Consider the following 115,343-nt stretch of genomic DNA (forward strand, 5'->3'; position numbering starts at 1 on the left):
CCAGACCACTGGGTTGATAGGCCGGATGTGGAAGCAGGGACCAAAGACCTGTGAAGCTGACCGGTACTAATAAGCCGATAACTTACACCACACACCACCCCCGCCCGGGCAACCAGGCACCAGGGGCACGGTGAAGATCACATGCCACGCGTCCACTATGCGGTTCCCAACCAACAACAGGAACCACCCCCCACCAGGGGAGAACCACAACACAATACAGTCACGTCCAGCACGAACGACGGACCCCCAGACTTACCACCCCCACACCCCGGCACACCCGGACCAGGGGGAACGGTACACAGGGTTACGGCGGTCATAGCGTGGGGGAAACGCCCGGTCCCATTCCGAACCCGGAAGCTAAGACCCACAGCGCCGATGGTACTGCACCCGAGAGAGTGTGGGAGAGTAGGACACCGCCGGACAACCATTACAAGTGAAGCCCTGACGGAAACGTCAGGGCTTCACCTGCTTAACCCCCCAACCACCCCCACCCACCCACCGGCCCGGCAACACCGGCGGCCGACAGGTGATTGCGGTGAAACGGATATTCCATAGAACAATAGAGGACAGCACCCGCGGCACGCGGTTGCTGGAAACGAGAGGAACCCGCCAACATGGCCGCACAGGATCGCAAGCATGAGGGCAGCCAGGACGATACGTCCGCTGACGGGGGAGTCTCGGATTCCAGCGGGGGCGTCAAGCGCGAAGCGGGCCAGCGCCACTCGTGGGGTTCCAAGGGCGCAGCTTCCCGGCCGGCTGCTGCGGAGGGGGACCCCGCCCGCGAATCCCAGGAACATGGCGGTGACCGCGAGGAACGCGGAGATACCCGCGGCGGCAAGCCGCTGCGGGGCAGTTCAGCGGGATCGGCCGCGGGGTCGGCAAACCGCTTCGCCGGGCGAAACCGCGACAGCGCTGCCGGAGGCGCAACCGACCGCGGGAAACGCGGATCCGGGTCCCGCTTCGGCAATGATGGTTCCCGTGACGCGCGCTCCGGGGAACGCAGTGGAACCGGCCCATCTTGGGAGCGGTCCGACGATCGGCGTGGTGCTGGTCCCCGAGAGGGTGACCGTCGTGGTGCTGGCCCCCGCGAGGGCGACCGTCGCAGCGGCGGCGACTCCCGGGGCGCCCAACTGAGGGGTGCTGCCTCACGTGGCGGATCCGCTGCCGGGCGTGCCGGAGACCGTCCCTACTCGGCCGGAGCCGGCCGCGGGGGAGCACCAGCCGGCGGCCGGCCCGATGACCGCCGCGGCGGCGAGGACCGCCGGTCAGGCAGGCCCGCGGAGCGCCGCCCCGATACGAACCGGAGGTCGGGATACGGCTCCGGTGACGGCACAGGCGCCGAGCACACGGCGTCGCCGCGGACTCACAATGCCCGCGACCTGCGCAGCGCCAACCGCCCCGACCGCGAGCGGTCCCCCGAAATTGACGAGGATGTGAAGGGCGACGAGCTCGATCGCGTCACGCGCGCCCAGGTCCGTAACCTTGAAGAGCGCAGCGCGCTCTGGGTTGCCCGCCATCTCGTCATGGCCGGACGGTTGATCGACGACGATCCCGAGCTCGCATTCCAGCACGCCCTCGCGGCAAGCAGGCGCGGCGGCCGGCTTGCAGCTGTCCGTGAGGCAGTTGGCCTTACCGCGTATGCCGCGGGCCATTACGGAGAGGCACTGCGGGAGTTCCGCACCTTCCGCCGGATCAGCGGCTCCAACGTTCACCTGCCCGTGATGGCGGACTGTGAACGTGGGCTCGGACGCCCGGACCGGGCCCTCGACCTTGGCCGCTCAGAGGAAGCCCAGAGCCTCGATGCAGCAGGCAAGGCAGAACTGGCCATGGTCCTTTCGGGCGCAAGGTCGGACCTCGGCCAATTCGATGCAGCCGTGGCAGCACTGGAGATCCCGCAACTGGACATCCACCGTGCGTTCTCCTTCAGCCCGCGGCTCTTCCGCGCCTACGCCGATGCGCTCGATGCAGCCGGCCGCACGGGTGAGTCGGAGCGGTGGCGGAAGCAGGCCCGGGTCGCCGAAAGTGCCTTGGGGCTCGATGACTCAGCCGAACCTGACATCGTCGACCTCCTCGATGATGATGAGGAGCCCACGGTCCCCGTTCCCAGCGTCGCCGAGGTCCTGGGCCGGGCAGTCGCGCCGGAGAGCGGTTCCCCCGCCGAGCCGGCCGGAGCCAGCGGCGCCGCAGCGGTCGCAGAACCAGAACCAGGCGCAGAACCAGAACCAGCCGCAGAATCAGCTGTGGCAGATGCCGAAGCGCTGACGCCGGCGGAGACCTCCGGTGAGGCAGAATCCGCGGATGCTGACCCCGCTGACCCCGCTGACGCGCCAACCGACGTATCCGCAGCGGCCCCCACAGCCTCTCAGCCGGACTCTGACCCGGACGACTCTACGCCGGCACCTGCCGAGGACTCCGTGAAGGTCGCGGGCGAGGACCCCGCGAAGGCCACCGCCGAGGACACTGTCGGTGGGTGATCGTCTGATCGACGCCTACGACGCGGTCCTCGCGGATCTCGACGGCGTTGTTTACGCGGGCGCCCACGCCATCGAGGGTGCCGTTGAGGCACTCGAGGGGCTCGAAGATGCCGGGGTGCAGTTTGCCTACATCACCAACAACGCCTCCCGGTCCGCGGACGACGTCGCCGAGCACCTGCGCAGCCTCGGCGCTCCGGCGACCCCCGCTCAGGTTTTCGGTTCGGCCCTGGCGGGGGCTGAACTGCTCGCCGGACTCGTTCCCCCCGGAGCCAAGGTCCTTGTGACCGGCAGCAGCACCCTTGCCGACGCGGTGCGCGGCGTGGGGCTCGTTCCTGTCGCCTCGGCCGATGACCAGCCGGACGCAGTCATCCAGGGGTTCTCCCCGGACCTGGGCTGGAAAGACCTGGCGGAGGCTGCATACGCGGTGACCGCCGGTGCGGTGTGGGTTGCCACGAACACCGACCTGTCGATTCCGCAGGCCCGTGGGATTGCCCCCGGCAACGGCACCCTCGTGGCGGCGGTGGCCGCGGCGACCGGCCGGAAGCCGGAGGTCGCGGGGAAACCCGAGGCGCAGCTTTTTCTCACCGCGGCGCGGCACGTCGAAGCTTCCGCGCCGCTGGTGGTGGGGGACCGGCTCGATACGGACATCCTCGGCGGCAATCGGGCAGGCATGGACACGGCCCTGGTGCTCACCGGAGTCGATACCGTGCGGACGGCCCTTGCCGCCGCGTCGCCCGAGCGGCCTGACTACCTCCTGCCCCATCTCGGGGCAATGTACGAGCAGTACCCAGCGGTGACTGCCGAGGCCGGCGTTCACTCAAGCGGGTCGGCTTCGGCGTGGGTGGAGGCAGGCGCAGTCGTAGTCAGGGGAGCAGAGGAAAGCCTCGATGCCTGGCGCGCGGCCTGTGCGGCGTGGTGGGCCGCCCATCCCGACACCGAAACCCCACTGCATCCCGAGGTCCGGTTCACCACCTAGGCCCGGCCCGGGATATGTTCGAGGAACCACAACTTGTGCCGCAGGGAGGCCGACGGTAGTGATCGAAGAGCACGCAGCCCAGGGGGTGCAGGTGCCGGACGCGGCGCGCTGGCCCAGTGCGGAGCCCGGGTCCGGTGATCCCGCGGTCGATGGGGCGCTGGAAGGGCTTGCGGGGATCCCGGCCGCCCCCGTGGAGGAGCATCCGGGGTTGTACTCGGCGATCCACGATGCGCTCCTGGCTGAGCTGGACAAGGCATGAACCGCCATGGCAAGGGTTGATCAGGAGCTTGTGGCCAGGGGACTGGCGCGGTCGAGGTCGCACGCTGCCCAGTTGATCGTTGCCGGTTCGGTGCTGCGCGACGGCGAAACTGTTACGAAGGCCTCGGTGTCTGTCACCGAGGACCAGGACCTGGCCGTTGTTGGCGATGGAAAGAATTTCGTGAGCAGGGCGGGCAGTAAGCTCGACGGCGCATTTGCCGCTTTTCCCTCGGTGGCCGTCGCCGGAAGGCGCTGCCTCGACGCCGGGGCTTCAACCGGAGGTTTCACCGACGTCCTGCTGCGCGCAGGTGCCCGTGAGGTTGCCGCCGTCGACGTCGGGCACGGCCAGCTCGTCGAGTCGCTTCGGAATGATCCCCGCGTGCAGGTCTTCGAGGGTGTCAACGTCCGCTACCTTGACGCCGGGGACATCGGCGGGCGCGCTGACCTGACCGTGGCGGATCTGTCCTTCATCTCCCTGCGGCTGGTGATGCTGCCGCTTGCCAAGGCGACACGCCCCGGCGGTGACATGGTGCTGATGATCAAGCCCCAGTTCGAGGTGGGCCGCGCCGGGCTCAACGGCCAGGGCGTTGTGAAATCGGCGGCACACCGGCGTCGGGGCGTTCATGGTGTTGTCGCTGCGGCCTTCGCCTTCGGGCTCGAGGTCCGCGGGCTCGCCCTGAGCCAACTGCCGGGCCAGGACGGAAATCTTGAGTACTTCGTGTGGATAAGGGTGCCCGAGACGCCGTTGGTGCCTAGGATCGAAGAGGACTCGAATCACCTGGCGGGCTCCGTGCTTGAATCGAGCGCCGTGTTTGCCGGAGATCCGGCCATACGAATATGACGGAGTTGAATGACTAGACGAATCCTGGTGCTGGCGCATACCGGCCGGCACGACGCAATGGCGGCCGCCCAGCAGGCCTGCACCCGGCTGCATGCACTGGGCCTGACCCCGGTGATGCGCCCCGAGGAGCTGGCCGATATCCGCGCCGAATACGGGGAGCTCACCGCACCGACCGAGATCCTCGAACGCGATGTCTTCCTCAACCAGGTCGAGCTCGTCATGGTCCTGGGCGGGGATGGAACCATCCTGCGCGGAGCCGAGCTTGTGCGTGAGGCTGAAGTGCCGCTGCTGGGCGTGAACCTCGGGCATGTAGGTTTCCTCGCCGAAAGCGAAAGGGCCGATCTCGACGAGGCGGTGCGGTGGGTGGCCGAGAGGGATTACACCGTCGAGGAGCGTATGACCATCGAAGTCGCCGTGTGGGCCGGGGACTCCCTTGTCGCCACCGGATGGGCGCTGAACGAGGCTGCCATCGAGAAAGCCAACCGCGAACGCATGATCGAGGTGGTGATGGAGGTCGACGGGCGGCCCGTGAGCTCCTTCGGTTGCGACGGCGTGGTCCTTGCGACGCCCACCGGCTCCACCGCGTACGCCTTCTCCGCCGGCGGACCGGTGGTCTGGCCTGAAGTCGAAGCCCTTCTCATGGCACCGATCAGTGCGCATGCCCTGTTCGCCAAGCCGCTCGTTGTCGCGCCGACGTCGGTGCTCGCCGTCGAGGTGCTGACACGCACCGACGCATGGGGTGTCCTGTGGTGCGACGGGCGGCGCAGCGTCGACCTTCCGCCGGGATCGAGGGTGGAGGTGCAGCGCTCCGACCGGCCGGTGCGGCTGGCCCGCACCCACCAGACGCCTTTCTCGGAACGGCTTGTGCGCAAGTTCGAGCTGCCCATCACGGGCTGGCGCGGACCAGTCACCCATCCCGGCGGTGTTGCACGATGATCGAGGAGATGCGGATCCGGGACCTCGGCGTCATCACCGAGGCGACACTGACCCTCGGACCCGGCCTGACCGTCGTCACGGGTGAGACGGGCGCCGGAAAGACAATGGTCATCACCGCCCTCGGTCTTCTCCTCGGGGCGCGGTCCGACGCCGGGGCGGTGCGCCTCGGAGCGAAATCCGCCTCCGCGGAGGCACGCGTCCGGCTTGCCCCGTCCAGCCCCGCAGCGGTGCGGGCTGCCGAGGCCGGCGCCGACCTTGAGGAGTACGACGGCGCCGCGGAACTCATCCTCGCCCGCACCGTCACGAGCGAGGGCCGCAGCCGCGCCTACGTGGGCGGCAGGGCCGCTCCGGTAGGCGTGCTTGCCGAACTGGGAGAGAACCTCGTTGTGGTCCATGGGCAGTCGGACCAACTGCGCCTTCGGAGCGCCGCCGCCCAGCGCGGAGCGCTCGACAAGTTCGGCGGCGCGAAGCTTGCAGCGGAACTGAGCGCCTACGAACGCACCTTTAGGGCCTGGCGTGACGCCGTCGCCGAACGCAGCCGCCTGCAGAGCGAGGCCCGGGAGCGGGTGAGGGAAGCCGAAACGCTCGAGGCGGCCCTTACGGAAATCGACGAGGTCGACCCGCAGCCGGGGGAGGATGCCGCGCTCAAGGCCGACTCAATGCGGCTCGGGAACGTCGAAGAGCTGCGCACCGCAGCGCTTCAGGCGCACGCCGCGATCGTTTCGGAGGATTTCGGCGCCGCAGCCGACGCCGTCTCCCTTGTTGACGAAGCCAAGCGCCAGTTGGAAGCGGTCGCCGAGCACGATCCTGCCCTTGAAACCCTGGCGGAACGGCTCGCCGAAGTCGGCTACCTGCTTGCCGACATCTCGGCCGAACTCGCCGGTTACGGCGCAGCCCTGGAGGGGGAAGGCCCCGGCCGGCTGGCTGAGGTCGAGTCGCGCCGCGCGGAACTCGCGGTTCTCGTGCGCAAATACGCCCCGAGCATCGACGAAGTGCTTGCCTGGCGCGAGGAGAGCGCCCGCCGCCTCGACGAACTGGCAGGCGATTCAACCCGCCTCGACGAACTCGAAACGGAAATCCAGCAGCTCGACGAAGCAGTCCATGCCGCGGCCGCAACCGTTTCCGAACTGCGCCGCGAAGCGGCACAGGAGCTCGCCGGGCGGGTCAGCGACGAGCTCAGCGCCCTGGCCATGCCCGATGCGCGCCTGCGGATCGACGTGACCCCCGCTGAGTCGCTGAGCGCGCATGGGGGCGACGACATCACGTTCCTCCTCCAGCCCCACCCCGGTTCCGCCCCGCGGCCGCTCGGCAAGGGAGCCTCGGGCGGCGAACTATCCCGCGTCATGCTCGCCATCGAGGTGGTGCTTGCCGCCGTCGACCCGGTTCCTACCTTCATCTTCGACGAGGTCGATGCGGGAGTGGGTGGGAAGGCGGCCGTGGAAATCGGCCGGCGCCTCGCCATGCTCGCCGAGCACGTCCAGGTCATCGTCGTGACCCACCTGCCCCAGGTCGCCGCCTTCGCGGCGCGTCATATACGCGTCCAGAAGAACGTTACGGGGACCATTGACGGGGACGACGCGAGCGGCTTCACCGCGAGCGATGTCCTTGTGCTACCAGAAGCCGAACGTGTCCGCGAGCTCGCCCGCATGCTCGCCGGGCAGGAGGACTCCGCGTCCGCCCGGGCGCATGCCGAAGAGCTGCTCGCGGATGCGGCGCGGACCGCTACCAAGTGATAGGCTCGAACTCCGTGGTGCAGCAAACAAATTCCCGGTTCCTTAAGTCCGCAAAGACGACCAAGCACATCTTCGTGACTGGTGGCGTGGCCTCCTCCCTCGGCAAGGGACTGACGGCTTCGAGCCTCGGTCACCTGCTCAGGGCGCGGGGACTCTCGGTCACCATGCAGAAGCTTGATCCCTACCTCAATGTCGATCCCGGCACAATGAATCCTTTCCAGCACGGTGAGGTATTCGTTACCGAGGACGGTGCCGAAACCGACCTCGACATCGGCCATTACGAGCGGTTCCTCGACGAGAACCTCGACGGCTCGGCGAACGTGACGACCGGGCAGGTTTATTCAAGCGTCATCGCCAAGGAGCGCCGCGGCGAGTACCTCGGCGACACCGTCCAGGTCATTCCGCACATCACCGACGAGATCAAGCGCCGCATGCGCCTTCCCGCGGAGCCCGTCGCCTCGAAGCGGGTTCCGGATGTGATCATTACCGAAATCGGTGGAACCGTTGGCGACATCGAGTCCCAGCCCTTCCTCGAATCCGCACGCCAGGTGCGCCAGGACATCGGCCGCAACAACGTCTTCTTCCTCCACGTGTCGCTCGTGCCGTACATCGGCCCGTCCCAGGAACTCAAGACCAAGCCCACCCAGCACTCCGTGGCGATGCTGCGCTCGATCGGCATCCAGCCCGACGCGATTGTCATCCGGTCCGACCGGGAAGTGCCGCTGGCCATGCGCGAGAAGATCGGGCGCATGTGCGACGTCGACATCGACGCCGTCGTGAACGCCGCCGATGCTCCAAGCATCTACGACATCCCCAAGACGCTGCACCATCAGGGCCTCGACGCGTACATCGTGCAGTCGCTCGACCTGAAGTTCAAGGACGTCAACTGGACCAAGTGGAACAAGCTCCTCGACGCCGTCCACAACCCCAAGCACCACGTGGAAGTTGCGCTGGTCGGCAAGTACATCGACCTGCCCGACGCCTACCTCTCGGTCACCGAGGCGCTCCGCGCAGGCGGGTTCGCCAATAAGGCAAAGGTCAACATCCGCTGGGTACCCTCCGACGAGTGCGACACCCCGGAGGGCGCCGCGAAGGCCCTCGCCGGCGTCGACGCGATCTGCGTGCCCGGAGGCTTCGGCATCCGCGGCCTCGAAGGGAAACTCGGCGCGCTGCTCTTCGCCCGAGAAAACAAGATTCCCACCCTGGGCCTATGCCTGGGCCTCCAGTGCATGGTGATCGAATACGCCCGGAACGTGGTGGGCTTGGAGAACGCGTCATCAAGCGAGTTCGAGCCGGACACCAAATACCCGGTCATCGCCACAATGGCCGAGCAGCTTGAGATCGTCGCAGGCGAGGGCGACATGGGCGGCACGATGCGCCTCGGCCTGTGGGAGGCGCGCCTCGACGAGGACTCGGTTGTCGCTGCCACCTACGGCAAGACGACCGTCAACGAGCGCCACCGCCACCGCTACGAGGTGAACAACGAATACCGCGACCAGATCGCCGAGGCCGGTCTGGTGTTCTCAGGGACCTCCCCGGACGGACGGCTCGTGGAGTTCGCTGAACTTCCCCGCGATGTCCACCCGTACTACGTTTCGACGCAGGCGCACCCGGAGCTGAGCTCGCGTCCCACCCGCCCGCACCCGCTGTTCGCAGGCCTGGTGAAGGCGGCGCTCGACCGCCGCGGAGCCAAGGCCTAGTCATGGCCGAGGTGCCCGGGGAAAACGGCTTCGCCGATGAAAAGAGCCCGCGCAGGCTCCACAGCTCACGAGTGGTCTATCCCGGGTACATCTGGGACGTCGTCAGCGACACGTTCAGCCTGAGCGCCGACGCCGACCAGATCACGCGCGAGTACATCGACCACCCGGGCGCCGTCGCCGTGCTGGCAATGAACGAACACGACCAGGTTCTGTTCATCCGGCAGTACCGCCACCCTGCGCGGATGCTCCTGTGGGAGATCCCCGCCGGCCTGCTCGACGAGCCGGGGGAGGATTTCCTCGCCGCGGCAGCCCGCGAGCTCGCCGAGGAGGCGGACCTCACCGCGGCGCGCTGGAACGTGCTCATCGATCTGTTCCTCTCTCCGGGATCCTCAAGCGAGGCGCTGAGGATCTACCTTGCCCGCGACATCGGCGAGGTCCCCGAAGCCGAACTTCACACCCGCCTGCACGAGGAAGCCGAGATCGAGCTGCTGTGGGTCAACCTCGACGACGCCGTGGCAGCGGTGCTTGAAGGCCGGGTGCACAGCCCGTCGGCCGCTGCGGCCGTTCTCGCCGCCCACGCCGCACGGGCGGACGGCTATGCGCGGCTCCGCCCGCCCTCCGCGTCCTGGCCCGAGCACCCCAGCCAGCACGGCACCTGGCCCGGCGGCGCCGTCCTGCGGGACTGAGCGTGCCGGCATCAGCGGAGAAGACCGCGGGAGATGAGCTGCTGGCCACCGCGCCCGGCCGGATGATCAGCGAGTACCTGCAGCACATCGCGGTGGAGCGGGGCCTCTCGGCAAACACGCTCGCCGCCTACCGCCGGGACCTCCTCCGGTACCACCGCTTCCTGATCGCACGCGGTGTCGTTGAGGTCGGGCGGATCGCCCGTTCGGATGTAACGGCTTTCGCCCAAGCCGTCTCAACGGGGGCCGACGGGAGGGCTCCGCTGAGCCCGCGCTCGGCTGCCCGGACCATCGTCGCCGTCCGCGGGCTTCACCGTTTCTGGGCCCTGGAGGGGATGAGCGCGGCTGACCCGGCCCGCGACGTCCACCCACCGCTGGCGGGGCAGCGGTTGCCCAAGGCCATCTCCGTCGACGAAGTTGTGCGCATCCTCGAAGCTGTTGACACCTCGACGCCGGCCGGACAGCGCGACCGGGCCCTGCTTGAATTCCTCTACTCCACCGGCGCCCGCATCAGCGAGGCCGTCGGACTCGACGTCGACGACGTGTCCGTCGACGAGGCCCTCAGCGGGCCCGCCGTAGTGCGCCTTTTCGGAAAGGGCTCGAAGGAGCGCCTCGTCCCGCTGGGCTCCTACGCCGCCAAGGCCGTCGACTCCTACCTGGTGCGGGGAAGGCCGTCGCTTGCGGGAAACGGCCGCGGCAACCCCGCGCTGTTCCTCAACCGGCGCGGCGGACGGCTGAGCCGCCAGAGCGCTTGGACGATCCTGAAGATCGCCGCCGAGCGGGCGTCGGTCACCCGCGACGTCTCGCCCCACACGCTGAGGCACTCCTTCGCCACCCATCTCCTTGAGGGCGGAGCCGACGTGCGCGTTGTTCAGGAACTGCTTGGCCATGCGTCGGTGACAACAACCCAGGTTTACACGCTCGTGACAGCCGATACGCTGCGCGAAGTCTATGCCGCGGCCCATCCCCGCGCCCTTGGCTGACGGGCGCACGCCCGCTGCCCCCGCCCGGTTCTTCCGCCCGGTGGCCCTGTGCTTCCTGTTCCGGACCTCCTCGGGGCGGGCCGAAGTGCTCCTCGGGCTCAAGAAGCGCGGCTTCGGCACTGGGCGGATTGTCGCCCTCGGCGGCAAGCTTGAGCCCGGCGAGAGCCCGGCCCAGGCAGCGGCCCGGGAAGTGATGGAGGAATCGGGGATCCTCGTGGAGGAGAGCAGCCTCACCCTGCTGGGCGAGGTCAGCTGGGACTTCCCTTCGAACCCGGAGTGGAACATGCGCGCAACCGTCTTCACGGCCGACACCTTCTCCGGCGCCGCCGCGCCAAGCGACGAGGTGGACCCGGAGTGGTTCCCCGAAGACGCCCTGCCCTGGAAAGGGATGTGGGACGACGCTGCCCACTGGCTTCCCCGGGTGCTGGCGAGGTCCCCGTTCACTGCCGCCATCACGCTCGATGGCGGCAGCGAGGGCGTGGCCGCGGCGGTCGTCGAGCCGGCGCTTCCGCCCGAACCCCGGCCTCAGGGCACGTGGCGTTCCTCGGGTCCGTTGTAGGCGCTGAGCGGCCGGATCAGCGAATTCGATTCGAGCTGCTCCATGATGTGCGCCGTCCACCCCGTGATCCGGGCGGCAATGAAAAGGGGCGTGAACATCTCGGTGTCGAACCCCATGAGGTGGTACGTGGGACCGGCCGGGTAGTCGAGGTTCGGCTTGATGTTCTTGGCCTCCTGCATCGCCTTTTCAAGCCCGGAGTAGAGCCCGAGTATCTCATCGCGGCCGTAGTAGGCGATCATGGAATCGAGCGCGGCCTTCATCGTGGGAACCCGCGAATCGCCGTTCTTGTACACGCGGTGGCCGAAGCCCATCACCTTCTTTTTCTGGGCGAGCGCGTCCTCCATCCACGCCTTGGCGCGGGCCGCGGCGTCCGCCTCGGATTCGTCCTCGCGGATGCCGATCTCCTCGAACGTGTGCATCACGGCCTCGTTTGCTCCGCCGTGCAGCGGACCTTTGAGGGCGCCGATCGCGCCGGTGACAGCCGAGTGGAGGTCCGAGAGGGTGGAGGTGATGACCCGCGCGGCGAACGTGGAGGCGTTGAAGGAGTGCTCGGCGTACAGCACCATCGACACGTTGAACGCGCTGACGACTTCGGGAGGGGCTTCCTCGCCGAAGGTCATCCACAGGAAGTTCGCCGCGTATCCGAGATCCTCCCGAGGCTCGACCAGCTCCTGGCCACGCCGGCGGCGCTGGTCGTACGCGACGACGGCGGGGAAGGCGGCAAAGAGTTCCGCCGCCTTCTCGAGGTTCGCATCCCGCGAGTTGTCGGCGGCGCGGGGATGCCCGGCGCCGATGGCGGAGACCGCCGTCCGGCCCACGTCCATCGGATGCGCGGTGACCGGCAGGAGGTCGATGACGGCCCGAACGGTGTCGCTCAGCGCGCGGCTGCCGCGTTCGACGGCCGTGAACTGCGACAGCTGGGCGGCGTCCGGCAGCTCACCGTGCCACAGGAGGTAGGCGACCTCCTCGAAAGAGCACTTCGCCGCCAGCTCCTGTACCGGATACCCCCGGTACAGGAGCGAATTGGATTCGGGATTGACCTTGGAGACGGCGGTGTAGTCGACCGTTACTCCTGCAAGGCCCTTGGAAATCTGTACTTCTGTCAATGCGGACTCCTTCGTGGAGGACAGAGCGGCGGAACCTGCGGCTATCGGCCGTCGGGCACGTGGAAATTGAACACAGATGAATCAAAGCGGTTGTACCCCTCGTAGTCCACCAGTTCGTAAAGGCGGGCACGGGTCTGCATCTCGGGCACGGCGTGCTGCTGGGTGCCGTGGGCCCGGATTGAGTCAAGGGTACGCTCGGCGGCGCCCATGGCGCTGCGCAGCAGGGTGACAGGGTAGATAACGATGTTCACCCCGGCGTCCTCGAGCTGCGCCGTGGTGAACAGCTCGCTCTTGCCGAATTCGGTCATGTTGGCGAGGATCGGCACGTCGACGGCGTCCCGGATGGCACGGAACTCGGCGAGGTCGCGCATCGCTTCGGGGAAGATGGCGTCGGCGCCCGCCTCCACAAGCGCCTGCGCGCGTTCCTTGGCGGCTTCGAGCGAGTCGGTCCCGCGGATATCGGTGCGCGCCATGATGAGGAAGTTCGGGTCGCGCCGGGCGTCGGCGGCGGCCCGGATCCGTTTCGCCGCGGTGTCGAGGTCGACGACGTTCTTGCCGTCGAGGTGGCCGCAGCGCTTCGGGTTGAACTGGTCCTCGATGTGGCATCCGGCCAGGCCTGCATTCTCAAGTTCCTGGACGGTGCGTGCCACGTTCATCGGCTCGCCGAAGCCGGTGTCGACGTCGACGATCGCGGGGAGGTCCGTCATGCGCGCGATCTGTTCCGCCCGCTGCGCCACCTCGGTCAGGGTGGTCAACCCGATGTCGGGAAGCCCGAGGTCGTTGGCGAGCACCGCACCGGAGATGTATACGCCGTCGAACCCCTTGTCTTCGATGAGGCGTGCCGAAAGCGGGTTGAAGGCGCCGGGCAGCTGCAGGAGCCTTCCCGAGGCCAGGGCCTCGCGGAACGCTTCGCGCTTCTCGGCCGGAGTCGTTGTTGCGTAGAGCATGGATCTGCCTTTCCTAGAAGAGACCCAGGGGAGCCGGAACGCCCTCGATCAGGCCGCCGCGGGCGCGGAGGTTCAGGTCGCCAAGGGAGCCGGCGGGAAGCTCCTCAAGCCGCTGGACGGCACCGAGGAACCGGTCGAGCTCGGAGTCCTCGACCACCCCTGCCGCAAGGGTGCGCAGCTTCGCCACGTACTGCTCCCGGCCGAAGGGCCGGGCACCGAGCGGGTGGGCGTCGGCGACGGCGATCTCGTCACTGACCACCCGGCCGTCGGCGAGCGTGATGTCGACCCGGCCCCCGAAAGCCTTTTCGCGGATGTCGAGCGAGTGGTAGCGCCGGGTCCATTCGGGGTCTTCCGTCGTCTCGACCTTCCGCCACAGGTCGACGGTGTCGGGGCGGGAGGCGCGCTGCGGAGCGTAGGAAGCCTCGTGGTGCCAGGAGCCGTCCTGCAGCGCTACGGCGAAAATGTAGGGGATCGAGTGGTCGAGGGTTTCGCGCGAGGCGCTGGGATCATACTTCTGCGGGTCGTTCGCGCCCGATCCGATCACGTTGTGGGTGTGGTGCGACGTGGAGATCAGGATCCGGCTGACGTTCCGGGGATCCGTGGTTTCGGGGTGGGAGTGGTGCAGCCGGCGGGCGAGGTCGATCAGGGCCTGGGCCTGGTACTCCGCCGAGTGTTCCTTGGTGTAGGTGTCGAGGATGGCTCGTTTGGGCTCCCCGGCGGCCGGCAAGGGAACCTCGTAGCGGGCCTCCGGCCCGTCGAGGAGCCACGCTATGACGCCGTCTTCACCTTCGTAGATCGGGGCCGGTGAAGTCTGCCCGCGCATTGCCCGGTCCACCGCCTCGATCGCCATCTTGCCAGCGAAGGCCGGCGCGTAGGCTTTCCAGGTCGAGATCTCGCCCTTGCGCGACTGCCGGGTGGCGGTGGTGGTGTGCAGGGCCTGCCCGACGGCGTGGAAGATCGTTTCGGCGTCGAGGTGCAGCAGGGTGCCGAGCCCCGCCGCCGCGGAAGGGCCCAGATGGGCAACATGGTCGATCTTGTGCCGGTGGAGGCTGATGGCCTTGACGAGGTCGACCTGGATTTCGTAGCCGGTGGCGACCGCGCGCAGGAGGTCGTGCCCGGAGGCGCCGGTGTGCTGGGCGACGGCGAGGAGCGGCGGAATGTTGTCGCCGGGGTGGGAGTAGTCGGCGGCCAGGAACGTGTCGTGATAATCGAGTTCACGCACGGCCACCCCATTGGCCCAAGCGGCCCATTCCGGGGAGGCTGGCGCGTCGATGCCGAAGACCGCAGCGCCGTTGCCGTTGCGGGATGCCGGGTGGCTTCCAGCCTGGGCGCGGGCGGCGACGACGGGAGCCCGGAGGAGGGAGGCGAGCGCGACCGAGGCGTTGTCGATGATGCGGTTGACGATCATTTCCGAGACCTCCGGCTCCACCTCGACCGGATCGGTTGCCACCTCGGCGATACGCCACGCGAGCTGCTCGCGCGCCGGCAGGTTTTCCTCGCTGCGGTGGACTCGGACTTTGTGGTACTCAACCATTGCGGAGTTCCTCTCGGGGGTCGGTTGTGCTGTGGGCCGTTGTGGCCAGCATGTGGTGGAGGCTGTTGTGCAGGTGCACGGCCGTTGCCGCGGAGGCGAGGTCGGCGTTCCCCAGGCTCACCGCCCGGGCAATCTGTGCGTGCTCGGCTGCCGAGGCGCGGAGCCGGGCGGCATTGTCGCGGGCAAGGCGACGGACACGGACGAGATGTGTTCGAAGCTGGCGCTGCGCGGCGAGCAGGTAGTCATTGCCCACGGCGTCGTCGACCGCCGCGTCAAGCCGGGCCACCAGCTCGTAGTAGGCGCGCTGGGCGTCGCCTCCGGCGTCGATCAGGGAATCGGCACTGTCGAAGCTGTCAGCGAGAGCCGCGAAGACCGAAGGATCCCCGCGCTGGGCGGCGAGCCGGGCGGCAGCGCATTCGAGGGGGAGCCGTACGTCGAACAGCTCGGTGAGCCGTTCCACCGGGACACCGGTGACAACGACGCCGCGGCCCTGGTGCGGGGCGGTAAGGCCCTCGGCCGTCAGCCGCGCCAACGCTTCGCGCAGGGGGGTGCGCGAGATGCCAAGGCGCTCGGCCTGGTCCACCTCGGCGAGCACTGTTCCTGGAGTCAGGCGGCCCTCGAGGATGTCCTGGCGCAGCGATGCGTAGGCCCTGTCGCTTGCCCGCATGCCGCGCCTCCCGATCGTCCGGTAGTGGAGCTCCACTTTACCCCCGTGTATACAGTGAGGGCCCGTATCGTCAGTCTAGCCCCATTTATGGGCCACCGGCTGGCCTGCCTGTATACACTTGGGTTCAGCGTGCCCAGCTGTACTCGTGTTCGGGCCGCCCGCGGGTCCCGTACCGCGGCGTGCGCTCGACCGACCGGTGTTCCGCGAGGAACTCCAGGTAGCGCCGCGCCGTCACCCGGGACAGGGCGAGGCGTTCGGCGACCTCGGTTGACGAAATGGGCGCCTGCAGTGACTTCAGCAGGGCACTCACCGCCTGCAGGGTCCCTTCCGAAAGGCCCTTGGGAAGGTTGGGGGACTGCGGGGGCCGCAGGGCCGCATAGGCCGAGTCGACCTCCGCCTGCGTGGTGGATGCCGCCTGGTCGGTGAGGTTCTGCCGGAAGCCGCGGTAGGCCGTGAGCTTGTCGCTGAACGCCGAGAAGGTGAACGGCTTGATGAGGTACTGGACGATCCCCGAGGAGATCGCCGATTTCACGACCTGCAGGTCGCGCACCGCCGTTATTGCGATTACGTCGGTGGGAAGACCCAACCCGCGCACCCGCCGCAGCAGATCCAGGCCATGGGCATCGGGGAGGTTCATGTCGAGCAGGATCAGGTCGATCCCTTCACGCCGGGCCGCGTCCGGCCCGGTCCCTGTCCGGGCGCCCGCGGCACCGGGGGAGAGGAGTGCCATTGCCTCGGCCCCGGACCGCGCAACGCCTGCAAGGTCAAACCCCTCAAGCCGCCGGATGTATTCGGCGTGGGCGTCGGCGGCGATGGGGTCGTCTTCAACAACGAGCACGCGGATGGCGGGCATCACGGCAGTGCCCCCTTCGGTTCGGCAGCGTCAACGCGGCCCGCGGCGGGCAGGAAGACGTCGAAGCGCGCCCCGCCGTCGTTGACGACGTCGAGTGTTCCGTGCCGGCGCAGCACCGCCTGGCGCACCAGGGCGAGCCCGATTCCCCGGCCGTTCACACCCGGATCCTTGGTGCTGAATCCCAGTTCGAAGATCCGGCTCCGGTCGGTCTCGGAGACTCCCCGGCCGCTGTCACGGACCACGATGCGCACCCCGGGATTACCACCGGCCGTGCCTTCGAGCGCGAGTGACACCCTGCGCCGCTCCGAGGCCGCCGCGGCATCAAGGGCATTGTCGAGGAGATTGCCGATGATGGTGATGAGGTCTCCTGGATCAACACCGGTGAAATCCACGCCGTCCTCCACCGCGATGTCCAGTTCGATGCCGCGCTCGTTCGCCTGGGCAGCCTTGCCGACGAGGAGCGCGGCAAGAAAAGGCTCGTCCACCGCTCCCACCACCTTGTCGGTGAGCTGCTGGGACTGTTGCAGGTCCCGCGTCGCGAACTCAAGGGCCTCGGCTCGCCGATCCAGTTCGATGAGGGACACGATTGTGTGAAGCCGGTTGGCGTGCTCATGGGTCTGCGCCCGCAGGGCGTCGGTGAGGGTGCGCATCGTCTGGAGCTCACCCGTCAGCGCTTCGATGTCTGTGTGGTCCCGCAGCGTGGTGACGGTGCCGAGGGAACGCGCCGCTGGAGCGTTCCCGCTGCGGGGAGGAAGCGCCGGTTCCTGGTTCACGACAAGTACCCTGCTTTCGGTCACATGCACTTCGTCGATTGCCTGGCGGCCGCTTCCGAGCAGTTCGCGCAGTGATGCGGAGAGGGCGAGGTCGGCCGCCTGCACGGGCTGCGAAGGAGCCCGGTACGGAAGGTGGAGCAGGCGGGCGGCCTCGTCGTTGTAGAGCACGAGGTGACCGCCCGGGTCTGTCAGCAGGAGCCCCTCGCGGACCGAGTGGAGCACGGAGTCGTAGAAGACGAACATCCTCGACAGCGCTTCGGTGCCCAGGCCGAGGGTGGCCTTGCGAAGCCGCCGGCTCAGGCCCCAGGAGGCGAGGGTTCCGAACACCAGCGATCCGAGGGCGATGAGGAACACCAGGGGCAGCTGGGCGTTCCGCGCCACCGCGACCCTGTCCACCGTCATGCCCGCGGCGACCATGGCGACCACCGCGCCGCTGGCGTCCTGCACCGGTGCGATCGCCCGTACCGACGGACCGAGGGTTCCGGTGAATGTTTCGATGTGCGTTCGCCCGGCCAGTGCCTCGTTCACCGATCCGATGTAGGCCTTGCCGATCTGCTCCGGGTTGCGGTGCGTGTAACGGGTGCGGTCCCGCCCCATGATCGTGATGAAGTCAATGCGCAGTTCGTCCATTACCGAGGCGGCGTACGGCTGGAGGGTCCGCTCGGGGTTGGCCGCCGTTACGGCTTCGAGCACGGCGGGATCGTTTGCGAGAGTCGTGGCGACGGCGAGCATCCGCTGCCCCGAGGCCTCGTAGGTGTTCCGTTCCGCGTCAACGTAAAGGATCAAGGACAGGCAGGCGGTCAGCGCAAGGACGAAGACCAGTTGGCCTACGAAGAACTGCCGGGCGAGACTCCATTGTTTCACGCAGTGACCAGGGTCCTTTCGGGCATCCGTCCAGTCTAGCTTCGCTGCCACGACCATTATGACCGGAATGGTGACGCCGGTCACGACCGGGCTGACGATGGAGCAGTCAGAATTGCACGCCCGGCCGCCCGGCCGCCCGGCCTTCGGTCCCATCGATGTTGAGGGACCACCGGGTGCCCGCTGTGTCGGACCCGACCCAGGAGCAGATCATGGCTATGGCGCCACCCCGATCAAGCGACGAGCAGGCAGCACCCCGCAAGACGGTCGACAAGACCCATTTCCTCTACATCGCGGTGATCGCCGCGGTGATCCTTGGCGCGATCCTCGGCCTCGCGGCACCCGAGTTCGCGCAGAGCCTCAAACCCCTTGGCACGGGATTTATTGCCCTGATCAAGATGATGATCGCCCCCATCATCTTCTGCACGATCGTGCTCGGTATCGGTTCGATCGCCAAGGCCGCCACCGTCGGCAAGGTCGGAGGCCTCGCCCTCGGCTACTTCCTGCTGATGTCAACCTTCGCCCTTGCCATCGGCCTTGTGGTGGGCAACCTGATCGACCCCGGTGAGGGCCTCGACATTTCCAACAGCACCTACGAACCGCCGGCCGGAGGCGAGGAGTCGGAGGGAACCGTCGGCTTCCTGTTGGGCATCATTCCCCCCACGCTCCTTGCATCACTCACCGGCGAAAGCATCCTGCAGACCCTCTTCGTGGCACTGCTGGTGGGGTTTGCGCTGCAGAAGATGGGCCGGGCCGGCAAGCCGGTGCTGCGCGGCATCGGACACATCCAGGCGCTCGTGTTCCGCATCCTGATCATGATCATGTGGCTTGCCCCGATCGGTGCGTTCGGCGCCATCGCGGCTGTGGTCGGCGAGACCGGTGTCCAGGCGATCATCAGCATGTTCACCCTGATGATTGCCTTCTACATCACCTGCATCCTGTTCATCGTCGTCATTCTCGGCGGCCTGCTGAAGCTCGCCACGGGAGTCAACATCTTCAAGCTCATGAGGTACCTCGGACGGGAGTACCTGCTGATCTTCTCCACCTCGTCATCGGAGGCAGCCCTTCCCCGCCTCATCGCCAAGATGGAACACCTTGGCATCTCCAAGCCGGTGGTCGGAGTCACCGTGCCGACCGGCTACTCCTTCAACCTGGACGGCACGGCGATCTATCTCACCATGGCGGCGCTGTTCGTTGCCGAGGCCCTCGGCAAGCCCCTTGCGCTCGGCGAGCAAATCTCCCTGCTGATCTTCATGATCATCGCCTCCAAGGGTGCTGCAGGCGTCACCGGAGCGGGCCTTGCAACGCTGGCCGGCGGCCTCCAGTCCCACCGGCCCGACCTTGTCGAGGGCGTTGGACTGATCGTGGGAATCGACCGGTTCATGTCGGAGGCGCGGGCGCTAACCAACTTCACCGGCAACGCCGTTGCAACAGTGCTGATCGGCACCTGGACGCGGGAAATCGACCGTGCCCGGGTCGACGAGGTGCTCGACAAGCACCTGCCGTTCGATGAGGCGACAATGAACGCCGGCCACGGCCACTTCGAAGACGACGACGTCGAAGACGGCGTCGAAGCCGTGACGGCGCAGGCCACCGAGGGCGATCCCGCCGCGCGCGTCGGGCGGTAGTTCCGGCCAACCATCCGGTCAAAAGTCCGGCCAGACGTGAGGGCCCGCCCCGTTCGGGGGGTGGGCCCTTTGCCGTGCGCGGGTGGCTGCAGCAACCGGATCCTGCGCGGGATCCACACCCGGGAGCAGGGTTCGACCTCAGGTTGAACGTCAAGGCTCGCGGCATGTGCCCAGCCTGCCTCCATGGACGATGCCGGGCCCCACTGTAACGTTGAGACGGGGAAGAGCATCGAACAACCTTCAAAGATACAAACGGAAGCGTGGAGAGATACGTGAGTAGCGAACAGGGTTCCACAACTCTGCAGAACGCAGCCGAAGCTGAAATTGGGCCAACCGGGCGGCCTGTGACGGAGTTCCCCGAGCCTCCCGTACTCGACTCCCACGGCCCGGCCCGAATCATTGCGATGGTCAACCAAAAGGGCGGGGTGGGTAAAACCACGTCCACGATCAATCTTGGTGCGGCCCTTGCCGAGGCGGGCCGGCGGGTGCTGCTCGTTGATTTCGATCCGCAGGGCGCGCTCTCCGCGGGGCTCGGCACCAACCCCCACGAGCTCGACGTCACCGTCTACAACGTGCTCATGGACCGCAAGGTCGATATCCGGGAAGCCATCCACACCACGGCCTTCGACAACGTGGACCTGCTGCCCGCCAATATCGACCTCTCCGCCGCGGAAGTCCAACTGGTCAATGAGGTGGCCCGCGAGCAGGTTCTCGACCGTGCCCTGCGCAAGGTTTCCGACGACTATGACGTGATCCTCATCGACTGCCAGCCATCCCTCGGGCTGCTCACGGTCAACGCCCTCACCGCCGCGCACGGTGTGATCATTCCGCTGATCTGCGAGTTCTTCGCCCTGCGCGCCGTGGCGCTCCTCGTCGAAACCATCGAGAAGGTCCAGGACCGGCTCAACCCGCGGCTGCAGGTGGACGGCGTGCTCGCCACGATGTACGACGCCCGCACCCTGCACAGCCGCGAGGTGATCGCCCGGCTCGTCGAGGCGTTCGGCGAGAAGGTGTTCGAAACGGTCATCAAGCGCACCATCAAGTTCGCCGACGCGACGGTCGCGGCGGAGCCGATCACCACCTATGCAGGCAACCACGCGGGGGCCGACGCCTACCGCCGCCTGGCCAAGGAACTGATCGCCAGGGGCGGCGCGCCCTAAGGATGCCGAAGCATGGATCGCGCAGCTGACGGAATGTCTCCTTCATTCCCGGCGGTGCCCGGCCCGCAGGTCCTCGACGCGGCGGGACCGGCGGTGCCTCCCGCGAAGGCGGTCTTTGAGCTGCACCTAGCCAATTTTTCGGGACCTTTCGACCTCCTTCTTGGACTGATCTCCAAGCGGGAACTGGACATCACCGAAATCGCCCTCGCCGAAGTCACCGACGAATTCATCTCGCACATCCGCCGACTCCAGGCGGAGCGGGGCCGGTGGGCGCTCGATGAGGCGAGCGAGTTCCTCGTCGTCGCAGCAACCCTCCTTGACCTCAAGGCCGCCCGCCTGCTGCCCTCGGGCGAGGTGGAGGACGCTGAAGACGTCGCCCTTCTCGAAGCCCGGGACCTGCTGTTCGCCCGGCTGCTCCAATACAAGGCATTCAAGGAGATCTCGCACCAACTCGGCGCCCGCCTCGAGGAAGAGGCGCAACGGTACCCCCGCTCCGCCCCGCTTGAACCCCAGTTCGCCGCGATGCTCCCGGAACTCATCTGGCGCACCTCCCTTGCCGAATTCACGGCAATCGCGGCGAAAGCCCTCCAGCCCCGCGAGCCTGCCACAACGGAGGTGGGGATCGGACACCTTCACGGTACGGCCGTGAGCGTCAAGGAGCAGGCCGCCCTCATCGAAGCCCGGCTGCGGGAGTCCGTCTCGCTGTCCTTCCGCGAACTCACTGACGACGCATCCTCCACCCTCGTTGTCGTAGTGCGGTTCCTTGCCCTGCTCGAAATGTTCCGTGACGCGGTGATCTCGTTCGAGCAGGCGGCGCCGCTCGGCGAACTCCGGGTGCGCTGGTCCGCGGGCGACACCCGGTGGTCGGCGGAGAACATCCGCGCTGATTACGACGGCCTCGACTCTGATGCAGCGGATGCCGGTGCCGCCGCGCCGGCCGAAGACCTGCCCTTCGCGGCAGCCGACGCAAACGCCGAATTCAGCATGACAGGGGCAGGAGGCCCGGATGACTGACCCCACCCCGCACGCCTCTCCAGACCCGGGCGGGCCGGAAGCTCCGCAGGACGGGGAGGGCTACCAGGCCGCCGACCAGCCTGGCGGGCTCCGCGGCGCCCTCGAGGCGATCCTGATGGTGGTCGAGAAGCCCGTTGCTGAAAACGAACTCGCCGCAGCGCTCTCGGTGCCGCCGGAAACGGTGCACCGGCTGCTGGTGGAACTCCAGCGCGAGTACGACGGCTATACTGGTCAAGGCCCGCAGAGCATCGACGATCGGCAACCCCGTGGTTTCGAACTACGCAATGTTGCCGGCGGATGGCGTATTTTCTCCCGAAACTGGTTCGCTCCGGTGGTCGCAGAATTTGTTCTGGAAGGCCAGACGGCCCGGCTCTCCTCGGCCGCACTTGAGACACTGGCGGTGATTGCGTACCGCCAGCCCGTATCCCGTTCCAGGGTTTCCGCAATCCGCGGGGTGAATGTCGATTCAGTGGTCCGCACGCTGGTTCAACGCGAGCTGGTGGCCGAGGTGGAAACGGATCCGGAAACCGGGGCGGTCCTGTATGGGACGACCCCCTATTTTCTGGAAAGATTGGGACTTGGCAGCGTCGCCGAGCTGCCGCGGCTTTCGCCCCACCTGCCCGGCCTCGAAAACCTTGGGGACTATGAAGACACAACGTACTGAGCACGTTTACCAAAAGGACATTGAATGACACAGGCGCCAGGATCCGGCTCCAATCGGAACGACCCTCGCCGTGGTGGCAAGTCGAGCGGCAGGCCCGCCAGCAGCGCGGGCCGAGGCGGCAGGGCCGCCGGCGGACGCCCCGCCAGCGGCGGGCGCAGCGGATTGAACCGTTCCGACAACGCCGCCGGCCGCCCGCAGCGCGACGACCGGCCGCAGCGCTCCTTCGGAGACGCCGGCCAGGGCCGTCCCTCCGGCGAGCGTTCGGGCCGTCCCACGGGTGAGCGTTCGGGTCGTCCCACGGGTGAGCGTTCGGGCCGGCCCACGGGTGAGCGTTCGGGCCGGCCCACGGGTGAGCGTTCGGGCCGTCCCACGGGTGAGCGTTCGGGCCGTCCCACGGGTGAGCGTTCGGGTGAGCGTCGGTTCGGTGCGGGAGAGGGCCGTCCAACGGGCGAGCGTTCGGGTGAGCGCCGTCCGGAGTCGAGCCAGCAGGGCTACGGCCGACCGGCCGCCGGGCGTCCCCGCGGCGCTTCATCGGGCGCATTCGGAACGGGTGCCGGCCGAAGCGGTGCCCCGAAGGGTGCCGCAGGCAGAACGGGTGCCGGAAAAACCGGTGCGGGCAGGCCCGCCCGGCAGCGGCCCGCCGGTCCCAAGGCATTCGGCAGGGAACGGTTCGGCAGCGATCTCGGCCCGGTGCGCCGGCCGAAGACACAGCGGCCCGCCCGTACCCAAGCCGACGTGGATATGCACAACCCCGACGGGATACGCCTGCAGAAGGTCATGGCCTCGGCCGGCGTGGCTTCCCGCCGCGTCTGCGAGGAAATGATCCTCGCCGGTCGGGTGGAGGTCGACGGCGAGATCGTCACGGAACTCGGACTCAGGGTTGATCCCGAAGCGGTGTCAATCCATGTCGATGGAATGCGGCTGCAGCTCAATGACACGCTGAAGTACTACGTGTTCAACAAGCCGCGCGGCGTCGTCTCCACCATGGAGGATCCCGAGGGGCGTCCCAGCATCGGCGACTACCTGAAGAACAAGAACAAGGGGGAGCGGCTGTTCCACGTCGGCCGGCTCGACGCCGAGACCGAGGGCCTGCTGCTGCTGACCAACGACGGCGAGCTGACGAACCGGCTCACCCACCCGTCCTACGAAGTGCCCAAGACCTACTACGTCCAGGTCCGCGGACCCATGGCGCCGGGGATCGGCGCCCAAATGAAGGCCGGAATCGAACTCGAAGATGGCATTGCCAGCGTCGACTCCTTCAAGCTCGTCGATTCGACCCCGGGCCACCTGCTGGTCGAGGTGGTGCTCCACTCCGGACGCAACCGCGTTGTCCGCAGGCTCTTCGATGCGGTGGGCCACCCTGTGGAGCGCCTCGTGCGCACCCAGATCGGTCCGATCCGTCTCAATGACCAGCGCCAGGGCAGCATCCGCGTGCTCGGACGCCAGGAAGTGGGACATCTGCTCGCGGCGGTGGGTCTCTAAGGAATGACCGAATCTGCAAGGGACACCGGAACCCACCTCGTCGGTCCGGTGCTCGTGATTGGCTCCGGCCTGCTGGGCGCCAGCATCGGGCTCGGGCTGCGCGTGCGCGGCATCGACGTCGTGCTCTCTGACATCTCACCCTCCACGCAGGCAGTGGCCCAGGACATCGGCGCGGGCCGGCCGCTCGGCGCAGCCGAGGCGGCAGGGGAATTTTCCCCGGAACTCGTTGTTGTGGCAGCGCCGCCGGATGTTGCGGGGTCCCTCGCCGCCAAGGCCCTGGCGGACTACCCCCGGGCAGTTGTCATCGACATCGCGAGCGTGAAGTCCGCCGTGCTCAGCGAGGTGACGGCGTTGGTGGCAGATGCCGCCCAGCTGTCCCGGTATGTCGGTACCCACCCCATGGCCGGGCGGGAAAAGTCGGGACCGGTCGCGGCAAGCGCCGACCTTTTCACCGGCATGCCCTGGGTGCTCTGCCCGGCGGAGTCGAGTTCCCCGGAGGCGGTGCGGTGCGCCGAGGCCCTCGCCGTCGACCTAGGCGCCGTTCCTGCCCGGATGTCCGCTGAGGAGCACGACGAAACCGTTGCGCTCATCTCGCACCTGCCCCAGGTACTTTCCTCACTCGTGGCGAGCAGGCTCCAGGAAACCCCTTCAAGGTCGCTGTCCCTCGCGGGAAACGGGCTGCGCGACGTCACACGGATCGCAGCAAGCGATCCCGGCCTGTGGGTCCAGATCCTTTCAGCCAACGCCGACCGTCTCGTCCAAATCCTTTACGGTGTGCGCGAGGACCTCAACCGCCTGATCGGAACGCTCGAGAATCCGGTGGCCGACGGTGCCCGCCTCGACATGGCACAGCTGATGGCCGAAGGCAACGCCGGCCAGGCGCGGATCCCCGGAAAGCACGGCACCCCGCCCGGGTCGTTCGCCAAGCTCACGGTGCTCGTCGACGACGTTCCGGGCCAGATCGCGCGCCTGCTCACGGAGATCGGCGACATCGGCATCAACGTCGAGGACCTGCGGCTCGAACATTCCCCCGGACGGCAGGTCGGCATGGCCGAGGTATCGGTGGTTCCCGGACGCCGGCACGAACTGGCGGCGTCCCTTGCCTCGCGGGGCTGGAAGGTTGTGCAATGAGCGATCCCAATTTCCATCGGCATTTCCGGCTCGGAAAGTCCCTCGTCGTCGCCATTGACGGGCCGTCCGGTTCGGGCAAATCGAGCGTCAGCAGGGAAGCGGCACGGCGGCTCCGCGCGGCCTACCTCGACACCGGCGCCATGTACCGGGCGGTGACCCTCGCCTGCCTCGAAGCCGGCACCGACCTCGAAGACGCGGCCGCCGTCGAACACGCCGCCCGGGCACTGGAGCTGTACATCAGCACCAACCCCGACCGGGAGTTCGTCACGGTCGGCGGCGTCGACGTCACGGCCGCCATCCGCGAACCCCGGGTCTCGGCGGCGGTCAGCGCCGTCGCGACAACACTGGGCGCCCGCGCCGAACTTATCCGCCGCCAGCGCGCGATCATCGCCGGCGCTGGCCACCGCATCGTTGCCGAGGGCCGCGACATCACCACCGTCGTCGCCCCTGACGCCGAGGTGCGGATCCTGCTGACCGCAAGCGAAGCCGCCCGGCTCCGCCGGCGCGGGGACCAGCTCGGCGGCACCCAGACCCAGGCGCAGCTCCACCAGCAGGTGCTGGTCCGCGACGCCAAGGATTCAACGGTCGTGAACTTCAAACAGGCCGCCGACGGTGTGGTTACCGTTGACTCATCAGAGCTCGACTTCGACCAGACGGTCGCAGCGGTTCTCGATGTCGTCCACTCCGTCGCCCATTAGCAGTGAAGAACAACAAAGGAATGCAATCATGAGCGAGAACCTCTCGCCGCAGGACACCAGCGGGCCAGACGCCGAATTCGAACCCACGGGTGAGGACCAGGTCGCCGAGCGCCTTGACGCCCTTGACGATGCCGAAGCGGAGGTCCGTGCCGCGTCCCTGCGCGCCGGACTTGCCGAGTACGAGCTCGATGAGGAAGACGCGGCCCTGCTCGCCCGGCAGGACGAGGACTTCGAAGACGACGCCGAGCAGCGGCTGAATCCGGTCCTTGCCATCGTTGGGCGGCCCAACGTGGGCAAATCGACGCTCGTGAACCGGATCCTGGGCCGCCGCGAGGCCGTTGTCGAAGACACCCCCGGGGTCACCCGCGACCGGGTGTCCTATCCCGCGCAGTGGAACGGGCGCAATTTCACGCTCGTCGATACCGGCGGGTGGGAATACGACGCCAAGGGCATCCACGCCCGCGTCGCGGACCAGGCCGAGATCGCCGTCGACATGGCCGACGCCGTCCTGCTCGTGGTCGACGCCACCGTTGGTGCGACGGCCACCGACGAGGCAGTGGTGAAGATGCTCCGGCGCAAGAAGAAACCGGTGATCCTCGTCGCCAACAAGGTCGACGATATCCAGAACGAGGCGGACGCCTCCTTCCTGTGGGGACTCGGATTCGGCCAGCCCTGGCCGGTCTCAGCGCTGCACGGCAGGGGAACGGGCGACATGCTCGACCGTGTCCTCGAGGTTCTTCCCGAATTCTCCGAACACGGCGGCATCGAGCGCACCGGAGGACCGCGCCGGGTTGCCCTGATCGGCCGCCCGAACGTCGGAAAGTCCTCCCTGCTCAATAAGCTGGCCGGAACCGACCGCGTCGTTGTCGACCCGCTGGCCGGAACCACCCGCGATCCCGTCGACGAGATGCTCGAACTGGGCGGCCGCACCTGGCGCTTCGTCGACACCGCCGGCATCCGCCGCCGCGTGCACATGCAGCAGGGCGCCGACTTCTATGCATCGCTCCGCACCCAGTCCGCCTTGGAGAAGGCCGAAGTCGCAGTCGTGCTGCTTGCCGTTGACGAGGTGCTCAGCGAGCAGGACGTGCGGGTCCTCAACATGGCGATCGAATCGGGACGCGCGCTGGTCCTGGCCTTCAACAAGTGGGACCTGCTCGACGACGAACGCCGGCGTTACCTGGAGCGCGAGATCGAACAGGACCTCGCGCACGTCGACTGGGCCCCGCGTGTGAACATCTCGGCCCTGACCGGATGGCACAAGGACCGCCTTGTGCCGGCCCTGGACACCGCCCTGGAGTCCTGGGACCGGCGCATCCCCACCGGCCGGCTCAACGCGTTCCTCGGCGAGCTCGTGGCCGCGCACCCGCATCCGGTGCGTGGAGGCAAGCAGCCCCGCATCCTCTTCGGCACGCAGGCCTCAAGCCGGCCGCCGAAGTTCGTACTGTTCACGACCGGCTTCCTCGATCCCGGATACCGGCGCTTCATCACGCGCCGGCTGCGTGAAACATTCGGCTTCGAAGGCACCCCGATCGAAGTGAGCATGCGGGTGAGGGAAAAACGCGGCCGCAAACGCTGAGCGTTGTCCGGATGACCCCGGAAAATGCTGTACAGTAATTGAGGTGGTTTGACCGCTTGGTTGAACCGATCGGGATGTGGCGCAGCTTGGTAGCGCACTTGACTGGGGGTCAAGGGGTCGCAGGTTCAAATCCTGTCATCCCGACCAGCGGAAGCCCGCCATTTCAGGCCTTGAAGGCCTGGGATGGCGGGCTTTCTTGGTTTCCGGGACGGTCCGGAATCCGCCGGCGTTCGCCGCTCGAAACGCCGGTGGCGGGCGGTACGGACCCTCGGTCCATCTTTCGCCCCGGACCACCGAGCCGGTAGCCGGTGTTGGGTTCGGTGGGCGGTGCCGGTGTGCTTTTGCTCCCTTCACACTCCCCGGCGTTACTACCCCAGTGCGTGCCCCCGGGGATACCGTAGATCGAACCAGCACAGGATCGTCGGTCAGGAAACTCTGGATGCGCGCGGGCGGTATCCCTCGAGGCGGAAGCCCGGGGGAGGCGGTAACGATGTCGAGACACGAACCGGGCCCGCAGCTGCGGGGCCGGCGAAGCGAATGCGCCGTGCTGGATGGGCTGCTGACTGACGTCCGCGCGGGCCACAGCAGGGTGCTGGTGCTCCGCGGGGAGGCCGGGGTCGGCAAGAGCGCCCTCCTCCACTATCTCCTCCAACAGGCCCACGGGTGCGCCGTGGCCCATGCATCCGGCGTCGCGTCGGAGACGGAGCTGCCCTATGCGGGCCTTCACCAGCTGTGCGCGCCCTGCCTTGACGATATCGGGCTTCTGCCGGAACCTCAGCGCCTTGCACTCAGCACCGTCTTCGGATCGCGGAGTGGTGAACCACCGGATCGGTTCCTCGTCGGGCTGGCCGTGATGAGCCTGCTTGGCCATGCTGCCGGAGGTGGACCCCTGATCTGCGTTATCGACGACGCGCAGCTGCTCGATCCCGTCTCGGCCCAGACGCTGGCCTTCGTCGCGCGCCGCCTCGGCGCGGAGTCGCTCGCGCTGGTCTTCGGCGTGCGTTCATCCGACGAGCCGGAGCCCGCGGCCGAGGCGCTCGACGGGCTGCCCGACCTCGCGGTCCAAGGACTCGCTGACCCCGAGGCGATGGCGCTGCTGGAGTCGGTGGTGATGGGCCCGCTCGACGGCCGGGTACGCGACCGGATCATTTCCGAGGTCCGCGGGAACCCCTTGACGCTGCTTGAGCTGGCACGCGGTCTGAGCCCGGCCGAGCTCTCGTTCGGATTTGGACCGTCGACGACGTCCGGACCGCCCGGACGCATCGAGCAGGGGTTCATGAAACGGCTCAATTCCCTTCCGGAAAGCACGCGGCTGCTGCTGCTCACCGCTGCCGCCGAACCCACGGGTGATGTGCCGCTCCTGTGGCGTGCCGCTGCGGAGCTCGGCCTCGCGGCGGGCGACGCGGTCCCGGCGCAGGAGGCAGGGCTGATCGAACTGGGGGCACAGGTCCGGTTCCGTCACCCCTTGATGCGGTCCGCTGTCTACCGCGCTGCCGCCGGCGGAGACCGGAGGCGGGTGCATTTGGTGCTGGCGGCGGCCACCGATGCGGCATTCGACCCCGACCGCCGCGCATGGCACCTCGCCGATGCCACCGCGGGGGTTGGTGAGGACGTCGCCGCGCAGCTTGAGGCTGCGGCGGGCCGGGCGCGGGCGCGCGGCGGCTGGGCGGCGGGCGCGGCCTTCCTCGCCCGTGCCACCGAACTCACCCCCGGTGCCGGCCAGCGCGCGGTGCGCGCCCTTGCCGCGGCACACGCGGAGCTGCAGGCGGGAGCGGCACGGGCGGCACACGCGCTGCTCGCCATCGCCCAGGCGGGACCCCTGGGCGAGGTCGACGCGGCGCGGGCGCAGCTGCTGTCTGCGCAGATAGAGTTCGCCGCGACGCGCGGTCGGGACGCGCCGTCAATGCTGCTCTCCGCGGCGAGGCGGCTGGAGTCCCTCGACGCGGCCCTGGCCAAGGAAACCTACCTCGACGCCTTCACCGCGGCGCTGTTCACGGGACGCCTCGCAACGGCGGGCAGTATCGACGAGGTGGCACAAGCCGTTCTGAGAGCCGACTGGGGGAGGACCGGGCGGACATTGCCGCCCGCCTGCGACCTGCTCCTGACCGGGCTTGCACGGCTTCTCAGCCAGGGGCACAGTGCCAGCACGGCGCCAGTGCTTTCGGCGGTTGAGGCGTTCCGGAATGAAAGCCCCGACGATGATGCCTCGCTTCGGTGGCTCTGGCTCGCCGCGCGGGTGGCACGCGCCGTTGGCGACGACGCAGGATGGGACCACCTGACCCGGCGGCAGGTGGCGCTCGCCCGCCGCACCGGCGCACTGTCCGTCCTGCAGCTCGCGCTCGCCGAACGGTGCAGCCTGGAGCTCTTCGCCGGGCGCTATGTCGAGGCCTTGGCCCTCGCCGCCGAAGCCGACGCCGTGAGCACGGCGGCGGGCAGTGATCTCAACCCGCACATCCATCTCCTGCTCGCTGCCTGGCAGGGTGAGGAGGCCGAAGTGCTCGCGCTGATCGATACGGGCCACCGGGAGCGCGGCGAAGGACTGTGGCTCATGGGTGCCGAATGGACCTGCGCCGTCTTCCTGAACGGGCGTGGACGATACGAGGAGGCGCTCGAGGCGGCCGAACGGGCGGCGGACCATCCCCACGCGCTCGGACTGTCCACCTGGGTCTATCCGGAGCTGATCGAAGCCGCAGTCCGTGCGCAGCAGCCCGAACGCGGGCTCGCGGCCCTGGAGAGGCTGGGAGGGATAGCACGGGCCTGCGGGACCGAGTGGACACTGGGCGTCGAGGCCGCGTCCCGGGCGCTGCTGACCGACGGCGAGGCAGCCGATGCTCTCTACCGCGATGCAGTCGCGCGCCTCGGGCGTACCGGCGTCCCCGTTGCGCTCGCGCGTGCCCGGTTGCTCTATGGAGAATGGCTGCGCAGGCAGGGAAGGCGGCTGGCGGCCCGGGAATCCCTGCGGTCCGCGCACGAATTCTTCCTCGACGCGGGAATGGACAGTTTCGCGGAGCGCGCCCGGCGGGAGCTCATCGCGACGGGCGAGACTGTTCGTGCCCGCACCCTCGACGCCGCGAGCGAGCTCACAGCCCAGGAAGCGCTGATCGCACGTCTGGCAACCGAGGGCCGCAGCAACCCAGAGATCGCCGCGCAGCTGTTCATCAGCCCGCGGACCGTCGAATGGCACCTGCGGAAGGTATTCCGGAAGCTTGGGGTCACCTCGCGGAAAGGTCTGCAGGTTGCCCTTCCCTCCACCGCGCCCAGCGCCTCGGCGTAAACGGCGCGGCAGGCCGAGCACCGCAGGCCCGGTTCTTGCCCGGCGGGATTGACACTTCGACGGCCTACCCGAAGGTAAAGCAGTAAAGTCCGACGCCGGGGTCAATGAATTCAATCTCTGCGGTGCTCTCGGCAACGTGACCGCCGCGCCGCAGGAGCTGGTGCAGGCCGGGTTCGGTGATCACCCCGTGTCCTGCGGCGTCGGTGTCGATGCCGTGGTCCCCGCCGGGTTCCTGCCCGTCGAGCAGCACACGGAAGCGCACCGCCGGCCCCTGCCCTCCGGGACCCGGAGCCGCGACAAGGTGGAGGTCACGGCTGTGGAAGCGGCAGGACAGTCGACCCCCGGCCTCCTGAAGGGTTGTCGCCTCGCGGCCGGCCGTCCAGGTGCCCGAGACGGCCCATTGGCCGCGGCGCAGCCGTGGAGGTTCGGCGTAAAGGTGCGGCTGGTCTGCCAGAAGGCCTCCGGGGGAGGCGAACCCGGAAGTCCGGCCATAGCCAAGGTAGGTCTCCGCCGAACGAAGCGTGTCCCAGTCGGCCGGCACCTCGATGCCGCGCGCCTCGACCGGCACCGTGCGAGCGCGCAGGTCGACCGATCCCGCCTCGGTGAGCAGCTGCCGCAGCACCTTCTCGGTCTCCTCATAACCACCCTCGCCGAAATTGGTGTGGCGCAGGCGGCCGCCGGCATCCACCAGGTATACGGCGGGCCAGTAGTGGTTGTCGAAGGACCGCCACACGGCGAAATGGTTGTCGACCGCAACGGGATAGGAAACCCCAAGACCGCGCACGGCACGGCGCACATTGTCGAGGTCGTGCTCGAAGGAGAACTCGGGGGAGTGGACGCCGACCACAACCAGTCCGTCGGTGCGGTAGGAGTCCTCCCAGGCACGAACATAGGGAAGGGTCCGGAGCCAGTTGATGCACGTGTAGGTCCAGAAGTTGACCAGTACCACCTGCCCGCGCATGCCCGCGCCGGTGAGCGGCGGCGAGTTGAGCCAGTCCGTGGCTCCGGCAAGGGAGAAGCCCGATTCGTCCGCAGGTTCGGCTTCGGTGTCTGCCGGCCCGCGGTCCTCGACAGTGCGGGGATCCTGCTGGAAGCGCTGCCAAAGGCGCCGGGCCGTGGAGGGAAGGGAATTCTCTGACGCCATCATTAGCTCCTTCGGTCGAACGCCGCAGGCTGCGGCGACACCAGTGTCGGCCGTCCGGCCGGTGCCTCGCGCCCGTCAGGAACCCCGGTGCTGTACTGGTGGTTGCAATTTATGCAGGTCGGGCGCACCGGAATGCCTTGAATTTTCCGGTGGACCCGGTTATCGGATCCCTCACCGAGCAGCTAAATAACCGAAGGCGGAAAGAAATTGGGACGGCAATTAAGTCGGTGCCGCCGGGTTTCTTTACGCGGCCCCGCAGGCGGTGTATGCGAAGCCGTGCGACGCCCAGCGGTCGATCACCGGCCCGGATGTATGCCTATACTCGATCAATATCCGGACGGGCAGCGCTGCCCCATATTCCCCCAAGCGTGACGTCAGACGAAAGGCAATCATGAGCAACGTCCCCGAAGGCCTCTACTACACCGCCGAACACGAGTGGGTCACCGAACCCAACGCCGCCGGAGTCGTTCGGGTCGGGATCACAGACTTCGCCCAGGACGCACTGGGGGATGTCGTGTACGTGCAGATGCCCGATGTCGGCCAGGCGGTGACCGGCGCCGATGTTGTCGGCGAGGTCGAATCGACGAAGAGCGTCAGCGACATCTATGCCCCCGTCACCGGCGAGGTCGTTGCGCGAAACGAGGCCCTTGACGACGATCCGGCGCTCATCAACTCCGACCCGTACGGGGAAGGTTGGCTCCTCGAGATCCGCGTGGAAAGCCCCTCCGTTGTCGAATCGCTCTTGAGTTCGACTGAATACACACAGCAGGTAGGCTAGACATACCGGCTCTGGCAATCTTCTTACGGCCAACCGGCACCGTCCGGTTGGCCGCCGATTTTGGGAGGGAACACCAATGGTTGGTGACGACAATTCAGCCGTGAATGGAGGAGAGCAGCATATGCAATCTCCGGAGACAACGACGATCGGCCTGCCCCCGCAGGTCGCGTTCACCGAAGTCGACCGCAATCTGACGAAGGAAGAGCAGGCCTCGGTTGCCGCGCTTCCTGCCGGTTCCGCGCTGCTCGTTGCCCACTCCGGCCCCAACGCCGGCGCACGCTTCCTGCTCGACGAAGATGTAACAAAGGCGGGGCGTCATCCCAACGCCGACATCTTCCTCGACGACGTCACGGTCTCCCGCCAGCACGCAGAGTTCCGCCGCACCGAAAACGGCTTCATGGTTGTCGACACGCGCAGCCTCAACGGAACCTATGTCAACAACGACAGGGTGGACAGCGTGCTGCTGCGCAGCGGCAACGAAGTGCAGATCGGCAAGTTCCGCCTGACGTTCTACGCCGCCCGGAGCAATGCCTCCGGCCAGGCACCGTCGCAGCCCGCGGCACAGGCCTAGTCCGCTTTCATGCCAACACCCCAGCCCGGCCGGCGGAACGTCGGCATTGCTCCGGCCCATGCCAACGCCGGAGTATTGAACATCGGCGAGGTCCTGCGGGAACTCGCCGAGGACTTCCCGCAGGTCACCGCCTCAAAGATCCGTTTCCTTGAGGAGAAGGGGCTCATCACGCCCCAGAGGACCCGGGCCGGGTACCGGAAGTACGCACCACACGATGTTGAGCGCCTCCGGTTTGTCCTCGCGCTGCAGCGGGACCAGTACCTGCCCCTGAAGGTCATCAAGGACTACGTCGACGCAATCGACCGCGGGGAACGCCCCGAATCCCTGCCGGGCGGCATGAGCCTTTCCCCACGGATGGTCTCGGACCAACTGGCACGGGAACTGAGCTCCCACTCCCGGCGCCTGACTGCCGAAACCCTCGCAGCCGAGGCGAAAGCGCCCCGCCGCCTCGTCGACGACCTCATCAGTTTCGGGCTGATCGGGCCGGTCGACGGTCGCTTCGACGAGCACGCCCTGAAGATCACGAAGGCGTGCGTGCAGCTCGAAAGCCACGGCATTGAACCCCGGCACCTGCGCCCCTTCCGTGCGGCGGCTGACCGCGAACTGGGCCTCGTCGAACGGGTCGTGGCTCCGGTGGCTTCCCGCCGCGACGTCGCCTCCAAGGCGCGCGCCGCAGAAACGGCGCGTGAGATCAGCGAACTTTGCCTCAATCTGCACAGCGCCCTGGTGTACAGTCAGATCGCCAGAATGGACAGTTAGGCGGGCTCATGATTGAAGTCGAAGTTGTCGGGGTAAGAATCGAACTTCCCTCCAACCAGCCCCTTGTCCTTTTGAAGGAAATGACGGGTGAACGCCACCTGCCGATTTGGATCGGAGCACCGGAAGCAAGCGCGATCGCGTTCGTCCAGCAGGGGATCGTTCCGCCCCGGCCCATGACCCACGACCTGCTGGTGAACGTCGTCGCAGCCCTTGGCCGAACGATCACCGAGGTGCGGATCGTCTCGGTCATCGATACCGTCTACCATGCCGAACTGGTGTTCGATGACGGCATGACCGTCAGCTCGCGGGCCTCCGACGCCCTCGCCGTGGCCCTGCGGGTTCCCTGCAGCATTTATTGCGCCGACGCCGTCCTCGATGCCGCCGGCGTGGAAATCGCCGACGCCGAGCCGGAAGACGAAACCGGGGACCAGCAGGAAACTGCGGAAAAAGAATTGAAGCAGTTCCGGGAGTTCCTCGCCGACGTTGAACCGGAAGACTTTGAGCCCTGAGCTTTCGACACGCCAATCTTCGAACGGCAGCATCTTTGACCTTGTGTCCCCGGCGATCTAACGTCGAAGAATACAGTTCCCATTGCAACGGAGTGGAACTCGGGGCAGACTAGGAATCGAGCCCTGAGAACCGGCCTCCGGAGGCTACATTCCCCGGGAACCCAACGAGGAGGCACGCGTGAGTCCGAAGGGTGACGCCGGTAAGCTGAAAAGCCCGGCAGCGGGCGGCACTGGCCTACCTGCCAGCGCACAGGGCCTGCTCTTTACCGAAGACCTCCCCGTCCTTGACGAAGACGCCGGATACCGGGGACCAACCGCCTGCAAGGCCGCAGGAATCACCTACCGGCAGCTTGATTACTGGGCCCGCACGGGTCTTGTTGAACCCGCCGTCCGCGGTGCTTCCGGCTCGGGAACACAGCGCCTTTACGGCTTCCGCGACATCCTGGTGCTCAAGGTCGTCAAACGGCTCCTCGACACGGGTGTCTCTCTTCAGCAGATCCGCTCGGCCGTCGAGCACCTCCGGGAACGCGGTGTTGAGGACCTCGCCCAGATCACCCTGATGAGCGACGGCGCCAGCGTCTATGAATGCACCTCTGCCGACGAGGTCATCGACCTTGTCCAGGGCGGCCAGGGCGTCTTCGGCATTGCCGTCGGCAGGGTCTGGCGTGAGGTCGAGGGAAGCCTCGCGGCCCTCCCCAGCGAACACGCCTCCGACCAGGACTTCCCCGACGACGAACTGAGCAAGCGCCGCACGGCGCGGCGCATCAGCTGACCTCACCGGCCGGGCAGTCTGCCTAGGCAGGCAGGACCGGCACTTCCACTCCAGTACCTTCCCAGCCGAGCCCTCGGCGTCCCGCTCCCGGCGGGACCGCAGTGCAGCCCGGCTGGGTTTTTTAGTTTCCCGTTGCGTCAGGGCCGGCGCGGACCGGTGCGCTGTCGGATCGCCGCCGGGAGGGTGGCCGCTGGCCTAGCGCCGGGCGACGCGGCTGCGCAGCCGCCCGGAGTCAACGAGGGTCCGCAGCAGTTCGTCGAAATACTCCGACGCCTGCCGGGCCGACTCGCCGGGCCAGTGGTGCACCGCGTGCGCTGCGCCCTGGATCTGCTGCCAGTTCGCCTGTTCCGAGATGGTCGGGCTCAGCAGCAGTTCATCGAACATCTGCTTCATCTCGGCCAGCCGGAACGTATGTTCGTTCGAGGTCGAGCGTACCCGGTTCGCGACGATTCCCGCTGTCTGCAGGTGGGGGGCGAATTCGGCCTTGAAGAGTTCGATCGCACGCATCGTGCGTTCGGTTCCCGCGACGGAGAAGAGGCCGGGCTCGGCGACGAGCAGCACACGGTTGCTCGCGGTCCACGCCATGCGGGTCAGTCCGTTGAGGGAGGGCGGGCAGTCGATCAGCACCAGCCCGTAACCACTCACCCTCGACAGCAGGGTCGACAGCCGGCGCAGGTCCCGCCGGCCCAGGTCCGGCCGGTCGTAGATGCCGGAGTAAGCCGAACCCATCGCCACATCGAGGACCGGGTCGGTTCCGGACGGCGGCGGAAACTGCCGCACCGCGGTGTCGACCCACCCACTTGGGACAGTATTGGCCTTGAGGTCGCCGCGCCGCGCGTTCTTGAGCAGCCTGCCGATGTCGAGCTGGTCGCCCGCACGGACGCCCAGGCCGGTTGTCGCATCTGCGTGCGGATCGAGGTCGATCACGAGGGTGGGAATGCCAGCCGAGAGTGCCGCAGACGCGAGCCCCAGGGTCACCGACGTTTTTCCCACGCCGCCTTTGAGGCTACTGATACTCACTACTTGCACGTTGTTGAACCCTTACCTAACACGTCGCGGTTTTCGGCGGGCGCGAAGATGCGCCCCCTCATTGTATGGGCCGCCCGCACCGATTCGACGCTGGCGGGCCGCGTGGCGGGCCACAGCCATAATGCGGACAATATTTGATCGCTGGCCGCAGCTGAACTGTAGGCTCATGCTTAAACTGACGCACCGCAATGCAAAGCCGCTATGGGCAACATGTCGGCAGATCACCTTCAGCAATTCGGCCCGCAAAGGACGCAGGAGAGCCATGTTCTCGAAGATTCTGGTAGCAAACCGCGGAGAGATTGCCATTCGGGCCTTTCGGGCCGGACACGAGGCGGGGGCAAAGACGGTTGCCGTTTTCCCCTACGAAGACCGAAATTCAATTCACCGGCAGAAAGCCGACGAGGCCTACCTGATCGGGGAGCAGGGCCACCCGGTCCGCGCGTACCTCGACGTCGCCGAGGTGGTGCGCGTCGCGAAGGAATCCGGGTGCGACGCCATCTACCCCGGGTACGGTTTCCTCTCCGAGAACCCGGACCTCGCGCGGGCGGCAGCTGAGGCGGGAATCACCTTCGTCGGCCCGCCTGCCGACGTGCTCGAGCTTGCAGGCAACAAGGTCAAGGCACTCGACGCAGCCCGCGAAGCCGGCATCCCCGTGCTGAAGTCTTCCCGGCCCAGCGCCGACATCAACGAGCTCATCGCCGCCGCCGAGGAGATCGGCTTCCCCGTCTTCGCGAAGGCCGTTGCGGGCGGCGGCGGCCGGGGGATGCGCCGGGTCGACACCCGTGAAGCCCTGCAGGAGGCCCTTGAGTCGGCGATGCGCGAGGCGGAGTCGGCCTTCGGGGACCCAACGATGTTCCTCGAGCAGGCGGTCCTTCGCCCCCGGCACATCGAAGTGCAGATCCTGGCTGACGCCGAGGGCAACGTCATGCACCTGTTCGAGCGTGACTGCTCCCTGCAGCGCCGCCACCAGAAGGTCATCGAGATAGCCCCGGCGCCCAACCTTGACGATTCGATCCGCCAGGCGCTGTACCGCGACGCCGTGGCGTTCGCGAAGGCGCTGAAGTACGTGAACGCGGGAACCGTCGAATTTCTCGTGGACACGGTCGGGGAGCGCGCCGGCCAGCACGTGTTCATCGAGATGAATCCCCGCATCCAGGTCGAGCACACGGTCACCGAAGAGGTCACCGATGTGGACCTCGTGCAGTCCCAGCTGCGCATCGCCTCGGGGGAGACCCTTGCCGATCTCGGGCTCAGCCAGGACACCGTGCAGCTGCGCGGCGCCGCGCTGCAGAGCCGGATCACCACCGAGGACCCGGCGAACGGCTTCCGCCCCGACGTCGGCAGGATCACTGCGTACCGTTCCGCAGGCGGCGCCGGGGTCAGGCTCGACGGCGGAACGGTGTACGCCGGCGCCGAGATCAGCCCCCACTTCGACTCAATGCTCGTCAAACTGACCTGCCGGGGCCGGGACTACCCGACGGCAGTCACCCGCGCCCGGCGGGCCCTTGCCGAGTTCCGTGTGCGCGGCGTGTCAACGAACATCTCCTTCCTTCAGGCGGTCCTCGACGACCCCGACTTCATCGCCGGGAACGTCGCCACCTCCTTCATCGACGAACGCCCCGAACTGCTCACCGCCCGGATCCCCGCCGACCGCGGCACCAAGCTGCTGACATGGCTCGCCGACGTCACCGTCAACAAGCCCCATGGCGAGCGGCCGGCCCACCTCGATCCCATGGAGAAGCTTCCGCGGGTCCCGGAGGGGGAAGACGGGAAGGCGCAGCCAGGATCCCGCCAGCTCCTGCAGGAGCTCGGCCCGGAAGGTTTCGCCGCGCGCCTGCGCGAACAGCAGGCGGTTGCCGTCACCGACACGACCTTCCGCGACGCCCACCAGTCCCTGCTCGCGACCCGGGTGCGGACCCGGGACCTTGCGGCGGCGGGTGCCTCCGTGTCGAGGCTGACCCCGCAGCTGCTGTCGGTTGAAGCCTGGGGCGGGGCGACCTACGACGTCGGCCTGCGCTTCCTCGGTGAAGACCCGTGGGACAGGCTCGACACCCTGCGCCGCGAGATGCCCAACATCTGTTTGCAGATGCTGGTGCGCGGGCGCAACACCGTCGGGTACACGCCCTACCCAGAGGCGGTGACCGAGGCCTTCGTCAAGGAGGCCGCAGCCTCGGGCATCGACATCTTCCGCATCTTCGATGCGCTCAATGACGTCTCCCAGATGGAGCCGGCGATCCGGGCCGTGCGGGCCACCGGAACAGCGGTGGCCGAGGTCGCCCTGTGCTACACCGCCGACATGCTCGATCCCAAGGAGACGCTCTACACGCTTGAGTACTACCTCGGGCTGGCGCAGCGGATGGTCGACGCCGGGGCGCACATCCTCGCCATCAAGGACATGGCGGGGCTGCTGCGTCCTGCCGCCGCGGCACGGCTTGTGGCGGCCCTTCGGGAGCGCTTCGACCTGCCGGTCCACCTCCACACGCACGATACGGCCGGCGGCCAGCTCGCGACGCTCCTTGCCGCGATCGACGTCGGCGTGGACGCCGTGGACGTCGCGAGCGCTCCGCTGGCGGGCACCACCAGCCAGCCCTCCGCCTCGGCCCTTGTCGCCGCGCTCGCGCACACCCCCCGGGACACAGGGATCGACCTCGACGCGGTCAGCTCGCTTGAGCCGTATTGGGAAGCGGTTCGACGGACCTACTCGCCCTTTGAGTCAGGGCTTCCCGGGCCGACGGGCAGGGTCTACCGGCATGAAATCCCCGGCGGGCAGCTGTCCAACCTGAAGCAACAGGCAATCGCCCTGGGGCTCGGTGAGCGTTTCGAGGCGATCGAGGACATGTACACGGCCGCGGACAGGATCCTCGGCCGGCTCGTGAAGGTCACCCCCTCCTCCAAGGTCGTCGGGGACCTGGCGCTTCAGCTTGTCGGCTCGAATGCCGATCCGGCGGACTTCCGGGAAAACCCCCAGAACTACGACATCCCCGACTCCGTCATCGGGTTCCTCAACGGCGAGCTCGGGGACCCGCCCGGGGGCTGGCCCGAGCCGTTCCGGACCAAGGCCCTTCAGGGGCGTGTGATGAAGCCGCGCGTCGTCGACCTTGATTCCGCCGATGAGGAGAGCCTGGCAGGTGAGTCGCGGCAGCGCCGCGCAACCCTTAACCGCCTCCTGTTCGCCGGACCCGCCGCGGATTTCACCCGTACCCGGGAAACCTACGGGGACGTCTCGGTGCTGAGCACTGCCGACTACCTGTACGGACTGCAGCAGGGCGGTGAGCACGTCATTGAGCTCGAAAAGGGCGTCCGGCTGATCGCCACCCTCGAAGCAGTCTCGGATGCCGACGAAAAGGGAATGCGGACGGTGATGTGCACCCTTAACGGGCAGATGCGTCCCGTATCCGTCCGCGACCGGAGCGTCCGCAGCGAGGTCAAGACGGCGGAGAAGGCGGACCCGTCAAAGCCCGGCCACGTTGCCGCGCCTTTCGCCGGAGCCGTGACGGTCACGGTCAAGGAGGGGGCCGTGGTTGCGGCCGGCGACACCGTTGCGACTATCGAAGCAATGAAAATGGAAGCGAACATCACAACCAGCGTGGGCGGCACTGTGGAACGCGTCACCTCGGACACGGCCCAGCAGGTCGAGGGCGGAGACCTGCTCCTTGTCATAACGGTCGGCTGACCGGCGGCGACGGCGTCCTCAGGGGGCCCGGCATTCCAACCGCCGGACGCCCTTGACGCCGTCGGCGCCCTTCCACGGTGGGTTAGAGTTCTTCGATGACGGTCCGCGCCCTCATGCGCGGCCGGTAGGCACTTCGATTGGAAGGAATCATGGTCGCAGCTACGCCCCGTTCCGGCGCCGCCAAACCCCGCCCCAAGGGAGGACGCCAGCCGCAAGCCGTCGAAGGATCAGCTTCGGACTCCACGAAAGAACCCGCAGCCCCCGTCAATCAGCCCGAGGCCGCCGAGCAGCCCGATACGGCCCCCGCCGGGGAGCAGGCGGAGACGGCCCCCGCCGGGGAGCAGGCCGAACCCATCTCAACACCCACTCCAACGGGTGCCGAGGCTGCGCCGGTCGCCAAGCCTCCCGCCGTCGACGAGCCGCGGCCCGATACAGCGGAGCAGCAGTCCGAACCCGCCGCCGTGAACCCTGCGGCAGGACCGCAGCTGGGACACGCTCCCGTCGTCGTTGCCGCCGGGACCGACCCCGCCGCGGTCCATCTGGGCAGCGGGAGCGCCGCCCTGCCGGTCGGGCCCGTTCCCGTCATCGAGGCACCCCTCCCTCCGACTGTTTTCCCCGAAATCGGCGCCGCGGCCTCCGACCCGCTTCCCGCCCCTGACGCGGGCGACGGACTGGGCTGGACACCCAGCGGTTCCCTCCCGCACGTCCCATCGGCGCCCGCGCAGCCTGACTCCGATGCGGCACCCGACTCATCCGCCGGCGAGATCCGAAGCAGCCGGAGGGACAAGGAAGACGGTCCCGAGCCGGCCTCGGCGCTTACCGCCGACCGGCTCCTCGTGGGTGCCGAACGGCCACCGGCCAATGGCTGGCGCCGATGGATTTACAAGGCAACGCTGGGTTACGTCAACCTCGGCGACTCCGACGCGGTGCGGATCCGCAGGGCAACCGAACACCGCATCGGTGTCCGCCTCGGCGGACATACCCGCTACGTTCCAGTGCTCTCACGCAAGGGCGGCGTGGGCAAGACAACCGTGACGACCCTGCTGGGAATGGCCCTTGCGGATATGCGCGAAGACCGCATCATCGCCATGGATGCGAACCCCGACCGGGGGACGCTCTCGGACCGGTCTCCGGGACGAGCCGACTTCACGGCGCGGCACCTCGTCCAGAACCGCTTCATGGTCGACTCCTTCGCGCAGCTCGCAAACTACGTCACCCGCGACGGCTCGCGCCTTCACGTCCTCGCCTCGGACACCGACCCGGCCGTAGCCCAGGCCTTCGACGACGCCGACTACCGCGCCGTCACCGACATCCTGGGCCGGTACTACTCGATCGTCCTCACCGATTCGGGCACGGGAATGGTCCACTCGGTCATGAAGGGCACCCTCGAAAAGGCCGACACCGTTGTCCTCGTCTCAGGAGGCAGCGTCGACGAGGCACGGCTCGCCTCCGAGACGCTTTCCTGGCTCGAAGCGCACGGACGCCACGACCTCGTTGAGAAAGCCGTGGTCGTCATCAACCTTTCCTCAGGGAACGGCACCCAGGTCAATGTCGCCGAGATCGAAGAGCATTTCCTGTCCCGCGTGCGCACCGTCGTGCGCATCCCCTACGACCGGCACCTCGCCGAGGGGTCGCGCATCGACCTCGCACGGCTGCAGCCGGCCACCCGCGACGCTGTGCTCGAACTTGCCGCCCTCGTCGTCGACGAGCTCCACGGGTAGCCGATGATGGACTGCTCCGCGTGACTCACTACGATCTTGCCGTCGTCGGCTCCGGTTCGGGCAACACGATCATCACCTCCGCCTGGCGGGGCAGGAAAGTCGCGCTGATCGATGGTGGAACGTTCGGGGGAACCTGCCTGAACGTGGGCTGCATTCCCACGAAGATGCTCGTCTACCCCGCGCAGCTCGCCGCAGGCACAGCCGAGGCTGCCCGCCTCGGTGTCGACCTGACACTGGAGGGCGCGCGCTGGCGCGACATCCGCGACCGCATCTTTTCCCGCACTGACTCCGTCTCGACGGAGGCCAGGGACAAGCGCACCGACTCCCACGGGGTCGCTTACTACGCCGAGACGGCCCGGCTCACCGGCCTGCGCGCCCTGGAGACGGCGTCGGGACGGGTGATCACGGCCGACCAGGTGGTACTTGCCGCAGGTTCACGGCCCAGGATCCCGGACGTGCCCGGAACCGGACTCCCTCAAGTCCATACCTCCGACACGATCATGAGGATCGACGCGCAGCCCCGCCGCCTGCTCATCATCGGCGGAGGATACATCGCAGCCGAGTTCGCCAACATCTTCGGCTCGCTCGGAACCCACGTCACCGTTGCCCTCCGCTCCGGAAAATTCCTCAGGGACCTCGACGCAACCGTCTCCAACGCCTTCACTGAGGAGGCCCGGCGGCAGTGGGACGTGCGCCCGAACGCCGAGGTCACCTCGCTCGAACAGAATCCGGACGGCTCGGTCCGGGCGGTGCTCGACCAGCCGGGGAGTCCCTCCGCCGTCGATGTCGACCTCGTCCTTGTCGCAACCGGGCGGATCCCCAACGGGGACCTGCTCGGCGCCGCGGACGCGGGCCTTGATCAGCACGAGGACGGGCGGATCAGTGTTGACGGCCACCAGCGGGTCCTGCGGAACGGACGCCCGGTCGACGGGCTCTGGGCGCTGGGGGACGTCAGCAGCAGGCACCAGCTCAAACATGTTGCCAACGCTGAGGCCCGGACCGTCGCCCACAACCTGCTCCACCCGGAGGACCTGCGCAGCGGCGATCACCGGTATGTGCCGGCGGCCGTCTTCACCCGCCCCCAGATCGCCACCGTTGGCCTCACGGAGGAGGAAGCGCTCCGGCATGCCGCGGACACCGGTGCCGAGATCACCACAGCGGTCCAACCGTACAGCTCAACCGCCTACGGGTGGGCAATGGAAGACACAACGGGCCTGGTGAAGCTGATCGCCGAAAAGGAGTCAGGGAAGATCCTCGGCGCGCACCTGCTCGGACACGAGGCGTCAATGCTCATCCAGCCGCTGGTCCAGGCCATGTCCTTCGGGATTCCGGCCCACGCAATGGCCCGCGGCCAGTACTGGATCCACCCGGCCCTGACCGAAGTCGTGGAGAACGCGCTGCTCTCCCTCAAGACCGGGAAGCCTGACTCACCCCGAAGCCCCGGCTGCACAGCGAGGCGGCCGCCCCCTGAAGGGAGCGGCCGCCGCGCGGGCTGATTACCGGAGAACCCGGAGGGTGTCCTTAGACCCGGGGGGACGCGTAGATGTCCTCAACGACGTCCGAGTAATCCGCGAGCACCTGGGTGCGCTTGATCTTCAGCGAAGGCGTGAGGTGTCCGCTGGACTCGGTGAAGTCCCTCGGGACGATCCGGAAGACCTTGATCGCTTCGGCCTGCGAGACGGTTAGGTTCGCGTCGTCGACGAGCTGCTGGATCTCGGCAAGGACGGCCGGGTGTTCCGCGGCCTCCTCGACCGTGGTGGTCGCAGGCAACTGGTGGCGTTCGAGCCACCCCGGCAGCGCCTCCTCGTCAAGGGTGATCAGCGCGGAGATGAACGGGCGCTGGTCCCCGAGGACAACGCACTGTGAGACAAGCGCATTCGCCCGGATGGTGTCCTCAAGCATCGCCGGAACCACGTTCTTGCCGCTGGCCGTGACAATGATTTCCTTCTTCCTGCCGGTGATCCGCAGGAACCCGTCGTTGTCGAGCTCGCCGATGTCCCCGGTGCGGAACCAGCCGTCCTGGAAGGCTTCGGACGTGAGGTCCGGCCGGTTGAAATAGCCCTTGAGGACGCACACGCCCTTGGCCAGGATTTCCCCGTCGTCGGCAATCTTCACCGCATTGCCGGGCAAGGGCGCGCCCACCGTGCCGATCTTGATCTTCTGCGGGGTGTTCACGGAGATCGGGGCCGTTGTCTCGGTCAGCCCGTAGCCTTCAAGGACCATGAGTCCGATGCCGTGGAAGAAGTGGCCCAGCCTGTCCCCGAGCGGTGCGCCGCCCGAGACTGCGTGCTGGACCTGCCCGCCCATGGCCGCCCTGATCTTCCCGTAGAGGAGGCGGTCGAACAGCGAGTGCTTGAGCTGGAGCAGCAGGGGCACCTTGCCGGCCTGGTCCGCCTTGGACCAGGCGATGGCGACGTCGGCGCCGGCGTGGAAGATCTTCCCCTTGCCGCCGTCCTCGGCCTTGAGCATCGAGTTGTTGTAGACCTTTTCGAACACCCGCGGAACCGCGAGGATGAAGCTGGGCCGGTAGCTCTGAAGGTCGGGGAGGAGGTTCTTCACGTCCGCCGTGTGGGCAACCGTCGCACCCGACGCGACGCACAGCACCGAAATGAAACGCGCAAACACGTGGGCCATCGGCAGGAACATGATTGTCCGCGCACCCTCGTGCGCAACCTCCGGCAGTGCAGCCGCGGCGTTCTCCGAAAGTTCAACGAAGTTCCCGTGGGTCAGTTCGCAGCCCTTCGGCCGTCCCGTGGTTCCCGAGGTGTAGATGATCGTTGCCAGGTCGTCGAGCCCGGCGATCGACCTCCGCTCCGCGAGGACCTGCGGGTCGACAGAGGCACCGGCCGTACGCAGCGTTTCGATGCCGTTGCCGTCGAACTGCCAGACATGCTGCAAGGAGATGGCGGGATCCGAGGCGGCGGCCTCGCGCACGACGTTCTCGTGGCGGGCCGATTCGACGAACGCGCCAACCGCGCCGGAGTCGCTGAGGATCCACGCCACCTGGGCGGGGGAGGAGGTTTCGTATACGGGAACGGAAACCCCACCGGCGAACCAGACGGCGAAATCGACAAGGGCCCACTCATACCGCGTCCGCGCCATGATCGCGATCCGGTCTCCGGCGTTGACGCCCGAAGCGATGAGCCCCTTTGCTACAGCCTCGACCTGATCCCGGAATTCCGTGGCCCGGATGTCCCGCCATTCCCCCGACGTGCCCTGGACCGAGAACAGTGCCGGATTGGACGGCTTGTCCGCCTGCTTCAGCACGAGCCGGGTCGTGTTGCTGTCGCTGGGTGCCTCAACGAGGACGGGAACGCTTATTTCGCGCACAATAGCTCCTTTGATATCGCCGATGCCTTAGGGCATTTCCATAGCCTATAGGTTTCCGACGTTTCGTTACCGTCCAGTAATGTACGAATTGATAACGGTGTGAAAAGCACCGGCGGGCTGTCCGGCGGCGTGGTGGAGGGATATTCGATGGCGCGACAGCAGGACCCGGACGGTGGTTTCCCCCGGCGGCCCAAACCCCGCGCCGCCGGATGGCCGAACCGGTCGCCGCTGCTTCCCCGCTCCGCCCGTGCGGGCCTGCCCAATCCAGCCCGCCGCGGGCTCGCCGTCGGGATCGACGTCGGAGGCACCAAGGTCGCCGCCGGCGTCGTCGATGTCTCCGGCCGCCTGCTCGCCGAAGGCCGCCGCTCCACCCCGAGCGGCAACGCCGGCGACGTCGAGGCGGTCATCGCCGACCTTGTCCGCGAGCTCTCGAGGGACTACCGCATCCGCTCGGTGGGCATCGGAGCGGCCGGCTGGATGGACCTGAGCAATTCGACGGTCCTGTTCAGCCCCCACCTCGCCTGGCGCAACGAACCCCTGCGGCGCAACCTCGAGGCACTGCTCCGGCGCAGGGTAACCGTGGTCAACGACGCCGACGCCGCAGGCTGGGCCGAATGGCGCTTCGGCGCCGGCCGCGGTGAACCGAGGCTGGTGTGCGTGACGCTCGGGACCGGCATCGGCGGGGCGATGATCCTCGACGGGAGGGTGGAGCGGGGCAGACACGGGGTGGCCGGCGAGTTCGGGCACCAGATCCTGGTACCCAACGGCCACCGCTGTGAATGCGGCAACCGGGGCTGCTGGGAGCAGTACGCCTCGGGGAACGCCCTTGGGCGCGATGCGCGGGAACTGGCGGCCGCCAATTCGCCCGTGGCCCAGACGCTGCTCGAGGCGGCGGACGGCGACCCGAACCGGATCACCGGCGCCCTTGTCACCCGCCTCGCCATGGAGGGGGACCCGGCTTCCCGTGAGCTTGTCGATGACGCCGGGCAGTGGCTCGGCATTGGCCTGGCCAACCTGGCCGCCGCGCTTGACCCGGGAACGTTCGTCGTCGGCGGCGGGCTCAGCGCCGCGGGGGACCTGCTTCTCGAGCCTGCCCGGCGGGCATTCGGCCGGAACCTGACCGGGCGCGGGTTCCGGCCGGCGGCGGGGATCCGGGCCGCCGGGCTCGGGCCCGACGCCGGGCTGATCGGCGCGGCTGATCTCTCCCGTTACACTTTCCGCAGCGCCGCGTGAACCCGGCGCGGGAGCGCAGTGGGTAATGACAGCCGCGGGGCGGGTCTAGATTTCGGCGCCGTCGTCGTTGAAATCGCGGTGGCGGGGGAGGCGGAAGAGCAGGAAACCCGCTCCGGCAAGGAACATTGCAAGCACGCCGAGGGTGGCCGCGACAGGGGCGTCGCGCCAGAACATTGCGAAGAGCACAAGCAGGACGGGCCCGCCGGCGGCGCCGAGCCAGGACAGGACGAGCAGCGGATCGCCGGTGCCCAGCGGGGGCGGTTCCGGCGGGATGTATCCGTCGTCCTCCTGCTCGGCGTCGACCACCTCGGGCTCTTCGTAGTCCCGGGGGCCGGAGGGCCGCAGATGCTGGTTGCGGAAGATCGCTTCGACGCGCTCGCGGTCGGTGGGCTGGTCCTCCGCCTCCTGCTCTCCGGGATCGTCGCCGGGAGTGTTTTGAAGCCGGGAAACGATGTCCTGCCAGACGGCGTCGTCGGTGGATTCGTTGGGTTCCTGCCCTCGGGGGCTCATACGCTTGTACCTGCTGTCACGTGCCGGATGAATTCCGCCGAGCGGTCGAAAATCAGTGGTGCATCATGATCCATCGTGGCCACATGGTAGCTGTTCGTCAACCGGACAATTTCAAGGTCGCGGCTGCCCAGCCGCTGCTGCAGCACCGAGATGCTCGTCTCCGGAACCACCGGATCGTTGCCGGACCGGAAGACGAGCGTTGGCGCGTTCACCTGCGGCAGCCGTGCCACGGTGTCCTTGAACAGCCCGCGGAGCTGGTGCACCGCCGCAACCGGGGTCCGGGCGTAGGCACCCTCGTCCTGGCCCTCGAGCTTGATGCTGTTGCCGATCGGGGGCACGGAGCGTAGCACGTACTTCAACACTCCCGCGTAGCGCGCCCTCGGGTCGGCGAAGGTCAGTCCGGGGTTGACGACGACCACGCCGGACACCGAACGCAGGGATGCGAGCCGCAGGGCAAGCGCGCCCCCCATCGACAGGCCCGCGGCGACGATCCGGTCGGTCGATTCACTCAGCTCGTCGTAGGCGATCTCATACGCCTTGTACCAGGCGCGCCACGGCACCCGGGCCAGTTCCTGCCAGCTCGTGCCGTGCCCAGGCAACAGCGGCAGCCTCACCGAAAAGCCCTCGGCGGCCAGATGGTCGGCCCAGCCGCGCACGCTCGCGGGGGAGCCGGTGAAGCCGTGGCTGAGCAGCACTCCCGTCCGCGCGGCCGGGCCCCGGCCGGGAGAGGAGAACGCAGCACCCGAGGGAATAGTCATTTGTCTATGCTCGCACCGGGTCGCGCACCGTACCAGCGGAGCGGATCCTTAGAGTAGTGTCTCAAAGGGAAATAGCGAGCCGGGGACAAGGTTGCCGAAGGCCGCACGGTCCATGCAGGGAGGCTGGCAGCGTGTTTTATTGGGTCATGAAGCGGATCATCGTCGGTCCGATCCTGAGGCTGCTCTTCCGGCCTTGGGTGAAGGGTCTCGACAACATACCCGCCGACGGACCCGCAGTGCTTGTGAGCAACCACCTTTCCTTCTCGGATTCGATCTTCCTCCCCGTCGCCGTGCCGCGGCCCGTCGTCTTCCTCGCGAAGTCGGAGTATTTCAACGGGAAGGGCCTCAAGGGCAGGCTGACGGCCATGTTCTTCCGCCTCTCCAACCAGCTGCCCATGGACCGCTCCGGCGGGGCCGCGTCGTCGTCCTCGCTCACGGCCGGAATGGAGATCCTCAATGGGGGAGGGCTGCTCGGGATCTACCCGGAAGGAACCCGCAGCCCCGACGGGCGCCTCTACCGCGGCAAGACCGGGGTCGCGAAGCTCGTCCTTGCTACCCGCGTGCCGGTGATCCCCGTGGCCATGATCGGCACTGACAAGGTCCAGCCCATCGGCCGGCGCATCCCCAACATCCGGCGCGTGGGAATCATCATTGGCGAGCCGCTCGACTTCAGCCGCTACGAGGGCCTTGCCGACGACCGGTTCGTCCAGCGCTCCGTGACCGACGAAATCATGTATGAACTGATGCGCCTGTCCGGGCAGGAATACGTCGACGCGTACGCCAGCACCGTCAAGGAGAAACTCGCCGCCCAGAAGGCTGCACAGCGGAAGCCGCGGCCCGGGGCCGACACCCGGCGCGCAGCGGTGCGGATCACCCCCCACGACGCCGTGCCCGGCCCGGTCCCCGGCACCGTCACCGAAATCGGCGGGGCCCCCAAGGCGCCGGAACAGGAACGCGGGAACACGGCCTCCTGAGCGGGGTTCAACCGGCGGACACTCCCTGGACTGCCCTGTTAAGGTGCCGCCTGCCGTGTGACGAAGGCGAATCCGCGGATTGGGTACAACCCAGTAGGCTTAACGGGTGAGTGAATCAACAGCATCCGCCGTCCTCGCCGCCGCGCCGCCCCTGTCGACAGTGGCCGGCGGGCTTGACCACTGGCGCACCCTTGCCATTTCGCAGCAGCCGTCATGGCAGGACGCCGCGGTCCACGCGTCCTCGATGAAGGAACTGGCGTCCCTGCCGCCGCTGGTTTTTGCCGGCGAAGTCGACGTCCTCCGGGAGCGGCTTGCCGCCGCAGCGCAGGGCAAGGCTTTCCTGCTCCAGGGAGGCGACTGCGCCGAGACGTTCGAGGGCGCCACCGCCGACCGGATCAGCGCACGGGTGAAGACCATCCTCCAGATGGCCGTGGTGCTCACATACGGCGCGTCCCTTCCCGTCATCAAGATGGGCAGGATGGCCGGGCAGTTCGCCAAGCCGCGTTCATCGAACGACGAGACCCGCGACGGCGTCACACTGCCGGCCTACCGCGGCGACATGGTCAACGGCTACGACTTCACGCCTGAAACCCGCGGCCACGATGCCTCCCGGATGGTGAAGGCGTACCACACCTCGGCCTCGACCCTGAACCTGATCCGCGCCTTCACCCAAGGCGGGTTCGCCGACCTGCGCCTTGTCCATCACTGGAACAAGGGGTTCACTGCCAACCCGGCGCACTCCCGCTACGAGTCGCTCGCCCGCGAGATTGACAGGGCGGTCCGCTTCATGGACGCCTGCGGCGCCGACTTCGAAGCGTTGAAGCGGGTTGAATTCTTCGCGAGCCACGAGGCGCTACTGCTCGATTACGAGCGGGCGCTCACCCGCACGGACTCCCGGACGAACCTGCCGTACGACACCTCGGCGCACTTCCTCTGGATCGGGGAGCGCACGCGCGACATCGACGGCGCCCACGTGGACTTCCTGTCCCGGGTCCGCAACCCCATCGGAGTGAAGCTCGGCCCGAACACGTCGGGTGACGACGCGCTAGCCCTCATCGACAAGCTCGACCCGAACCGCGAGCCCGGCCGCCTGACCTTCATCACCCGGATGGGTGCCCCCAACATCCGGGAGAAGCTGCCGCAGCTCGTTGAGAAGGTCACCGGCTCCGGTGCCCAGGTCCTCTGGGTCACCGACCCCATGCACGGCAACACCGTGACCTCGCCCAACGGGTACAAGACCCGGAACTTCGACGACGTCATCGACGAAGTCCGCGGTTTCTTCGAAGTCCACAACTCGCTCGGGACCTTCCCCGGCGGACTCCACGTGGAGATGACCGGCGATGACGTGGCCGAGTGCCTCGGCGGCGCCGACCCGGTTGACCAGGAGTCCTTCATCGAGCGCTATGAGTCGGTCTGCGACCCCCGCCTCAACCACATGCAGTCCCTCGAGATGGCCTTCCTCGTCGCCGGAGCCCTCTCGAAGCGCTGACGGATTCCGTTACCGCTCAACTCACCGGGCTTCCGCAGATTCAGGCCCGCCCGGTGCCGTTGCGGCGTGCGGTGCAGCGGCGGGCAGGGGCGCGGCGCCGGTTCCCAGCAACCAGCCCGCGGCGGCTGCAAGCACGGCCAGCAGGATCAGCAGCACCACCACCATGGCCTGGCGGTATCCGGCGTGCGGGCCGCGCAGTGTCCTCAGCGGACGCTGCGCTGCGCGGGCCTGCTGCCGTTGCAGGGACCGGTTGCTGCGCTTGCGCTGCGGACGGGCGGTGACCGGGCGGGCCGGTCCGTCGTCCTCCCACCGGTGCGCACCGGCATGTGCCGGGGCAGGCACGGAATCCTGCAGCGGCGGGGCATCGAAGACCCGGGTGTGCTGATCCGCGCCGCCGATCACCGTTGTGGCATCGGATGCGGGGGAGAACCTCCCATTGGGAAGCCCCTCGGCGGAGAACGCCTCGGTGGGATAGGTCCCGGCGGGGAAGGACTCGGCCGTGCGGCGTCCCAGGACCTCGGTTGCCCCTCCGGGCCGACCGCCGGCTTCCTCAGTTCCGGCTTCCTCAGTTCCGGCGGGCGGGCCATAGTCGAGCTCTTCATCGCTGAGGGTGGTGCGGATGTGCCGGAGTTCTCCGAGGAGGGCGGTGCCGTCGACCGGTCGTTCCTCGGGATCGGGCGCGGTGCACCACAGCACCAGTTCATCGACGTCAACGGCCAGGCCCGGCAGGGCGGTCGAGGGGGCCGGCACCCGCTCGTACGCGTGCCGGAAGGCGACCTGGAGGGGAGTGTCCCCGGAAAACGGCTGCCGCCCGGTGAGCAGTTCGAAGAGGACGATGCCGGCGGAGTAGATGTCGCTTCGGGCGTCGGCCCCGGCGCCGGTCACGAGTTCGGGGGAGATGTAGGCCGCTGTTCCCACGAGGGTGGCTGTGCCGGTGCTCGCGGAGACCGCCCGGGCAAGGCCGAAGTCGGCGATCTTGATGGAGCCGCTGCTGGCGAGGAGCACGTTCTCGGGCTTGATGTCGCGGTGGGCGAGCCCGGCCTCATGCGCCGCGGCAAGCCCCTCGATCACCGGGTCCATGAGGGCCAGGGCCTGGCGGGGAGACAGCCGGCCGTGCTCGGTGAGCAGGTCGCGCAGGGTCTTCCCGGGAACGTATTCCATGACGAGGTAGGCCGTCGTGTGCCCGCCGGAGTCCTCGACGCCCTGGTCAAGGACGCCCACGACGTTCGGATGGGAGAGCCGGGCGGCGGACTTCGCCTCCTGCTCGAAGCGTTCGAGGAAGCTCTTGTCTTCGGCGAGGTGGGGGTAGAGCACCTTCAGTGCCACCCTGCGCTCGAGCCGGCGGTCCAGGGCAAGGTAGACGGTGGACATGCCGCCCCTGGCGACGCGCGACTCGACGAGGTAACGCCCGTCGATGAGGGCGCCGATCAGTGAGTCGTTTCTTGGTTCCTGCACCTATCGATCCTAAACGCACGGCGGGCGGAGGGCAGGATTCCTGTGAACCCCGCCCTCCGCCCGCCGTGCGTTCAAAGCCGGTTTACCGGAAGTTCTTCTGATGCGCCTTGATCGCCGCGACGTAGTTCTTGGTGTCGGCGAACATTCCGTGGGTCTTCACCGAATACTGCCCCTGGTAGTACGAGGCGATGGCGATGTCCACCGACGGGCTGGTCCGCAGCAGTGCGCGGATGATCGCGACGCCGGCCGTCGCGTTGTCCTGCGGGTTGAGCAGGTTCAGCTTGCGGCCGACGAGTTCGCTCGCCCACTCCCCGGACATCGGAATGACCTGCATGGCGCCGATGGCATTGGCGGGAGAGACTGCGCGCTGGTTGAAGCCGGACTCCTGGTAGGAGAACGCGAGTGCGAGGCTTGGGTCAACGCCCATCGAGCGGGCGGTGTTCGCGACGATGACCTTCATTTCCGCGGGGGTGGGAGCAGGCAGCGAGTTGAGGATCTGCTTGTTCCGGTTCGCGTCGGCAACGACCGCCTGCGGGTAGGTGACCCCGAGGAAGGTCGAGGGAACGAGGTCCGTGGGTGCCGGTGCCGCAGGCGTCGTACCCGTCCGGCCCGGGATGGTGAGCTTCTTTCCCGGGTAGATAACGGTGTTCATGGACAGTCCGTTGGCCTGGAGCAGTGCGCTGAGGCTGACCTTGTGGGACGCGGCAATTGCACCGAGGGTGTCTCCGGGCTTGATGACGTAGGTTCCGCCTGCGGCCGGGGCGGGCGCTGGTGCGGCCGGTGCCGAGGGCGCGGTTGGCTTGGCCGGTGCCGCGGCGGGTCCGCCGAGGGTGATCTTCTGTCCCGGGTAGATGATCGAGTTCATCGACAGGCCGTTTGCTGCAAGGAGGCTGCTCAGGCTGACGCCATGGCGGGCGGCGATGGCTCCGAGGGTGTCCCCGGGCTTCACGGTGTAGGACGCCGAGGCGGAGGAACGGGGGGCCGCGGGGGCGGAGGGCTTGGAAGGCGCCGCGGCGGCAACGCCGCGGATCTTGATCTTCTGGCCGGGGTAGATGACTGTCGAGACGTTCATGCCGTTGAGCTTCAGGACCGCGTGCATGTCGACACCGTGCTTGCGTGCGATGGCACTGATTGTGTCGCCCGGCTTCACCGTATGGCTGGTCGACGCCGTAACGGCCGGAATCCTCACTGCGGGGACCTGGGCGGCGATTTCCGAGGCCGGAACCAGGGCGGCCGGAGCGGGAAGCTTCACCGAGGGGAGGTGCTGGCGGACCGTGGGTGCGGCAACGGTCTGCACCGCTGCTGCCGGTTGGGCCAGGGCCACCGACGAGAAAATGACCGCGGGGATCGCTGCGGTCGAAACGGCCAGGTTCCGCCGCCGGGGAATTGGGCGCAGCGAAGAGGGCTTCGAAGCTGCGCTCGGTAGTGCAGACGGGGGCTGGGCAGTCATTGGCATTTCCTCATCTTTTGGCGGTTGGGCAACCGCACGTCTGGTCAGTGCCGGGAGTACTTCTCCTGAACCCGGCACTGCAAGGGTGCGAAGGTAGTGCAGTGGGTCACATGTTGTTACTGTTACTCGTGTGACTTATGTGAATGTACACGATTTTCGCTTAGCACAACAGACGTGCATCCGCCGGTAGGTTGGAGCCAGCGTGTCGGGCCGCACAGCGGCCGGCGCGGAACCGATGTGGAGAGCACCACCGCCGCGTGGCACCCTTAGAGGGTGACTGAACTAGAAACACTCGTGCCAGCCTGGATGAACCTTCCCGAGGTCGCGGACCTGCTTGGTGTCCCGATCACCAAGGTCCACGGGCTCCTCGACGAACGCGCACTGGTTTCGGTGCGCATCACCGAACGCAACATCCGCAGCATTCCCGCCGATTTCTTCATGGACGGCGCGGTACTGGACAGCCTCAAGGGAACCTTGGTGGTGCTCGGCGACGCAGGGTTCAAGGACGACGAGATCATCCGGTGGCTGTTCACCCCCGATGATTCGCTCCCGGGCCGGCCGATCGATGCCCTCCGCGAGGGCCGCAAGACCGAGATCCGCAGGCGCGCGCAGGCAGCAGCCTGGTAGCAGGACGGAGCTGGCATCGCCGGACCTTCCGGCGGCGGCTGCCTAGAAGGTGCGGCTGACCGCGGCTTCGCCGAGGGAGCGGAGCGCGGCGGCCGGCACGCTGTCGATCTCGAGCCGGTCGAGGGCGGCGAACGCCTCCGACGTCCGTTCTTGGATGAGCTGTTCAGTGGTGGCCAGAGCGCCGCTGGCGCTGATCAGCGAACGCAGTTGGGCGACGCCGGCGTCGTCGAGGTCGTTGCTGCCCAGCAGCGCGTTGATCGTGCTCTGCTCCTTGGCGGTGGTGCGCGCCAGGGTGCGGGCGATCAGGTAGGTGCGCTTGCCCTCCCGGAGGTCGTCCCCGGCAGGCTTTCCGGTGACGGCCGGGTCGCCGAAGACCCCAAGGACGTCGTCGCGCAGCTGAAACGCCTCACCCAGTGGGAGCGCGAAGGCGGAAAACCCCTCAAGCAGGCCGGTTGCCGCTCCCGCAAGGGCTCCGCCAAGCATCACCGGGCGTTCGATCGAGTACTTCGCGGACTTGTAGCGCAGGATGTTCAGCGCCCGCTGCGCCGCGGCGTCCGGGTGTTGGTCCGGCCCCACCGCCTCCTCAAGGAGGTCAAGGTACTGCCCGGCCATGACCTCGGTACGCATCCGGTTGAAGATGAAGCGCGCCGCCGGGGCTCGCAGCTCGTCACAGGCGGTGGTGAATACCTCTTCGCTGAACGCCAGGCACAGGTCTCCGGCGAGGATCGCCGACGACACCCCGAAGCGGTCGGGGTCGAGGTGCCACTCGGCATCGAGGTGCAGCTGGCTGAACCGCCGGTGCACGCTCGGAGCGCCGCGCCTTGTCTCGGAGCGGTCAATGATGTCGTCGTGCATCAATGCCGCGGCCTGGAAGAACTCAAGGGCCGTGCCCGCCTTCGCAACCGACCGTGAACCCTCGGCGCCGCCCGCCGCGCGCCACCCCCAGTAACAGAGCAGGGCGCGGATCCGCTTCCCGCCGCGTGTCAGCTGCCGGATTGCGTCAAGCAGGGCGAGGGACTCGACGGAGATTTCCGAAAGGGTCGCCTCCTGTTCGCCAAGGAAGGCCGCTGTCTCCTCCGACATGACGGAAAGGAAGCCCGACTGCTCGTCGCGGATCTGCTTCATCATGCCGTCCTCCTGGTCGGCGGTGCGGATGGCGGACTGCATGAATCTCCCCGGCGGACTAGGCAAGCGTTATCGAACCCAACTCTAATCGCACCTGTTGCCCCGCAGAGCCGGATCCCGGCGACGCCGTCGGTGGGCGTGGGTACGATGATCAGGTGTTGTCCGAACCTGAGAGCCAGCGCGCCCCAGGCGGCGAAAGCGCCATCCTGCATATCGACATGGACGCCTTCTATGTATCAGTCGAGCTGTTGAGCCGCCCCGAGCTCCGCGGAAAGCCGGTGATCGTCGGCTCGCCATCCGGGCGTTCGGTTGTGCTGTCGGCCTCCTATGAGGCTCGCAGGTTCGGGGTGAGGTCCGCGATGCCCATGGCCGTCGCGATGCGGCGGTGCCCGGCCGCCGTCGTGGTCGAGCCGCACCATCGGCACTACGCCGAGGTCTCGGCGGGGGTCATGGAGATCTTCCGGCAGGTTACGCCCGAAGTCGAGCAGTTGAGTGTCGACGAAGCGTTCCTCGATGTCTCGGGATCGCTGCGCCGGCTCGGCGGGCCCCGGGTGATCGGGGAGCAGGTGCGTGAAGAGATTCACCGCTCACTCGGAATCACGGCCAGCGTGGGGGCTGCGACAACCAAGTTCGTTGCGAAGATCGCCTCAACCCGGGCCAAGCCCGATGGACTGCTGCTGATCCCTGAATCAGAGACCGTCGCCTTCCTCCACTCCCTTCCCGTCTCCGCCCTGTGGGGCGTCGGTGCCACAACCCAGGAGACGCTCGGCCGGCTGGGGATCCGGACGGTCGAGGACCTTGCGCACACCCCCGTCTCGGCCCTGCGGCGCCTTCTCGGCAGCACGGGCCAGCATGTCCATGACCTCGCCTGGGGGAGGGACCCGCGGAAGGTTGTTGTGTCGCGCAGGGAGAAGAGCATCGGTGCTGAGGAGACCTTCGCCGAGGACATTTCCGACACCGCCGTACTGAAGACTGAACTGCTGCGCCTTGCACACCGCACCGCCGTGCGGCTGCGCGCCTCAGGGGCCTCGGCCGGAGGGATAGCCCTGAAGGTGAGGTACGCCGACTTCTCGACGATCACCCGCTCCAAGAAGCTTGAGCAGCCGGTTGACAACGCCCACGCACTCTACGGTGCCGCAACATCGCTGCTCGTCGCCCTCGGCACCCGCCCCATGGCTGTCCGCCTGATCGGGCTTCGGGCCGAACACCTCACGGAAGGCTCCGGCGCGCACCAGTTGACGATCGACCGCCAGGACGATAACTGGCGGACCGCCGAGGCGGCCCTTGATGAGGTCAACCGGAAATTCGGCGCAGCAAGCGTTCGGCCCGCCGGGCTGCTTCAGCCCCCGGACCGGCGGAAGGGTGTGCCTAACCGCACACCGGAGAAGCCCGTATTGTGACTTTCAAGTTGCTGCGCGGAGAACTACTCTTTATATAGGTCACTCAAGCGCGACGGTGCACCTGCCTTGACGACCGCCCTGATCCCCGTGCCCGGGGACGGTGCAAGGCGGAGTGTCCGGAGGGATGGGCGTGGCGCGGCGAAATGGTGGGTAACGGGAACCACCAGGGCGCCGGGCTCGTTTGTTGGGTGAAGGAACGTTGGTACCCATTTCAAGGAGGCGGTCATGGCTCTCTCGGAACACGAGCAGAGGTTGCTTGATCAGCTTGAACAGCAGTTACACGCCGACGATCCCAAGTTCGCTCATTCGATGGCATCAAGTACCCGCCGATCAATGTCCACGCGCAGGCTGGTCATTGGGTCGCTCGTTACAATTGCCGGAATATTAGTGCTTCTTGCCGGAATCGGATATCAAATCATTGCTCTTGGTGTTGCGGGGTTCCTGATAATGGGCGCGGGAGTATATTTCGCAACCACCAAAGCTAAATCTTCAGAAAAAGGAACTGCGGCCGGCGCTCCCTCCAAACCGGCCTCCGCAGGCAAGAGTGGCTTCATGAGCAGCCTCGAAGACAAGTGGGACGAACGCAAGCGCGATCAGCCCTAGGGCGGCCAGTCCCACCTCGAGCAGCCTAGCCTTAAACTCTGGCGAAAGACCCGCATCTGCGGGTCTTTCGCCATTTAACGCGGTTTTTCCCGCGTGGGCCCGTCCCTGCGGTTCCCCAAACCATCCCCTCGCACGTTCCGCCTGCCGGCCGGCTGCAGCCCGGCGGCGGGGTCCGCGGCCGCCCCTGGTCTCCGCCGGAGAGGGCGACACGGCCGAAGTGGAGCGCGCTCCGGGCGTGGTGGATTGACTGTGGGGGGTTGTGGAGTAAAGTGGAGCGCATAAGAGCGAATCGGTAACGAACCGGCCTTCGCCCAATTCAGAACAGGCGGTGGGGGATGTTCCTCGGAACTCACACTCCCCGTTTGGATGAAAAGGGCAGGTTGATCCTTCCGGCCAAGTTCCGCGAGGAACTTTCCGCCGGACTGGTGCTGACCAGGGGGCAGGAACGGTGCATTTACGTTTTTAGTGCCAGCGAATTCGAGAAGGTCCACGAGCAAATGAGGACGGCCCCGATTTCCTCCCGGCAGGCACGGGACTACATCAGGGTTTTCCTTTCCGGTGCGTCGGATGAGGTGCCGGATAAGCAGGGGCGGATCACCATCCCGCCGGCTCTGCGCTCGTATGCCGGGCTCGACCGGGAACTCGCGGTGATCGGAGCGGGAAGCCGCGCCGAGATCTGGGATGCGGGTGCCTGGAACAGCTACCTGGAGGAGAAGGAAACAGCCTTCTCCGAAACGGACGAAGACGCACTGCCCGGCATCTTCTAGGAGGTGCCGGTGAACACCGGCATCAGCCCAGGGGTTCCACAGCACAAACAAGAAACAGAACAACAGAGATACAGCACAACAGAGGAACGGCGCCAAGAACTCCTGAGATGAGATCTCCAGCCGCCGGACGCGCTGATCCACCTGGCTCCACTTCCCCGGAGCCAGGCGGTGGTACGGACGGCCGGATGGGGATCTGATTTCAGGATCTCCTCCAGCGTCAGCTCAACAGAACCGGAAAACAGCACGAATACCCCCTCGTTCGGTGGCGGGTAGGCAGACCCACGCAGGAAGGAGACCGTGCATGAGTGATGAGCGCCCGACCGGCGAACGGCACGTCCCGGTCCTGCGTGAACGCTCTGTTGCACTCCTTGCCCCGGCAGTCCTCTCCGCCCAGGACGCCGGCCGCCGTCCCGTTGTCATCGACGCCACCCTGGGCATGGGCGGACATTCCGAAACGATGCTCGAAGCCTTCCCGTCCCTCCACCTTGTCGGGATTGACCGCGATCCGCAGGCGCTGCGCCTTGCCGGTGCACGGCTCCAGCCCTTCGACGAGCGCCTCGACCTTGTGCACGCCGTGTACGACGAAATCGAGGACGTGCTCGAAGACCTCGGCGTTGATGCGGTCGACGGCGTCCTCTTCGACCTCGGTGTATCCTCCCTGCAGCTTGACGAACGTGAGCGGGGATTCGCCTACTCCTACGACGCGCCCCTTGACATGCGCATGGACACCAGCCGCGGGGTGACCGCGGCGCACGTGGTCAACACCTACTCCGAGGAAGACCTGGTGCGGATCATCCGTGCCTGGGGTGAGGAAAAGTTCGCCGGCCGCATCTCCTCGGCGATCGTCGAAGCGCGCCGCAGCTCCCCAATCACCACAACCGGCGAGCTCGTCGAGGTCATCCGCGGCGTCGTCCCGGCGGGTGCGGCACGCACCGGGGGACACCCGGCCAAACGCACCTTCCAGGCGCTGCGCATCGAAGTGAATGAGGAGCTGACCGTCCTCACGCGCGCCGTGCCGGCCGCCATCGACGCCCTGGCCGTCGGAGGGCGGATCGTTGCGCTGTCCTACCACTCGCTTGAGGACAAGATCGTCAAGGCCGCTTTTGCGCGCGGCACCAAGTCCTCGGCGCCGCTCGGGTTCCCAGTGGAACTCGAGGAACACAAGCCTTACCTGCGATCCCTGACCAAAGGCACCGAGGCGCCAACGGAGCAGGAAATCCAGGAAAACCCCCGGGCGGCCTCCGCCAAGCTGCGGGCAGTCGAAAAAATCCAGGCAATCCCAACGAACAGGAAAGCACAATGAGCCAGGCACTGAGCGCGGATACTCTGTCCTTCGACGCGACCTCCGGCAGCAGTGCCCTCAGTATTTCCCCCGTCAGGCGTGCCCAGCCGCAACGCGGCCCCGGTGAGCGGACCCGCACCCCGCTCTCGGTCGTACCCGCAAGGGCGGCCCGGCGCCGGGTTCCCTTCGTTGTCTTCAGCTTCGTCGTCCTGGTCGCGGCGCTGGTGACGGTCCTGATCCTGAACATCTCCGTCTCAAGCGCACAGTACGAACTTGTCCAGCTGCGCGGCAAGCAGGTCGCCCTGACCCAGGAAAACGAAGCACTGGTTCAGCGGCTCGAGGACGTCGCCGCGCCGCAGAACCTCGCCGCCGAGGCGACGAAACTCGGCATGGTGGCGTCCCCGACTTTCGGAACGATTGACGTAGATTCTTTGAAGGTCACGGGGAGCCCCGAAGCTGCGAAGGAGGGAAGCAAGCCACTGGCTCTGATCGCGGCTCCGGAGGTAGTGACGGCGGAAGACGTGCAGGCCCTCCAGCCGGCGCCGCCCGCCGCACCTGCCCCCGCCCCGGAGGCACCAGCCGAGGCCGCAGCTGATGCTCCGGCGGCCGCCGCAGCGGAACCCGCCGAGGCAGCCGAGCCGCGCGACCGGCCGGCGGCTGCCGCACCGGATGCCGGTGCACCAGCGCGCAAGGCGCAGGAGGCCGCCGCACGCGGGGCTGCCGACAAGCCGGTGCAGGGCCTTGCGGGCGGAACCATCCCGGGTCCGCAGCAGATTCAGACGAACCGGTAGGCCGGGGCAGTCTGGCTGCCTTCCGCTTTCTACCGTTCGATCTGACTGACAAGGAATTCCAGTGTCCCACCCCACCGCCGGAAGCCAGGATGCCAGAAGAGTCGCCCTCGGATCCCGGCGCCTGCGCGTAGGCCTCGCCTTCGTCCTGGTGCTCCTGATGGTCCTCGGAGTGCGCCTGTTCCAGCTGCAGGCCCTCGACCTCGACGGGCTGGCTCAGGCCGGGCTCTCCAAACGGCTCACGACCATCCCGGTCCAGCCGGTGCGCGGCTCGATCCTCGACACGAACGGCAAGTACTTCGCCCGCAGCGTCGAGCGGTTCGACATCGTCGTGGACCAGCGCCTGAGCGGCGGGGAGACCTTCGACCGCTACAACGAGGAGCTGGGGGAGCGGGAGTTCGACATCCCGGTCGACAAGGGTTTCCAGGAGCTCTCCGCGGTGCTCGGCATCGACGCCGAGACGCTGAAATCCTCGATCCTCGGCGACAAGAGTTTCAACTATGTGGCGCGCACCGTCACGCCCGATGTGAAGAACCGGGCCCTCGCGGTGGGCCTCCCGGGCGTCTACGCCGACGCGACAAGCGTCCGCACCTACCCGGCAGGCCCGGTGGCCGGGTCGATCATCGGCTATGTCGGGCCCGACGGCGTGGCACGCGAAGGCCTCGAGCTGTCCCTCATGGACGAGCTGACCGGAACCGCCGGCAGCAAGACCTATGAAATCGGCGGCGACGGAATCCGCATCCCCTACGCGACAAACGAGGACGTTCCCGCGGTCGACGGCCAGTCAGTGCGCCTGACGATCGACCAGGACCTGCAGTGGTTCGCCCAGCAGACGATCGCCTCCCAGATGAAGGAATACAACGCCGAGTGGGGGAACATCGTTGTCGTCGAAGCCAAGACCGGCAACATCCGGGCCCTGGCCGAGTCGACGACACCGGACCCGAACAACCCCGGCCAGACGGCGCCGAAGTTCCGCAGCCCGCTGTCGGTCACGGCCTCCTTCGAGCCCGGATCGACGACCAAGCTCATCACCATGGCCGCGGCGCTCGAGCAGGGGCTGATCGAACCCACATCGCGGTTCGAGATACCTCCGCTGTACACGATTGACAACCAGACCTTCAAGGACGCCTTCGACCACGGAACCGAACACCGGACGGCGGCGGGAATCTTTGCCCGGTCCATGAACACCGGAACCGTGAAGATCGGCGAAAAGCTCACCAAGCAGGAGCGCTACGACTGGCTCCGGAAGTTCGGGATCGGCGAAGTGCCGGGGACCGGGATCAGCGGGGAGTCCCCGGGCATCCTCGCCAAACCCGAAACCTGGGACGAGCGGCAGCAGTACACGGTGCTCTTCGGGCAGGGCCTGGCCCAGACCGCCCTCCACACGGCGATGGTCTACCAGACCGTCGCCAACAACGGGGTGCGCCTGCAGCCGCGGCTCATCGACGCGTTCATCGACCCCGACGGCACCGAGCACAAGGTCCCGGCCGGCAAGGCCACCAAGGTGGTCTCCGAGCCGACGGCCAAGAAGCTCCAGAAACTGCTTGAGACGACCGCCGTGGAGGGGTCCGGCAAGTCCGGCGCCCTCGAGCAGTACCGCGTCGGATCGAAGACCGGCACGGCCGAGGCGCCCGGCGCGAACGGCGGCTACGACGGATACACTCTGTCCTACGCCGGAATCGCGCCGATCGAGGATCCCGAATACGTTGTGGTTGTGACGCTGCAGCGCCCGAAGGGGGACCTCTACTACCTGATTCCGGGGGAGTCGTTCCAAAAAGTCATGAAGCAGGTCCTGAACTCCAACAACGTTCCACCCTCTACAGGTAAGCCAGAAACTTACCCGGTTGAGTACTGAATCCGGGAGAAAACCGAAGTGTCAATCAACATGGCCTCAAGCGCCGCCGGCCTTGAGATGAGGCCCACGCGCGTTGCGCCGGTCTCCCTCCGCGATGCCATCCTCCGCCTCGGCGCGGACCTGCAGGACATCACCCTCGACGGGGCCCCCGCGGCAACCGCGGCGAAGACCGGCATCGCCCTCACCGGGGTTGCCGTCGACTCGCGCACGGTACTGCCCGGCGACCTCTACATCGCCGTCCCCGGCGCCCAGCGCCACGGAGCCGACTTCGCAGCGCAGGCCGTTGCCCGCGGTGCGGTCGCAGTGCTGACCGACGCCGAGGGCGCGGCCCTGCTGGAAGGGGCGCGGGCCGCCGTCAGCGTTCCGGTGTTCAAGGCGCACTCGGCGCGGCGCCTCGTCGGCCCGCTGTCCGCGGCCGTGTTCGACAGCCAGCCGGTGCAGTCGGAGCGGCCCGTGCTGTTCGGGGTGACCGGCACGAACGGCAAGACCACCACCACCTACTTCATCAACTCCCTCCTGCGCGCCCTTGACCGCTCGACCGGGCTGATCGGCACCATCGAAATCCTCGCCGGCGCCGAGGCGATTCCCAGCACGCTGACCACCCCCGAATCCCCGCAGGTCCACTCCCTGCTCGCCCTGATGCGCGAACGGGGGCTATCCGCCGCCGCAATGGAGGTCTCCTCCCACGCACTTGAGTTCGGCAGGGTGGACGGGGTCCGCTTCGACGTCGCGGGATTCACCAACCTCACCCAGGACCATCTCGACCTTCACGGCGACATGGACTCCTACTTCGCAGTCAAGGCAGGGCTGTTCTCCGGCGACCGGACCGGCACCAGCGTCATCACAGTCGACGACGCGTGGGGCCGGCGCATGGCGGCCGCCGCGACCGGGCGCGTCCTGACCCTGAGCACCGAAACGGAGGCAGCCGGCGGGCAGCCCGCCGCCGACTGGCGGGTCAGCCGCGTGCAGGCCGAAGGGCTCGGCCACCGGTTCGCGCTGTCCGGGCCGAACGGGCAGGAGCTTTTCCTTTCCACTGGACTTCCGGGAACCTTCAACGTGTCCAATGCCGCGCTGGCCGCGGTGATGGTCCTGGCTTCGGGAGTTTCCGTCGAAGCCGTGCAGCGCGCAGCCGACGCCTCGAATCCGTTCACCGTCAACGTGCCCGGCAGGATGCAGCTGATCAGCGAGCGCCCGACCTCGATCGTCGATTTCGCCCACAACCCCGATGCCCTCATCCGTACCCTGCAGGCGGTCCGTCGTCCGGAGCCGGGCTCGCGGGTCATCGTGGTGTTCGGGGCGACGGGCCAGCGCGATGAGACAAAGCGCCCGATCATGGGGGCTGTGGCCGCCCGGCTCGCCGACGTCGTCATTGTCACCGATGACGATCCGCACGACGAGGACGAGGCTGTGATCCGCCGTGGCGTCCTGGATGGCGCCCTGGCCGCCGTGCGTGCCGAGAACCTGAAAAGCGAGATACTCGAGGTCCATCCCCGCGCCGAAGCGATCGACCACGCCGTCGCCATCGCCGCGCCCCAGGACACTGTGCTCGTGGCCGGACGCGGCCATGAGGTGTGGCAGGAGGTCAAGGGGGTCAACCTTGCCCTGGATGACCGGGTGGAGCTCGCCGCCGCTTTGACAAGGCACGGATTCTCTGTGCCCGGCGTTGCCGCGATAGAGTCCTAGACCGTCATGATTGAATTCAGCGCAGCCGAAATCGCGGCAATAACGGGTGGCCAGCTTTCGAGCGGTGCCCGGGACACTCCGGACCTGACCGTCACCTCGGCCGCCACGGATTCCCGGGAGTCGGTTCCAGGGGGTCTCTTCATCGCCAAGCCCGGCGAGGTCTCGGACGGGCACCTCTTCGTCGGCCAGGCCTTCGCCAACGGGGCCGTCCTCGCCCTCACCGAACGCCCCGTCGACGACTCCGGCTCCGGCGGGCCCGGGAAGGACTTCCCGGCCGTGATCGTCCCCGACGCCGTGCTGGCCATGGGCCTGCTCGCCGCGGAGGCCGTGCGGCGCCTGCGCGCCAACGGCCCGCTGACGGTCATCGGGATCACCGGGTCGGCCGGAAAGACAACAACCAAGGACCTGCTCGCCGGACTGCTCGGTCCGGTTGGGCCAACCGTCGCGCCCACCGGCTCCTACAACGGCGAAGTGGGTGTTCCGCTCACCGTCTTCAAGGCCGGTTACGGCACCCGCTACCTCGTCATCGAAATGGGCGCCACAAAACCGGGCCACATCCGCTACTTGGCGGACATGGTGAAACCGGACATCGGGGTGGTGCTCGGCGTCGGATCGGCCCACGCCGGCGAATTCGGCGGCGTCGAAAACATCGCCAAGGCCAAGGGGGAACTGCTCGAAGCCCTCGCCCCCGAGGGCACAGCGGTCATCAACGCCGACGACGAACGGGTGCTTGCGATGCGCGCCCGCACCGGCGCACGGAAGCTCTACTTCACCTCCTCCACTGACTTCTCCGCATCGGACGGGGCCGCCCTCGCGGCACGCAACGGCACCACAACGGCGGAGGGACACCCTGAGTTCACGCTCGAACTGCCCGACGGCAGCCAGTATCCGATCGTCTCGCCGCTGATCGGGCTCCACCACATCACGAACCTGCTCGCCGCCGCCGCGGTGGGCTGGGCGGTCGGGGTTCCGGGGGAGCGCATTGCCGAGGCCCTGCGCAGCCAGAAGGCCCAGAGCCGGTGGCGCATGGAACGCACCGAGCGCCCCGACGGGGTCACCGTCATCAACGATGCCTACAACGCGAATCCGGAATCCATGCGCGCAGCGCTGCGAACCCTCGCCGAACTGGGGGCCGGACACCGCAGGACCTGGGCGGTGCTCGGCGAAATGCTCGAACTGGGGGAGTCGTCGATCGACGAGCACGACCTCTTGGGCCGCGTCGTCGTCCGGCTGAACATCTCCAAACTGATCGTGGTCGGCGACAACACCCGCGCCCTCTACAACGGTGCCGTGCTCGAGGGCTCGTGGGGCAACGAAGTCGTGCACGTCCCCGACGCCGAGGCTGCCGAGCGCATCCTGCGGGCGGAGCTCGCCCCGGGGGACATCGTGCTGTTCAAGTCCTCGAACGGGGCGGGGCTGCGCCACCTGGGGGATCGGATAGCATTGCTCCCTGACGCCCACCCGTCACCGGGCGGAACGCCCCCGCAGCCAGCGGACCAAGCTCAGCCTGCGGCACCCAGCCAGGGCGATTCAACTCTCCGAAGGGGCCCGCAGCCGTGATCGCTCTCCTGATCGGTTCTGCCTCAGCGCTGTTTTTCGCGCTGGTGGGCACTCCGGTCTTCATCAAGTTCCTCGTGCACAAGGGCTACGGCCAGTTCATCCGCGACGACGGTCCCACGGCGCACCACACCAAGCGCGGCACCCCCACCATGGGCGGCGCGGTCATCGTGGGCTCGGTCCTGCTCTCCTATTTCCTGACCCACCTGATCATGGGGATGCTCGACGGCACCGGCGGGCCGACCGTCTCGGGTCTTCTCCTGCTGCTCCTGATGGCGGGAATGGGCCTTGTCGGATTCTTCGACGACTACATCAAGATCTCCAAGCAGCGCAGCCTCGGCCTGAGCGCCGCCGCCAAGATCACCGGGCAGTCCCTTGTCGGCATCCTGTTCGCCGTGCTCGCGCTGCAGTTCCCCAACAGCCAGGGGCGCACGCCGGCGTCGACAGCCATTTCGTTCATCCGCGACACCTCCCTCGACTTCGCCTTCGCGGGCACCCTCGTCGGCGCGATCCTCTTTGTCCTGTGGTCGAACCTGATCATCACCGCCGCAACCAACGGGGTGAACCTCACCGACGGGCTCGACGGCCTTGCCGCCGGTGCCTCGATCCTCATCTTCGCCGCCTACATGCTCATGGGCATCTGGCAGTCGAACCAGAGCTGCGGATCGCTCGCGGTGCCCGGGAACGTCTGCTACGAGGTCCGGGACCCGCTGGACCTCGCCCTGATTGCGGGCGCCATGTGCGGGGCCCTGGTCGGGTTCCTCTGGTGGAACACCTCCCCGGCGAAGATCTTCATGGGCGACACCGGCTCCCTTGCCATCGGCGGCGCCATCGCCGGGTTCGCCATCCTCTCCCGGACCCAGCTGCTGCTGGTCATCATGGCGGGCCTGTTTGTGCTGATCACCCTCTCGGTCATCATCCAGGTGGGGTACTTCAAGGCGACCGGCGGCAAGCGGGTCTTCAAGATGGCCCCGCTGCAGCACCACTTCGAACTCACGGGCTGGGCGGAGGTCACGGTTGTGGTGCGCTTCTGGATCCTCGGCGGGCTCTTCGTGGCCGTTGCGCTCGGAATCTTCTACGCGGAATGGGTGGTGGGCTGATGGCCGGCATGCACCGGGCACCGTCCCGGCTTGACACCCTCACCACCTGGGACGCCGACTGGAGCGGGCTGCGCGTTGCCGTTGCGGGCCTTGGCTCCACCGGCTTCTCCGCGGCGGACACCCTCGTGGAGCTCGGCGCCGACGTCGTCGTCGTCGACGCCTCCGACTCCGAGGCGAACCGCGCGAAGGCTGACACGCTGCGCATCGTGGGCGTCCGCGATGTGCTGCTCGGCGAAGCAGCCGCGGCCGCGGTGCCCCACATCGGCGGAGCCCGCCCGGAACTGATCATCGCCTCCCCGGGCTGGAGCCCCTCCCAGCCGCTGCTGGCGGCCGCCGCCGCGGCGGACATCCCCATCTGGGGCGACGTCGAACTGGCCTGGCGGGTGCGGGTCCGCGAGGGCCGCCCCACCGCGGAATGGCTGACGATCACCGGCACCAACGGCAAGACGACAACCGTCGGCCTGACCGAATCGATGCTGCTTGCGGCGGGCAAGCGGGCAGTGGCCGCAGGGAACGTCGGCACCCCGATCCTCGACGTGATCCGCGATCCGCAGGGCTTCGACTTCCTCGCGGTGGAGCTCTCCAGCTTCCAGCTGCACTGGACCGAATCGCTCTCACCCCTGGCAAGCGTCTGCCTCAACATCGCCGAGGACCACGTCGACTGGCACGGCAGCTACGAGGCGTACGCGGCGGCGAAGGCCAAGGTGTACGAGGGAACCAGGATCGCCTGCGTCTACAACGCCGAGCAGCCCGAGACGGAGCGGATGGTCGAAGAAGCCGACGTCGTCGAAGGGTGCAGGGCCATCGGATTCACCACCGGAACACCCGCGGTGAGCATGATGGGCGTCGTCGAGGACCTCCTTGTCGACCGCGCGTTCATCGAGCAGCGCAAGGACTCGGCAGCCGAGCTCGCATCGGTGCGCGAACTGGGCGACGTCGTTCCCCGCCACCTCGTGGCGAACGCCCTGGCGGCCGCGGCCCTCGTGCGTGCCGCCGGGATTCCCGCGTCGGCCGTCCGCGAAGGGATCCGCACCTACCAGCCCGGCGCGCACCGCATCCAGGCCGTCACCTCGCGCGGCGGTGTCCTCTGGGTCAACGACTCCAAGGCAACGAACCCGCACGCCGCGGCCGCCTCGCTGTCCGCCTTCAAGTCAGTCATCTGGATCGCCGGAGGGCTGTCGAAGGGCGTCAGCTACGACGAACTCGTGCGCGGGCACGCCGGCCGGCTGAAGGCGGTGGTGCTCCTCGGCGAGGACACAGCGCCCCTCGCCGACGCGCTGCGCCGACACGCTCCCAATGTGCCGGTGATCCTTCCGGCCACCGGTCACACTGGAACAGGGCAGCCAGCAGGCGGCTCCGCCGATCCCAGCGGTGACGCCGTCATGGCGCGGGCCGTCGCCGAAGCGGCGCGGCTGGCCAGCGACGGAGACACCGTCCTCATGGCACCGGCGGCCGCCTCAATGGATCAGTTTTCCTCATACGCCCACCGGGGTGACTCCTTCATCGAGGCAGTCCGCGCGGTCGTGGAGGGGCAGGCGAAGACCGCGAAGGAGTTCTAGATGGCGACAACGCCAACCCGCCCCACCGGGCGGAAGCCGGCCCGGCCGCGGGCAGCCGGCGGCGGAAGGCCAACGCCGGCCGGCGGGCAGGCCGTCCTCGAGGGTGAAGCAGTCCCGGCGCCGGCCGGCGGCGCAAATGGAGCCGACCGCCGCGAACCCGAGCACCACGGAGTGCTCGGTACGGCCCGGCGCGGCTGGAAGTTCCTCGAGGGCACCGGGCGCATGCCGACCGGTGCCACTTACTACCTGATCCTCGGTTCCGCCCTTGCCCTGACCGCCATCGGCCTGCTTATGGTGCTCTCCGCCTCCTCCGTCGAGGCGATCTCCGAGGGCAAGGAGGAGTTCGACCTCTTCCTCAAGCAGTCGGTCTGGGCCGCCGGCGGGCTGGTGCTGATGTTCCTCCTTTCAAGGTTTGGCCCCCGCGTCTACAAGATGCTTGCCTGGCCGGGACTTGCCACTGCTGTGGTGCTCCTGGTGCTGGTGCTGGTGATCGGCGTGAACATCAACGGCAACCAGAACTGGATCATGATCGGCAACCAGTCGTTCCAGCCCTCGGAGCCGGCGAAGCTCGCACTGGCGCTGTGGTTCGCCACAGTCCTCGAGCGCAAGAAGGGCCTGATCCGGAACTGGAAGCACGCGCTCATTCCGGTGGTGCCGCTGGGCGGCCTTCCCATCCTGCTCGTGCTCCTCGGAGGCGACCTCGGCACCGGCATGATCCTGATGATGGTCATGGCCGCGGCCCTGTTCTTCGCCGGGGCGCCGCTGAAGATGTTCACGCTCGCCGGTGTTGTCGGAACCCTTGTCGCCGTCCTGATGGTCTTTACCAGTTCCAACCGCGGCGGGCGCATCAGCGCCTGGCTGCGGCTGAACTGCGACGACGGCGCCGACCTGTGCCTCCAGTCCGATAACGGCCTGTTCGCGATGGCCTCCGGCGGCCTGTTCGGCGTCGGGATCGGCCAGAGCCGCCAGAAATGGAACTGGATCCCCGAAGCGCACAACGACTTCATCTTCGCGATCATCGGCGAGGAGTTCGGCCTCATCGGGGCCGGCGTCGTGGTCGCCCTGTTCGGCATCCTCGCCGTGGCAACCATCCAGGTCGCGATGCGCTACAGCGATCCCTTCGTGCGCATCCTGATGGGCTCGATCCTTGTCTGGATCATCGGGCAGGCGTTCGTGAACATCGGCATGGTCACCGGACTGCTGCCCGTCATCGGGGTTCCGCTGCCGTTCATCTCCTACGGAGGTTCGGCGCTGACGTTCACCCTCGGGGCCATCGGTGTCCTCCTGTCCTTCGCCCGCAAAACGCCAATGATCCCCGACAAGCCCGAAAGAGACCCAGCAGCTCCATGAAATCGCCCTCACCGCTTTCCGCCGTCCTGGCCGGCGGAGGCACGGCCGGACACATCAGTCCGCTGCTGGCCATCGCCAACGCCATCACCGAGCGGGACCCCTCCGCAACCATCCTCGCGGTGGGCACCGAAGCGGGAATGGAGACCCGCCTCGTCCCGGCGGCCGGCTACAAACTTGCGACAATCGACAGGGTCCCCATGCCCCGCAGGCCCTCAACCGACGCCATCAAGCTGCCCTACAGGCTCCTGCGGGCCATCCGCCAGGCCCTCGGGATCCTTGCATCGGCACGGCCCGACGTCGTGGTCGGTGTTGGCGGCTACGTCTCGACGCCGCTCTACCTCGCGGCGTGGCTGCGCCGGGTGCCCGTCGTGATCCACGAGGCAAACGCCCGCCCCGGGCTGGCGAACCGGCTCGGCGCGCGGATCGCCCACACCGTGGCCGTCGCCTTCCAGGGAACCCCCCTGCGCAAGGCCCAGTGGGTCGGCATGCCGATGCGGCGGGAGATCTCCGGCCTCGACCGGGCTGCGGCGCGCGAGGCGGCCCGGCGCGCCCTGGGACTTCACCCGGAGCGCCCCACGCTCATCGTCACCGGCGGATCCTCCGGCGCGGCAAGCATCAACCGTGCGACCGCCGACGCCGCCCCCGCCCTCTGCGCCGGCGGCGTCCAGATCCTCCACATCACCGGGCGCGGGAAGTCCGTCAAGGACGGCGACGGCGCGAGCCTGAGTGTTCCCGGCTACCACCAGGTGGAATTCGTCGACGGCATGGAAAACGTCTACGCAGCGGCCGACCTGCTGCTCGCGCGCGCCGGTGCGGCGACCGTCTGCGAGGTCAGCGCCGTGGGCCTTCCGTCAATCCTGGTGCCCCTGCCCCACGGCAACGGCGAGCAGCGGCTCAACGCCGAAGGCCTCGTGGCGGCCGGGGGAGCGCTGCTCGTTGACGACGCGGCGCTGAACGGGCAATGGCTCAGCACCGAGGTGCCGCGTCTGCTGCTCGCCCCCGAGGCCCTTGAGGCGATGGGCCGCGCCGCGGCGCAGCAGGGCGTGCGCGATGCGGATCAGCGCATGGCGGCACTGGTGATCGAGGCGGCGGGACGCACAGCATGACGGCACAGAACGAAGCACCGGGCGGCACCGGGGCACCCTCGGCGGGTGGCGCCGGACGGGTGCACTTCATCGGACTCGGCGGGGCGGGAATGTCGGCCGTGGCGCGGATCCTTCTCGGCCAGGGCATCCCCGTGTCCGGTTCCGACGCCGCCGACTCCAAGGCGCTCCGCGCCCTGGCCGCGCTCGGAGCCACCGTCTCCGTGGGGCACAGCGCCAGCAATGTCGAGGGTGCCGGCACGGTGGTGATCTCCTCGGCGATCCGTCCCGAGAACCCGGAGCTGCTCGAGGCACGCCGGCGTTCACTGACGATCTCGCACCGGTCCGAGGCGCTTGCGGCGGCGATGGCCGGCCAGACCGTCATCGCTGTGGCGGGCACCCACGGCAAGACCACCACCACCGCGATGATCACCGTGATGCTCTCGGCTGCCGGACGCGACCCGTCCTTCGCCATCGGCGGGGATGTCGCAGCCCTCGGCGTGAACGCCCGCTGGTCCGGAGGAGACGTGTTCGTTGCGGAGGCCGACGAGTCGGACGGCTCGTTCCTGAACTACAGCCCGCAGATCGCGGTCGTCACCAACGTCGAAGCCGACCACCTCGACCACTACGGGACGGCCGCGGCGGTCACCGCCGTCTTCGAGCAGTTCGCGGGGCTCCTTCCCGACGACGGCGTCCTCGTCGCCTGCGCCGACGACCCCGGCGCCGCAGCGCTCGTTGCAGCCGCCGGCGAAGGCCGGCGGGTGCGCACCTACGGGTATTCGGAAACAGCCGACATCCACATCGGCTCAACCCGGGCCGTGGGCAGCACCTCGAACAGCGTCCTGTCCTTCGCCGTCGACGGGCTCGACGCCCAGCAGGAACTGCAGCTCAGTGTTCCGGGCCGGTACAACATCCTCAACGCCGCCGCGGCATTCGCCGTCGGCCTCGAACTCGGCGTCGACCCCGCCGTTGCCGCCGAAGGGCTTGCCTCCTTCTCCGGTGCGGCGCGCCGCTTCGAGACCCGGGGGACCGGAGACGGCGTGAGGGTCTTCGACGACTACGCGCACCATCCCACCGAAGTCCACGCGGCGCTGACCGCTGCCCGGACTGTCGCAAGCGGGAACGCCGTCCACGTCCTTTTCCAGCCACACCTCTTCTCCCGCACCCGCGAGTTCGCCGAGGGCTTCGCCGCGGCGCTCGACCTCGCCGACTCGGCGACCGTCCTGCCGATCTACGCCGCCCGCGAAGACCCGGTTCCGGGCGTGACGAGCGCGCTGATCACAGACCGGCTGAACCGACCCGGCGGCTACGTCGAGGACCGGGAGGCCGCCGTGCGCTCGGTGGCCGGGCGGGCCCGGCCCGGCGACATCATCCTGACCGTCGGCGCCGGGGACGTCACCGCGCTCGCCACCGACCTGGTCAACCTGCTTTCGGCCCGCGCCGGGGAGGAACGGGACAGCCGTGACAGCTAAGACTCCCGGCGGGCACGGGGGCGGTCCCGTCCCGGGCATCCGGGCCACATCGGAGAAGGTCACCCTGCTGGCAGGCCCGGCCCACGACACCGCATCCGCAACGGTCCTCGAGTTCCCCGAGCCGCCGCGCAGGCGCAGACGCCGGATTTTCCTTCTGACGGCAGCCGGGTTGCTGCTGCTTGTCGGCGGGCTCCTTGCCTACCTCGTCTTCTCGCCGGCCCTGGCGCTGAAGGAACTGAGGGTCCAGGGGAACTCACTCGTGTCCACCGCTACCGTCACCGGCGCGCTGGAGCCCCTGCATGGCCAGTCCCTGACCTCGATCTCCGACGACGACGCACGGCAACTCCTGTCCGGGCAGACGGCCGTGGAGGACGTATCGGTTGCGGCCGAGCCGCCGTCGACGCTTGTGGTGACAGTCAAGGAGCGGGTGCCCGTGGCGGTCCTGCAGAACGGCAAGGGGTTTGTGCTCATCGACTCCGAAGGGCGCGCGCTGAAGAAGGTCAAGGACCGCAAGACCGTCAAGCTTCCCCTCATCGACGGCGGGTCCGAAGCGGTCAACTCCGAGGTCTTCTCATCGATCACGGCGGTCCTGGCGGACCTGCCGCCCAGCATCCTCGCACGGCTCAACCACGCCTCCGCCAAGAGCGTCGACTCGGTCAGGCTCTCGCTGACCGGGAACCAGAAGATTTTCTGGGGGAGCGCGGACAGCAATGCCGCGAAGGCACGGGTGCTCGAGGCGCTGCTCCGGGCGCCGGCCACCACCCCGCCGGTCAAGGAGTTCGACGTGAGCGCGCCGGACCGTCCGGTCACGCGGTGAGCGGGGCAGGGCGAAGCACCAATAAGGCTTTAACGAAAGAAACAAGGCGACACGCGGCACCGGTCATTGCAGTTGGCTTCCGGTGCCCATAGCGTCTCAAGTAGGAGTTACTTGACATAACATTAACTCTCAACCAGAGGGTTAACGTTTGCCGGGTGAAGGTTGACACCGGTTTCGGCCGGATGGACCCAAGACAGTGCACAGATTCGAACAAGGGACACAGGACGTGGCAGCACCGCAGAATTACTTGGCCGTCATCAAGGTCGTCGGCATCGGCGGGGGCGGCGTAAACGCCATCAACCGGATGATCGAGGTGGGACTCCGCGGCGTGGAGTTCATCGCTATCAACACCGACGCGCAGGCGCTGCTGATGAGCGACGCCGATGTGAAGCTCGACGTCGGCCGGGAACTTACCCGCGGCCTTGGCGCCGGCGCCGATCCGGAGGTCGGCCGCAGGGCCGCAGAGGACCACTCCGAGGAGATCGAAGAGGTGCTGCGCGGCGCTGACATGGTCTTCGTAACCGCAGGCGAGGGCGGCGGCACCGGCACCGGCGGCGCGCCCGTCGTTGCCCGCATCGCGCGGTCCCTCGGCGCGCTGACCATCGGCGTCGTCACCAGGCCGTTCACCTTCGAAGGCCGCCGCAGGTCCAACCAGGCCGAATCCGGCATCGATACGCTGCGCGACGAAGTCGACACCCTCATCGTGATCCCCAACGACCGGCTGCTGTCGATCAGCGACCGCAACGTGTCGATGCTCGACGCGTTCCGCTCCGCCGACCAGGTGCTGCTCTCCGGTGTCCAGGGCATCACCGACCTGATCACCACCCCCGGCCTGATCAACCTCGACTTCGCCGACGTCAAGTCCGTCATGCAGGGTGCCGGCTCGGCCCTCATGGGCATCGGTTCGGCGCGCGGCGAAGACCGCGCCGTCAAGGCCGCCGAACTCGCCATTGCCTCGCCGCTGCTTGAAGCCTCGATCGACGGCGCCCACGGCGTTCTGCTCTCCATCCAGGGCGGATCCGACCTCGGCCTCTTCGAGATCAACGAAGCCGCGCGCCTGGTCCAGGAAGTGGCACACCCCGAAGCGAACATCATCTTCGGTGCGGTCATCGACGACGCCCTCGGCGACGAGGCGCGGGTCACGGTCATCGCCGCCGGCTTCGACCAGGTCGATGCAACAAGCCAGCCGGCGGTTCCCGCGGTCAAGCCCGCCGCGGCGCCGACCGTCGGAAGCGACTCCGGACGCCCTGTACAGTCAGCGCCGGCCTCCGCCGGGCTCGGCACCTGGTCGCAGCAGCGCTACCAGCAGTCGAACGCTGTGCCCGCCGACGCCGGATTCGACGTCGACCTCCCCGCGGTGGTCGAGCCCGATCTCTCAAGCGGGCGCTCCGACGACCTCGACGTGCCGGACTTCCTGAAGTAGCGGAACCGCCGGCGCGAAGAATGTTCTTGTGGCGCGGCGACGTGCGGCCCGGGCTGCACGTCGCCTTCACTGATGTCGGGGCGGGAAACCTCTCACTCTCCGTGGGCGACCGGGCGACGGCCGCGGCCAGCCGCGAGCGGCTTGAACGCTTCATCGGCGTGCCCGAGGGCGGCCTGAGGTTCATGAGCCAGATCCATTCGAGTATCGTTGCCGAAACCGGCGGCTCCGCGGGACCCGGCCGTGCCGGTGGGCCCCCTGAAGCGGACGCCCTGGTGAGCCCGGACGGAACGGAACCCCTTGCCGTGCTCGTCGCCGACTGCGTGCCGGTGGTCCTTGCCGATCCGAACGGGCGGGCTACCGCCGTCGTCCATGCCGGACGAAAGGGCGTACAGCTCGGGATTGTCGCCAACGCGGTTGGGCGCCTCCGTGCCCGCGGGGCCGGGGACCTCGCGGCGTGGATCGGCCCCGCCGTCTGCGGAGCCTGCTATGAGGTGCCCCAGGACATGGCCGACGAAGTTTCGGCCCTTGTGCCGGCGGCACGCTCCACGACCCGGAGGGGAACCGCGGGCCTCGACCTTCCCGCCGCGGTACGGGCGCAGCTGCAGGCGGAGGGCGTCGTCGTGGAGAGCCCGATCCCGACCGCCGCAGACTGCACCGTCGAGAACGCCAAGCTCTACTCACACCGGCGCGAGCCCGGCGCCGGCCGCATCGCAGGGCTGGTGTGGCGCTCGTGAGCGGTGCCGATCCCGCAACCGCCCGGGCCGCCGTCCTCGCCGAGCGCCTTGCAGCGGTGCGCACGCGGATCACCGAAGCGTGCGCCGCCGCCGGACGGCGGACGCAGCCCGAGCTGATCGTTGTCACCAAGTTCTTCCCGGCTTCCGACGTCCGCGCCCTCTATGAGCTTGGGGTCCGGGACGTCGGGGAGAACCGCGACCAGGAGGCGGCGGCGAAGGCCGCTGAAACCGCCGACCTTCCCCTCAACTGGCATTTCATCGGCCAGCTCCAGAAGAACAAGGCCAAGTCGGTCATCCGTTACGCCGCGGCGGTCCACTCGGTGGACAGGGAACAGCTCGTTACGGCGCTGGCCAACGCTGTGGCAGCCGACGCGGCCCGGCGGGCCGACGCCGGGGAGCCTCCCCGGGTGCCGCTTGGCTGTTTCCTCCAGGTGGACCTCGACTCCCCGGCGGCCGGAACCTCCGGCAGGGGCGGCGCGGCACCCGCGGACATCCCGGGCCTGGCCGCGGCCGTCGACGCCGCCGAGGGCCTTGAACTGAAAGGGGTGATGGCCGTGGCTCCCCTCTGCGGGGACCCGCACGAGGCCTTCGCCCGGCTCGCGCTCATCTCGGAACGGGTACGTGCAGCCCACCCCTCGGCTGCGGCGGTTTCCGCGGGGATGAGCGGTGACCTCGAGGCGGCCATTGCGGCCGGCGCGACACACCTGCGGATTGGTTCTGATGTACTCGGTCCACGTCCGGCGTTGCGGTAGCGTCTCAGCTGGAACGGTAGTGCGACCCGCGCCGCGGATGCGGGTTTCGGCTCCAGGTCTGACCACAGTTGTCCACTCTCTCAATGACAGGAGTTACCATGGCTGGCGCACTGCGCAAGACAATGATTTACCTTGGGCTCGCCGATGGTGACGAGCACTACGAGCCAGAGCCGAAAAGCTTGAACAGGAACGAGGATTACTCAGTGGATTATGACCGTGACGAGCGCCGCCCCGATCCCGCACCGGCCGCCAAGAGCGTACCCAGCGAGGAATACCGCGCCCCGGTCACCCCGATCAAGCGGGTACAGTCTCCTCGCGAGGACGCCGCAGTCCTGCGACAGATCACCACGGTCCACCCCCGCTCGTACAACGACGCCAAGGTGATCGGTGAAAGCTTCCGCGACGGCATCCCGGTGATCATGAACGTCACCGACATGGGGGAATCCGACGCCAAGCGCCTCGTCGATTTCTCCGCCGGCCTCGTGTTCGGGCTCCACGGCAGCATCGAAAGGGTCACCAATAAGGTGTTCCTGCTGTCGCCGTCGTATATTGAAGTCCTGGGCGAAGACCAGAAGGCCAGCGAGGCGCAGACAAGTTTCTTCAACCAAAGCTGACACTGTCTGCCCGTCCGAGCCAGCCGAATCGATATAAGGCCCTAAGGACTGGAACGTGAGTTTGGTATTTGCCTTGATTTACCTGGTGTTAATGCTGTTTCAGGTGGCATTGATCATCAGGATTGTGTACGACGCCGTTCAGATTTTCGCCAGGGAGTGGCGACCGCGGAAGCTCGCCCTCGTTGCGGCCACCGGCGTCTACGCCGTCACCGACCCGCCCATTCGTGCCCTGCGCCGGTTCATCCCGCCGTTGCGCATCGGCGGGGTGTCGCTTGACCTGGCCTTCCTCGTTTTGTTCATCGCCGTCGTGATCCTCATGGCGGTCTCCCAGGGCCTCGCAACACCGTAGCCCGACACCGTTTAGTCTTCGAGTCCTAAAAGATATACGCTGAATCACATATTGATGTGAATCACGTGGTTCATTTCCCAATTCGGTACCGCAGGCTTGGCTGCCTCACGGCAGGCCAGTCCTTTATCCACTATGAGGTGACCAGATGGCCCTGACGCCAGAAGATGTTGTCAACAAAAGGTTTCAGCCCACTAAGTTTCGTGAAGGCTACGACCAGGACGAGGTAGATGATTTCCTCGACGAGATCGTCGTCGAACTGCGCCGTCTGAACCAAGAAAACGAGGAACTGCGCCGCAAGCTCGCCGAGGCGCCCTCGGGCATGTCGCAGAACACTGCGGTTCCCGCCCCTGTGGCGGCCAGCACCAAGACCGAAGAGGTCCGGGAAGAAGAGAAGCCCGAGCCCGTCAAGGTCGAGACCAAGGCCGACGACGCCGCTTCAGTGCCTGCAACCGTTGTTTCCCCGGCACCGGCCGGCGCCGGATCCGCGGAATCCGCAGCGGGTGTCCTCGCCATGGCGCAGCGCCTTCACGACGAATACGTCAATGCGGGCGTGGAGCAGCGCGACAAGATCATCGCCGAAGCGCAGATCGAGGCAAGCAGCCTCGTCAACGACGCCCAGAACAAGAGCCGCAAGGTCCTCGGCGCCCTGGAGCAGCAGAAGACAGTGCTCGAGCGCAAGGTTGAGCAGCTCCGCAGCTTCGAGCGGGACTACCGCTCACGCCTTAAGGCCTACATCGAGGGCCAGCTGCGCGACCTCGATTCGCGCGGTTCGGTGGCTTCCGAAACCGCCGACGCCTAAGCGGAGCTGACTGGCCCGCCGGCGGGGTTCCCCGACGGCGGAGCGGAAACGGTACCGGATGAAGGCCGGCCGACGGGGGAACCCGGCGGCCGGCCTTTGCCGTAACGTTGGAATCGATAAATCAACATCCACCGCGTACATGCCGCCGCCGTGCGGAAGCATATGCACCAGGCACGAAAGCACTATGAGCGAGCACATCCCGGCAGACGGAACCCAGGCGGGGCAGAAGCGGCCAGACCGCAGCGCAGCCACGCACAGCAAGCGGCTCAGGGCCCGCTACGCGGTCCTGCTGTGCCTGTGCACCCTCACCGCATACATCTTTGACCAGCTGACCAAGGCATGGGTTGTCGCAACCATGACCGAGGGCCAGGTGACGGAGGTGCTGCCGCCGCTGCTCAACTGGCACTTCATCCGCAACCCCGGCGCCGCGTTCTCCATCGGCACCAACGTCACCTGGCTGTTCACGATCGTCATGGTGCTTGTCTCGGCAGCGATCATCTCGCAGATCCGCAAGGTCGCCTCCTGGGGCTGGGCCGTCGCGCTCGGTCTTGTCCTCGGGGGAGCGCTGGGCAACCTGACCGACAGGATCTTCCGCGAACCGTCCTTCGGGCAGGGCCACGTTGTCGACTTCATCGCCCTGCCCAACTTCGCCATCTTCAACATCGCCGACTCCGCCGTCGTCAGCGGCGTAATCCTGATCTGCCTGCTGACCCTCCGCGGCATCGGCATGGACGGCCGGCGCAGCAATGACCAGGCCGAAGCGGCCGACGGCACCGCGACGGGCACAGCCACCGGCCCCGTGACAGGCGCAACGGCGGAGGACCCGGATGAGCGCTGACGCCAAACAGGGCAAGCCCGCAGTGTTCACCGTCCCCGACGACCTCGCCGGTTCCCGCACCGACGCCGCGCTTGCCCGGCTCGCCGGCGTGTCCCGGTCCGTGGCCGCCGCCTGGGCCGCCGACGGGAGGGTGAGCCGCAGCGGTGAAACCCTGGCCAAGGCCGACCGCGTGAGCGCCGGCGCCGAACTCTCGGTCGTCGTCCCCGACCCGACCGACCCGCTGCGGGTGATTCCGGAAGCGGTCGAAGGCATGGGCATCCTCCTCGACGACGACGACTTCGTTGTCGTCGACAAGCCCGTAGGTGTTGCCGCTCATCCCTCTCCGGGCTGGGTGGGCCCCACCGTCGTCGGCGCACTGGCCGCTGCCGGCTTCCGGATCTCAACCTCCGGCGCACCGGAGCGCGCGGGCATCGTCCACCGGCTCGACGTCGGCACCTCCGGCGCAATGGTCGTCGCGAAGACAGAACCCGCCTACACCGCCCTGAAGCGCGCCTTCAAGGAGCGCACTGTGGGCAAGGTGTACCACGCCGTCGTGCAGGGCCTGCCCGACCCGCTCGAAGGCACGATCGACGCCCCCATTGGACGGCACCCGGCGCACGACTGGCGCTTCGCCGTTCTGGAGGACGGGCGTCCCTCGATCACCCACTACCAGGTGCTTGAGGCGTTCGGCCGGGCGAGCCTCGTCGAGGTCCACCTCGAAACCGGCAGGACCCACCAGATCCGCGTCCACTTCTCCGCCCTGCGCCACCCCTGCGTGGGCGATCTCACCTACGGTGCCGACCCGCGCCTCGCCGCGGAACTCGGTCTGACCCGGCAGTGGCTGCACGCCCACCGGCTCAGCTTCGAGCACCCGCGCACCGGGGAGCCCGTGGTGTGTGAGAGCCCCTACCCGCTCGACCTCGCCTATGCGCTCGGGGCGCTTTCCGACGGCCGCGGCTAACACGCCAGGGACGGCCGTGGGACTCCGGGGAACCCGGCTGGCCTAGAATGGAACGGTGGGTTCAACAGCTGCAGCAGATCCGTCCTTCGTCCACCTTCACAATCACACCGAGTACTCGATGCTCGACGGAGCGGCGAGGCTGACCGACCTTTTCAGCCACACCGAAGAGCTCGGAATGAGCGCGCTGGCCACCACCGACCACGGTTTCGTGTTCGGGGCGTTCGACTTCTGGAGCAAGGCGCGCAGCGCCGGCATCAAACCCATCATCGGCGTCGAGGCGTACCTCACCCCGGGCACCGCCCGCACCGACCGCACCCGCGTGCAGTGGGGCGGGGGAGGGCGCGACGACGTCTCCGGTGCCGGTGCCTACACGCACATGACCCTGTGGTCGGAGTCGACCGAGGGAATGCACAACCTGTTCCGGATGTCCTCGCTGGCCTCCCTCGAGGGCTACCTCTACAAGCCCCGCATGGACCGCGACCTGCTGCAGACTTACGGCAAGGGCCTCATCGCCAGCACGGGCTGCCCCTCGGGCGAGGTCCAGACGAAGCTGCGCCTCGGCCTGTACCGGGAGGCCATGCAGGCCGCCTCCGACTTCCGCGACATCTTCGGCGCCGAGAATTACTTCTGCGAACTGATGGACCACGGGCTCGACATCGAGCGCAACGTCCAGGCCGACCTCATTAAGCTCGCCCGCGAACTGGGCCTGCCGCTTGTCGCAACGAACGATCTCCACTACACCCACGCGGAGGATTCCAAGGCGCACGCGGCGCTTTTGTGCGTCCAGTCCGGCTCCACGCTCGCCGATCCCAAGCGCTTCAAGTTCGACGCCGACGAGTTCTACCTCAAGTCGCCCGCCGAGATGCGGGCCATCTTCCGCGACTACCCCGAGGCCTGCGACAACACGCTGCTCATCGCCGAGCGCTGCGACGTCGAATTCAACACCAAGGCCAACTACATGCCCCGGTTCCCCGTGCCCGAGGGTGAAAACGAGCAGTCCTGGTTCGTCAAGGAGGTCGAGACGGGCCTCGCGTACAGGTACCCGGCGGGCATCCCGGACGACGTGCGCAAGCAGGCCGAGTTCGAGGTGGGCGTCATCACCCAGATGGGATTCCCCGGCTACTTCCTTGTCGTTGCCGACTTCATCAACTGGGCCAAGAACAACGGCATCCGGGTGGGCCCCGGCCGCGGCTCCGGTGCCGGTTCAATGGTGGCCTTCGCCATGCGCATCACCGACCTCGACCCGCTCAAGCACGGGCTGATCTTCGAGCGTTTCCTCAATCCCGAGCGCGTCTCCATGCCCGACTTCGACGTCGACTTCGATGATCGGCGCCGCTCCGAGGTGATCCGCTACGTCACCGAGAAGTACGGCGACGAGCGCGTCGCAATGATCGTGACCTACGGGACGATCAAGGCCAAGCAGGCCCTGAAGGACTCCTCCCGCGTGATGGGCTACCCGTTCTCGACGGGGGAGCGCCTGACCAAGGCCATGCCGCCGGACGTCATGGGCAAGGGCCTTGCCCTTGCGGACGTGCACAACAAGAGCGCCAAGCGCTACTCGGAGGCGGAGGAGCTGCGCGAGCTGCTCAAGACCGACCCCGATTCGTCGAAGGTGTTCGAGACGGCGCTGGGCCTTGAAGGCCTGAAGCGCCAGTGGGGCGTCCACGCCGCCGGCGTCATCATGTCCTCGGACCCGCTGATCGACATCATCCCGATCATGCGCCGCGACCAGGACGGCCAGATCATCACCCAGTTCGACTACCCCACCTGCGAGGGGCTCGGACTGATCAAGATGGACTTCCTGGGGCTGAGAAACCTCACGATCATCACCGACGCCGTTGAGAACATCAAGGCGAACAAGGACATCGATCTGGTGCTCGAGGACCTCGAGCTCGACGACAAGGCTTCCTACGAGCTGCTGGCGCGCGGTGACACCCTTGGGGTGTTCCAGCTCGACGGCGGGCCGATGCGCTCCCTGCTCAAGCTCATGCGCCCCGACAACTTCGAAGACATCTCTGCGGTGCTGGCGCTCTACCGGCCAGGTCCCATGGGCGTGAACTCGCACACGAACTACGCGCTGCGCAAGAACGGGCTGCAGGAGATCGAGCCGATCCACCCCGAGCTCGAAGGCCCGCTCGAGGAGATCCTCGGCGGCACCTACGGCCTGATCGTCTACCAGGAGCAGGTGATGTCCGCCGCCCAGAAGCTGGCGAACTTCACCCTCGGCCAGGCGGACATGCTCCGGCGCGCCATGGGCAAGAAGAAAAAGTCGGAGCTGGACAAGCAGCAGGCCGACTTCTTCGCGGGCATGAAGGAGAACGGCTACTCCCAGGCCGCAATGGACAAGCTGTGGACCGTCCTCGAGTCCTTCTCCGACTACGCGTTCAACAAGGCCCACACCGCCGCCTACGGGTTGATCTCCTACTGGACCGCCTATCTCAAGGCCCACCACCCGGCCGAGTACATGGCGGCCCTGCTCACCAGCGTCGGCGACGACAAGGACAAGCTCGCGATCTACCTCAACGAGTGCCGCAGGATGGGCATCACCGTCCTGCCCCCGGACGTCAACGAGTCGAGCGTCAACTTCACCCCCGTCGGCACCGACATCCGCTTCGGCATGGGTGCCATCCGCAACGTCGGCGCGAACGTGGTCGGCGCGATGGTCGCCGCCCGCACCGAGAAGGGCGCCTTCACCTCCTTCAGCGACTTCCTGCAGAAGGTCCCCGCTGTCGTCTGCAACAAGCGCACCATCGAGTCGCTGATCAAGGCCGGTGCCTTCGACTCGCTCAAGCACCCCCGCCGGGCGCTTGCGATGATCCACGAGGAGGCCGTCGACTCGGTCATCGTGCTCAAGCGCAACGAAGCGGCCAACCAGTTCGACCTGTTCAGCGCCTTTGACGACCCCGGCGCCGGCAGCAGCCTCTCCGTCGAGGTGCCCGACCTGCCCGAGTGGGACAAGAAGGACAAGCTCTCCTTCGAGCGCGACATGCTCGGCCTCTACGTCTCGGACCACCCGCTGCAGGGCCTCGAGGGGATCCTCAGCCAGCACGCCGACTCCTCCATACCCTCGATCCTCAGCGACGAGGGGCCGGCCGACGGCGCGATCGTAACGATCGCGGGAATGATCACCTCCCTGCAGCGCCGGATCGCCAAGAACAGCGGCAACGCCTACGCCCGGGCGGAGGTTGAGGACCTCGCCGGCTCGATGGAGGTCATGTTCTTCGGCCAGGTGTACGGGCCGATCTCGGCGGTGCTCGCGGAGGACCTCATCGTCGTCGTGCGCGGACGCCTCCAGCGCAGGGACGACGGCGCGGTGATGCTCAACGCGCAGGAACTCACAGTGCCCGACCTCAGCGAGGGCCACTCCGGCCCGGTCGTGATCTCAATGGCCCAGCACAAGGCCACTGAAGCCGCGGTCACCGCCCTGGGCGAGGTCCTGCGGACCCACCCCGGGACCAGCGAGGTGCTGATCCGGCTCAACGGCTCACGGAAGATCGAGGTGATGAAGCTCGGCGTCGACCTGCGGGTGAACCCGACACCGTCACTGTTCGGTGACCTCAAGGTGCTGCTCGGTCCGGCCTGCCTCGACGCCTGAGGCCGCTTCAGATGGTGTACTCGGTGGCCGCGGGGGTGGCGTAGCTCCCGCCCGAGTACAGGAGGGGAACGCCGTCGACGCCGACCGCGCCGGCAACGACCTCGGCCACAACCACCGCGTTGTTCTCGAAGGACAGCCGCAGCGAGATCCGGCCCACAAGCCAGCCGGACACCCCGTGCAGCAGCGGGACCCCTTCCGGGCCCGGGCTCCAGTGGTCCCCGCTGAACCGGTCGGACGTGCGGGCGAAGCGCTCGGCCAGCCCCTCGTGGTCCTGGGCCAGCATGTGGACGCCCACGAAGTTCGTGTTCGCCACCGCCGGCCACGACGACGACGTGCGTGCCATGTTGAAGGTGAAGCGCGGCGGGTCCGCCGACAGCGACGCGAGCGATGTCGCGGTGAAGCCGAACGGCATTCCGTTATACGAGGCGGTGACGACGGCAACCCCCGCGGCGTGGCGCCGAAACACCTGGCGGAACGCCTGCCCGTACTGCGCAGGGTTTTCAAGAGCGGTCTGATCGTTCACGTTGGTCCTCCGCTTGTTGCTACCCGTTTCAATGGCTGCGCCCGCTGCCGGGCGCACCCTGTCCACCCTAGGCGGGTCAGGCGGAGGCTCCGCTCTTTGTTAATGTAGAAGTCATGCGCCCCGCCCGTCAGCCCGCTTCCCGTTCCGGCACCTATCCGCCCGCAGTGTATGCGCTTGCCGAGGACAGGACCGCCGTGCCGCCCGCGACGCTGCTCTGGTGGGCCGGGTCGACCGTGGTGCTGGGCGTGCTCCTCGGGGTGGTGTGGTGGCTCGGCGCTCCGGGCGGGTTCCTCTTCGGCGATCCGCTGAGCCCAGACTCATGGCTGCTGCGCGACCTCACCCTCGCCGGCCTCGAAGCCGCGGCCGGTGTGGTTGTGGGAATGCTCCTCGCTGCCCGCCTTGAGCTGCCCGGAGTTGCCGCGCGCATCGCCGCCGCGGTCGGAGGGTCTGCCCTCGGCTCGGCCGCCGCGGTGTTCACGGGGCAGTCCCTCGCCGTCCTGGCCGGTCCGCACGGCAACAGCGCGCTGCCCGGATCCTCGTTCCTGCTGCGCTCGCCCGGAGTGGCCGCCATCTGGCCGGCCACCGTCGCCGGCATCGTCTTTTTCGCCGTGCTCTTCAGCCTTCTGGGGCGCAGCAGCCGCAGCTAGCACGCAGAGGGGGAGCTCGGCTTTCGGGCGTGCCGTCGGGCGCCGGTAGACTTCAAAGGTGGAATCCTCAACCGCCCCCGCCTTTGATGCCTTCCGGACCCTCGACCTCCGGGGCAGGCCGCTGAGCGCCGGCGAGCTTCGCAGGATTCTGCCGCGCGCCGCAGCCAGTGAACACTCCTCCGAGGCGGCCGTGGGCCGGATCCTCGACGACGTCCGCACCCGGGGCCTGCCGGCGCTCCGCGAACTCGCCCAGAGGTTCGACGGCGTCGACCAGGATCACCCGCGCGTTCCGCAGGCGGCCCTCCGTGACGCGCTGGCCTCCCTCGACCCTTCGGTGCGCGATGCCCTCTCCGAGGCGATCGCCAGGGCGCGCGTGTTCGCCGCGGCCCAGGTCCCCGCCGATGTCACTGTCGGCATCGCCCCGGGGGCGACCCTGATCTCCCGCTGGGTGCCGGTGGACCGTGTTGGGCTCTACGTGCCCGGGGGGCTCGCCGTGTATCCGTCGTCGGTGGTCATGAACGTCGTCCCCGCCCAGGCCGCCGGTGTGCCGTCGATCGCCCTCGCCTCTCCGCCCCAGAAGGAGTGGGGAGGCCTGCCGCATCCGGTGATCCTCGCAGCTGCGGCAATGCTCGGCATCGAGGAGGTGTACGCCATCGGCGGTGCGCAGGCGGTTGCCGCGTTTGCGTACGGCATCGGGGGAGCCCCGGGCCAGGAAGCCATCGAGCCGGTGCAGATGATCACCGGACCGGGCAACGTCTTCGTGGCAACGGCCAAGCGCCTAGTCCGCGGCGTGGTCGGCATTGACTCCGAAGCGGGAACCACCGAGATCGCGATCCTCGCCGACTCCTCCGCTGATCCGGTGCTGGTTGCGGCGGACCTGGTGAGCCAGGCTGAGCACGACCCCCAGGCCGCGTCGGTGCTCATCACCGACGACCCGGAACTCGCCGCTGCGGTGCGCCGGGAGCTCGGCGTGCAGGCGGCGGCCACGAAGCACGCGGACCGGGTGCGGACCGCGCTCGGCGGACCCCAGTCCGGGGTGATCCTCGTTGACACAGTCGACGCCGGAATCGACGTCTGTAACGCCTACGCCGCCGAACACCTGGAGATCCACACCGCCGATCCTGCCGCTGCGGCGGCCCGGATCCGCAACGCGGGGGCAGTCTTCCTCGGCAGTTACAGCCCCGTGAGCCTCGGGGACTACTGCGCCGGCTCGAACCACGTCCTGCCCACCGGGGGCACCGCGGCGTTCGCCTCCGGCCTCAACACCACCACGTTCCTCAAGTCGCTCCAGCTCGTGGACTACGACAGGACGGCCCTGGAGGAGGTCAGCGCCTCAATCGTCGCGCTCTCCACCGCCGAGGACCTCCCCGCCCACGGCGACGCGGTCCGGGCCCGCTTCCCGGGCCGCAGCTACTAGATGTGGTAGTAACACGCTTGTAGTTTACCCATATCTGCTTCTAAACTTGCTGTATCCGGTCCGCGCAGCGGCTCGCCGGATCCTGCGGGCCAAGAGCGGAGATTGGAGCAAATTATGCACTGCCCCTATTGCCGCAATGCCGATTCGCGGGTTGTCGACAGCCGCTTGGCCGACGACGGCTCGGCGATCCGCCGCCGCCGCCAGTGTCCGGGGTGCGGGCGCCGGTTCAGCACCGTTGAAACAACAAGCCTCAGCGTCATCAAGCGCTCCGGGGCAGGTGAGCCCTTCAGCCGCGGCAAGGTGATCAACGGGGTGCGCAAGGCCTGCCAGGGCCGTCCGGTCACTGAAGACGACCTCGCCCTGCTGGCCCAGGAAGTCGAAGAATCCGTCCGGGCAAGCGGCGTCGCCGAAATCGACGCCCACGAGGTGGGCCTGGCGATCCTCGGACCGCTTCGCAAGCTCGACCAGATCGCCTACCTCCGCTTCGCGAGCGTCTACCAGGGTTTCGAGTCGCTTGAGGACTTCGAAGAGGCGATCAGCACGCTGCGACAGCAGCAGCAGGAAACGGCGGCGGTGCCCAGCGGGGCGCAACGGCCGCTGACCGCCCACTGAGGCGGTCCTCCAACCCCGGTGGTGGCTGCGGAGGGGAAGCCGACGCCACCACCGGTTCCACTCCTACTTCTTGGTGCTCGCCGGAGCCAGCAGCAGCGCCGCCTGGAGGGCGCCGCCGATGATCCCGGCCTGGTTCTTCAGCTGCGCCGGAATGATGGGGGTGCGCAGCTTCAGCGCCGGAAGGTACTCGGAGCTGCGCTTGGAGATTCCGCCGCCGACGATGAACAGTTCGGGGGAGAAGAGGAACTCGACGTGGGAGAAGTACCGCTGCAGGCGCACCGCGTACTCGTCCCAGCCGATGCCGTCGCGCTCACGGGCCACGGCTGACGCCTTCGATTCGGCGTCGAACCCGTCGATCTCGAGGTGGCCCAGTTCGGCGTTGGGAACCAGCTGCCCGTCGAAGATGAACGCCGAGCCGATCCCCGTGCCCAAGGTGATCACCAGGACGGTGCCGGCTACGCCCTTTCCGGCGCCGTAGCGGACCTCGGCGAGGCCGGCGGCGTCGGCATCGTTGATGACATGCACGTTGCGGCCAAGGACCCGGGTGAACAGGGCATCGACGTCGGTGTCGACCCAGCTCTTGTCGACGTTGGCCGCGGACCGGGCGACACCGTGCTGGATGATGGCCGGGAAGGTCACGCCCACCGGCACCTCGGGGCCCGGCCCTTCGGGACGCGAGGAGAGCTCGGCGACGATCTCCGCCACCACCGCTGCAACCGCCTCGGGAGTTGCGGGCTGGGGGGTCGGGATGCGGTACCGCTCGCCGACGATTTCCCCCTTCGCCAGGTCAACGATGCCGCCCTTGATGCCGGTTCCGCCGATGTCGACACCAATGACGGTGGCGGGCAGCTTCTTGCCGAGCTTCTTCTTCTCGATGTCCTTGGCCATGCTTCTCCAGGTGTAGGTCGATGGCCGGGCCGGCGGCTGCGCCGGATCCTGCCGTTGGGTGGTCGGGTGCCCGGCGTCCAGTGCGCGGGCAGAAACTCAGGGGAGGGTGAGGATTTCCGCGCCGGTGTCGGTGACAAGCAGCGTGTGTTCGAACTGGGCGGTGCGCTTGCGGTCCTTGGTGAGCACGGTCCAGTCATCGGGCCACATGTCCCAGTCGATCGTGCCAAGGGTCAGCATCGGCTCGATCGTGAAGACCATTCCCGCCTCCATCACGCGGTTGTACGCAGGTGCCGCGTCGTAGTGCGGAATGATCAGCCCGGTGTGGAAGGCCTCGCCGACGCCGTGCCCCGTGAAGTCCCGCACCACTCCGTAGCCGAAACGGCGGGCGTACGACTCGATGGTCCGCCCGATGACGTTGATCTCCCGGCCCGGCGCCACAGCCTTGATGGCGCGGTTCAGGGCTTCCTTGGTCCTTTCGACGAGGAGCCGCGACTCTTCGTCGACGTCGCCGACGAGGAAGGTCGAATTCGTGTCTCCGTGGACGCCGTCGAGGTATGCGGTGATGTCGATGTTGAGGATGTCGCCGTCCTGGAGGACGGTGCTGTCGGGGATCCCGTGGCAGATCACTTCGTTCAGCGAGGCACAGATCGACTTGGGGTACCCGCGGTAGCCAAGGGTCGAGGGGTAGGCGCCGTGGCCGACGAGGAACTCGTGGCCGATCCGGTCCAGTTCATCGGTCGTGACCCCGGGCTGCGCGTGCCGGCCCACCTCGGCGACGGCCTGCGCAGCGAGCCTGCTCGCCCTGCGGATCTTCTCGATTGTCTCCGGGCCTTTCACCTCTGAGCCGGTGAACGGGGCGGGCGCCTTGCGCCCGACATACTCGGGACGCTTGATACCTGCGGGTACTGCGAGCCGTGGGCTGACCGTGCCGCGCCGGAGCGTTCCAACGGGTGCGGTCGCAGGAGAGTGGGACATACCCTTGATCTTATAGGCGGTAGGGTTCAGAGCTGAAAGCCGGGCCTGCGGTCGGTTTCGCTCAATGACGCGTAAGGAGAAGACGGTGCCCCAGTACTGGTTCAATGTCCGCACCCACGAGGTCGAGGTTGACGCCCAATCCGACTGGCGGCAGCTGATCGGGCCGTATGAAACCCGCGAAGAGGCCGAACGCGCGCTCGAGAAGGTCCAGCAGCGCAACCGGGCGTGGGACGCCGACGAAGAGGACTGATTCTCCGCCGGTCACGGCCCCGGCGCTAGAAGGAGTGCTCGGGTCCGGGGAACGTTCCCGCCCGCACCTCGTCGGCATAGGCTGCCGCCGCCTGCGCCAGCACCGAGCGGACATCGGCGAACTGCTTGACGAACTTCGCCTGCCTGCCGCCGCGAAGCCCGGCCATGTCCTGCCAGACGAGCACCTGGCCCGTTGTCGCGGCCCCGGCCCCGATGCCGATCGTGGGAACCTCAACCGCTGCGTCGACCTCGGCGGCGACGTCCGCCGGCACCATCTCCATCAGCACGCTGAACGCCCCCGCCTCGGCGAGTGCGACCGCGTCGTCGATAACCTTGCGTGCCGCGTCCCCCCGGCCCTGCACCCGGTAACCTCCGAGGGAGTGCTCGCTCTGGGGCGTGAAGCCGACATGGGCCATGACGGGGATGCCGGCCTTGACGAGCGCCGCCACGGTGTCGGCGAACTCGGCGCCGCCCTCCATCTTCACGGCGTGGACCCCGCCCTCCTTCAGGAGGCGCACCGACGACTGGACGGCCTGTTCCGGTGAAACCTCGTAGCTGCCGAAGGGGAGGTCCGCGACGACGAGCGCGCGCTTGGCCGATGAGCTGACGGCACGGGAGAACAGCACCATCTCATCGAGCGTGATGGGCAGTGTTGTCGCGTGGCCCAGAACATTGTTGGCCGCGGAGTCGCCGACAAGCAGCACCTCGATCCCGGCCTCGTCGAAGATCTGCGCCGCATACTGGTCATACGCCGTGAGCATCGCGAAACGCCTGCCCTCGGCCTTGGCCTGCCGCAGGTGGTGGGTGCGGATCTTCCGGACGGGCAGGGCGGTTCCCGCCGCGTTCTCTGCCGGAGCCGAGGGGCCCGAACCGTAGGGGGCTGGAATCTCTGCGGAACTCATAAACCCGAGCCTACTTCACACCGGTGGGGCATCCGATGCCCGCTGATCCATCAGCGTTCCTGACGCAATCCTGGGCCGCTCCCGGGGAACGCGCGGCGGTGGAACGCTTTCCCGCTCCGGTGTCAGTAGAGTGAACCGTGGGTTCCCGCGCAGGAAGGGAACCGGTTTCGGCAGGAGACGGAAACAGCGGCGGTAGGAAGAGGGACTTGATGAACCGGCAGCAGGAATTTGTACTGCGCACGATCGAGGAGCGGGACGTGCGGTTTGTGCGGCTCTGGTTCACCGATGTCGTCGGTTCCCTGAAGTCGGTCGCGCTGGCTCCCGCCGAGGTCGAGGGCGCGTTCGAGGAGGGCCTAGGGTTCGATGGGTCCTCAATCGAAGGGCTTGCCCGGGTCTTCGAATCCGACATGCTTGCCCAGCCCGATCCCTCGACGTTCCAGATCCTGCCCTGGCGGGGAGAGAAGGAACAGACCTCGCGCATGTTCTGCGACATCCTCACCCCCGACGGCCAGCCGTCGACGGCCGACCCGCGCGGGGTGCTGAAGAAGACCCTCGCCAAGGCCGCGGATATGGGCTTCACCTGCTACACGCACCCGGAGATCGAGTTCTACCTGCTGAAGTCCGCGGACCTCGGTCCCGACGGGCAGCCGGTCCCCGTCGACCAGGCCGGTTACTTCGACCACGTGCCCGGCGGTGTGGCCCAGGATTTCCGCCGCACGGCCGTGGCAATGCTGGAGTCGGTCGGCATCAGCGTCGAGTTCAGCCACCACGAGGGCGGCCCGGGCCAGAACGAGATCGACCTGCGCTACGCCGATGCCCTGCAGACGGCGGACAACATCATGACGTTCCGCACCGTCATCAAGGAGGTCGCGCTCACCCAGGACAGCTACGCGACGTTCATGCCCAAGCCGTTCTCCCAGCACCCGGGCTCCGGCATGCACACCCACTTCTCCCTCTTCGAAGGCGACTCGAACGCGTTCTTCGAAGCCGGCGCCGAGTTCCAGCTGTCCAAGACCGCACGGCAGTTCATCGCCGGCATCCTCCGGCACGCACCGGAGTTCACGGCTGTGACAAACCAGTTCGTCAACTCCTACAAGCGCCTGTGGGGCGGCGGCGAGGCGCCAAGCTACCTGTCCTGGGGGCACAACAACCGTTCCGCCCTGGTGCGGATTCCCCTGTACAAGCCGAACAAGGGCCAGTCGGCGCGGGTTGAATACCGCGGCATCGACTCCGCGGCGAACCCCTACCTCGCGTACTCGGTGCTGCTCGGCGCCGGCCTGAAGGGCATCGAGGAAGGGTACGAGCTTCCGCTGGCAGCCGAGGAGGACGTGTGGAGCCTCACCCCGGCGGAGCGGCGCGCCATGGGCCACGACCCGCTCCCGGCGAGCCTCCACGACGCCATCCGGGCCATGGAGGACTCCGAGCTTGTCGCATCGATCCTCGGTGAGCAGGTTTTCGAGAATTTCCTGCGCAACAAGCGCGCGGAATGGCACGATTACCGCATCGAGGTTACTCCCTACGAGCTGCGCCGCAACCTGGGGATCCTCTAACCGGAACCGGACGTGGGGTACGCATGAGCCTGACGAGGAAACTGATCAGCTCCGGGTTCACCGACCTGGAGAAGAGCACGCGGTTCCTTGATGCCCCGGAGCTTTCCGGCATCGACGAGGAAGTGCTCTTCGGCGCCCTGACCAACGCCGCGAATCCCGACCTGGCCCTCCAGTCTTGCGTGCGCCTGCTCGCCGTCCAGCCGTCACTGGCCGGCATGATCGGTGCCGATTCGGCGCGCACCACGGCCCTGTTCCGGCTGCTGGGTGCCTCGGAGGCGCTGGCCGAGTTCCTGATGCGCCGCCCCGAACACCTCGACGCGGTCCAGGCGCCGGGCCCGAGCGCGGCTCCGGTGCCCGCCGAGCGCCTCCGCGCGTCGCTGCTGGAGTCGGTCGGCGCCGATCCCTCCTCCGATACGCCGGTCGCCGCGCTCACCGGCGCCGAGGCGCAGCTGCAGCTGCGCGTGCGGTACCGAAGGCACCTGACCGAGCTTGCCGTGCGTGACCTCTCCCATCCGTTTCCCGTCGACTACCTGCCCGTCGCCGCCCGCGAGCTCGCGGACATGGCCGCCGCCGCCCTCGAAGCCTCCCTGGCCGTTGCCCGCGCCGAGCTTGCCGAAACCTACGGGCACGACGACGTCGCAGCCGTGAGCCTCGCCGTCATCGGCATGGGCAAGTGCGGCGCCGGGGAGCTGAACTACATCTCCGACGTCGACGTGATCTACGTGATCGATGCGCCAGGGCTCGAGGAGGCCCGGGCGGTCCGCATCGGCACCGGCCTCGCCAGCGGCATCTCCCGCGGGGTCTACTCGCCCGGGCCCGAACCCGCGCTCTGGGAGGTCGACGCCAACCTGCGGCCCGAAGGCAGGGACGGCCCGCTCGTGCGCACCCTCGAATCCCACATGAGCTACTACGGGCGGTGGGCGCACACCTGGGAATTCCAGGCGCTGCTCAAGGCCCGCGCCGTCGCGGGGGACCGGGACCTCGGACGCCGCTACGAGGAAGCCGTTGCGCCGCTGGTGTGGACCTCCTCCGAACGCGAGGGCTTCGTCGAATCGGTCCAGGCCATGCGCCGCCGGGTGACCGACAACATCCCCAAGCACGAGGAAGCCAAGCAGCTCAAGCTCGGCAGCGGCGGCCTGCGCGACGTCGAATTCACCGTCCAGCTGCTGCAGCTCGTCCACGGCCGGGCGGATGAGAGCCTGCGGGTGCGCGACACCGTTTCGGCAATCGCCGCGCTCAGCACCGCCGGATACATCGGCCGCGCCGACGCGCTTCATTTCGGCGACGCCTACCGCTACCTGCGGGTTCTCGAGCACCGCATCCAGCTCACCCAGATGCGCCGCACCCACCTGATGCCCGACGACGACGCCTCCCGACGCGCCCTGGCCCGCTCCTCCGAGGGATCGATGGTCACCGTCCGCCCGACGGCGCAGAGCCTTCTCGACAAGTGGCAGCGGACGCGCCGGCTCGTCCAGCGCCTTCACGAATCGATCTTCTACCGGCCCCTGCTCAATACCGCGGCGAACCTCAGCCTCGAGGACGTGAAGCTGACCCCGGAGGCGGCGCAGGCGCGCCTCGCCGCACTCGGCTACTCCGACCCCAAGGGCGCAATGCGCCACATCGAGGCGCTCACGGCAGGGATCCGGCGCCGCGCGGTCCTCCAGCGGCAGCTGCTGCCGATCCTGCTGGGCTGGTTCGCCGAGGGCGTCGACCCCGACGCCGGCCTCCTCGGATTCCGCCGGCTCAGCGAGTCGCTTGGCGAAAGCCACTGGTACCTGGGCATGCTGCGCGACTCGAAGGCGGCAGCGGAACGGCTCTGCAACGTGCTTTCCTCAAGCCGGTTCATCACCGACCTGCTCGAGGTCTCCCCTGAATCGACGAAGTGGCTCGGCTCGGACCCGGAGCTCATGCCCGAGAGCTTCGACTCCCAGTGGCAGGAAATCCGGTCGAAGATGTCCCGGCACCCGGACCCGCAGGGAGCGATGCGGCTGATCCGGCTCATCCGCCGCCGTGAGCTGCTGCGCATCGCCGTCGCCGACAGTGCCGGCCTGCTCACCCAGGCGGAGGTGGGCAACGCGCTGGCCGACGCCGACCGCGCCGCGGTGCTCGGGGCCCTGCACGTCGCCGAAAACGCGGTGTTCAGCACCGAGGAGCGCATCACCGACGTCGTCGTGGTGGCGATGGGGCGCCAGGGCGGGCGCGAGATCACCTACGGGTCCGACGCCGACGTCCTCTACGTCCACCGCCCGCATCCCGGTGCCGACGAGGCGGCCGCGCAGCGCCAGGCGGAAAAGGTTGTGGGACAGCTCGGCTCCTACCTCACCCAGCCCTGCAAGCCGCCGGTGCTGGCGGAACGGGTGCTCGAGATCGATGCCGCACTGCGCCCCGAGGGCCGGCAGGGGCCACTGGTGCGGTCCCTGGATTCGTTCCGGGAGTACTACAAGCGGTGGTCGCTCATCTGGGAAGCGCAGGCGTTGCTCCGCGCACGTCCGCTGGCCGGCAGCGACGAGCTCGCCGCCGACTTCATGGCGCTGATCGACCCCATCCGCTATCCGCGGACCCTCGGGCAGGCGGACGTTCGCGAGATCCGCCGGATTAAGGCCCGCATGGAGGCCGAACGCCTGCCCCGCGGCGCCGACCCCTCACGGCACCTGAAGCTCGGCAGGGGAGGGCTCAGCGACGTCGAGTGGCTCATCCAGCTCCTGCAGCTGCAGCACGCCGCCGACCTTCCCGAGCTGCGTACTCCGTCAACCCTCGAGGCGATGGCCGCCATCGAGGCGGCCGGGCTGCTCCCGACTGCTGACGTCGGAACGCTGCGCAAGAGCTGGCTGCTGGCTAGCCGGGTGCGTGCGGCGAACGTGATCTGGAACGGGCGCCACTCGGACCTGCTCCCGTCCTCCCGCCGGGACCTTGAGGCCGTGGCGCGGTGGTGCGGCTACGGCTCGGGGCAGGGCGCTGTCCTCGAGGAGGACTACCTGCGGCTCACGCGCCGGAGCAGGGCCATCTTCGACCGGAACTTCTACGGCACCTGACGTTCACCGGCGTTTCTGCCCACCGGCTAAGGACGACCGGTGGGCAGGGCGCAACATGCCCACCGAACAGGTCCGTCCAGTGGGCAGGCGCGTCAGCGGACGGCGTTGAAACGCTTGGCAAACTCCGGAATGAGCGAGCGCATGTAGGTGCTCGTCACATGGTCCTCGTCGAAATAGACGTGCACGCCGCCGATCGCGGCGTAGCAGCGCCCTCCCGGGCAGAACTGGTCGGAGAGGTCGAGCACCTTGATCCTGCTTGATCCTGCTGCCTGTGCCGCCTCGGCAATTGGGTCGACGGCAAGGGCTTCGGCCCGATCAGCCGAACAGTTCAGCGGCGCATCCGGGTTCTTTGAGAGGCACTCGGCCGTGATCCGGCCGAGTGTAGGGGAGTGTCGCGCAGGACGTAGACGTCGCTGCCGCCGTCGGCCCACGGAACGACCCGCTTTGTGAACCCGTCACGGTACTGCTCGAGCTGCGGACGGCCGGTACCGTCGTCGATCGTCTCTCCGGCGCCGAAGGATGAGACGAAAACCATGTCCGGCTTTTCAGCGGCGATCCGCTTTGAAACTGCGGTGCTCCAGTTCCCGCAGTTTTCATCGAACTTCGGGTCGTTCACGGCGGTGCCCTCGAATGCGATCCTCTTGGTGCCGGTGACCGGGCACCCGCCGAGCATGCTTTTCTTGAGCATCCAGTTGTTCTGGCGGGCAAGTTCGAACAGAGCCGTCTGCCAGTGCTCCGCATGGGAATCCCCAACGAGCCATACGGTCTCCGGGTTTTCCACGCCCTGGGTGAAGTCGCATTCCGTCAGCAGGTGTGTGTTGTTCACGATGATCGGTTCACCGGCCCGCTTGCATTCGGGGGCCGGCTGCCACGGCGCCTCATCGGCGCTGACCTCGGCCACCTCGGGCGGCCCGAACGGCTCGGCGCAGTCGTTGCCGGCGGCCAGGCTCTTGGCTCCGAAGCACGGCCCGCCCGAGGCCTTGTCGAGGGCGGCGCTCTGGGCTCGCTGCAAGCTGCCTGCGTTAAGCACCATTGCCCCGGCCGTCACAGAGACAACGGCCATTGCCGCCGCGGTCAGCATCAGCACGCGGCGGTTTGAGGAGCGGGTGAGCAGTTTTGTTCGTCCCGGATCCTCGATGAGCTTCTTGGTCAGCACGGCGAGCACCACCGAGGCGCCCAGGAGCATCAGCTTGTCCCACCGGCCGAGGTCCCGGTCCAGGATGCCTGGCGCGAGCACGATCAGCGGCCAGTGCCACAGGTAGAGGGAGTAGGAGATATCCCCGAGGAACTGCACCGGCCTGGCCGACAGGAGTGCGTTGGGCGACCAACGCGGGGAACGCGGCCCCGACCACAGCACCAGCATGGCGCCCGCAACCGGGACGAGTGCTGCGGCCCCGGGAAAGAGGGTTTCCTCGTTGAAGGTCAGCGCGGAGAAGAGGATCAGCCCGCAGCCGAGCCACTGCGCCGCCCCGCTCAGCCGCAGGCGCCCGTCACGGCGGTAGGAGGAGACGATAGATGAACCAAGCGTGCCAAGCAGCCCGCCGGCCGCGAATTCCCACACCCGGGCCGGTGTCACGAAATATGCTTCACTTCGGCTTGCGTAGGTGAAGTAGATGCAGAAAATGAGTGAGGCAATTCCTGCCAGGACCAGCCCAATACGAACGATTGGTGCCTTCCGCAGGCGAAATCGGTGCGCGAAAAGGAATAGCCCGAGCAGGAATACCGGCCAGATCAGGTAGAACTGTTCCTCCACCGAAAGCGACCAGTAATGCTGGACCGTGGTGGCCGCCGCATTCTCGGCCGAATAGTCGATCGATTTCGCCGCCAAAAGCCAGTTCTCGAGGTAGAAGGTCGCGGCAATCGTTTCCTGTGCGATCGTGGTCCACCGCGGAAAGGGCAGGAACACCCAGGCGGCGACGAGGGAGGCAAGGGAGACGGTGAGTGCAGCGGGCAGGAGCCGTTTGATCCGCCGGACGTAGAAGGCGGTCAACCGGACCCGGCCCGTGCGTTCAAGTTCCCCGAGGAGGTGCTTGGAGATGAGGAAACCGGAAATGACGAAAAACACGTCAACCCCGACATAGCCGCCCGGGAGCCGGGAAGGCCAGAGGTGGTTGATCACCACGAGGCCCACGGCGATTGCCCGGAGCGCTTGGATGTCTTTCCGTGGGGCCTTGGCTGCTTCTGCCCGGCGTGGTCGCTGCTGCGTCAGCAGGGCGTTATCGATCATCGGGGCTCCCTTCGTCGGGCTGGGGTGTCGGGACGAAAAGGAGCGAGTACGAAAATTCAGGGGGTGAATCAGGCAGCGCGATACGACGTAAGCCTCACCACCGTCCGAGTAGTTTTCCGGGCGGGTGCAAGTCCTTTTGATGACGAAACGAGTATAGACAAGAACCCTCCCCGGCTTCGGGACCCCATGCTGCCCGTGTCGCCAGCCTGCCTTGGACTCCAACGGCCGCAGGCCCCTCTCGGCGGGACGGCAGCCGGCTCTCCGGGGATCCGCTCCTTCCCCGGCCTGCAGCACCAGTAGTCTGCAGACTGCCTAATTCCGGCGGGAATTACTTGGTGCCCACGGTAATTACTCGTTAATGCGAAATCCACTACTTGATAGTTCCAAAAGCAACGTTTTTCCATTGCCGCGGTCTTCTCGCCGTCCGTAGGGTCGGCAATGCCCCGCTCCCGCGGGCGTTCATTGAATAGGGGATTTCATAATGCGGTTTTCTTCTCTTGTGGCGGCAACGACCCTTGGCCTGGTCGTTTCGCTTGCCCCCGCTGGCCCTGCCCTCGCCGGGCCGGCCGAGCGCCAGGCGGCCTGTACCGCCCTCGGCGGGTCATATTCCACCGGCAGCGGTGCACCGCGGTGCACGGTGACGAACACCGTCGTCGGCCCTGATGTTGTTGACGGAGCGCCGACCACAACCCTCGGACCCGCCCGACCGTCCGGAGCGGCGACCACGGTCGACAATTCGCAGCCCGTGCGGCAGCCCGATCCCGCGGTCACCACCGAAGATCGCAACGTTGGTGAACCGGTCAGCGTCACGACCGAGCGCACCGGCACTCCCGTCGTCACCGAGGATGACCGCGACGCCGGCGAAGCAACGAGCGAGTCGGTCGTCGTCGCAGGCACTCCCTCCTCCACGACCCGGACCGAGATCGGAACGCCAACCAGGACCGAGACGCCGACGACAACGAACTGCCGGCGAGTCAACAACGACAACGCCAACCGGTCGGTTGAAAAGTGCGACCGCGCGGTGCTGACCACAACCACAACGCCGACGACGGTGGTGACCACAACAACCACGCCCCGCGAGCGCGTCACAACCACCACCCAGCCGCGGGAAACGCTCATCACCACGACCACACCGGTCACCGAAGTGATCACCACCACGCAGCAGCGTGAGTCGTGCACGACGACGACCTTCCAGACGGCGGTCGCCACGGTCACCACGCAGCCGACGGTCCGGACGGCCACGACCGAGCAGCCGACCTCCCGCACCACCATCACCACAACCACGGTCTACACCTTCCGGGGAGATGTGCCGGTGGCTGGCACGCCGGCGGTTTCACCCGTGACCGAGCCGGGCACCACCATCACCACGTCGACGGAGGTTCCGGGGGAGCCGGTCGTCACCACCGGCTCGCGGCCCGGTGACCCGGAGTCCGACACGGTCTGCGCGGCCACCGTGCCGGTCATCACCGTCGAGGACGGCGAGACGACGGACCGGGTGACAACCACCACGGCGCCCGCCGAGCCCGTTGTCACCGTCGACCGTGAGGACATCGATCCCCTGGTCGCCGACACCGAGGCGCCCGGGACTCCGATCGTGACAACCAGCATGCGCACCACGGGCGAGACCTGCATCAAGAACCCGTCGAACGCAGAGCAGCGGCGCAACCGGTGCTAACGCATCCGGCCTAGCCACAAGCTGAACAGAACGGCCGCTCACCGGTATGGTGGGCGGCCGTTTCGTTGTGGAGGGTGCCGTCAGGGCCGGCCAGCAGCGGATGACGTCAACAGCCCCAGCTGACCGGCAGGATCCCTGCAGAACCACAACATGGATCTCCATGATTCCAAATGCTGGTCGCATGTGACCAATGGGGATATTGTGAAGGATGTTCCCGTTGCTGAGGTCTCTGAGCAACGGTAACGGAGCCCGTCCGGCCACCTGCACCACGCCGGGCGGGTTCTCCTTTGCCCCGGAAGTTTTCTCTTGACGCGCGGGCGGAGCGGGGACTAAGTTACAACCAAATGGTTGTAGATATGCTGAGCGATGCCGAGATGGACCGCCTGTTCCAGGCGTTCGCCGATGCGACCCGACGCGACATCGTCGCCCGGGTCATCACCGGGGAGTATTCGGTGTCCGGTCTTGCGGCACACTACGCCATGAGTTTCGCTGCTGTGCAGAAGCACGTGGCGGTGCTGGAGCGCGCTTCCCTCGTGACCAAGGAGAAGCGTGGAAGGGAGCAGATCGTGCGGCCGGATCTCGATGGTGTGCGGAAGGCGCGGCGGCTGCTCGATGAGTACGAGCTGATCTGGCGGCAGCGCGTCGACCGGATGGCTGAAATTCTCGCTGAGGAACAGGAGTAGTCCCATGACGTTCATTTCTTCCCATCAGGACCCGGAGGCCCTTAGCCTCACCTTCGTCGCCGAGTTCGACGCCCCCGTCGAGAGGGTGTGGCAGGTGTGGGAGGACCCGCGCCAGCTCGAGCGCTGGTGGGGTCCGCCCACCTACCCTTCCACCTTCGGGCGGTACGAGTTCGTCCCGGGCGGTGCCGCCAGCTACTACATGACCGGTCCCGAGGGCGAGAAGTTCCATGGCTGGTGGCGGATCACGGCGATCGATGCCCCCCGCCGCCTCGAGTACGATGACGGGTTCGCCGATGAGAACGGGCAGCCCGACGCCAAGATGGGGGCAACGCACAGCGTCATGACCCTCGAGGCCGTCGAGGGCCGCACCCGGATGACCACAGTGACCTCCTTCGAAAGCGCCGGGCAGCTGGAGCAGATGCTGGCGATGGGCATGGAGGAGGGGATGAGGGAGGCGATCGGGCAGATCGACGCCCTGCTGGCCGAGCCAGCGCGGACCTGACCGGACCCCGCCAACGAAAGAGCCCTGTCACCCGCTGCTGCGGGTGACAGGGCTCTTCTGGTTCGAACGCGACCGGCCGTTTGGCTAGACGCCGTAGTACAGCTCGAACTCGTAGGGGTTAGGGCGGAGGGCCAGCGGCAGGATCTCCGTCTCGCGCTTGTACTCGATCCAGGTGTCGATGAGGTCCTGGGTGAAGACGCCTCCGGCCTGAAGGAATTCGTTGTCCGCCTCGAGGGCGAGCAGTGCTTCCTCAAGGGACCCGGGAGCCTTCTGGATGTCCTTGGCTTCCTCGGCGGGGAGCTCGTAGAGGTCCTTGTCGATCGGGTCAGCCGGTTCGATCCGGTTCTTGATCCCGTCAAGGCCGGCCATGAGCTGCGCGGCGAAGGCGAGGTACGGGTTCGACGAGGGGTCCGGCGCCCGGAACTCGATGCGCTTGGCCTTCGGGTTGGAACCGGTGATCGGGATGCGGATACCCGCGGAGCGGTTGCCCTGGGAGTAGACCATGTTCACCGGTGCCTCGAAGCCCTTCACAAGGCGGCGGTAGGAGTTCACCGTCGGGTTGGTGAAGGCGAGGACGGCGGAGGCGTGCCTGAGCAGGCCGCCGATGTACCAGCGGGCAACATCGGACAGGCCGGCGTAGCCGCGCTCGTCGTAGAACAGCGGCTCCCCGCCGTTCCACAGCGACTGGTGGCAGTGCATTCCGGAGCCGTTGTCGCCGAAGATTGGCTTGGGCATGAAGGTTGCAGACTTGCCCCACGCGTTGGAGACGTTCTTGACGATGTACTTGAACTTCTGCAGGTCGTCCGCGGCGTGCGTCATCGTCGTGAACTTGTAGTTGATCTCTGCCTGGCCGGCGCCGCCGACCTCGTGGTGGGACCGCTCGACCTCAAGGCCGGCACGGTCAAGCTCAACGCAGATCGCGTCGCGCAGGTCCGCCTGCTTGTCGACGGGGGAGACCGGGAAGTAGCCGCCCTTGAACGGGGTCTTGTTGCCGAGGTTTCCTCCGACCTCCTCGCGGCCCGAGTTCCAGGGGGCCTCGATCGAGTCGACCTTGTAGAAGCTTCCCTGCGGGGAGGACTCGTACTGGACGTTGTCGAAGATGTAGAACTCGGCCTCAGGGGCGAAGAACGCCGTGTCGGCGATGCCCGACGACGCGAGGTAGGCCTCGGCGCGCTCGGCGACGCCGCGCGGATCGCGGTGGTACGGGTCTCCGGTGCGGGGGTTGACGATCGAGAAGTTCAGCGCGAGGGTCTTCTCCACGCGGAACGGATCGATGAACGCCGTTGTGGGGTCCGGAATGAGCTGCATGTCGGACTCCGCGATGCCCTGAAATCCGCGGATTGACGATCCGTCAAACAACTGGCCGTGGATGAAGAAGTCGGCGTCGACCGATTTCGCCGGCACGTTGAAGTGCTGCTGGACCCCGGGGAGGTCGGTGAATCGGACATCGACGAACTTCACATCTTCGTCAGCGATGTATTTGAGGACTTCGTCCGCATTCTTGAACATCGGTTTTATGCTCCTTACGCATAGCGGGGGTAACGGCCCGGCGCTGCAGCGTCTCTCCATTGTGAGCAGGGGTGAACGCTGGCAGTACTTCTGCTGCCGCCGACAGGTCACAACTCTAGGAGCACCCAGTTTCCCGTTAGTGTCACGGTTGTTTCCGGCACGTTACTTAATGGTGGCTGCACTTTCAGCCTAGCCTGATTTGGTGCCCGTCCCGCACCCGCCGGAGGCCGTCCCGGTCCTTGGGCACGGCCGGGGGTGCCCGGCCGGCAGCGGTTCCCGGTCCCCGGTCGCGGCGGCACCGCCGTCCGGGTCAAGGGTAAACTGGGCCTGTGGTGAACAGAAGCGACGTCGGGTCCTGGCTTGAAGGGCCGCCGCCGATCCAGGAGTGGCCGGGCAAGCGGCTTGGCCGTCCCCAGCATGGTCCGGGTTCGATCGCACGCTTTGGGCGGAGGTTTGGAGCGCTGGTCATCGACTGGGCATTGTGCTCGGCGATCTCGGCTGCGTTCTTCGGCTGGGACGGATTCGCCACAACCTACATCTTCCTCATCGAGCAGATCCTGCTCGTCGGGTTCTTCGGCTACAGCATTGGCCACCGGGTGATGGGAATGCAGGTGCAGACCCTCGACGGGCGCCCCGCCGGTTACCTCACCGCCGTCATCCGTGCCGTGCTGATCTGCCTGGTGATACCCGCAGTGATTTTCGACCCCGATCAGCGCGGCCTCCACGACCGCGTGCGCGGAACGGTCCTCGTCCGCATCTGATCATCTCCGGCCCGTTCTCGACATCCCCTCTCCTGCCCGTTCTCGACATCCAAAGTGCAGTAATGACGGTCCCGGGAGGGCTTTTCCTGTCATTACTGCACAGTGGATGGGATCCAAACAAAATGGCGGACCCTGCCGAGCCGTAGCTCGGCGGAGTCCGCCACCTGAGTGGAGCGAGGGAGCGTTAGCGGCCCTTCATTGCCTTGCGGTCGGGGCGCGCCTTGAACGGATCGACGCCCTTGGGGATGGGCAGCCGGGTTCCGAGGGCGTTCAGGCGCTTGTTGACGGCCTGGACCTCCTGCTTGGTGAGCGTCTTCTTCAGTTTCTGGGCCGTGCGCGCCACCTTGGCAAGCGGCACCTGCCCTTCGCCGCGGCCTGCCTGGATGATGTGAACGGGAACGTTCGGCAAGATGCGCGCCATCTTGCGGCGTTCGTCGTCGGCGAGCCGCTTGACGCGGGTGGAAGGGCCTTCGGTCACCAGGACGATTCCGCACCGGCCGATCGCCCGGAACACCGCGTCCTGGGTGCGCGGGTTCATTGCCACCGGCTGCTCCTCGAGGATCCAGCCCCGGCGCAGCACGCTCAGTGCGGCACCTGCAGCACCTGGTTTGCCCTCGATCTGGGAGAACGCGGCGCGTTCTGCACGGCGCGAGAGGATGAACACCGCGGCGAGGAACGCCAGCGGGATGGCGATGATGAGCAGCGTCACCACGTTCTGGATCAGCAGGCCGATGAGCAGGCCGACCGCGATGATGCCGAGGAACGCAGCAAGCATCAGCCAGACGACGTTCGGGTCGTTCCGCCGGGTCATCTTGAAGACTTCGATGATCTGCTTGGTCCGCCCCGTCTTGGCGGGCTTGTTCGCCTTCGGCTTGCGGGAGAAGAGGCGCCGTTTGGGCGCGGGGGAACCTGCTGAATCGATGCTGTGCGACATAGTGGCTCAATTCTACGTGATGCCGGATACTCATTTGCCCGCGGAAGGGGGCAGTGCCTGGTGGGGGCCGGCTACCCGGCTTTGAGGCTCGAGGCCTCCTGCAGCGTTGAGCCCGAATCCTCGATGTGGGCAAGCTCCGGCGGCAGTTCGAAGCCCTTCTTGCGCATGGCACGCGCCCACAGGCGGCCGGCCCGGTAAGAGGAGCGCACCAGCGGCCCGCTCATGACCCCGAGGAAGCCGATTTCCTCCGCTTCGTCGCGCAGTTCGACGAACTCTCCGGGTTTGACCCAGCGGTCCACCGGAAGGTGCCGCTCGCTTGGGCGCAGGTACTGGGTTATCGTGATCAGATCGCAGCCGGCGTCGTGAAGGTCCCGGAGGGCCGACGAGATCTCCTCCCGGGTCTCACCCATGCCGAGGATGAGGTTCGACTTCGTAACCATGCCCTGGTCCCGGCCCTGGCTGATGACGTCGAGGGACCGCTCGTAACGGAAGGCAGGGCGGATGCGCTTGAAGATGCGGGGGACCGTCTCGACGTTGTGGGCGAAAACCTCGGGGGCCGCTTCACAGATCGCCGTGATGTGTTCGGGCTTGCCCGAGAAGTCGGGGATGAGGATTTCGACGCCCGTGCCGGGGTTCATGCTGTGGATCTGCCGGATCGTCTCGGCATACAGCCAGACGCCCTCGTCGGGCAGGTCGTCGCGGGCAACCCCTGTCACTGTGGCGTAGCGGAGGTTCATCGACTTCACCGACTGGGCCACCTTGAAGGGCTCGCTGCGGTCAAGGGGCTGCGGTTTGCCGGTGTCGATCTGGCAGAAGTCGCAGCGGCGCGTGCACTCCGAGCCGCCGATAAGGAACGTTGCCTCCCGGTCTTCCCAGCATTCGAAGATGTTCGGGCAGCCCGCTTCCTCGCAGACCGTATGGAGCCCTTCCTTCTTCACCAGGTTCTTCATCGAAACGAATTCGGGTCCGATATTGACCTTCGCCTTGATCCAGTCGGGCTTGCGCTCGACCGGGGTCTCGGCATTGCGCGCCTCGATGCGCAGCAGTCGGCGTCCCTCGGGTGCCAGGCTCACAGTAAAGCTCCTTTTGGCTGGTCTGCGCCAGCGTTGTCGGTTGATCCGTCGGAAAGGGCGCTGGCCGTGGCATCGAGTACCAAGGCAGCTTCATTCTTGCGCAGTTCTTCCTCAACCCGCGCCACCACGTCGGCGGGGCTCACGGTGCGGCCGAGTTCAGCGGAGATGCTTGTGACGCCGGCGTCGGTGATTCCGCAGGGGACGATCTGCTGGAACGGCGCCAGGCTGTTGCTGCAGTTGAGGGCGAAACCGTGCATTGTGACCCGCCGGTTGACGCGGATTCCGATGGCGGCGATCTTCCGGTCCGGCCGGGTGGCGTCGGCCGCGATCCAGACGCCCGAGCGGCCCTCGATGCGGATTCCGTTAAGCCCGTAGTCCCGAAGGACGGCGATGAGCACGTCCTCGAGGATGTTCACGTAATCGGCCACCCGGGTGGGCTCGGGCAGGGCAACGATGGGGTAGCCCACCAGCTGACCGGGACCGTGCCAGGTGAGCTTCCCGCCCCGGTCAACGGCGACGACGGGCGTGCCGTCGAACGGGCGTTCGTGGTCTTCGGTGCGTTTGCCTGCCGTGTAGACCGCTGAGTGTTCAAGGAGCAGGACCGAGCTGGGGGCCCGCCCGTCGATGACGGCCTCGTGAAGCTCACGCTGGAGCTTCCATCCGGTTTCATAGTCAACGTAGTCCGGATGCAGTCCAACCCGGGCGAACTCGAGAGTCATGGGATAAGGGTAGACCCCCGTTTGGAGTCGTGGCGACGAAACGGGCGCGCCGGCGCCCTGTGGATAACGCAAGCGGGAATCCGCCCGTTGTACTAGACCTGAGCGCATGGACGCGTTTTGGGGCGATGACGATGTGCCTGAGTACACGGTGGACACCCCCGTGATCGAGTGCGAACCGCCCCAGGCCGAGGGGTTCGTCACCGGCCGGCTGCTTGGCCTCGGCGGCGCGTCGGAGGTCTGGCTCGTGACCGCCGAGGACACCGGGACGCGGTACGCGCTGAAGGTGCCGCACCGGGATAGCGGCGCCCAGCGCTTTGACCGTGAGGCGGCAGAACGCGAGCTCGGGCTGCTCGGAGCCTTCCACCACGACCATCTCTTGAAGGTCCACGACGTCCTCCCGACGACGCGGGGCCCCGGGGTGCAGCTCGACTATGCGCCAGGCGGTTCGCTCGCCCAGCTGATCGGGGCACGCGGACCCCTGCCGGTGGGAGAGGCCGTGACGGTGCTTGCCCCGATTGCCCAGGCGCTCGGCCATCTCCATGCCGAAGGTGCCGTTCACGGGGATGTCTCGCCCGGCAACATCCTCTTCACTGAGGAGGGCAAGCCGCTCCTGGCCGACCTCGGATTGGGGCGGTGGCTGGGGGAGGCTGGCCGGGAAACCTTCGGAACGCCCGGCTTCGAGGACCTCCGCCCCGGTGCGGCGGGCCACCCCGACCCCGATGCCGACGTGTTCTCCCTCGCCGCCGTCGCCTGGTTCACCCTGACCGGCAGAGTGCCCCGCCCCACTGACCAGAGACCACCGCTGCCGCTGCTTGTACCGGAAGTGCCCCCGCGCATGGCGGAGCTGATCGAACAGGGCCTGGCCGACGACCCGGCCCGACGGCCCCGGGCCGAAGCGTTCGCCCGCGGCTTGCTGCGCGCGGGCACGGCGGTTCCGGTGGACCTCGTGGCGGCCGTCCACGAGAGCGTCCTGCCGCAGCTGCGCACCCGCCGTTCGGTGCTGCTCGAGGAGGGCAGCAGGAAAAGGGTCAGACGGGGCGGCGGCCGCCGCGGCCTCACGGCTCTCCGTGCGGGCACGGGTTCCCATGTCGCACCCATGACCCGTCCCGGCGCCCCTGCGGGCTCCGGGCGGAACGGGCGGATCCGCAGGGCCGCGGTGGGCGCCGTGCTGGGCGTCCTCCTGCTGTGCGGGGTGCTCGTGGCAGGCATCGGGTCCGCCGGGCAGGACCGCACGCTCGGGCACCCTGCGGAGGCAGGCAGGCCGGTGCCCGGCCCCGAACCGCGATCCACCGCCGGGCGGCTGCCCGGAACCGAGACGAACCCGGGGACCGGGCAGGCTACGTCGACGGCAGACGGCGCCGTCATGCCCCCGCACGCGGGTGCCACGCCCGATGGCGCAGAACCGCCCAGCCCAGTGGGACCGCCCAGTCAGTGGAACCGAGCAGGTTGGAACCGAGCAGGTCGGAACCGACCAGGTTGGAAGCGAGCGGCTTGTCGCCGAAACCTGCAGAACCGGGCCGCGGGGGAGATCGCACCACCGGTATGGCCCCAGGCAACCCGGAATCGGAAGGCAGTCGGTCGCGGAAAGGCCAGGGCCTGCCCGGTGCCCTGGCTGCATCAGATCCTCTTCGGGTGCTTCCCGCCCTCGCGGCGCTGCGTGCCGAAGCGTTCGCGCGGGCGAATCCACAACTGCTGCAGCAGGTCAATGTCGCGGGTTCGCCCGCCATGGCGGCCGACGACGGCGCGGTGCGCGCGCTCGCCGCCGCAGGGCGGCGCCTTGAGGGCCTGACGGTCCGCATCACCTCCGCACGGGCCGTGCCAATGGGCGCTGCGGCATTAGGGGGCCAAAGCCGCCCGGACCCCGGGCAAGACCACGGAGCGGCGGCCGGAACAAACGGGACGGCCGCCGCAGTCGCCGCGACGGCGGCGGTGTCGGCCTATACGGAGACCGCCGCCGATGGTTCTCCCACTGCCAGCCCGGCCGCCGCAAGCCAGCAGCGCCTGGTCTTCATCCTTCACCACGACGGCGAAGCCTGGAGGATCTACTCGGTCCATGAGCAACCCGCCGAACGGTGAGGGTCAGGCGCGCCGCACCCAGGCCGCCAGATCCTCGAGGGTGTTCTGCCCGAAGGTGAACCCGGAGCGTTGCAGGACTTCCGGTTCCATGCGCGCGCTGACCAGCAGCAGTTCGTAGGCAAGCTGACCCATCGTCCGGCGCAGCAGGAACTCCGGGACACGCAGCCGGGTGGGCCGGTTCAGCTCCTTGCCCAGTGCCTCAACCAGTTCCCGCAGGCGCGCCGGCTGGGGCGCCGCGAGGTTCACCGGCCCTTCAACGGAGGAGGTGAGGAGGAATTCGACGGCGCGGACCTGGTCCTCGAGGGTGATCCAGGGCCACCACTGGTCGCCGCTGCCCAGCGGCCCTCCCGCGTAGAGGCGAAGCGGCAGCAGGAGCGCCGGCAGCGCCCCGCCCTGCTTCGCCATCACGATGCCGGTGCGGGTCGTAACGGTACGGACATGGGACGGCGCGCGGCCGGCTTCAGCTTCCCACCGGCGGCAGATGTCCGCGAGGAGGGTGTTCCCCGATCCGGAATCCTCGGTGAGCCTTTCGTCCCCGCGGTCGCCGTAGTAGCCCGATGCGGACTGGCTGATGAAGACCGCAGGCGGGCTGTCCGCCTTCCGCATCGCATCCACGAGGGTGCGGGTGGGCCTGATCCGGGAGGAGTAAAGGACCTCCTTGTAACTGCGGGTCCACAGCCCGCCTGCGATCCCCGCCCCGGAAAGGTTGATGACGGCGTCGGCGGCCTCCACCGCCGCCTGGTCGAGGGTTCCGGCGGCCGGATCCCAGCGGCTTTCATCCGGTCCTTTGGGGGCCCGCCGCACCAGGCGCGTGACGGAGTGGTTCTCGGCAAGGGAAAGGACAAGGGCGGTGCCGATGGTGCCCGATGCTCCGGCGATGAGGATGCGCATTGTCCCATCGAACCACCTGCGTCCAGCAGGGGGAACAGGCGGGCAGCACCGCATGCTCCGGAGGGCCTCGGTGCGTGTGGTTATGATCGGTCAATGGGTTCCTCAAACTACTTGCGCTTTCCGCACCTTTCCGGTGATCTGGTCACCTTCGTCGCCGAGAACGATGTCTGGGTCGCCCCGCTTGCCGGGGGCAGGGCATGGCGGATCTCGGCGCTGCAGCTGCCGGCGCGCAGCCCGCGCTTTTCACCCGACGGCGCCGTGATCGCGTGGACGGTGGTGCAGGCAGGGGCTCCCGAGGTTGTCGCGGCCGATGTGGACGGGGGCGGCTTCCGCCGGCTCACCTACTGGGGCCACCAGAGCACCAGGGTGAAGGGATTCACCGCCGAGGGTGAAGTACTGGCGACGAGCGCCTACCGGCATGAGGATCCCCGCCTGTCCTGGGCATATCGTGTGCCGCTCGACGGGTCGGCGCAGACGGTGCTGCCTTACGGACCGGTCGATACGATTGTCAGCGCTCCCGCGATCGGCGACGAGCGCACCACCGTCATTGGCAGCGTCATGACCCGTGAGCAGGCCTGGTGGAAGCGGTACCGCGGAGGAACAGCCGGGAAGCTCTGGATCGACGCCGGCGGCAGCGGTGACTTCACCCGGTTCCTGCCCGAACTCGACGGGAACCTGACCGACCCCATGTGGGTCGGCACCCGCCTCGCCTTCCTGTCCGACCACGAGGGCTACGGGAACCTTTACTCGGTTGACGTGCGCGGAACCGACCTGCGCCGGCACACCGACAACGAAGACTACTACGTCCGCCATGCCTCAACCGACGGCTCACGGGTGGTCTTCGAATCGGCAGGCGAACTCTGGATGCTGTCCTCGCTCGAACCCGATGCGGCGGCCACACGGCTCGACATCCAGCTGGGCTCGGCTTCAACGGCGCGCAGGCCGCACCTGCTCAATGTCAAGCGCCACCTGACCGGAGCCGTGCCGACGGCCTCCGGGACCGCAAGCGTTGTCGAAAGCCACGGGACGCTTCACTGGCTGCTGCACCGCGACGGACCCTCCCGGGTGATCGACGCGACGCCCGGAGTGCGTGCGCGCCTTGGACGCCCACTGGGCGCCGAAAGCGTGGTCTACGTCGCCGATCACGGCGGGGAGGAGTTGCTCTTCGTCCGGAAGGTCTTTGAGGGTGCCGGCGCAGGGCCGCTGCCGCAGGCCGCCGCTGCCGATCCGCGCGCGAACGGATCCTCAAACGGTTCCACACCGGCAACCGATGACGCAGGCGAAACCGCTGCCGAGCCCGCCCTGCCGCTGCCCGTGCCGGCATCCGGTGCGGTGCGGCTGCCCGCCGGCGAGGGGGCACTGCGTTCCGCCGCCGACCCGCAGCCTCGCGCCGAGACCGCGTCCGCCGAACCCGCAACCAACGGGGAAACCGATCCGGGTGTCGACGCCGTCGCCGCCCAGGACCGGTCGACCGCAGGTGCTCTTCAGTCGTTTCCGTTCGAGGAACCGTTCCGGGTCAGTGAACTGGCGGCCAGCCCCGACGGGCGCAAGGTCGCCGTCGCCGGGGAGGCTGGGGGCCTCCTGGTGCTCGACGTCGAGGCCGGCGAGCTTTTCACACTGGCCTCCTCGGCCCACGGGGCGATCGACGACATCTCCTTCTCCGCTGACTCGCGCTGGATCGTGTGGGCCGAACCGGTTGCCAGCGAAGGCTCCCGCACCCGCGTCCGCGTCGCCATGGCCGAGAAGCAGGCACCGATCCACGACCTTACCGACGGCCGATTCCGGGACCACTCACCGGTCTTCACCGTCGACGGCAGGTTCGTCGCGTTCCTCTCCGACCGCAGCTTCGATCCCGTCTACGACACACACCGCTTCGACCTGAGCTTCCCGGCATCGACCAAGCCTTTCCTTGTGGCGCTCGCCGCTGAAACTCCGTCGCCCTTCGGCCCGGCTGTGCACGGGGCACCCGACACGGGCGAGTCAAAGTCCGAGGAATCCGGAAACGGCGCGGACGATCCCGTGAAGGTCGCCGTCGACCCCGAGCGCATCTCGGAACGGATCATCCCGGTGCCCGCCGCGCAGGGAAGCTATGAGTCGCTCGCCTCGGTCAAGGGTGCCCTGCTGTGGACCGCGGGGGAGAGCGGCGGCGTCACCGGAGACGGGCGGGCCACGCCAGCCGACCAGGCACCGGCGCGGCGCCTTGAGCGGTTCGACCTTGCCCGGCGCTCCGTCGACGTCCTCGTCGCGGAGGCCGACTCCTACCGGGTGAGCGGTGACGGCAGCACTGCCGTCGTCATTCGGCAGGGACGGGTCACTGCGGTTCCCACCCGCGGCAAGGTCGACGCCGACTCGCCGGACAAGGTGGATGTCGACCTTGACCGGGTGCGGATCCTCCTCGATCCGGTGAACGTGTGGCGGCAGGCATTCACCGAAACCTGGCGGCTGCAGCGCGACTTCTTCTGGACGGAGGACATGGGCGGCCTCGACTGGGAGGAAGTGAAGTCCCGGTACGCGCCGCTCGTCGAACGGATCGGATCCCACGACGACCTCGTCGACATCCTGTGGGAAGTCCACGGGGAGCTCGGCACCTCCCACGCCTATGTGAGCCCGGCGCTGACCGCCGAACCGGGAGGGCACCAGGGCTTCCTCGGTGCCGACCTGGTGCCCACGCTGCGCGGGTGGGCCGTGCAGCGCATCTACGCCGGTGAGTCCTCCGACCCGCAGGCGGCCTCACCGCTGACCGCTCCCGGCGTGGCCGTGGCAGCCGGTGACATCATCGAAGCAGTCGACGGCATTCCCGTGCCGCCGGCGCACGGCCCCTCGGTGCTGCTCACGGCCGCGGCCGGGCGGACCGTCGAGCTGACGGTCACCCGGTACGACGACGGCGCCGGCGCCCAGAGACGCCGCGTTGCCGTTGTGCCGCTGCGCAGCGAGGAACGGCTCCGCTACCAGAACTGGGTGAGCAGCAACCGCGCCATCGTGCATCAGGTGTCCGAGGGGAAGTTCGGCTACCTCCACGTCCCCGACATGGTTGCCAACGGCTGGGCGCAGCTGCACCGCGACCTCGACCGCGAGACAGCGCGCGATGCCCTGATCGTCGACGTGCGCCGGAACCGCGGCGGCCATACCTCCCAGCTCGTCGCCGAGCTGATCGGCCGGAAGGTGGCCGCGTGGGCCTTCCCCCGCGGGGAAGAGCCGGGAACGTATCCGGCGCACGCGCCGCGCGGACCGGTGGTTGTCCTTGCCGATGAGTTCGCGGGCTCCGACGGCGACATCATCACGCAGGTCGCGAAGCTGCGCGGAATCGGGCCCGTGATCGGCACCCGGACCTGGGGCGGCGTTGTGGGCATCGATGGACGGTTCAGCCTCGCCGACGGCACGGGGGTCACCCAGCCGCGCTACGCCTTCTGGATGACCGGCGGCGTTGGATGGGGAGTTGAGAACCGCGGCGTGGATCCCGACATTGAGGTTGCCTACCCGCCTCACGCGTATGCGGCAGGGGAGGACCCGCAGCTGGAGCACGGCGTGGGAATCCTCAAGGAGATGCTCGGTGAGCTGCCCACCGATGTTCCACCGGCCAAGCAGGGCTACCCGTCGCGCCGGCCCGCTCCGCTGCCCAAGCGTCCGGGGGCCTGAGCCTGCTTCGGACGGCCCTGCGGTGGTGGAACGGCCGCGGGTCCGCCCGGCAGCCGGCAAGCGGCTGAGGCATTGGATGGTGCCGGATAAGCACGGCGCCGATTGAAACGGCGCTGGATGAAACGGCGCCGGAAGAACACTGCACTGATACAACACTGCACAGATAAAACACGGCACAGACAAACAACAAGGGCGGCGTTCCCGTGAGGGGAACGCCGCCCTTGTGCGTGGTTCACCAGGAACCGGTGCCCGGCGAGGCTACAGGCCAAGCTCCGATTCGAAGGCCCCGCCCTCAAGGCGTGCCTTGAGGGTCTGCAGGAACCGTCCGGCGTCAGCGCCGTCCACCAGGCGGTGGTCGTAGGTGAGGCTCAGGTACATCATGGAGCGGATCGCGATCGTGTCTTCGCCGTCGGCGTCGGTCACGACGATGGGGCGCTTGACGATCGTCCCGGTGCCGAGGATCGCCACCTGGGGCTGGTTGATGATCGGGGTGTCGAACAGGGCGCCGACCGACCCGAAGTTGGTGATCGTGAACGTCCCGCCGGCGAGCTCGTCCGGCCCGATCTGGTTGTTCTTGGTACGGGCGCCGACGTCGGCGATCTTCTTCGCCAGGCCGCCGAGGTTGAGGTTGCCCGCGTCGCGGATGACCGGAACCAGCAGCCCCTTCTCGGTGTCCACGGCGATCGCGAGGTGCTCGGCGTCGTGGTAGGTGATTTCCTTCTTTTCCTCGTCGAAGGAGGCGTTGAGCTTGGGGTGCTGCTTCAGCGCTTCGGTCACGGCCTTGGAAATGAAGGGCAGGAAGGTGAGCTTGGCGCCGTTCTGCGCCTGGAAGCTGTTCTTCGCCGTGTTCCGCAGCCGCGCGATGCGGCTCATGTCCACCTCGATCACCTGGGTGAGCTGGGCGGAGACCTGGAGGGACTCGCGCATGCGCTTGGCGATGGTCTGCCGGATCCGAGGAGCCTTCTCGACGGTTCCACGGAGCTTCGATGCCTCAACCGCAGGCGCTGCGGCCCGTGCGGGCGCTGCGGCGGCGGGTGCGGCGGCCGGAGCTGCCGGTGCCGCTTCCTTGGCCTTCAGGGCCTCGGCGGCGTCCTCCACATCCTGCTTGCGGATCCGTCCGCCCACACCGGTGCCGGTGACGGCCGAGAGGTCGACGCCGTGCTGGTTCGCCAGGCGGCGGACAAGCGGGGTGACGTACGCGGAGGCGTCGCCACCGGCCGGCTCGGCCGGCGCCGCGGCGGGTGCGGCGGGTGCCGCTTCCTTCTCGGCGGCAGGCTTCGCGGGTTCGGGGGCTGCCTCCTCGGCGGGCTCCGAGGTGGTCGGTGCCGGCTTTGTGGCGCCGTCGGAGGCGGGCTCCGCCATGGCCGTCTCGCGGGTCTCGGCTTCGCCGGCCGCAAGGGGTTCGCCGCGGGGAGCCTCAACCTTCGCCGGTGCCGAAGCGCCGGTGCCGATGACGGCGAGCACGGAGCCCACCTCGGCCGTTTCGTCCTCGTTTACGCGGATCTCCTGGAGCTTTCCAGCCACAGGGGAGGGGATTTCCGTGTCAACCTTGTCCGTTGAAACCTCGAGCAGCGGCTCGTCGACCTCGACGTCGTCGCCCACGGCCTTGAGCCAGCGGGTGATCGTGCCTTCGGTGACGCTTTCCCCGAGCGCAGGGAGGGTCACTTCGGTTCCGGCATCGCTTCCGGACTCCTGCGCCGCAGGTGCTTCCTCCTGGGCGGGTGCGGCCGGTTCGGCAGCCGGTGCCTCTTCCTGTGCCGCAGGTTCCTCGGCCTGCGCCGGCGCTTCCTGCTCCTGAACCGGGGCTGCTGCGTCTGATCCGCCCGATGCGCCGTCGCTCGAACCGCTTCCGATGCGCACGAGCGGCGCGCCAACTTCGGCGGTCTCGTCCTCGGCGACGAGGATTTCCTCGATGACGCCGGCGATCGGTGAAGGGATTTCCGTGTCCACCTTGTCGGTGGAAACCTCCAGGAGGGGCTCGTCAACTTCGACGGTGTCGCCTACCTGCTTCAGCCAGCGCGTCACGGTTCCCTCGGTGACGCTTTCACCGAGAGCGGGTAAGTTCACGGATTCAGACATATTGTCCCCGTTTCTCCTTATTAGATTCATTCATTGGCAGCTGTGCCACCAGTGGTGCCGGGTCAGCTGAGGTTGCTGGTGCGAATACCTGCGAGCTTAGTGCAACCCGGATTTCTCCGGGCTGCAGGCCGCTTCAGGTGGTGGGTGCTGCTGGTTAGCTGTGGAGTGGCTTGCCGGCCAGGGCCAGTGCTGCTTCTCCGAGTGCCTCGTTCTGGGTGGGGTGGGCGTGGACGAGCTGGGCGACGTCCTCGGGGTAGGCCTCCCAGTTGACGATCAGCTGGGCCTCGCCGATCTGCTCGCCCATGCGGCTGCCGAGCATGTGCATGCCGATGATGGGCCCGTCCTTCTCGCGGACGAGCTTGACGAGGCCGCCGGTTCCGATGATCGAGCTCTTGCCGTTGCCTGCCAGGTTGTACTCCTGGGTCTCCACCCGGTCATCGCCAAACTTTTCCTTGGCTGCCTTCTCGGTGTAGCCGACCGACGCGATCTCGGGCTCGCTGTAGGTGACCTTGGGGATGTTGAGGTCCTCGACGACGACCGGCTTCAGGCCTGCGATTTCCTCGGCCACGAAGATGCCCTGCTGGAACCCGCGGTGGGCCAGCTGCAGGCCGGGGACGATGTCGCCGACTGCGTAGATGTTGCCGACGCCGGTGTGGAGGCGCTCGTTGGTGATGACGAAGCCGCGGTCGAGGGTGAGCCCTGCCTCTTCGTAGCCGAGGTCGGCCGTCACGGGGCCGCGGCCGACGGCGACGAGCATGAGGTCGGCCTTGAAGGTCTTGCCGTCCTCGAGGGTGGCTGTGACGCCGTCGTCGTGCTGCTCAACGGCCTTGAAGCGGGTGCCGGTATTGAACTTGATGCCGCGCTTCTTGAAGGCGCGCTCGAAGGCCTTGACGATCGTCGCGTCCTCGTTGGGTACGAGGGAGGGGAGGGCTTCGATGATTGTGACGTCGACGCCGAAGGACTCCCAGACGGAGGCGAATTCGCAGCCGATGACGCCGCCGCCGAGGATGATGGCGCTCTTGGGAACGCTGTCCATCTGCAGGGCCTGGTCCGAGGTGATGACCTTGCCGCCGATCTCAAGCCCGGGGAGGGTGCGTGAGTAGGAGCCGGTGGCGAGGATGATGTTCTTGCCGGTGTAGGAGGTTCCGTTGACCTCGACCGTGTTCTGGGAGGTCAGACGGCCGGCGCCTTCAATCACGGTGATGCCACGGGACTTGATCAGGCCCGTCAGCCCCTTGAACTTGCTGGCGACGATGCCTTCCTTGTAGGCATTGACGGCGCCCATGTCGATCGCCTCGAAGGTGGCGTTGACTCCGTACTTGCCTGCCGAGCGGGCGCTGTCGGCCACCTCTGCGGTGTGCAGGAGCGCCTTGGTGGGGATGCAGCCGTTGTGGAGGCACGTGCCTCCCAGCTTGCCCTTCTCAACGAGGCCAACGGTGAAACCCAGTTGGACCGCCCGGAGTGCGGCGGCATAGCCACCGCTTCCCGCGCCGAGGATCAGGATGTCGAATTCTTGCGCAGCTGCCGTATCGGCCACTTTGACGCTCCCTCGCGTAAGCAGTGACGCGCCGAAGCGCGTCGGTGATTGATTGTGCCAAATTGCTTGGTGATCAGGCTTTACCCTATCCCCAGATTCCGCCCGCGACCACCTGAAATGGGGCAATGTCGGGCGCTTGTGGGCAGACTCACGCTGCTGCCGGAGGCGGTGCCCCGGCAGCAGCGGCGGGGTCTAGGAAGCGCGTTCCAGGACGTCCTCGACGTAGGCGAGGAGCGTGCGCACTCCCACACCCGTTCCGGCCTTGGGCGTGTACCCGTAAGGCGAGCCCTCGTTGAAGGCCGGTCCTGCGATATCCAGGTGCGCCCACGGAATCTTCTCGCCGTCGACCTGCCCCACGAACTCCCGCAGGAAGACCGCGGCGGTCATCATTCCGCCGGAACGTTCGCCGATATTGGCGATGTCGGCGACCTGGGAGTCGAGGCTGGCCCGCAGCTCCTCGGGCAGCGGCATCGGCCAGAACTGTTCACCGGAGCGGTCGGCGGCTGCCTTGACTGCGTCGCGGACACCTTCGTCGCCCATGACCCCGGAGACCCGGTTGCCCAGCGCGACGACCTGGGCCCCGGTGAGGGTGGCGATGTCGAGAATCGCGTCGGGGCGTTCCTCGCTGGCGGCGGCCAGGCCGTCGGCCATCACGAGGCGGCCTTCGGCGTCGGTGTTGAGGACCTCGACGGTGCGTCCCCCGTAGGTTGTCAGGACGTCCTCGGGCCGCTGCGCGGTCCCCGAGGGCATGTTCTCGGCCAGACACAGCCAGGCGGTGACCTTGGCCGGAAGCCCGAGCTCGGCGACGGCCAGCAGGGTGTTGAGGACGGCGGCCGCGCCGGCCATGTCGAGCTTCATTGTCTGCATGCCGGCGGCGGGCTTCAGGGACAGTCCACCAGAGTCGAAGGTGATGCCCTTCCCGACGAGCGCCAGGTGAACCTTTGACTTGGTGGGGGAGTATTCGACCTTAACCATGCGCGGCGGGCGCGACGAACCCTTGCCGACGCCAAGGATTCCGCCGTAGCCGTCGCGTTCGAGCTTCTTCTCGTCCATGACCGTGACCTTGACGGGAAGGCCCTTCGCGAGGTCCTTCGCCGCCTGGGCGAACGTCTCGGGGTAGAGGTGGCTGGGGGGCTGGTTCACCAGGGTGCGCGTGGCGTTGACGCTCTTGCCCAGTACGGCGGCCCTGCGCAGGGCCGCCGGCAGGGCGGGATCGTGCGCTGCCGGCGTGTGGATCAGGACGGCGCCAACGCTGTTGTCCTTCGGGGGCACACTCGAGCCGTCGGCGCCGAGGTTGGAGCGGTAGCCCTCGTACGTGTAGGCGCCGAGCGCGGCTCCTTCGGCGACCGCTGTAGCTTCCCCGACGGTCGGTGCAGGCAGCGCAACGACGACGGTGCCGGTGCCCTTCAGCTGCCGCAGCGCCGCTCCGGCCGCCCTCCGGAGGGTTTCGGCGGAAAGCGCCGTGCCCGGCTTCCATGCGCCGACCCCGGTGAGGACGAGCGAGTCGGATCCGGTGTCGGGCAGGCCGGGCATCCTTCGAACCTCATCGGCAGCCCCCGTGATGCCCAGCACCTGGAGGGAATCGCCGAGCGCCCGCGCGGCCTTCGCCGACAGCGGGCTGTCAAGCAGCACCGGCCCCTCGGGAGTTTTGCCGACCCCGATAACCAGGGCGTCACTTGGTATTTTCTTCAGGTCTTTGGCGACGGCCGTCAGAGTGGGCTCGCTTGGCTTCATCACGAAGGTAATTCCTCATTTCCAGATGAGATTCCAGAGACTGGACTGATTGGGGATCCGGTGCAGGGCAGCACGGAACCCGTCCTTTGATCGTAGTCTGTCGGTCGCCGTGCAATTGCACCCGCGGAATGAAAGCGGGGGCGGTCGGCGTTGAAGAGATGAGGAAGTAAAGGACGCGCGCATGAATGCGCGGAGTCCATCCGCAGGGAGGAAGCAATGCTGGATCCACGCACACTGTTTGATCTGAACACCGAGTTGAGCCCGGAGAACCTGTCGGGACTGCCGCTGCTTGTGAGCCTCGGCGGATTGTCCGACGCCGGCCAGGTGGTGTCTCAGGTCGGCGAAGAGCTGTTGGACACTCTCGACAGCGACCCGGTGGCGATCTTCGATACCGACCAGCTCGTCGATTACCGGAGCCGGCGCCCGCGGATCGTGTTCGACAAGGACCATCTCCGGGACTACCAGGCGCCGTCCATCGAACTCCACCGGCTTTACGACGGCCTGGGAGAGCCGTTCCTGCTGCTCACCGGCCTGGAACCGGACCTGCAGTGGGAGCGTTTCGTGGCGGCGGTCCGGTCCTTGGCCGTCGAGTACCAGGTCCCGCACGTCTCCTGGATCCAGGGAATCCCCATGCCCGTTCCCCACACGCGTCCGATCGGCGTCACCGTGCATGGCAACCGCGAGTCCCTCATTGAAGGAATGAATGCCTGGCGGCCCGTCATGGATGTTCCTGCG

General features: G+C 67.6%; 94 protein-coding genes, 1 tRNA gene, 1 rRNA gene and 1 pseudogene (1 of these 97 running past the window's edge). 70 read left to right on the forward strand and 27 right to left on the reverse strand.

Annotated elements, in window-relative coordinates; translation table 11 throughout:
* Positions 1-305: 305 nt before the first annotated feature.
* From rrf to AC4D2R_RS11830, 11 genes are all read left to right on the forward strand, one after another.
* Positions 306-422 (forward strand): 5S ribosomal RNA (gene rrf / locus AC4D2R_RS11780).
* A 192-nt stretch (positions 423-614) separates the two neighbouring features.
* Positions 615-2,474, forward strand: a complete 1,860-nt coding sequence (locus AC4D2R_RS11785; RefSeq protein ID WP_490940155.1) for a hypothetical protein — start codon at positions 615-617, stop codon at positions 2,472-2,474.
* A complete protein-coding gene (locus tag AC4D2R_RS11790) occupies positions 2,467-3,450 on the forward strand; it encodes an HAD-IIA family hydrolase (RefSeq protein WP_490940156.1) in 984 nt (327 codons plus the stop codon). Before AC4D2R_RS11785 ends, AC4D2R_RS11790 begins: the two co-directional genes overlap by 8 nt.
* 58 nt (positions 3,451-3,508) lie before the next feature.
* A complete protein-coding gene (locus tag AC4D2R_RS11795; RefSeq protein WP_490940157.1) occupies positions 3,509-3,709 on the forward strand; it encodes a hypothetical protein in 201 nt (66 codons plus the stop codon).
* A gap of 6 nt (positions 3,710-3,715) precedes the next feature.
* Positions 3,716-4,549 (forward strand): TlyA family RNA methyltransferase, encoded by an 834-nt coding sequence (locus tag AC4D2R_RS11800; protein WP_490940158.1) that lies wholly within the window; start codon positions 3,716-3,718, stop codon positions 4,547-4,549.
* Positions 4,550-4,558: 9 nt separating this feature from the next.
* The gene (locus AC4D2R_RS11805; RefSeq protein ID WP_490903682.1) at positions 4,559-5,485 is read left to right on the forward strand and encodes an NAD kinase; all 927 of its coding nucleotides are present in this window, start codon (positions 4,559-4,561) and stop codon (positions 5,483-5,485) included.
* Positions 5,482-7,218 carry a DNA repair protein RecN gene (gene recN, locus AC4D2R_RS11810; protein WP_490940159.1) on the forward strand — a complete coding sequence of 579 codons (1,737 nt, stop codon included), beginning with the start codon at positions 5,482-5,484 and terminating at the stop codon, positions 7,216-7,218. The genes AC4D2R_RS11805 and recN overlap by 4 nt, the downstream gene beginning before the upstream one ends.
* Positions 7,215-8,918 (forward strand): CTP synthase, encoded by a 1,704-nt coding sequence (pyrG, locus tag AC4D2R_RS11815; RefSeq protein ID WP_490903680.1) that lies wholly within the window; start codon positions 7,215-7,217, stop codon positions 8,916-8,918. The genes recN and pyrG overlap by 4 nt, the downstream gene beginning before the upstream one ends.
* 2 nt (positions 8,919-8,920) lie before the next feature.
* Complete coding sequence (locus tag AC4D2R_RS11820; protein WP_490940160.1) at positions 8,921-9,604, forward strand: NUDIX domain-containing protein; 684 nt, start codon at positions 8,921-8,923, stop codon at positions 9,602-9,604.
* Between the two features lie 62 nt (positions 9,605-9,666).
* Positions 9,667-10,584, forward strand: coding sequence for a site-specific tyrosine recombinase XerD (xerD, locus tag AC4D2R_RS11825; RefSeq protein ID WP_490940331.1), 918 nt, complete (start codon positions 9,667-9,669; stop codon positions 10,582-10,584).
* Positions 10,577-11,143, forward strand: a complete 567-nt coding sequence (locus AC4D2R_RS11830; protein ID WP_490940161.1) for an 8-oxo-dGTP diphosphatase — start codon at positions 10,577-10,579, stop codon at positions 11,141-11,143. The genes xerD and AC4D2R_RS11830 overlap by 8 nt, the downstream gene beginning before the upstream one ends.
* Here AC4D2R_RS11830 and AC4D2R_RS11835 read toward each other — a convergent pair.
* From AC4D2R_RS11835 to AC4D2R_RS11860, 6 genes are all read right to left on the reverse strand, one after another.
* Complete coding sequence (locus AC4D2R_RS11835; protein ID WP_490940162.1) at positions 11,110-12,249, reverse strand: bifunctional 2-methylcitrate synthase/citrate synthase; 1,140 nt, start codon at positions 12,247-12,249, stop codon at positions 11,110-11,112. The genes AC4D2R_RS11830 and AC4D2R_RS11835 overlap by 34 nt on opposite strands.
* A gap of 41 nt (positions 12,250-12,290) precedes the next feature.
* A complete protein-coding gene (prpB, locus tag AC4D2R_RS11840; RefSeq protein WP_490940163.1) occupies positions 12,291-13,196 on the reverse strand; it encodes a methylisocitrate lyase in 906 nt (301 codons plus the stop codon).
* A gap of 13 nt (positions 13,197-13,209) precedes the next feature.
* A complete protein-coding gene (locus AC4D2R_RS11845; RefSeq protein WP_490940164.1) occupies positions 13,210-14,730 on the reverse strand; it encodes an MmgE/PrpD family protein in 1,521 nt (506 codons plus the stop codon).
* Complete coding sequence (locus AC4D2R_RS11850) at positions 14,723-15,397, reverse strand: GntR family transcriptional regulator (protein ID WP_490940332.1); 675 nt, start codon at positions 15,395-15,397, stop codon at positions 14,723-14,725. The genes AC4D2R_RS11845 and AC4D2R_RS11850 overlap by 8 nt, the downstream gene beginning before the upstream one ends.
* A gap of 124 nt (positions 15,398-15,521) precedes the next feature.
* Positions 15,522-16,250 carry a response regulator gene (locus AC4D2R_RS11855; protein ID WP_490940333.1) on the reverse strand — a complete coding sequence of 243 codons (729 nt, stop codon included), beginning with the start codon at positions 16,248-16,250 and terminating at the stop codon, positions 15,522-15,524.
* The gene (locus AC4D2R_RS11860) at positions 16,250-17,887 is read right to left on the reverse strand and encodes a sensor histidine kinase (protein WP_490940165.1); all 1,638 of its coding nucleotides are present in this window, start codon (positions 17,885-17,887) and stop codon (positions 16,250-16,252) included. The genes AC4D2R_RS11855 and AC4D2R_RS11860 overlap by 1 nt, the downstream gene beginning before the upstream one ends.
* Positions 17,888-18,102: 215 nt before the next feature.
* Between AC4D2R_RS11860 and AC4D2R_RS11865 the strand changes: the two genes are divergently transcribed.
* From AC4D2R_RS11865 to AC4D2R_RS11910, 10 genes are all read left to right on the forward strand, one after another.
* Entirely contained in the window at positions 18,103-19,512 is a 1,410-nt protein-coding gene (locus AC4D2R_RS11865) for a cation:dicarboxylate symporter family transporter (RefSeq protein WP_490940335.1), read from the forward strand.
* 272 nt (positions 19,513-19,784) lie between these two features.
* Positions 19,785-20,672 (forward strand): ParA family protein, encoded by an 888-nt coding sequence (locus tag AC4D2R_RS11870; RefSeq protein ID WP_490940166.1) that lies wholly within the window; start codon positions 19,785-19,787, stop codon positions 20,670-20,672.
* Between the two features lie 12 nt (positions 20,673-20,684).
* Entirely contained in the window at positions 20,685-21,686 is a 1,002-nt protein-coding gene (locus AC4D2R_RS11875; RefSeq protein WP_490940167.1) for a segregation and condensation protein A, read from the forward strand.
* Positions 21,679-22,350: an SMC-Scp complex subunit ScpB gene (gene scpB, locus AC4D2R_RS11880; RefSeq protein WP_490940168.1), complete on the forward strand. Its 672-nt coding sequence runs from the start codon at positions 21,679-21,681 to the stop codon at positions 22,348-22,350. Before AC4D2R_RS11875 ends, scpB begins: the two co-directional genes overlap by 8 nt.
* A 24-nt stretch (positions 22,351-22,374) precedes the next feature.
* Complete coding sequence (locus AC4D2R_RS11885; RefSeq protein ID WP_490940169.1) at positions 22,375-23,832, forward strand: pseudouridine synthase; 1,458 nt, start codon at positions 22,375-22,377, stop codon at positions 23,830-23,832.
* 3 nt (positions 23,833-23,835) lie between these two features.
* Positions 23,836-24,963: a prephenate dehydrogenase gene (locus AC4D2R_RS11890; RefSeq protein WP_490940170.1), complete on the forward strand. Its 1,128-nt coding sequence runs from the start codon at positions 23,836-23,838 to the stop codon at positions 24,961-24,963.
* Positions 24,960-25,661, forward strand: a complete 702-nt coding sequence (gene cmk, locus AC4D2R_RS11895; RefSeq protein ID WP_490903668.1) for a (d)CMP kinase — start codon at positions 24,960-24,962, stop codon at positions 25,659-25,661. The genes AC4D2R_RS11890 and cmk overlap by 4 nt, the downstream gene beginning before the upstream one ends.
* A gap of 28 nt (positions 25,662-25,689) precedes the next feature.
* Complete coding sequence (der, locus tag AC4D2R_RS11900) at positions 25,690-27,237, forward strand: ribosome biogenesis GTPase Der (protein ID WP_490940171.1); 1,548 nt, start codon at positions 25,690-25,692, stop codon at positions 27,235-27,237.
* Positions 27,238-27,307: 70 nt separating this feature from the next.
* Positions 27,308-27,384 (forward strand) — tRNA-Pro (locus tag AC4D2R_RS11905).
* 343 nt (positions 27,385-27,727) lie between these two features.
* A complete protein-coding gene (locus AC4D2R_RS11910) occupies positions 27,728-30,511 on the forward strand; it encodes an AAA family ATPase (protein ID WP_490940172.1) in 2,784 nt (927 codons plus the stop codon).
* A 64-nt stretch (positions 30,512-30,575) separates the two neighbouring features.
* Here AC4D2R_RS11910 and AC4D2R_RS11915 read toward each other — a convergent pair whose 3' ends face one another.
* A complete protein-coding gene (locus AC4D2R_RS11915) occupies positions 30,576-31,655 on the reverse strand; it encodes a thioredoxin (RefSeq protein ID WP_490940173.1) in 1,080 nt (359 codons plus the stop codon).
* Between the two features lie 391 nt (positions 31,656-32,046).
* On the opposite strand from AC4D2R_RS11915, the gene gcvH reads away from it, so the two are divergent.
* From gcvH to AC4D2R_RS11940, 5 genes are all read left to right on the forward strand, one after another.
* On the forward strand, positions 32,047-32,433 hold the full coding sequence (gene gcvH / locus AC4D2R_RS11920; protein WP_490903664.1) for a glycine cleavage system protein GcvH: 387 nt from the start codon (positions 32,047-32,049) through the stop codon (positions 32,431-32,433).
* A 76-nt stretch (positions 32,434-32,509) separates the two neighbouring features.
* On the forward strand, positions 32,510-33,004 hold the full coding sequence (locus tag AC4D2R_RS11925; RefSeq protein ID WP_490940174.1) for an FHA domain-containing protein: 495 nt from the start codon (positions 32,510-32,512) through the stop codon (positions 33,002-33,004).
* A 9-nt stretch (positions 33,005-33,013) separates the two neighbouring features.
* The gene (gene ftsR / locus AC4D2R_RS11930) at positions 33,014-33,763 is read left to right on the forward strand and encodes a transcriptional regulator FtsR (RefSeq protein WP_490940175.1); all 750 of its coding nucleotides are present in this window, start codon (positions 33,014-33,016) and stop codon (positions 33,761-33,763) included.
* Positions 33,764-33,771: 8 nt separating this feature from the next.
* Positions 33,772-34,272: a bifunctional nuclease family protein gene (locus tag AC4D2R_RS11935; protein ID WP_490903661.1), complete on the forward strand. Its 501-nt coding sequence runs from the start codon at positions 33,772-33,774 to the stop codon at positions 34,270-34,272.
* A 178-nt stretch (positions 34,273-34,450) separates the two neighbouring features.
* On the forward strand, positions 34,451-35,044 hold the full coding sequence (locus AC4D2R_RS11940) for a MerR family transcriptional regulator (protein WP_490903660.1): 594 nt from the start codon (positions 34,451-34,453) through the stop codon (positions 35,042-35,044).
* A 195-nt stretch (positions 35,045-35,239) separates the two neighbouring features.
* Here AC4D2R_RS11940 and AC4D2R_RS11945 read toward each other — a convergent pair whose 3' ends face one another.
* A complete protein-coding gene (locus AC4D2R_RS11945; protein WP_490940176.1) occupies positions 35,240-36,073 on the reverse strand; it encodes a ParA family protein in 834 nt (277 codons plus the stop codon).
* A 262-nt stretch (positions 36,074-36,335) separates the two neighbouring features.
* Between AC4D2R_RS11945 and AC4D2R_RS11950 the strand changes: the two genes are divergently transcribed.
* From AC4D2R_RS11950 to AC4D2R_RS11960, 3 genes are all read left to right on the forward strand, one after another.
* Complete coding sequence (locus AC4D2R_RS11950) at positions 36,336-39,746, forward strand: pyruvate carboxylase (protein WP_490940177.1); 3,411 nt, start codon at positions 36,336-36,338, stop codon at positions 39,744-39,746.
* Positions 39,747-39,895: 149 nt separating this feature from the next.
* Positions 39,896-41,467 carry a nucleotide-binding protein gene (locus AC4D2R_RS11955; RefSeq protein ID WP_490940178.1) on the forward strand — a complete coding sequence of 524 codons (1,572 nt, stop codon included), beginning with the start codon at positions 39,896-39,898 and terminating at the stop codon, positions 41,465-41,467.
* A 20-nt stretch (positions 41,468-41,487) separates the two neighbouring features.
* Positions 41,488-42,963, forward strand: a complete 1,476-nt coding sequence (locus AC4D2R_RS11960) for a mycothione reductase (RefSeq protein WP_490940179.1) — start codon at positions 41,488-41,490, stop codon at positions 42,961-42,963.
* Positions 42,964-42,988: 25 nt separating this feature from the next.
* Here AC4D2R_RS11960 and AC4D2R_RS11965 read toward each other — a convergent pair whose 3' ends face one another.
* Positions 42,989-44,797: an AMP-dependent synthetase/ligase gene (locus tag AC4D2R_RS11965; protein WP_490940180.1), complete on the reverse strand. Its 1,809-nt coding sequence runs from the start codon at positions 44,795-44,797 to the stop codon at positions 42,989-42,991.
* 147 nt (positions 44,798-44,944) lie between these two features.
* Between AC4D2R_RS11965 and AC4D2R_RS11970 the strand changes: the two genes are divergently transcribed.
* Complete coding sequence (locus AC4D2R_RS11970) at positions 44,945-46,030, forward strand: ROK family protein (protein ID WP_490940181.1); 1,086 nt, start codon at positions 44,945-44,947, stop codon at positions 46,028-46,030.
* Between the two features lie 45 nt (positions 46,031-46,075).
* Here AC4D2R_RS11970 and AC4D2R_RS11975 read toward each other — a convergent pair whose 3' ends face one another.
* Positions 46,076-46,540, reverse strand: coding sequence for a hypothetical protein (locus AC4D2R_RS11975; protein ID WP_490903653.1), 465 nt, complete (start codon positions 46,538-46,540; stop codon positions 46,076-46,078).
* The gene (locus AC4D2R_RS11980; protein WP_490940182.1) at positions 46,537-47,298 is read right to left on the reverse strand and encodes an alpha/beta hydrolase; all 762 of its coding nucleotides are present in this window, start codon (positions 47,296-47,298) and stop codon (positions 46,537-46,539) included. The genes AC4D2R_RS11975 and AC4D2R_RS11980 overlap by 4 nt, the downstream gene beginning before the upstream one ends.
* Positions 47,299-47,429: 131 nt before the next feature.
* Between AC4D2R_RS11980 and AC4D2R_RS11985 the strand changes: the two genes are divergently transcribed.
* The gene (locus tag AC4D2R_RS11985) at positions 47,430-48,272 is read left to right on the forward strand and encodes a lysophospholipid acyltransferase family protein (RefSeq protein ID WP_490903651.1); all 843 of its coding nucleotides are present in this window, start codon (positions 47,430-47,432) and stop codon (positions 48,270-48,272) included.
* Positions 48,273-48,423: 151 nt separating this feature from the next.
* Positions 48,424-49,761: a class II 3-deoxy-7-phosphoheptulonate synthase gene (locus AC4D2R_RS11990; RefSeq protein ID WP_490940336.1), complete on the forward strand. Its 1,338-nt coding sequence runs from the start codon at positions 48,424-48,426 to the stop codon at positions 49,759-49,761.
* 21 nt (positions 49,762-49,782) lie between these two features.
* On the opposite strand, the gene AC4D2R_RS11995 is transcribed toward AC4D2R_RS11990, so the two are convergent.
* Together AC4D2R_RS11995 and AC4D2R_RS12000 are read right to left on the reverse strand one after the other, a co-directional pair.
* On the reverse strand, positions 49,783-51,216 hold the full coding sequence (locus AC4D2R_RS11995; RefSeq protein WP_490940183.1) for a protein kinase domain-containing protein: 1,434 nt from the start codon (positions 51,214-51,216) through the stop codon (positions 49,783-49,785).
* A gap of 82 nt (positions 51,217-51,298) precedes the next feature.
* Complete coding sequence (locus tag AC4D2R_RS12000; protein ID WP_490940184.1) at positions 51,299-52,666, reverse strand: LysM peptidoglycan-binding domain-containing protein; 1,368 nt, start codon at positions 52,664-52,666, stop codon at positions 51,299-51,301.
* Between the two features lie 306 nt (positions 52,667-52,972).
* Here AC4D2R_RS12000 and AC4D2R_RS12005 point away from each other — a divergent pair, with 306 nt between their 5' ends.
* Entirely contained in the window at positions 52,973-53,293 is a 321-nt protein-coding gene (locus tag AC4D2R_RS12005) for an Rv2175c family DNA-binding protein (protein WP_490940337.1), read from the forward strand.
* A gap of 42 nt (positions 53,294-53,335) precedes the next feature.
* Here AC4D2R_RS12005 and AC4D2R_RS12010 read toward each other — a convergent pair whose 3' ends face one another.
* A complete protein-coding gene (locus tag AC4D2R_RS12010) occupies positions 53,336-54,460 on the reverse strand; it encodes a polyprenyl synthetase family protein (protein WP_490940185.1) in 1,125 nt (374 codons plus the stop codon).
* A 116-nt stretch (positions 54,461-54,576) separates the two neighbouring features.
* On the opposite strand from AC4D2R_RS12010, the gene dinB reads away from it, so the two are divergent.
* From dinB to dnaE, 23 genes are all read left to right on the forward strand, one after another.
* Positions 54,577-55,818: a DNA polymerase IV gene (gene dinB / locus AC4D2R_RS12015; RefSeq protein WP_490940338.1), complete on the forward strand. Its 1,242-nt coding sequence runs from the start codon at positions 54,577-54,579 to the stop codon at positions 55,816-55,818.
* Positions 55,819-56,043: 225 nt separating this feature from the next.
* Positions 56,044-56,421, forward strand: coding sequence for an SCO2097 family morphological protein (locus AC4D2R_RS12020; RefSeq protein ID WP_490940186.1), 378 nt, complete (start codon positions 56,044-56,046; stop codon positions 56,419-56,421).
* Between the two features lie 335 nt (positions 56,422-56,756).
* Positions 56,757-57,188, forward strand: coding sequence for a division/cell wall cluster transcriptional repressor MraZ (gene mraZ, locus AC4D2R_RS12025; protein ID WP_490903646.1), 432 nt, complete (start codon positions 56,757-56,759; stop codon positions 57,186-57,188).
* Between the two features lie 301 nt (positions 57,189-57,489).
* Positions 57,490-58,491 carry a 16S rRNA (cytosine(1402)-N(4))-methyltransferase RsmH gene (rsmH, locus tag AC4D2R_RS12030; RefSeq protein ID WP_490940187.1) on the forward strand — a complete coding sequence of 334 codons (1,002 nt, stop codon included), beginning with the start codon at positions 57,490-57,492 and terminating at the stop codon, positions 58,489-58,491.
* Positions 58,488-59,261 carry a cell division protein FtsL gene (ftsL, locus tag AC4D2R_RS12035; protein ID WP_490940188.1) on the forward strand — a complete coding sequence of 258 codons (774 nt, stop codon included), beginning with the start codon at positions 58,488-58,490 and terminating at the stop codon, positions 59,259-59,261. The genes rsmH and ftsL overlap by 4 nt, the downstream gene beginning before the upstream one ends.
* Before the next feature lie 61 nt (positions 59,262-59,322).
* On the forward strand, positions 59,323-61,113 hold the full coding sequence (locus tag AC4D2R_RS12040) for a peptidoglycan D,D-transpeptidase FtsI family protein (protein ID WP_490940189.1): 1,791 nt from the start codon (positions 59,323-59,325) through the stop codon (positions 61,111-61,113).
* 57 nt (positions 61,114-61,170) lie between these two features.
* Positions 61,171-62,796, forward strand: a complete 1,626-nt coding sequence (locus tag AC4D2R_RS12045) for a UDP-N-acetylmuramoyl-L-alanyl-D-glutamate--2,6-diaminopimelate ligase (RefSeq protein ID WP_490940340.1) — start codon at positions 61,171-61,173, stop codon at positions 62,794-62,796.
* A 6-nt stretch (positions 62,797-62,802) separates the two neighbouring features.
* Positions 62,803-64,356, forward strand: a complete 1,554-nt coding sequence (locus AC4D2R_RS12050; RefSeq protein ID WP_490940190.1) for a UDP-N-acetylmuramoyl-tripeptide--D-alanyl-D-alanine ligase — start codon at positions 62,803-62,805, stop codon at positions 64,354-64,356.
* A complete protein-coding gene (gene mraY / locus AC4D2R_RS12055) occupies positions 64,353-65,453 on the forward strand; it encodes a phospho-N-acetylmuramoyl-pentapeptide-transferase (RefSeq protein WP_490903641.1) in 1,101 nt (366 codons plus the stop codon). Before AC4D2R_RS12050 ends, mraY begins: the two co-directional genes overlap by 4 nt.
* A complete protein-coding gene (gene murD / locus AC4D2R_RS12060) occupies positions 65,453-67,012 on the forward strand; it encodes a UDP-N-acetylmuramoyl-L-alanine--D-glutamate ligase (protein WP_490940191.1) in 1,560 nt (519 codons plus the stop codon). Before mraY ends, murD begins: the two co-directional genes overlap by 1 nt.
* Positions 67,013-68,362, forward strand: coding sequence for a putative lipid II flippase FtsW (gene ftsW, locus AC4D2R_RS12065; protein ID WP_490940192.1), 1,350 nt, complete (start codon positions 67,013-67,015; stop codon positions 68,360-68,362).
* Positions 68,359-69,468 carry an undecaprenyldiphospho-muramoylpentapeptide beta-N-acetylglucosaminyltransferase gene (gene murG / locus AC4D2R_RS12070; protein WP_490940193.1) on the forward strand — a complete coding sequence of 370 codons (1,110 nt, stop codon included), beginning with the start codon at positions 68,359-68,361 and terminating at the stop codon, positions 69,466-69,468. Before ftsW ends, murG begins: the two co-directional genes overlap by 4 nt.
* The gene (gene murC / locus AC4D2R_RS12075; protein ID WP_490940194.1) at positions 69,465-70,916 is read left to right on the forward strand and encodes a UDP-N-acetylmuramate--L-alanine ligase; all 1,452 of its coding nucleotides are present in this window, start codon (positions 69,465-69,467) and stop codon (positions 70,914-70,916) included. The genes murG and murC overlap by 4 nt, the downstream gene beginning before the upstream one ends.
* On the forward strand, positions 70,906-71,733 hold the full coding sequence (locus AC4D2R_RS12080; RefSeq protein ID WP_490940195.1) for a cell division protein FtsQ/DivIB: 828 nt from the start codon (positions 70,906-70,908) through the stop codon (positions 71,731-71,733). Before murC ends, AC4D2R_RS12080 begins: the two co-directional genes overlap by 11 nt.
* 226 nt (positions 71,734-71,959) lie before the next feature.
* The gene (gene ftsZ, locus AC4D2R_RS12085; RefSeq protein WP_490903635.1) at positions 71,960-73,156 is read left to right on the forward strand and encodes a cell division protein FtsZ; all 1,197 of its coding nucleotides are present in this window, start codon (positions 71,960-71,962) and stop codon (positions 73,154-73,156) included.
* Positions 73,157-73,176: 20 nt separating this feature from the next.
* A complete protein-coding gene (locus tag AC4D2R_RS12090; protein ID WP_490940196.1) occupies positions 73,177-73,890 on the forward strand; it encodes a purine nucleoside phosphorylase YfiH/LACC1 family protein in 714 nt (237 codons plus the stop codon).
* Positions 73,887-74,642 carry a YggS family pyridoxal phosphate-dependent enzyme gene (locus AC4D2R_RS12095; protein WP_490940197.1) on the forward strand — a complete coding sequence of 252 codons (756 nt, stop codon included), beginning with the start codon at positions 73,887-73,889 and terminating at the stop codon, positions 74,640-74,642. The genes AC4D2R_RS12090 and AC4D2R_RS12095 overlap by 4 nt, the downstream gene beginning before the upstream one ends.
* A gap of 98 nt (positions 74,643-74,740) precedes the next feature.
* Positions 74,741-75,256, forward strand: coding sequence for a cell division protein SepF (locus AC4D2R_RS12100; protein WP_490903632.1), 516 nt, complete (start codon positions 74,741-74,743; stop codon positions 75,254-75,256).
* A gap of 55 nt (positions 75,257-75,311) precedes the next feature.
* Entirely contained in the window at positions 75,312-75,605 is a 294-nt protein-coding gene (locus tag AC4D2R_RS12105; protein ID WP_490903631.1) for a YggT family protein, read from the forward strand.
* A 145-nt stretch (positions 75,606-75,750) separates the two neighbouring features.
* Positions 75,751-76,404 carry a DivIVA domain-containing protein gene (locus AC4D2R_RS12110; protein ID WP_490940198.1) on the forward strand — a complete coding sequence of 218 codons (654 nt, stop codon included), beginning with the start codon at positions 75,751-75,753 and terminating at the stop codon, positions 76,402-76,404.
* Positions 76,405-76,588: 184 nt separating this feature from the next.
* On the forward strand, positions 76,589-77,242 hold the full coding sequence (lspA, locus tag AC4D2R_RS12115; protein WP_490940199.1) for a signal peptidase II: 654 nt from the start codon (positions 76,589-76,591) through the stop codon (positions 77,240-77,242).
* On the forward strand, positions 77,232-78,182 hold the full coding sequence (locus AC4D2R_RS12120) for an RluA family pseudouridine synthase (protein WP_490940200.1): 951 nt from the start codon (positions 77,232-77,234) through the stop codon (positions 78,180-78,182). Before lspA ends, AC4D2R_RS12120 begins: the two co-directional genes overlap by 11 nt.
* A 55-nt stretch (positions 78,183-78,237) precedes the next feature.
* Positions 78,238-81,777: a DNA polymerase III subunit alpha gene (gene dnaE, locus AC4D2R_RS12125; protein ID WP_490940201.1), complete on the forward strand. Its 3,540-nt coding sequence runs from the start codon at positions 78,238-78,240 to the stop codon at positions 81,775-81,777.
* A gap of 7 nt (positions 81,778-81,784) precedes the next feature.
* Here the strand turns inward: dnaE and AC4D2R_RS12130 are convergent, their stop codons facing one another.
* Positions 81,785-82,300 (reverse strand): flavin reductase family protein, encoded by a 516-nt coding sequence (locus AC4D2R_RS12130; RefSeq protein WP_490903626.1) that lies wholly within the window; start codon positions 82,298-82,300, stop codon positions 81,785-81,787.
* Between the two features lie 113 nt (positions 82,301-82,413).
* Between AC4D2R_RS12130 and AC4D2R_RS12135 the strand changes: the two genes are divergently transcribed.
* From AC4D2R_RS12135 to nrdR, 3 genes are all read left to right on the forward strand, one after another.
* Complete coding sequence (locus AC4D2R_RS12135; RefSeq protein WP_490940202.1) at positions 82,414-82,947, forward strand: hypothetical protein; 534 nt, start codon at positions 82,414-82,416, stop codon at positions 82,945-82,947.
* 58 nt (positions 82,948-83,005) lie between these two features.
* Positions 83,006-84,364, forward strand: a complete 1,359-nt coding sequence (hisD, locus tag AC4D2R_RS12140; RefSeq protein WP_490940203.1) for a histidinol dehydrogenase — start codon at positions 83,006-83,008, stop codon at positions 84,362-84,364.
* A gap of 114 nt (positions 84,365-84,478) precedes the next feature.
* Positions 84,479-84,976, forward strand: a complete 498-nt coding sequence (gene nrdR / locus AC4D2R_RS12145) for a transcriptional regulator NrdR (protein ID WP_490940204.1) — start codon at positions 84,479-84,481, stop codon at positions 84,974-84,976.
* A gap of 63 nt (positions 84,977-85,039) precedes the next feature.
* Here nrdR and ppgK read toward each other — a convergent pair whose 3' ends face one another.
* On the reverse strand, positions 85,040-85,864 hold the full coding sequence (gene ppgK / locus AC4D2R_RS12150; RefSeq protein WP_490940205.1) for a polyphosphate--glucose phosphotransferase: 825 nt from the start codon (positions 85,862-85,864) through the stop codon (positions 85,040-85,042).
* A gap of 96 nt (positions 85,865-85,960) precedes the next feature.
* Positions 85,961-86,839 (reverse strand): type I methionyl aminopeptidase, encoded by an 879-nt coding sequence (gene map, locus AC4D2R_RS12155; protein ID WP_490940206.1) that lies wholly within the window; start codon positions 86,837-86,839, stop codon positions 85,961-85,963.
* Between the two features lie 85 nt (positions 86,840-86,924).
* Between map and AC4D2R_RS12160 the strand changes: the two genes are divergently transcribed.
* Positions 86,925-87,089 (forward strand): SPOR domain-containing protein, encoded by a 165-nt coding sequence (locus AC4D2R_RS12160; RefSeq protein WP_490940341.1) that lies wholly within the window; start codon positions 86,925-86,927, stop codon positions 87,087-87,089.
* A gap of 25 nt (positions 87,090-87,114) precedes the next feature.
* Here the strand turns inward: AC4D2R_RS12160 and panB are convergent, their stop codons facing one another.
* Positions 87,115-87,990, reverse strand: coding sequence for a 3-methyl-2-oxobutanoate hydroxymethyltransferase (gene panB / locus AC4D2R_RS12165; protein WP_490940207.1), 876 nt, complete (start codon positions 87,988-87,990; stop codon positions 87,115-87,117).
* 209 nt (positions 87,991-88,199) lie between these two features.
* On the opposite strand from panB, the gene glnA (AC4D2R_RS12170) reads away from it, so the two are divergent.
* Both glnA (AC4D2R_RS12170) and AC4D2R_RS12175 read left to right on the forward strand, forming a co-directional pair.
* Positions 88,200-89,540, forward strand: a complete 1,341-nt coding sequence (gene glnA, locus AC4D2R_RS12170; RefSeq protein ID WP_490903619.1) for a type I glutamate--ammonia ligase — start codon at positions 88,200-88,202, stop codon at positions 89,538-89,540.
* Positions 89,541-89,563: 23 nt separating this feature from the next.
* On the forward strand, positions 89,564-92,572 hold the full coding sequence (locus AC4D2R_RS12175) for a bifunctional [glutamine synthetase] adenylyltransferase/[glutamine synthetase]-adenylyl-L-tyrosine phosphorylase (protein ID WP_490940208.1): 3,009 nt from the start codon (positions 89,564-89,566) through the stop codon (positions 92,570-92,572).
* 92 nt (positions 92,573-92,664) lie between these two features.
* Here AC4D2R_RS12175 and AC4D2R_RS12180 read toward each other — a convergent pair.
* Positions 92,665-94,799 (reverse strand): annotated as a pseudogene (locus tag AC4D2R_RS12180) (acyltransferase family protein).
* A gap of 481 nt (positions 94,800-95,280) precedes the next feature.
* Here AC4D2R_RS12180 and AC4D2R_RS12185 point away from each other — a divergent pair.
* From AC4D2R_RS12185 to AC4D2R_RS12195, 3 genes are all read left to right on the forward strand, one after another.
* Entirely contained in the window at positions 95,281-96,474 is a 1,194-nt protein-coding gene (locus tag AC4D2R_RS12185; RefSeq protein ID WP_490940209.1) for a hypothetical protein, read from the forward strand.
* Between the two features lie 344 nt (positions 96,475-96,818).
* Positions 96,819-97,157, forward strand: a complete 339-nt coding sequence (locus AC4D2R_RS12190; RefSeq protein WP_490940210.1) for an ArsR/SmtB family transcription factor — start codon at positions 96,819-96,821, stop codon at positions 97,155-97,157.
* Between the two features lie 4 nt (positions 97,158-97,161).
* A complete protein-coding gene (locus tag AC4D2R_RS12195; RefSeq protein ID WP_490940211.1) occupies positions 97,162-97,659 on the forward strand; it encodes an SRPBCC family protein in 498 nt (165 codons plus the stop codon).
* An 84-nt stretch (positions 97,660-97,743) separates the two neighbouring features.
* Here AC4D2R_RS12195 and glnA (AC4D2R_RS12200) read toward each other — a convergent pair whose 3' ends face one another.
* Complete coding sequence (gene glnA / locus AC4D2R_RS12200) at positions 97,744-99,168, reverse strand: type I glutamate--ammonia ligase (RefSeq protein ID WP_490940212.1); 1,425 nt, start codon at positions 99,166-99,168, stop codon at positions 97,744-97,746.
* 329 nt (positions 99,169-99,497) lie between these two features.
* On the opposite strand from glnA (AC4D2R_RS12200), the gene AC4D2R_RS12205 reads away from it, so the two are divergent.
* Positions 99,498-99,929, forward strand: a complete 432-nt coding sequence (locus AC4D2R_RS12205; RefSeq protein ID WP_490903612.1) for an RDD family protein — start codon at positions 99,498-99,500, stop codon at positions 99,927-99,929.
* Positions 99,930-100,113: 184 nt separating this feature from the next.
* On the opposite strand, the gene AC4D2R_RS12210 is transcribed toward AC4D2R_RS12205, so the two are convergent.
* From AC4D2R_RS12210 to lipB, 3 genes are all read right to left on the reverse strand, one after another.
* On the reverse strand, positions 100,114-100,863 hold the full coding sequence (locus AC4D2R_RS12210; protein ID WP_490903611.1) for a DUF4191 domain-containing protein: 750 nt from the start codon (positions 100,861-100,863) through the stop codon (positions 100,114-100,116).
* 71 nt (positions 100,864-100,934) lie between these two features.
* Entirely contained in the window at positions 100,935-101,936 is a 1,002-nt protein-coding gene (lipA, locus tag AC4D2R_RS12215) for a lipoyl synthase (RefSeq protein WP_490940213.1), read from the reverse strand.
* Entirely contained in the window at positions 101,933-102,655 is a 723-nt protein-coding gene (gene lipB, locus AC4D2R_RS12220; RefSeq protein WP_490940214.1) for a lipoyl(octanoyl) transferase LipB, read from the reverse strand. Before lipB ends, lipA begins: the two co-directional genes overlap by 4 nt.
* Positions 102,656-102,761: 106 nt before the next feature.
* On the opposite strand from lipB, the gene AC4D2R_RS12225 reads away from it, so the two are divergent.
* Together AC4D2R_RS12225 and AC4D2R_RS12230 are read left to right on the forward strand one after the other, a co-directional pair.
* Positions 102,762-104,444, forward strand: coding sequence for a serine/threonine-protein kinase (locus AC4D2R_RS12225; RefSeq protein WP_490940215.1), 1,683 nt, complete (start codon positions 102,762-102,764; stop codon positions 104,442-104,444).
* Positions 104,381-104,731, forward strand: a complete 351-nt coding sequence (locus AC4D2R_RS12230; protein ID WP_490940216.1) for a hypothetical protein — start codon at positions 104,381-104,383, stop codon at positions 104,729-104,731. Before AC4D2R_RS12225 ends, AC4D2R_RS12230 begins: the two co-directional genes overlap by 64 nt.
* A gap of 3 nt (positions 104,732-104,734) precedes the next feature.
* On the opposite strand, the gene AC4D2R_RS12235 is transcribed toward AC4D2R_RS12230, so the two are convergent.
* Positions 104,735-105,622, reverse strand: coding sequence for a TIGR01777 family oxidoreductase (locus tag AC4D2R_RS12235; protein ID WP_490940217.1), 888 nt, complete (start codon positions 105,620-105,622; stop codon positions 104,735-104,737).
* A gap of 93 nt (positions 105,623-105,715) precedes the next feature.
* Here AC4D2R_RS12235 and AC4D2R_RS12240 point away from each other — a divergent pair, with 93 nt between their 5' ends.
* Positions 105,716-109,258, forward strand: coding sequence for a S41 family peptidase (locus tag AC4D2R_RS12240; RefSeq protein WP_490940218.1), 3,543 nt, complete (start codon positions 105,716-105,718; stop codon positions 109,256-109,258).
* Between the two features lie 258 nt (positions 109,259-109,516).
* Here AC4D2R_RS12240 and sucB read toward each other — a convergent pair whose 3' ends face one another.
* From sucB to AC4D2R_RS12255, 3 genes are all read right to left on the reverse strand, one after another.
* Positions 109,517-111,337, reverse strand: a complete 1,821-nt coding sequence (gene sucB / locus AC4D2R_RS12245) for a 2-oxoglutarate dehydrogenase, E2 component, dihydrolipoamide succinyltransferase (protein WP_490940219.1) — start codon at positions 111,335-111,337, stop codon at positions 109,517-109,519.
* 154 nt (positions 111,338-111,491) lie between these two features.
* Positions 111,492-112,874 (reverse strand): dihydrolipoyl dehydrogenase, encoded by a 1,383-nt coding sequence (gene lpdA, locus AC4D2R_RS12250; protein WP_490940220.1) that lies wholly within the window; start codon positions 112,872-112,874, stop codon positions 111,492-111,494.
* 192 nt (positions 112,875-113,066) lie between these two features.
* A complete protein-coding gene (locus AC4D2R_RS12255) occupies positions 113,067-114,611 on the reverse strand; it encodes a leucyl aminopeptidase (protein WP_490940221.1) in 1,545 nt (514 codons plus the stop codon).
* 213 nt (positions 114,612-114,824) lie between these two features.
* Between AC4D2R_RS12255 and AC4D2R_RS12260 the strand changes: the two genes are divergently transcribed.
* A protein-coding gene (locus AC4D2R_RS12260; protein WP_490940222.1) for a proteasome assembly chaperone family protein crosses the window boundary here: on the forward strand, positions 114,825-115,343 show its 5' portion. The gene runs 477 nt beyond the window's last position; only the first 519 of its 996 coding nucleotides appear in the window; its start codon is at positions 114,825-114,827; the stop codon falls past the right edge of the window.

It is taken from the genome of Arthrobacter sp. TJ-217 (assembly GCF_058269255.1).

Coding starts and splice junctions, on each gene's coding strand:
- AC4D2R_RS11785 (WP_490940155.1), top strand. CDS start 615: ATGGCCGCACAGGATCGCAAGCATGAGGGCAGCCAGGACGATACGTCC.
- AC4D2R_RS11800 (WP_490940158.1), top strand. CDS start 3,716: ATGGCAAGGGTTGATCAGGAGCTTGTGGCCAGGGGACTGGCGCGGTCG.
- AC4D2R_RS11805 (WP_490903682.1), top strand. CDS start 4,559: ATGACTAGACGAATCCTGGTGCTGGCGCATACCGGCCGGCACGACGCA.
- recN (WP_490940159.1), top strand. CDS start 5,482: ATGATCGAGGAGATGCGGATCCGGGACCTCGGCGTCATCACCGAGGCG.
- AC4D2R_RS11820 (WP_490940160.1), top strand. CDS start 8,921: ATGGCCGAGGTGCCCGGGGAAAACGGCTTCGCCGATGAAAAGAGCCCG.
- xerD (WP_490940331.1), top strand. CDS start 9,667: ATGATCAGCGAGTACCTGCAGCACATCGCGGTGGAGCGGGGCCTCTCG.
- prpB (WP_490940163.1), bottom strand. CDS start 13,196: ATGCTCTACGCAACAACGACTCCGGCCGAGAAGCGCGAAGCGTTCCGC.
- AC4D2R_RS11845 (WP_490940164.1), bottom strand. CDS start 14,730: ATGGTTGAGTACCACAAAGTCCGAGTCCACCGCAGCGAGGAAAACCTG.
- AC4D2R_RS11850 (WP_490940332.1), bottom strand. CDS start 15,397: ATGCGGGCAAGCGACAGGGCCTACGCATCGCTGCGCCAGGACATCCTC.
- AC4D2R_RS11855 (WP_490940333.1), bottom strand. CDS start 16,250: ATGCCCGCCATCCGCGTGCTCGTTGTTGAAGACGACCCCATCGCCGCC.
- AC4D2R_RS11865 (WP_490940335.1), top strand. CDS start 18,103: ATGGCGCCACCCCGATCAAGCGACGAGCAGGCAGCACCCCGCAAGACG.
- AC4D2R_RS11875 (WP_490940167.1), top strand. CDS start 20,685: ATGGATCGCGCAGCTGACGGAATGTCTCCTTCATTCCCGGCGGTGCCC.
- scpB (WP_490940168.1), top strand. CDS start 21,679: ATGACTGACCCCACCCCGCACGCCTCTCCAGACCCGGGCGGGCCGGAA.
- AC4D2R_RS11885 (WP_490940169.1), top strand. CDS start 22,375: ATGACACAGGCGCCAGGATCCGGCTCCAATCGGAACGACCCTCGCCGT.
- AC4D2R_RS11890 (WP_490940170.1), top strand. CDS start 23,836: ATGACCGAATCTGCAAGGGACACCGGAACCCACCTCGTCGGTCCGGTG.
- cmk (WP_490903668.1), top strand. CDS start 24,960: ATGAGCGATCCCAATTTCCATCGGCATTTCCGGCTCGGAAAGTCCCTC.
- der (WP_490940171.1), top strand. CDS start 25,690: ATGAGCGAGAACCTCTCGCCGCAGGACACCAGCGGGCCAGACGCCGAA.
- AC4D2R_RS11910 (WP_490940172.1), top strand. CDS start 27,728: ATGTCGAGACACGAACCGGGCCCGCAGCTGCGGGGCCGGCGAAGCGAA.
- AC4D2R_RS11915 (WP_490940173.1), bottom strand. CDS start 31,655: ATGGCGTCAGAGAATTCCCTTCCCTCCACGGCCCGGCGCCTTTGGCAG.
- gcvH (WP_490903664.1), top strand. CDS start 32,047: ATGAGCAACGTCCCCGAAGGCCTCTACTACACCGCCGAACACGAGTGG.
- AC4D2R_RS11925 (WP_490940174.1), top strand. CDS start 32,510: ATGGTTGGTGACGACAATTCAGCCGTGAATGGAGGAGAGCAGCATATG.
- ftsR (WP_490940175.1), top strand. CDS start 33,014: ATGCCAACACCCCAGCCCGGCCGGCGGAACGTCGGCATTGCTCCGGCC.
- AC4D2R_RS11935 (WP_490903661.1), top strand. CDS start 33,772: ATGATTGAAGTCGAAGTTGTCGGGGTAAGAATCGAACTTCCCTCCAAC.
- AC4D2R_RS11950 (WP_490940177.1), top strand. CDS start 36,336: ATGTTCTCGAAGATTCTGGTAGCAAACCGCGGAGAGATTGCCATTCGG.
- AC4D2R_RS11955 (WP_490940178.1), top strand. CDS start 39,896: ATGGTCGCAGCTACGCCCCGTTCCGGCGCCGCCAAACCCCGCCCCAAG.
- AC4D2R_RS11970 (WP_490940181.1), top strand. CDS start 44,945: ATGGCGCGACAGCAGGACCCGGACGGTGGTTTCCCCCGGCGGCCCAAA.
- AC4D2R_RS11975 (WP_490903653.1), bottom strand. CDS start 46,540: ATGAGCCCCCGAGGGCAGGAACCCAACGAATCCACCGACGACGCCGTC.
- AC4D2R_RS11980 (WP_490940182.1), bottom strand. CDS start 47,298: ATGACTATTCCCTCGGGTGCTGCGTTCTCCTCTCCCGGCCGGGGCCCG.
- AC4D2R_RS12000 (WP_490940184.1), bottom strand. CDS start 52,666: ATGACTGCCCAGCCCCCGTCTGCACTACCGAGCGCAGCTTCGAAGCCC.
- AC4D2R_RS12005 (WP_490940337.1), top strand. CDS start 52,973: ATGAACCTTCCCGAGGTCGCGGACCTGCTTGGTGTCCCGATCACCAAG.
- AC4D2R_RS12010 (WP_490940185.1), bottom strand. CDS start 54,460: ATGCAGTCCGCCATCCGCACCGCCGACCAGGAGGACGGCATGATGAAG.
- AC4D2R_RS12020 (WP_490940186.1), top strand. CDS start 56,044: ATGGCTCTCTCGGAACACGAGCAGAGGTTGCTTGATCAGCTTGAACAG.
- mraZ (WP_490903646.1), top strand. CDS start 56,757: ATGTTCCTCGGAACTCACACTCCCCGTTTGGATGAAAAGGGCAGGTTG.
- rsmH (WP_490940187.1), top strand. CDS start 57,490: ATGAGTGATGAGCGCCCGACCGGCGAACGGCACGTCCCGGTCCTGCGT.
- ftsL (WP_490940188.1), top strand. CDS start 58,488: ATGAGCCAGGCACTGAGCGCGGATACTCTGTCCTTCGACGCGACCTCC.
- AC4D2R_RS12045 (WP_490940340.1), top strand. CDS start 61,171: ATGAGGCCCACGCGCGTTGCGCCGGTCTCCCTCCGCGATGCCATCCTC.
- AC4D2R_RS12050 (WP_490940190.1), top strand. CDS start 62,803: ATGATTGAATTCAGCGCAGCCGAAATCGCGGCAATAACGGGTGGCCAG.
- murD (WP_490940191.1), top strand. CDS start 65,453: ATGGCCGGCATGCACCGGGCACCGTCCCGGCTTGACACCCTCACCACC.
- ftsW (WP_490940192.1), top strand. CDS start 67,013: ATGGCGACAACGCCAACCCGCCCCACCGGGCGGAAGCCGGCCCGGCCG.
- murG (WP_490940193.1), top strand. CDS start 68,359: ATGAAATCGCCCTCACCGCTTTCCGCCGTCCTGGCCGGCGGAGGCACG.
- murC (WP_490940194.1), top strand. CDS start 69,465: ATGACGGCACAGAACGAAGCACCGGGCGGCACCGGGGCACCCTCGGCG.
- AC4D2R_RS12090 (WP_490940196.1), top strand. CDS start 73,177: ATGTTCTTGTGGCGCGGCGACGTGCGGCCCGGGCTGCACGTCGCCTTC.
- AC4D2R_RS12100 (WP_490903632.1), top strand. CDS start 74,741: ATGGCTGGCGCACTGCGCAAGACAATGATTTACCTTGGGCTCGCCGAT.
- AC4D2R_RS12110 (WP_490940198.1), top strand. CDS start 75,751: ATGGCCCTGACGCCAGAAGATGTTGTCAACAAAAGGTTTCAGCCCACT.
- lspA (WP_490940199.1), top strand. CDS start 76,589: ATGAGCGAGCACATCCCGGCAGACGGAACCCAGGCGGGGCAGAAGCGG.
- AC4D2R_RS12120 (WP_490940200.1), top strand. CDS start 77,232: ATGAGCGCTGACGCCAAACAGGGCAAGCCCGCAGTGTTCACCGTCCCC.
- AC4D2R_RS12135 (WP_490940202.1), top strand. CDS start 82,414: ATGCGCCCCGCCCGTCAGCCCGCTTCCCGTTCCGGCACCTATCCGCCC.
- nrdR (WP_490940204.1), top strand. CDS start 84,479: ATGCACTGCCCCTATTGCCGCAATGCCGATTCGCGGGTTGTCGACAGC.
- ppgK (WP_490940205.1), bottom strand. CDS start 85,864: ATGGCCAAGGACATCGAGAAGAAGAAGCTCGGCAAGAAGCTGCCCGCC.
- map (WP_490940206.1), bottom strand. CDS start 86,839: ATGTCCCACTCTCCTGCGACCGCACCCGTTGGAACGCTCCGGCGCGGC.
- panB (WP_490940207.1), bottom strand. CDS start 87,990: ATGAGTTCCGCAGAGATTCCAGCCCCCTACGGTTCGGGCCCCTCGGCT.
- glnA (WP_490903619.1), top strand. CDS start 88,200: ATGAACCGGCAGCAGGAATTTGTACTGCGCACGATCGAGGAGCGGGAC.
- AC4D2R_RS12175 (WP_490940208.1), top strand. CDS start 89,564: ATGAGCCTGACGAGGAAACTGATCAGCTCCGGGTTCACCGACCTGGAG.
- AC4D2R_RS12185 (WP_490940209.1), top strand. CDS start 95,281: ATGCGGTTTTCTTCTCTTGTGGCGGCAACGACCCTTGGCCTGGTCGTT.
- AC4D2R_RS12190 (WP_490940210.1), top strand. CDS start 96,819: ATGGTTGTAGATATGCTGAGCGATGCCGAGATGGACCGCCTGTTCCAG.
- AC4D2R_RS12195 (WP_490940211.1), top strand. CDS start 97,162: ATGACGTTCATTTCTTCCCATCAGGACCCGGAGGCCCTTAGCCTCACC.
- glnA (WP_490940212.1), bottom strand. CDS start 99,168: ATGTTCAAGAATGCGGACGAAGTCCTCAAATACATCGCTGACGAAGAT.
- AC4D2R_RS12210 (WP_490903611.1), bottom strand. CDS start 100,863: ATGTCGCACAGCATCGATTCAGCAGGTTCCCCCGCGCCCAAACGGCGC.
- lipB (WP_490940214.1), bottom strand. CDS start 102,655: ATGACTCTCGAGTTCGCCCGGGTTGGACTGCATCCGGACTACGTTGAC.
- AC4D2R_RS12225 (WP_490940215.1), top strand. CDS start 102,762: ATGGACGCGTTTTGGGGCGATGACGATGTGCCTGAGTACACGGTGGAC.
- AC4D2R_RS12230 (WP_490940216.1), top strand. CDS start 104,381: ATGGCGGCCGACGACGGCGCGGTGCGCGCGCTCGCCGCCGCAGGGCGG.
- AC4D2R_RS12235 (WP_490940217.1), bottom strand. CDS start 105,622: ATGCGCATCCTCATCGCCGGAGCATCGGGCACCATCGGCACCGCCCTT.
- AC4D2R_RS12240 (WP_490940218.1), top strand. CDS start 105,716: ATGGGTTCCTCAAACTACTTGCGCTTTCCGCACCTTTCCGGTGATCTG.
- sucB (WP_490940219.1), bottom strand. CDS start 111,337: ATGTCTGAATCCGTGAACTTACCCGCTCTCGGTGAAAGCGTCACCGAG.